The organism is Oceanobacillus sp. M60 (genome assembly GCF_053839645.1).
In genome coordinates this window covers 1-115343 of record NZ_JBSSNH010000002.1, presented here as the reverse complement: position 1 = coordinate 115343, position 115343 = coordinate 1, and the positions used below count along the sequence as shown (strand labels likewise).

Annotated in this window: 119 protein-coding genes, 3 pseudogenes and 1 riboswitch (1 of these 123 running past the window's edge); of the genes and pseudogenes, 40 read left to right on the top strand and 82 right to left on the bottom strand. The window is 38.8% G+C overall.

Features of this window, described 5'->3' with window-relative positions; translation table 11 throughout:
• Positions 1–1110, bottom strand: the 5' portion of a protein-coding gene (locus ACW0TQ_RS04770; protein WP_455725390.1) for a hypothetical protein. The gene continues 231 nt to the left of window position 1, outside the view; only the first 1110 of its 1341 coding nucleotides appear in the window; the start codon lies at positions 1108–1110; its stop codon lies off the left edge, out of view.
• Positions 1111–1269: 159 nt separating this feature from the next.
• Positions 1270–2427, bottom strand: a complete 1158-nt coding sequence (locus ACW0TQ_RS04765) for an MFS transporter (RefSeq protein WP_193062137.1) — start codon at positions 2425–2427, stop codon at positions 1270–1272.
• Between the two features lie 493 nt (positions 2428–2920).
• Here ACW0TQ_RS04765 and ACW0TQ_RS04760 point away from each other — a divergent pair, with 493 nt between their 5' ends.
• On the top strand, positions 2921–3274 hold the full coding sequence (locus ACW0TQ_RS04760; protein ID WP_084612971.1) for a winged helix-turn-helix transcriptional regulator: 354 nt from the start codon (positions 2921–2923) through the stop codon (positions 3272–3274).
• A gap of 285 nt (positions 3275–3559) precedes the next feature.
• Here the strand turns inward: ACW0TQ_RS04760 and ACW0TQ_RS04755 are convergent, their stop codons facing one another.
• Positions 3560–4990, bottom strand: a complete 1431-nt coding sequence (locus ACW0TQ_RS04755) for an MFS transporter (protein ID WP_212928204.1) — start codon at positions 4988–4990, stop codon at positions 3560–3562.
• Positions 4991–5145: 155 nt separating this feature from the next.
• Here ACW0TQ_RS04755 and ACW0TQ_RS04750 point away from each other — a divergent pair, with 155 nt between their 5' ends.
• Both ACW0TQ_RS04750 and ACW0TQ_RS04745 read left to right on the top strand, forming a co-directional pair.
• A complete protein-coding gene (locus ACW0TQ_RS04750) occupies positions 5146–6012 on the top strand; it encodes a LysR family transcriptional regulator (protein ID WP_332093679.1) in 867 nt (288 codons plus the stop codon).
• 201 nt (positions 6013–6213) lie between these two features.
• A complete protein-coding gene (locus ACW0TQ_RS04745) occupies positions 6214–6543 on the top strand; it encodes a PH domain-containing protein (RefSeq protein WP_244882400.1) in 330 nt (109 codons plus the stop codon).
• Positions 6544–6598: 55 nt separating this feature from the next.
• Here the strand turns inward: ACW0TQ_RS04745 and ACW0TQ_RS04740 are convergent, their stop codons facing one another.
• Positions 6599–7783 (bottom strand): MFS transporter, encoded by a 1185-nt coding sequence (locus tag ACW0TQ_RS04740; protein WP_455725389.1) that lies wholly within the window; start codon positions 7781–7783, stop codon positions 6599–6601.
• Positions 7784–7882: 99 nt separating this feature from the next.
• Here ACW0TQ_RS04740 and ACW0TQ_RS04735 point away from each other — a divergent pair, with 99 nt between their 5' ends.
• Complete coding sequence (locus ACW0TQ_RS04735) at positions 7883–8752, top strand: LysR family transcriptional regulator (protein ID WP_042534018.1); 870 nt, start codon at positions 7883–7885, stop codon at positions 8750–8752.
• Positions 8753–8875: 123 nt separating this feature from the next.
• Here the strand turns inward: ACW0TQ_RS04735 and ACW0TQ_RS04730 are convergent, their stop codons facing one another.
• Complete coding sequence (locus ACW0TQ_RS04730) at positions 8876–9292, bottom strand: Lrp/AsnC family transcriptional regulator (protein ID WP_175297061.1); 417 nt, start codon at positions 9290–9292, stop codon at positions 8876–8878.
• Between the two features lie 116 nt (positions 9293–9408).
• On the opposite strand from ACW0TQ_RS04730, the gene ACW0TQ_RS04725 reads away from it, so the two are divergent.
• On the top strand, positions 9409–10461 hold the full coding sequence (locus ACW0TQ_RS04725; RefSeq protein WP_455725388.1) for an oxidoreductase: 1053 nt from the start codon (positions 9409–9411) through the stop codon (positions 10459–10461).
• A 159-nt stretch (positions 10462–10620) separates the two neighbouring features.
• Here ACW0TQ_RS04725 and ACW0TQ_RS04720 read toward each other — a convergent pair whose 3' ends face one another.
• The 5 genes from ACW0TQ_RS04720 to ACW0TQ_RS04700 all read right to left on the bottom strand — a co-directional run bounded on the left by ACW0TQ_RS04720 (position 10621) and on the right by ACW0TQ_RS04700 (position 14516).
• On the bottom strand, positions 10621–11412 hold the full coding sequence (locus ACW0TQ_RS04720) for a uroporphyrinogen-III synthase (protein WP_042534015.1): 792 nt from the start codon (positions 11410–11412) through the stop codon (positions 10621–10623).
• Positions 11413–11513: 101 nt separating this feature from the next.
• Positions 11514–11918: a hypothetical protein gene (locus ACW0TQ_RS04715; RefSeq protein ID WP_042534013.1), complete on the bottom strand. Its 405-nt coding sequence runs from the start codon at positions 11916–11918 to the stop codon at positions 11514–11516.
• 2 nt (positions 11919–11920) lie between these two features.
• Complete coding sequence (locus ACW0TQ_RS04710; protein WP_455725387.1) at positions 11921–13225, bottom strand: Y-family DNA polymerase; 1305 nt, start codon at positions 13223–13225, stop codon at positions 11921–11923.
• Positions 13226–13493: 268 nt separating this feature from the next.
• Entirely contained in the window at positions 13494–13889 is a 396-nt protein-coding gene (locus ACW0TQ_RS04705) for a nucleoside deaminase (protein WP_193062133.1), read from the bottom strand.
• A gap of 36 nt (positions 13890–13925) precedes the next feature.
• Positions 13926–14516, bottom strand: a complete 591-nt coding sequence (locus ACW0TQ_RS04700; RefSeq protein ID WP_256706314.1) for an ankyrin repeat domain-containing protein — start codon at positions 14514–14516, stop codon at positions 13926–13928.
• Between the two features lie 250 nt (positions 14517–14766).
• Between ACW0TQ_RS04700 and ACW0TQ_RS04695 the strand changes: the two genes are divergently transcribed.
• A complete protein-coding gene (locus ACW0TQ_RS04695) occupies positions 14767–15642 on the top strand; it encodes a LysR family transcriptional regulator (RefSeq protein ID WP_193062132.1) in 876 nt (291 codons plus the stop codon).
• Positions 15643–15931: 289 nt separating this feature from the next.
• On the opposite strand, the gene ACW0TQ_RS04690 is transcribed toward ACW0TQ_RS04695, so the two are convergent.
• Positions 15932–17482, bottom strand: coding sequence for a multicopper oxidase family protein (locus ACW0TQ_RS04690; protein WP_455725386.1), 1551 nt, complete (start codon positions 17480–17482; stop codon positions 15932–15934).
• A gap of 469 nt (positions 17483–17951) precedes the next feature.
• Between ACW0TQ_RS04690 and ACW0TQ_RS04685 the strand changes: the two genes are divergently transcribed.
• Together ACW0TQ_RS04685 and ACW0TQ_RS04680 are read left to right on the top strand one after the other, a co-directional pair.
• On the top strand, positions 17952–18728 hold the full coding sequence (locus ACW0TQ_RS04685) for a hypothetical protein (protein ID WP_256706262.1): 777 nt from the start codon (positions 17952–17954) through the stop codon (positions 18726–18728).
• A complete protein-coding gene (locus ACW0TQ_RS04680; protein WP_455725385.1) occupies positions 18725–19597 on the top strand; it encodes a DUF3307 domain-containing protein in 873 nt (290 codons plus the stop codon). Before ACW0TQ_RS04685 ends, ACW0TQ_RS04680 begins: the two co-directional genes overlap by 4 nt.
• A 98-nt stretch (positions 19598–19695) precedes the next feature.
• On the opposite strand, the gene ACW0TQ_RS04675 is transcribed toward ACW0TQ_RS04680, so the two are convergent.
• Positions 19696–20634, bottom strand: a complete 939-nt coding sequence (locus tag ACW0TQ_RS04675) for an NADP-dependent oxidoreductase (RefSeq protein WP_193062129.1) — start codon at positions 20632–20634, stop codon at positions 19696–19698.
• Between the two features lie 270 nt (positions 20635–20904).
• Here ACW0TQ_RS04675 and ACW0TQ_RS04670 point away from each other — a divergent pair, with 270 nt between their 5' ends.
• Positions 20905–21285 (top strand): hypothetical protein, encoded by a 381-nt coding sequence (locus tag ACW0TQ_RS04670; RefSeq protein WP_042534001.1) that lies wholly within the window; start codon positions 20905–20907, stop codon positions 21283–21285.
• A 16-nt stretch (positions 21286–21301) separates the two neighbouring features.
• Positions 21302–21916 (top strand): PadR family transcriptional regulator, encoded by a 615-nt coding sequence (locus ACW0TQ_RS04665; protein ID WP_193062128.1) that lies wholly within the window; start codon positions 21302–21304, stop codon positions 21914–21916.
• 195 nt (positions 21917–22111) lie between these two features.
• Here ACW0TQ_RS04665 and ACW0TQ_RS04660 read toward each other — a convergent pair whose 3' ends face one another.
• From ACW0TQ_RS04660 to ACW0TQ_RS04635, 6 genes are all read right to left on the bottom strand, one after another.
• Entirely contained in the window at positions 22112–24175 is a 2064-nt protein-coding gene (locus ACW0TQ_RS04660; protein ID WP_455725384.1) for a catalase, read from the bottom strand.
• A gap of 136 nt (positions 24176–24311) precedes the next feature.
• Positions 24312–24716, bottom strand: a complete 405-nt coding sequence (locus ACW0TQ_RS04655) for a GNAT family N-acetyltransferase (RefSeq protein WP_042536250.1) — start codon at positions 24714–24716, stop codon at positions 24312–24314.
• Positions 24717–24765: 49 nt separating this feature from the next.
• Positions 24766–25245: a metal-dependent hydrolase gene (locus tag ACW0TQ_RS04650; protein ID WP_042533996.1), complete on the bottom strand. Its 480-nt coding sequence runs from the start codon at positions 25243–25245 to the stop codon at positions 24766–24768.
• Between the two features lie 141 nt (positions 25246–25386).
• Positions 25387–25740 carry an MmcQ/YjbR family DNA-binding protein gene (locus ACW0TQ_RS04645; RefSeq protein ID WP_244882398.1) on the bottom strand — a complete coding sequence of 118 codons (354 nt, stop codon included), beginning with the start codon at positions 25738–25740 and terminating at the stop codon, positions 25387–25389.
• Positions 25741–25866: 126 nt separating this feature from the next.
• A complete protein-coding gene (locus tag ACW0TQ_RS04640) occupies positions 25867–26451 on the bottom strand; it encodes a nitroreductase family protein (protein WP_368900693.1) in 585 nt (194 codons plus the stop codon).
• Positions 26452–26554: 103 nt separating this feature from the next.
• Complete coding sequence (locus ACW0TQ_RS04635) at positions 26555–27880, bottom strand: aminotransferase-like domain-containing protein (RefSeq protein WP_193062126.1); 1326 nt, start codon at positions 27878–27880, stop codon at positions 26555–26557.
• A 150-nt stretch (positions 27881–28030) separates the two neighbouring features.
• On the opposite strand from ACW0TQ_RS04635, the gene ACW0TQ_RS04630 reads away from it, so the two are divergent.
• The 4 genes from ACW0TQ_RS04630 (at position 28031) to ACW0TQ_RS04615 (ending at position 30813) form a co-directional block, all read left to right on the top strand.
• Positions 28031–28936 carry a DMT family transporter gene (locus tag ACW0TQ_RS04630; protein WP_256706256.1) on the top strand — a complete coding sequence of 302 codons (906 nt, stop codon included), beginning with the start codon at positions 28031–28033 and terminating at the stop codon, positions 28934–28936.
• An 18-nt stretch (positions 28937–28954) separates the two neighbouring features.
• Positions 28955–29170 carry a zinc-binding dehydrogenase gene (locus ACW0TQ_RS04625; protein WP_368900694.1) on the top strand — a complete coding sequence of 72 codons (216 nt, stop codon included), beginning with the start codon at positions 28955–28957 and terminating at the stop codon, positions 29168–29170.
• Positions 29171–29192: 22 nt separating this feature from the next.
• On the top strand, positions 29193–29432 hold the full coding sequence (locus ACW0TQ_RS04620; RefSeq protein WP_052485066.1) for an MDR/zinc-dependent alcohol dehydrogenase-like family protein: 240 nt from the start codon (positions 29193–29195) through the stop codon (positions 29430–29432).
• Positions 29433–29574: 142 nt separating this feature from the next.
• Positions 29575–30813, top strand: coding sequence for an aminopeptidase (locus ACW0TQ_RS04615; RefSeq protein WP_368900695.1), 1239 nt, complete (start codon positions 29575–29577; stop codon positions 30811–30813).
• 79 nt (positions 30814–30892) lie between these two features.
• On the opposite strand, the gene ACW0TQ_RS04610 is transcribed toward ACW0TQ_RS04615, so the two are convergent.
• The 10 genes from ACW0TQ_RS04610 to ACW0TQ_RS04565 all read right to left on the bottom strand — a co-directional run bounded on the left by ACW0TQ_RS04610 (position 30893) and on the right by ACW0TQ_RS04565 (position 40686).
• Positions 30893–32014 carry a DUF418 domain-containing protein gene (locus ACW0TQ_RS04610; protein ID WP_368900696.1) on the bottom strand — a complete coding sequence of 374 codons (1122 nt, stop codon included), beginning with the start codon at positions 32012–32014 and terminating at the stop codon, positions 30893–30895.
• A gap of 65 nt (positions 32015–32079) precedes the next feature.
• On the bottom strand, positions 32080–33768 hold the full coding sequence (locus ACW0TQ_RS04605; protein ID WP_368900697.1) for a gamma-glutamyltransferase: 1689 nt from the start codon (positions 33766–33768) through the stop codon (positions 32080–32082).
• 99 nt (positions 33769–33867) lie between these two features.
• Positions 33868–34893 carry a beta propeller repeat protein gene (locus ACW0TQ_RS04600; protein WP_368900698.1) on the bottom strand — a complete coding sequence of 342 codons (1026 nt, stop codon included), beginning with the start codon at positions 34891–34893 and terminating at the stop codon, positions 33868–33870.
• A 633-nt stretch (positions 34894–35526) separates the two neighbouring features.
• The gene (locus ACW0TQ_RS04595; protein ID WP_042533985.1) at positions 35527–35895 is read right to left on the bottom strand and encodes a hypothetical protein; all 369 of its coding nucleotides are present in this window, start codon (positions 35893–35895) and stop codon (positions 35527–35529) included.
• 55 nt (positions 35896–35950) lie between these two features.
• A complete protein-coding gene (locus ACW0TQ_RS04590) occupies positions 35951–36472 on the bottom strand; it encodes a hypothetical protein (RefSeq protein WP_042533983.1) in 522 nt (173 codons plus the stop codon).
• 60 nt (positions 36473–36532) lie between these two features.
• Entirely contained in the window at positions 36533–37192 is a 660-nt protein-coding gene (locus ACW0TQ_RS04585) for an ABC transporter permease (protein ID WP_368900699.1), read from the bottom strand.
• Positions 37193–37288: 96 nt separating this feature from the next.
• A complete protein-coding gene (locus tag ACW0TQ_RS04580) occupies positions 37289–37978 on the bottom strand; it encodes an ABC transporter permease (RefSeq protein WP_042533981.1) in 690 nt (229 codons plus the stop codon).
• Entirely contained in the window at positions 37971–38891 is a 921-nt protein-coding gene (locus ACW0TQ_RS04575) for an ABC transporter ATP-binding protein (RefSeq protein ID WP_455725383.1), read from the bottom strand. The genes ACW0TQ_RS04580 and ACW0TQ_RS04575 overlap by 8 nt, the downstream gene beginning before the upstream one ends.
• A 128-nt stretch (positions 38892–39019) precedes the next feature.
• The gene (locus tag ACW0TQ_RS04570; protein WP_042533977.1) at positions 39020–39961 is read right to left on the bottom strand and encodes a sensor histidine kinase; all 942 of its coding nucleotides are present in this window, start codon (positions 39959–39961) and stop codon (positions 39020–39022) included.
• A gap of 35 nt (positions 39962–39996) precedes the next feature.
• Positions 39997–40686, bottom strand: coding sequence for a response regulator transcription factor (locus ACW0TQ_RS04565; RefSeq protein WP_042533975.1), 690 nt, complete (start codon positions 40684–40686; stop codon positions 39997–39999).
• A gap of 253 nt (positions 40687–40939) precedes the next feature.
• On the opposite strand from ACW0TQ_RS04565, the gene ACW0TQ_RS04560 reads away from it, so the two are divergent.
• Positions 40940–41614: a GNAT family protein gene (locus tag ACW0TQ_RS04560; RefSeq protein ID WP_042533973.1), complete on the top strand. Its 675-nt coding sequence runs from the start codon at positions 40940–40942 to the stop codon at positions 41612–41614.
• A gap of 253 nt (positions 41615–41867) precedes the next feature.
• Here the strand turns inward: ACW0TQ_RS04560 and ACW0TQ_RS04555 are convergent, their stop codons facing one another.
• On the bottom strand, positions 41868–43061 hold the full coding sequence (locus ACW0TQ_RS04555; RefSeq protein WP_455725472.1) for a CynX/NimT family MFS transporter: 1194 nt from the start codon (positions 43059–43061) through the stop codon (positions 41868–41870).
• A gap of 346 nt (positions 43062–43407) precedes the next feature.
• On the opposite strand from ACW0TQ_RS04555, the gene ACW0TQ_RS04550 reads away from it, so the two are divergent.
• Positions 43408–44685, top strand: a complete 1278-nt coding sequence (locus ACW0TQ_RS04550; protein WP_455725382.1) for an N-acetylmuramoyl-L-alanine amidase family protein — start codon at positions 43408–43410, stop codon at positions 44683–44685.
• Between the two features lie 532 nt (positions 44686–45217).
• Here ACW0TQ_RS04550 and ACW0TQ_RS04545 read toward each other — a convergent pair.
• Together ACW0TQ_RS04545 and ACW0TQ_RS04540 are read right to left on the bottom strand one after the other, a co-directional pair.
• Positions 45218–45988, bottom strand: a complete 771-nt coding sequence (locus tag ACW0TQ_RS04545) for a TatD family hydrolase (protein ID WP_042533971.1) — start codon at positions 45986–45988, stop codon at positions 45218–45220.
• A gap of 21 nt (positions 45989–46009) precedes the next feature.
• Entirely contained in the window at positions 46010–46960 is a 951-nt protein-coding gene (locus ACW0TQ_RS04540) for a threo-3-hydroxy-L-aspartate ammonia-lyase (protein WP_193062112.1), read from the bottom strand.
• 316 nt (positions 46961–47276) lie between these two features.
• On the opposite strand from ACW0TQ_RS04540, the gene ACW0TQ_RS04535 reads away from it, so the two are divergent.
• Positions 47277–47744 (top strand): glycine zipper domain-containing protein, encoded by a 468-nt coding sequence (locus tag ACW0TQ_RS04535; protein WP_226894679.1) that lies wholly within the window; start codon positions 47277–47279, stop codon positions 47742–47744.
• A gap of 16 nt (positions 47745–47760) precedes the next feature.
• Here the strand turns inward: ACW0TQ_RS04535 and ACW0TQ_RS04530 are convergent, their stop codons facing one another.
• Complete coding sequence (locus ACW0TQ_RS04530; protein WP_455725381.1) at positions 47761–48678, bottom strand: DNA-3-methyladenine glycosylase family protein; 918 nt, start codon at positions 48676–48678, stop codon at positions 47761–47763.
• Between the two features lie 168 nt (positions 48679–48846).
• Entirely contained in the window at positions 48847–49821 is a 975-nt protein-coding gene (locus tag ACW0TQ_RS04525) for a D-cysteine desulfhydrase family protein (protein ID WP_042533966.1), read from the bottom strand.
• Positions 49822–50066: 245 nt separating this feature from the next.
• On the opposite strand from ACW0TQ_RS04525, the gene ACW0TQ_RS04520 reads away from it, so the two are divergent.
• On the top strand, positions 50067–50312 hold the full coding sequence (locus ACW0TQ_RS04520) for a hypothetical protein (protein ID WP_042533964.1): 246 nt from the start codon (positions 50067–50069) through the stop codon (positions 50310–50312).
• A 475-nt stretch (positions 50313–50787) separates the two neighbouring features.
• Here ACW0TQ_RS04520 and ACW0TQ_RS04515 read toward each other — a convergent pair whose 3' ends face one another.
• The 8 genes and pseudogenes from ACW0TQ_RS04515 to ACW0TQ_RS04480 form a co-directional block, all read right to left on the bottom strand.
• The gene (locus ACW0TQ_RS04515) at positions 50788–51237 is read right to left on the bottom strand and encodes a YfmQ family protein (protein WP_455725380.1); all 450 of its coding nucleotides are present in this window, start codon (positions 51235–51237) and stop codon (positions 50788–50790) included.
• Between the two features lie 177 nt (positions 51238–51414).
• Positions 51415–52854, bottom strand: coding sequence for a MocR-like pyridoxine biosynthesis transcription factor PdxR (gene pdxR / locus ACW0TQ_RS04510; protein ID WP_455725379.1), 1440 nt, complete (start codon positions 52852–52854; stop codon positions 51415–51417).
• A gap of 333 nt (positions 52855–53187) precedes the next feature.
• A pseudogene (locus ACW0TQ_RS04505) lies at positions 53188–53424 on the bottom strand (sigma-70 family RNA polymerase sigma factor); the annotation flags it as partial.
• Between the two features lie 694 nt (positions 53425–54118).
• Entirely contained in the window at positions 54119–55255 is a 1137-nt protein-coding gene (locus ACW0TQ_RS04500) for a tetratricopeptide repeat protein (protein ID WP_455725378.1), read from the bottom strand.
• A gap of 194 nt (positions 55256–55449) precedes the next feature.
• A complete protein-coding gene (locus tag ACW0TQ_RS04495; protein WP_193062108.1) occupies positions 55450–56007 on the bottom strand; it encodes an isochorismatase family protein in 558 nt (185 codons plus the stop codon).
• 218 nt (positions 56008–56225) lie between these two features.
• Positions 56226–56720 carry a GNAT family N-acetyltransferase gene (locus ACW0TQ_RS04490; RefSeq protein ID WP_212928205.1) on the bottom strand — a complete coding sequence of 165 codons (495 nt, stop codon included), beginning with the start codon at positions 56718–56720 and terminating at the stop codon, positions 56226–56228.
• Positions 56721–56737: 17 nt separating this feature from the next.
• Positions 56738–57118, bottom strand: coding sequence for a VOC family protein (locus ACW0TQ_RS04485; protein ID WP_193062106.1), 381 nt, complete (start codon positions 57116–57118; stop codon positions 56738–56740).
• A 17-nt stretch (positions 57119–57135) separates the two neighbouring features.
• A complete protein-coding gene (locus tag ACW0TQ_RS04480) occupies positions 57136–58269 on the bottom strand; it encodes an ArsR/SmtB family transcription factor (RefSeq protein WP_289585256.1) in 1134 nt (377 codons plus the stop codon).
• 263 nt (positions 58270–58532) lie between these two features.
• Between ACW0TQ_RS04480 and ACW0TQ_RS04475 the strand changes: the two genes are divergently transcribed.
• Both ACW0TQ_RS04475 and ACW0TQ_RS04470 read left to right on the top strand, forming a co-directional pair.
• Positions 58533–59987: a DASS family sodium-coupled anion symporter gene (locus tag ACW0TQ_RS04475; protein WP_042533951.1), complete on the top strand. Its 1455-nt coding sequence runs from the start codon at positions 58533–58535 to the stop codon at positions 59985–59987.
• Positions 59988–60705: 718 nt separating this feature from the next.
• Entirely contained in the window at positions 60706–61464 is a 759-nt protein-coding gene (locus ACW0TQ_RS04470) for a sulfite exporter TauE/SafE family protein (RefSeq protein WP_289585257.1), read from the top strand.
• Positions 61465–61575: 111 nt separating this feature from the next.
• On the opposite strand, the gene queE is transcribed toward ACW0TQ_RS04470, so the two are convergent.
• From queE to ACW0TQ_RS04435, 7 genes are all read right to left on the bottom strand, one after another.
• Positions 61576–62304, bottom strand: coding sequence for a 7-carboxy-7-deazaguanine synthase QueE (gene queE / locus ACW0TQ_RS04465; RefSeq protein ID WP_193062104.1), 729 nt, complete (start codon positions 62302–62304; stop codon positions 61576–61578).
• Positions 62297–62764, bottom strand: a complete 468-nt coding sequence (gene queD, locus ACW0TQ_RS04460) for a 6-carboxytetrahydropterin synthase QueD (RefSeq protein WP_289585258.1) — start codon at positions 62762–62764, stop codon at positions 62297–62299. Before queD ends, queE begins: the two co-directional genes overlap by 8 nt.
• Positions 62764–63432 carry a 7-cyano-7-deazaguanine synthase QueC gene (gene queC, locus ACW0TQ_RS04455; protein WP_042533945.1) on the bottom strand — a complete coding sequence of 223 codons (669 nt, stop codon included), beginning with the start codon at positions 63430–63432 and terminating at the stop codon, positions 62764–62766. Before queC ends, queD begins: the two co-directional genes overlap by 1 nt.
• 82 nt (positions 63433–63514) lie before the next feature.
• A riboswitch (PreQ1 riboswitch) is annotated at positions 63515–63560 on the bottom strand.
• A 251-nt stretch (positions 63561–63811) separates the two neighbouring features.
• The gene (locus ACW0TQ_RS04450; protein ID WP_042533943.1) at positions 63812–64285 is read right to left on the bottom strand and encodes a thioesterase family protein; all 474 of its coding nucleotides are present in this window, start codon (positions 64283–64285) and stop codon (positions 63812–63814) included.
• Positions 64272–65240: a 3-hydroxyacyl-CoA dehydrogenase NAD-binding domain-containing protein gene (locus tag ACW0TQ_RS04445; protein WP_042533941.1), complete on the bottom strand. Its 969-nt coding sequence runs from the start codon at positions 65238–65240 to the stop codon at positions 64272–64274. The genes ACW0TQ_RS04450 and ACW0TQ_RS04445 overlap by 14 nt, the downstream gene beginning before the upstream one ends.
• A 10-nt stretch (positions 65241–65250) precedes the next feature.
• On the bottom strand, positions 65251–66135 hold the full coding sequence (locus tag ACW0TQ_RS04440) for a beta-keto acid cleavage family enzyme (RefSeq protein WP_455725377.1): 885 nt from the start codon (positions 66133–66135) through the stop codon (positions 65251–65253).
• Positions 66125–66715 carry a GbsR/MarR family transcriptional regulator gene (locus ACW0TQ_RS04435; protein ID WP_042533936.1) on the bottom strand — a complete coding sequence of 197 codons (591 nt, stop codon included), beginning with the start codon at positions 66713–66715 and terminating at the stop codon, positions 66125–66127. Before ACW0TQ_RS04435 ends, ACW0TQ_RS04440 begins: the two co-directional genes overlap by 11 nt.
• Positions 66716–66973: 258 nt before the next feature.
• On the opposite strand from ACW0TQ_RS04435, the gene ACW0TQ_RS04430 reads away from it, so the two are divergent.
• From ACW0TQ_RS04430 to ACW0TQ_RS04405, 6 genes are all read left to right on the top strand, one after another.
• The gene (locus ACW0TQ_RS04430) at positions 66974–68122 is read left to right on the top strand and encodes a betaine/proline/choline family ABC transporter ATP-binding protein (protein WP_042533934.1); all 1149 of its coding nucleotides are present in this window, start codon (positions 66974–66976) and stop codon (positions 68120–68122) included.
• Positions 68123–68139: 17 nt separating this feature from the next.
• Complete coding sequence (locus tag ACW0TQ_RS04425) at positions 68140–68787, top strand: ABC transporter permease (protein ID WP_042533932.1); 648 nt, start codon at positions 68140–68142, stop codon at positions 68785–68787.
• A gap of 16 nt (positions 68788–68803) precedes the next feature.
• Complete coding sequence (locus tag ACW0TQ_RS04420) at positions 68804–69712, top strand: osmoprotectant ABC transporter substrate-binding protein (protein ID WP_042533930.1); 909 nt, start codon at positions 68804–68806, stop codon at positions 69710–69712.
• Positions 69712–70353 (top strand): ABC transporter permease, encoded by a 642-nt coding sequence (locus tag ACW0TQ_RS04415; protein ID WP_042533929.1) that lies wholly within the window; start codon positions 69712–69714, stop codon positions 70351–70353. Before ACW0TQ_RS04420 ends, ACW0TQ_RS04415 begins: the two co-directional genes overlap by 1 nt.
• Positions 70354–70615: 262 nt before the next feature.
• Positions 70616–72001, top strand: a complete 1386-nt coding sequence (locus tag ACW0TQ_RS04410; protein ID WP_042533927.1) for an FAD-binding oxidoreductase — start codon at positions 70616–70618, stop codon at positions 71999–72001.
• Positions 71998–72957, top strand: coding sequence for a bile acid:sodium symporter family protein (locus ACW0TQ_RS04405; RefSeq protein ID WP_042533925.1), 960 nt, complete (start codon positions 71998–72000; stop codon positions 72955–72957). Before ACW0TQ_RS04410 ends, ACW0TQ_RS04405 begins: the two co-directional genes overlap by 4 nt.
• Before the next feature lie 79 nt (positions 72958–73036).
• Here ACW0TQ_RS04405 and ACW0TQ_RS04400 read toward each other — a convergent pair whose 3' ends face one another.
• The 4 genes from ACW0TQ_RS04400 to ACW0TQ_RS04385 all read right to left on the bottom strand — a co-directional run bounded on the left by ACW0TQ_RS04400 (position 73037) and on the right by ACW0TQ_RS04385 (position 77613).
• Entirely contained in the window at positions 73037–73387 is a 351-nt protein-coding gene (locus tag ACW0TQ_RS04400) for a hypothetical protein (RefSeq protein ID WP_052485059.1), read from the bottom strand.
• Between the two features lie 117 nt (positions 73388–73504).
• Positions 73505–75025, bottom strand: a complete 1521-nt coding sequence (locus ACW0TQ_RS04395; RefSeq protein WP_455725376.1) for a plasmid pRiA4b ORF-3 family protein — start codon at positions 75023–75025, stop codon at positions 73505–73507.
• A gap of 99 nt (positions 75026–75124) precedes the next feature.
• Complete coding sequence (locus ACW0TQ_RS04390; protein ID WP_052485058.1) at positions 75125–76996, bottom strand: serine hydrolase domain-containing protein; 1872 nt, start codon at positions 76994–76996, stop codon at positions 75125–75127.
• Between the two features lie 218 nt (positions 76997–77214).
• Entirely contained in the window at positions 77215–77613 is a 399-nt protein-coding gene (locus tag ACW0TQ_RS04385; protein ID WP_042533922.1) for a c-type cytochrome, read from the bottom strand.
• A gap of 748 nt (positions 77614–78361) precedes the next feature.
• On the opposite strand from ACW0TQ_RS04385, the gene ACW0TQ_RS04380 reads away from it, so the two are divergent.
• Complete coding sequence (locus ACW0TQ_RS04380) at positions 78362–79264, top strand: alpha/beta hydrolase fold domain-containing protein (protein WP_042533920.1); 903 nt, start codon at positions 78362–78364, stop codon at positions 79262–79264.
• A 522-nt stretch (positions 79265–79786) separates the two neighbouring features.
• On the opposite strand, the gene ACW0TQ_RS04375 is transcribed toward ACW0TQ_RS04380, so the two are convergent.
• From ACW0TQ_RS04375 to ACW0TQ_RS04340, 8 genes are all read right to left on the bottom strand, one after another.
• Positions 79787–79999: a hypothetical protein gene (locus ACW0TQ_RS04375; RefSeq protein ID WP_139089130.1), complete on the bottom strand. Its 213-nt coding sequence runs from the start codon at positions 79997–79999 to the stop codon at positions 79787–79789.
• Between the two features lie 8 nt (positions 80000–80007).
• Positions 80008–80190 carry a hypothetical protein gene (locus ACW0TQ_RS04370; RefSeq protein WP_042533918.1) on the bottom strand — a complete coding sequence of 61 codons (183 nt, stop codon included), beginning with the start codon at positions 80188–80190 and terminating at the stop codon, positions 80008–80010.
• Positions 80191–80538: 348 nt separating this feature from the next.
• Positions 80539–80868 carry a PadR family transcriptional regulator gene (locus ACW0TQ_RS04365; RefSeq protein ID WP_042533916.1) on the bottom strand — a complete coding sequence of 110 codons (330 nt, stop codon included), beginning with the start codon at positions 80866–80868 and terminating at the stop codon, positions 80539–80541.
• Positions 80869–81284: 416 nt separating this feature from the next.
• Positions 81285–82040, bottom strand: a complete 756-nt coding sequence (locus tag ACW0TQ_RS04360; protein WP_193062097.1) for an ABC transporter permease family protein — start codon at positions 82038–82040, stop codon at positions 81285–81287.
• The gene (locus ACW0TQ_RS04355) at positions 82037–82273 is read right to left on the bottom strand and encodes a hypothetical protein (RefSeq protein WP_455725375.1); all 237 of its coding nucleotides are present in this window, start codon (positions 82271–82273) and stop codon (positions 82037–82039) included. The genes ACW0TQ_RS04360 and ACW0TQ_RS04355 overlap by 4 nt, the downstream gene beginning before the upstream one ends.
• Positions 82274–82405: 132 nt before the next feature.
• The gene (locus ACW0TQ_RS04350; protein ID WP_455725374.1) at positions 82406–82840 is read right to left on the bottom strand and encodes a hypothetical protein; all 435 of its coding nucleotides are present in this window, start codon (positions 82838–82840) and stop codon (positions 82406–82408) included.
• A gap of 5 nt (positions 82841–82845) precedes the next feature.
• Entirely contained in the window at positions 82846–83628 is a 783-nt protein-coding gene (locus tag ACW0TQ_RS04345) for an ABC transporter ATP-binding protein (RefSeq protein WP_256706239.1), read from the bottom strand.
• Positions 83629–83857: 229 nt separating this feature from the next.
• Entirely contained in the window at positions 83858–84727 is an 870-nt protein-coding gene (locus tag ACW0TQ_RS04340; protein ID WP_193062095.1) for a DMT family transporter, read from the bottom strand.
• 126 nt (positions 84728–84853) lie between these two features.
• Between ACW0TQ_RS04340 and ACW0TQ_RS04335 the strand changes: the two genes are divergently transcribed.
• A complete protein-coding gene (locus ACW0TQ_RS04335; RefSeq protein WP_455725373.1) occupies positions 84854–86224 on the top strand; it encodes an aminotransferase-like domain-containing protein in 1371 nt (456 codons plus the stop codon).
• Between the two features lie 139 nt (positions 86225–86363).
• Here ACW0TQ_RS04335 and ACW0TQ_RS04330 read toward each other — a convergent pair whose 3' ends face one another.
• From ACW0TQ_RS04330 to ACW0TQ_RS04310, 5 genes are read right to left on the bottom strand one after another with little or no spacing between them, the layout of a single operon-like run.
• Positions 86364–87413 (bottom strand): sensor histidine kinase, encoded by a 1050-nt coding sequence (locus ACW0TQ_RS04330; protein ID WP_193062093.1) that lies wholly within the window; start codon positions 87411–87413, stop codon positions 86364–86366.
• Entirely contained in the window at positions 87410–88135 is a 726-nt protein-coding gene (locus ACW0TQ_RS04325) for a response regulator transcription factor (RefSeq protein ID WP_193062092.1), read from the bottom strand. Before ACW0TQ_RS04325 ends, ACW0TQ_RS04330 begins: the two co-directional genes overlap by 4 nt.
• A gap of 38 nt (positions 88136–88173) precedes the next feature.
• Positions 88174–88962: an ABC transporter permease gene (locus ACW0TQ_RS04320; RefSeq protein ID WP_256706238.1), complete on the bottom strand. Its 789-nt coding sequence runs from the start codon at positions 88960–88962 to the stop codon at positions 88174–88176.
• A gap of 31 nt (positions 88963–88993) precedes the next feature.
• On the bottom strand, positions 88994–89767 hold the full coding sequence (locus ACW0TQ_RS04315) for an ABC transporter permease (protein WP_042533902.1): 774 nt from the start codon (positions 89765–89767) through the stop codon (positions 88994–88996).
• On the bottom strand, positions 89767–90501 hold the full coding sequence (locus tag ACW0TQ_RS04310; protein WP_042533900.1) for an ABC transporter ATP-binding protein: 735 nt from the start codon (positions 90499–90501) through the stop codon (positions 89767–89769). The genes ACW0TQ_RS04315 and ACW0TQ_RS04310 overlap by 1 nt, the downstream gene beginning before the upstream one ends.
• Before the next feature lie 418 nt (positions 90502–90919).
• Between ACW0TQ_RS04310 and ACW0TQ_RS04305 the strand changes: the two genes are divergently transcribed.
• Together ACW0TQ_RS04305 and ACW0TQ_RS04300 are read left to right on the top strand one after the other, a co-directional pair.
• Positions 90920–91387 carry a DUF6323 family protein gene (locus ACW0TQ_RS04305; RefSeq protein ID WP_256706236.1) on the top strand — a complete coding sequence of 156 codons (468 nt, stop codon included), beginning with the start codon at positions 90920–90922 and terminating at the stop codon, positions 91385–91387.
• Positions 91388–91390: 3 nt separating this feature from the next.
• Entirely contained in the window at positions 91391–92827 is a 1437-nt protein-coding gene (locus tag ACW0TQ_RS04300) for a DUF6179 domain-containing protein (protein WP_256706235.1), read from the top strand.
• 176 nt (positions 92828–93003) lie between these two features.
• Here ACW0TQ_RS04300 and ACW0TQ_RS04295 read toward each other — a convergent pair whose 3' ends face one another.
• The 6 genes from ACW0TQ_RS04295 to ACW0TQ_RS04270 form a co-directional block, all read right to left on the bottom strand.
• Entirely contained in the window at positions 93004–93645 is a 642-nt protein-coding gene (locus ACW0TQ_RS04295) for a class I SAM-dependent methyltransferase (RefSeq protein WP_455725372.1), read from the bottom strand.
• Positions 93646–93675: 30 nt separating this feature from the next.
• Positions 93676–94437: an ABC transporter ATP-binding protein gene (locus tag ACW0TQ_RS04290; protein WP_193062369.1), complete on the bottom strand. Its 762-nt coding sequence runs from the start codon at positions 94435–94437 to the stop codon at positions 93676–93678.
• 3 nt (positions 94438–94440) lie between these two features.
• Positions 94441–96756: an ABC transporter permease gene (locus tag ACW0TQ_RS04285; protein ID WP_455725371.1), complete on the bottom strand. Its 2316-nt coding sequence runs from the start codon at positions 96754–96756 to the stop codon at positions 94441–94443.
• A 10-nt stretch (positions 96757–96766) separates the two neighbouring features.
• Entirely contained in the window at positions 96767–97399 is a 633-nt protein-coding gene (locus ACW0TQ_RS04280; protein WP_455725370.1) for a TetR/AcrR family transcriptional regulator, read from the bottom strand.
• A 167-nt stretch (positions 97400–97566) separates the two neighbouring features.
• Positions 97567–97788 carry a hypothetical protein gene (locus ACW0TQ_RS04275; protein WP_246528961.1) on the bottom strand — a complete coding sequence of 74 codons (222 nt, stop codon included), beginning with the start codon at positions 97786–97788 and terminating at the stop codon, positions 97567–97569.
• Positions 97785–98042 carry a MerR family transcriptional regulator gene (locus tag ACW0TQ_RS04270; protein WP_226894673.1) on the bottom strand — a complete coding sequence of 86 codons (258 nt, stop codon included), beginning with the start codon at positions 98040–98042 and terminating at the stop codon, positions 97785–97787. The genes ACW0TQ_RS04275 and ACW0TQ_RS04270 overlap by 4 nt, the downstream gene beginning before the upstream one ends.
• Positions 98043–98136: 94 nt before the next feature.
• On the opposite strand from ACW0TQ_RS04270, the gene ACW0TQ_RS04265 reads away from it, so the two are divergent.
• The 3 genes and pseudogenes from ACW0TQ_RS04265 to ACW0TQ_RS04255 all read left to right on the top strand — a co-directional run bounded on the left by ACW0TQ_RS04265 (position 98137) and on the right by ACW0TQ_RS04255 (position 98671).
• A complete protein-coding gene (locus ACW0TQ_RS04265) occupies positions 98137–98469 on the top strand; it encodes an aldo/keto reductase (protein ID WP_455725369.1) in 333 nt (110 codons plus the stop codon).
• Positions 98414–98527 (top strand): annotated as a pseudogene (locus ACW0TQ_RS04260) (aldo/keto reductase); the annotation flags it as partial. The gene ACW0TQ_RS04265 and the pseudogene ACW0TQ_RS04260, both read left to right, overlap by 56 nt.
• Positions 98528–98542: 15 nt before the next feature.
• Entirely contained in the window at positions 98543–98671 is a 129-nt protein-coding gene (locus ACW0TQ_RS04255) for a hypothetical protein (protein ID WP_455725475.1), read from the top strand.
• A gap of 129 nt (positions 98672–98800) precedes the next feature.
• On the opposite strand, the gene ACW0TQ_RS04250 is transcribed toward ACW0TQ_RS04255, so the two are convergent.
• From ACW0TQ_RS04250 to ACW0TQ_RS04240, 3 genes are all read right to left on the bottom strand, one after another.
• Positions 98801–99982 (bottom strand): MFS transporter, encoded by a 1182-nt coding sequence (locus ACW0TQ_RS04250; protein WP_455725368.1) that lies wholly within the window; start codon positions 99980–99982, stop codon positions 98801–98803.
• A 291-nt stretch (positions 99983–100273) separates the two neighbouring features.
• Positions 100274–100816 carry a PadR family transcriptional regulator gene (locus ACW0TQ_RS04245; RefSeq protein ID WP_042533884.1) on the bottom strand — a complete coding sequence of 181 codons (543 nt, stop codon included), beginning with the start codon at positions 100814–100816 and terminating at the stop codon, positions 100274–100276.
• A 278-nt stretch (positions 100817–101094) separates the two neighbouring features.
• On the bottom strand, positions 101095–102177 hold the full coding sequence (locus ACW0TQ_RS04240) for an Rpn family recombination-promoting nuclease/putative transposase (protein ID WP_455725367.1): 1083 nt from the start codon (positions 102175–102177) through the stop codon (positions 101095–101097).
• Positions 102178–102563: 386 nt separating this feature from the next.
• On the opposite strand from ACW0TQ_RS04240, the gene ACW0TQ_RS04235 reads away from it, so the two are divergent.
• Positions 102564–103091, top strand: a complete 528-nt coding sequence (locus tag ACW0TQ_RS04235; protein WP_193062084.1) for a P-loop NTPase family protein — start codon at positions 102564–102566, stop codon at positions 103089–103091.
• A gap of 162 nt (positions 103092–103253) precedes the next feature.
• Here the strand turns inward: ACW0TQ_RS04235 and ACW0TQ_RS04230 are convergent, their stop codons facing one another.
• Positions 103254–103544, bottom strand: coding sequence for a CD3324 family protein (locus ACW0TQ_RS04230; protein ID WP_193062083.1), 291 nt, complete (start codon positions 103542–103544; stop codon positions 103254–103256).
• A 505-nt stretch (positions 103545–104049) separates the two neighbouring features.
• Between ACW0TQ_RS04230 and ACW0TQ_RS04225 the strand changes: the two genes are divergently transcribed.
• Complete coding sequence (locus ACW0TQ_RS04225; protein WP_212929564.1) at positions 104050–105816, top strand: DUF2207 domain-containing protein; 1767 nt, start codon at positions 104050–104052, stop codon at positions 105814–105816.
• A 140-nt stretch (positions 105817–105956) separates the two neighbouring features.
• Here ACW0TQ_RS04225 and ACW0TQ_RS04220 read toward each other — a convergent pair whose 3' ends face one another.
• Positions 105957–106823, bottom strand: coding sequence for an alpha/beta fold hydrolase (locus ACW0TQ_RS04220; protein WP_193062081.1), 867 nt, complete (start codon positions 106821–106823; stop codon positions 105957–105959).
• A 401-nt stretch (positions 106824–107224) separates the two neighbouring features.
• Here ACW0TQ_RS04220 and ACW0TQ_RS04215 point away from each other — a divergent pair, with 401 nt between their 5' ends.
• The 5 genes from ACW0TQ_RS04215 to ACW0TQ_RS04195 are packed head-to-tail and all read left to right on the top strand — an operon-like array spanning position 107225 to position 111196.
• Positions 107225–107974 carry an ABC transporter ATP-binding protein gene (locus ACW0TQ_RS04215; RefSeq protein WP_042533873.1) on the top strand — a complete coding sequence of 250 codons (750 nt, stop codon included), beginning with the start codon at positions 107225–107227 and terminating at the stop codon, positions 107972–107974.
• Positions 107974–108753: a DUF2705 family protein gene (locus ACW0TQ_RS04210; protein ID WP_368900894.1), complete on the top strand. Its 780-nt coding sequence runs from the start codon at positions 107974–107976 to the stop codon at positions 108751–108753. The genes ACW0TQ_RS04215 and ACW0TQ_RS04210 overlap by 1 nt, the downstream gene beginning before the upstream one ends.
• A 14-nt stretch (positions 108754–108767) precedes the next feature.
• On the top strand, positions 108768–109478 hold the full coding sequence (locus ACW0TQ_RS04205) for a hypothetical protein (protein WP_042533870.1): 711 nt from the start codon (positions 108768–108770) through the stop codon (positions 109476–109478).
• A 9-nt stretch (positions 109479–109487) separates the two neighbouring features.
• A complete protein-coding gene (locus tag ACW0TQ_RS04200) occupies positions 109488–110177 on the top strand; it encodes a response regulator transcription factor (RefSeq protein ID WP_042533868.1) in 690 nt (229 codons plus the stop codon).
• Complete coding sequence (locus ACW0TQ_RS04195) at positions 110174–111196, top strand: HAMP domain-containing sensor histidine kinase (RefSeq protein ID WP_193062080.1); 1023 nt, start codon at positions 110174–110176, stop codon at positions 111194–111196. Before ACW0TQ_RS04200 ends, ACW0TQ_RS04195 begins: the two co-directional genes overlap by 4 nt.
• Before the next feature lie 89 nt (positions 111197–111285).
• Here the strand turns inward: ACW0TQ_RS04195 and erm are convergent, their stop codons facing one another.
• The 6 genes and pseudogenes from erm to ACW0TQ_RS04165 all read right to left on the bottom strand — a co-directional run bounded on the left by erm (position 111286) and on the right by ACW0TQ_RS04165 (position 115256).
• The gene (gene erm, locus ACW0TQ_RS04190; protein WP_193062079.1) at positions 111286–112023 is read right to left on the bottom strand and encodes a 23S ribosomal RNA methyltransferase Erm; all 738 of its coding nucleotides are present in this window, start codon (positions 112021–112023) and stop codon (positions 111286–111288) included.
• A 259-nt stretch (positions 112024–112282) separates the two neighbouring features.
• Complete coding sequence (locus ACW0TQ_RS04185) at positions 112283–112576, bottom strand: sensor histidine kinase (protein WP_042533863.1); 294 nt, start codon at positions 112574–112576, stop codon at positions 112283–112285.
• A gap of 20 nt (positions 112577–112596) precedes the next feature.
• Positions 112597–112854, bottom strand: a complete 258-nt coding sequence (locus tag ACW0TQ_RS04180; protein WP_042533861.1) for a serine hydrolase — start codon at positions 112852–112854, stop codon at positions 112597–112599.
• Between the two features lie 73 nt (positions 112855–112927).
• A pseudogene (locus tag ACW0TQ_RS04175) lies at positions 112928–113590 on the bottom strand (DJ-1/PfpI family protein).
• Positions 113591–113808: 218 nt separating this feature from the next.
• Positions 113809–114579, bottom strand: a complete 771-nt coding sequence (locus ACW0TQ_RS04170; protein WP_455725366.1) for an NUDIX domain-containing protein — start codon at positions 114577–114579, stop codon at positions 113809–113811.
• 44 nt (positions 114580–114623) lie between these two features.
• Positions 114624–115256 carry a response regulator transcription factor gene (locus ACW0TQ_RS04165; RefSeq protein ID WP_042533859.1) on the bottom strand — a complete coding sequence of 211 codons (633 nt, stop codon included), beginning with the start codon at positions 115254–115256 and terminating at the stop codon, positions 114624–114626.
• Between the last annotated feature and the right edge of the window lie 87 nt (positions 115257–115343).

Sequence of the window (115343 nt, the reverse complement as noted above, 5' to 3'; positions counted from 1 at the left end):
TCCGGTATTTTCCTCCTGTTCATTTGCGTTTGAAGTATCTTCGGATTGGTTATCATCCTCTTCTGCTGTGCCATTATTGTCACCTGCTTCATTCAATAAAGGGTAGGTGGAAATAACTTGATCCGTTTCATTTACCAGCTGGAGCTCCTCGACCTGAAAATCGAGCGCAGTTAGTTGAAGAACCTGCTCAAAATCTTCACGTTCTTGTTGAGTCGGTTCTGCCTCCTCATTGATATGATATGTCACCATCGCTTGATTCCCATCTACCTCTGCTTCTTCGATTTCCAGACCTTCGTAGATTCCGGAGTGATAAGACCCGTTGTCGTTCGTTGTGGTTGCCATCGCTTCAATTGTCTGGCCGAAATCAAATAGTTCGCCATCCTCCGCAGATATTTCTTCTCCCGCTACAGCCCCGCTGATATACGTGTGCTCCCCTCGCTCTGTTTCTTCTGGAGACATAACATAGTATCCGCGATTCGGCTCTTGTTCGATTTCAACGGGATCCTGCCAATGATTTTCCGCAAAAGTCAGTCCTCTTTTCCCATCCTGATTAAAAAGGTTAAATTCATCCAAACCATACCGAAAGCCAATCTCATTCAGCGCTTCCCAAAACATCGCCGACTCCGTGGATGCCATACTTAAATCATCCTCTTCATTATAGTACAAGTTCACTGCTGTTCCGTCGACCTCAAAATTGGTCGTAGCAGAGAACAGATCACGTTGTGAAGGATCACTTTCCATTAATGATTGATGTATCCGCTCTTCACGTGTCATCTCATCCGCTGTCCGCGTGAAGTAAAGCAATAAATCCGTGCCATCCAGCCACTCGGCGTGAATCAGGTAGTCACCGGAGACTTGTTCTTCTGTATAGTCCTGCTCTTCTGCTTCGTTATCGGAATGGTTGTTTTCCTCCTCGTTTTCCACCGGGTTCTTATCAGATGCAGCATCCTCCTCTGGATTGTTTGAATCTGTCTCATCTCCATCTTCTTCTGAATCTGCCTCATTATTTGACGGTGTTTCCTCTGCAGAATCTGTTTCATTTGTATTATTGCATGCCGCCAATACGAAACTAAATAAAAACAGTCCTAAAACAACGCCTATTTTTTTCAAAATAATCCCTCCAAAATAATGGCTTCGTTAGTTAAAACTATTCCCGGGATTTAAAAAATAAAACGATGTTTGCTTTCTGAGGTTGGATGAGACATATAAATGTAAGCAGAGTTCAACAATTTGTTTTAGAAGAATTTCACAAATGCGTTTAGTTCCTCGCTAAGCATTTACAGTAAATTTATCCCTTCGAATAAACGGAAGCAATGTAGTCAATCCAATAATCCCCAGGATAACGCCAACCCATAAAGGAGAAGTGACTCCAAACCCGGCATCAATCGTTAATCCGCCAACAGATGAACCAATCATGAGTCCAAGATTAATCATAGAGTTATTTACTGTGGCTACCAGCGTTCCTGTATTTGAAACACTTAAAACCCTTTTTGCCATCGCCGGATTTAAAGACACTCCGGTTAAACCGATGATAATAACTGCGGCAACAGCGATGACAGGAATTTCCGCAAAGGATCCAAACAGAATCAGTGCAGCTGTCAGAATAACTAGCCCAACTGTCATGACAGGCATCATATGCAAGTCTGCTAATCTGCCGACAATAATATTACCAATAACCGTTGCTGCACCATAGACTCCTAGAATAAAAGGAACAACACCAGCGCTAAATCCTGTGACTTCAGTCAGGATTGGCGTAAAATAGCTGAATGCTGCAAAAGTAGCGCCGATAATAAATACATTCGTCGTATAGGCAGCCCATAACCGACCGTTTTTAAAGGAACTGATTTCTTTTTTGATACGGATACTTTTCTTTTCCTTTGATTCGAAGGCTGGAATCAGGAACTGTACGAATATGGCTGCGATAAATACTAAGACAACAACCGCCCAGAAGCTGGCACGCCAGCCTAAATACAAATTAAACACCATCGCAAATGGGACTCCGGCAGCAGTTGCAATCATTAATCCGCCTAATACAATGGAAGCCGCCCTCGCTCGTAGCTGATCAGGGACGAGTTGATAGGCAAGCGACATAGCTGTTCCAAACGTTGCGGAAGAAGCTATCCCTTGTACGACACGCGCCGCCATCATCACTTCATAATTGGGAGAAACGGCAGCAATGGTCTGTCCAATCAGAAAGACAAGTGTTAAAGCCATTAATCCTTTTTTTAACGGAACCTTTAGTAAAGCAATGGTTAGAATCGGTCCGCCTGCAATCATCCCTACTGCATACGCTGAAATTAGATAACCGATGGCTGCAATCGATACGTTAAATTCTTCTGATAGAGATGGCATAATTCCAGCCACCATAAATTCTGATGTTGTTTGCGAAAATATAAGAAAACCTAATATAAAAACTGCAAAAGGCAATTGTATCCACTCCAAATTTATATTCTATTTTACGGAACAGTACAGAGTAAGCGTTATATTATGATGTTCCATAAAAATTCATATATATCGTCCAAATCTTGTGTTTAGCTTCTTCCGTATCCTTTGTTCGTCTTCTGCATCAGCATATATAAAGAAAAGCTTTTCCTCTCCCACTTTCCACAAGCAGTAAATGCCATTTAATTCTTTCACGTGCATGTCATGGATTTATCCCCCTTTGGTTACTAGCTATTAACACCTTTTATTATGGTGAGCAAAATATCACTTGAAAAGTAGGCATATTTTTCATACTCAGTATGGTAAAAGGTACAAATAAAGCCCTGTCCGGGTTACAGCTTTATAATTTTTATCCATATCTACAAAGCCAGAATGCTGTAAGGCAAATTGATTACTTTTCTTTATTTTCTCTGGTATGGTTAACATACTTCGTATGAAATAGTGACTGAAAGCTTTTACTATAAGGAGGAAAGTTCTTTTGGACGATTTATCAAAATACGGAATTGTAACTGCGCTTCAAGCAATTGGCGGTAAATGGAAACCGCATATCTTATTCATCCTTTTAGAAAAGGGCACAAAACGCTTCGGAGAATTACGACACCTCATGCCTGAAATAACGCAGGGGGTACTTACACAGCAGCTTCGGGAGTTAGAAAAAGACGGACTGGTTCATCGTGTTGTCTACCAGGAAATTCCGCCAAGAGTAGAATATTCTTTATCAGCACATGGAAAATCATTGGAGCCTATTTTAAGAGAGATGTGTGCGTGGGGTTTTACGCATGAGGAATTTATGGAGAAAAATAAAAATGCTTTAGAGGTCTGCAATAAATAATTGAGATGCTGGTTTGGAGAGTGAATTTTAAAATATAAAAACAGATCACTTGTTATCTTTTAATAAATGATACAAGTGATCTGTTTTTCTTCTTACTCCAGTTTTCAAACGTTAAGCATAAAATATACCATGGTTATCCTTTACTTAAATTAAAACTAAATGTTAATCAAGCAGATAAATGATAGCCGTCAATTCCAAATAGCAATAAAGAAGTACATATTAAAGAATAGTGCTTTTTAACAAAATCCTCCCCATTTATCTGTTTTATAGTATTAAAACAATAAATCAGCTTCCTTCCACCCGCTCTTTTGCCATTTTCCAAAGCAGAATTGCGGAAACTAATGAAGCAATAAGATTATAAAACATCGCATTGACGAAAGCAGAAGCATATAGACCGCTGTTTCCCCCGTCAGCATCAGCAACAACACTCCCAAAAAATATGCTTACTGCTGCCAGGCCGACAGCTGCGCCAACCTGCTGTAAAGTAGAAATAATTCCTGAGGCCATGCCTGCTTTGCTTTCTTCTACAAACCCTAATACCAGGTTTAAGAGCGGTGTCATGACTAATCCTTGGCCAATCCCTACAAAAACAAGTGCTGTAATTAAATGAACAGCTACCAAATCGCCTCCTGCAGTCCATACTTGCCAGATTAATACAGCAAAGGAAAAGGTATAAAAGACAGCGCCCCAAAAGATCGTCATCGTTCCAAAACGCTCTACCAGGCGGGGCGCTGCTATCGAAGCAGCAGTAAATCCGATACTGCAGGGCACAAAAAGAATCCCGGCGGAAAGCGGACTTAATCCCAGCCCTGTTTGTACTAATAACGCATAGCATAAGAAAAACACGGACGAAGTAGAATATATCAGCAAGACGAGACTGCCGCCCATGGCAAACCGGGATTGGCGTAAGAGCATGGTGTCTACCAGCGGCTGCCTTTTAGCAAGGCGCCGTCTTTCCTGATGCCGCCAAAAACCAAATAGTATCCATGCTGCCGCCGCAAGGGATAAGAAACTCCATATCGTCCAGCCATGATTCTGTGATTCAATAAGCGGGACAAGAAATAAAATCAGTCCAAGACTGACAATAACTACTCCGCCCCAATCCAGCAGTGGACGCTCCGGAGCATGCGATTCCGGGATGAATCGTGCCGTTAGAATGGAGAAAATGCCGATGGGAATATTGATTAAGAAGATCATCCGCCAGCCGAGTCCTCCAAAATCGACTTCTACAATAAAACCGCCAAGCACTTGACCCGCAATAGCAGCAAGGCCTAATACCATCCCAAGCAAACTGAAAGCAATTCCTCTTTCTCTGCCTGAAAAATTGACCCGGATGGAAGAGTAGATTTGCGGCTGCATCATCGCGGCGGTCAGGCCTTGAAGTATTCTAGCAATAATCAGCATATCTGGATTAATTGCCAGCCCGCATAATGCAGATGTAATAGTAAAGCCAAACATCCCCACGATAAACAGACGCCTGCGCCCAAAACGGTCCCCGAGCCTGCCTCCAGTAATCAAAAGCACGCCAAAACCAAGTTCATAACCAGCAACGATAAAAGCGATTTGTGAAAAGCTTGCCCCCAGATCTCCTTGTATACTCGGAATTGCCACATTCACTATAAAAAGATCAAGAATGGTCATAAAACCGGCTAACAAAAGAATAAATAACCCTAATAATGTAGCCGGCTGTGATAATGTTGGATATCTTTCTTTCAATCTAAAGCCCTCTCTTTCATTTTTAAGTTTTTCTGCTCTCTCCCTTTCCAACAGAACATGATTTGATTATACTAATACATAAAAGTTTAATAAAACGAATCTTTTTAAATGAATAGTTTAATAATATTAAACTATTCATCAAGGAGGACAAATAGATGGAATTACGTCATTTAATCACGTTTAAAACAATCGTGGAAAAAGGCGGATTTAAACGTGCAGCGGAATATCTGGATTATTCACAGTCATCGGTGACGGTACACGTGAAGGAGCTGGAGAAGGAATTAAAAAAACCTTTATTCGACCGTATTGGCAGAAAAGTATTTCTGACAAACTACGGAACCCAATTTCACCCATATGCTGTTAAAATCGTTGATTTATACAATGAAGCAGCGGAAACCATGAATATGAATGATGCGCCAAAGGGCAGTCTTGTTATCGGAGTTACAGAAATCTTCTCACAATACAGGATTCCGTCCATTCTGATGGAGTACAAAAAAAGATACCCCGATGTGTCGTTATCTTTACGTTCTCTTGAAAATAAGGAGATTTCTGCCGCGCTTAAGAACGGACAAATTGATATGGCCTTTGTTTTGGAAAGAAATGACTGGTTTGATAAAGAGCTGACGATTGAAAAAATAAAGGATGAATCGATTGTTCTGGTACGGCCTGTCTGCCCAGAAGATAGTGAAAATACGATTCTCTCCACCGAAGAAAGCTGCAGTTATAAAAGCATGCTGGAAGCATATATACAGGAAGAACAAATCGAGGCAAAAAATACATTAAACTTTTCCAGTTTGGAAGCAATTAAGCAATGCGTGCTTTCCGGACTCGGTTTTTCCATCCTGCCCTATTTCGCGGTAGAAAAGGAACTTGCTTCCGAACAAATTCTAGGTGAATTTATTTCATTAAACCATACAGGAAATGCGACGTTTATTGTGAACCATAAAAACAAACAGCTCTCCCCTGCTATGCAAGCAATGATTTCATTGATGAAAGAGCAGAGTCTGCATTGGGGTGAATGAAATAAAGAGAAAAACCCCTTATAATGGCTGGATAGAAACAGTAAGAAAATATATTTGGAAAGCAACTGCAAGAAAGGTGAGAACGCGCCATGATTTTCCGTTCAAAAATAGATGTTTTTTTCGTAACGTTTATGTCCATTGTGGTTTTTATTAATAGGTGCCGTAACGCTCTTACCTCCACTCATTGATAAAGAGGCATCCATGGGCATCGTCATAATAATGACTGCTATCTTTATTATTTTAGCAGGAGCCTTGTTATGGATGTCTTTTTCGATCAAGTATATTTTCTATGATAATTATCTGTTAGTGAAAGGCGGACCATTCAAGAGTAAAATTGCTTATCAAAGCATAAGGAAAATTTCGTCGACAAAAGATATCTTTACTGGTTATCGCATTCTATCTGCCAGGAATGGACTTGAATTATTTTACGATTCAGCCATCCTTGGCAGTGTAAAGATTTCACCAAAGAATAGAAGAGAATTTATCACGGAATTAAAAAAACGATCTCCTCATGTAATTATTCAGGAATAAACCTTTATTCAAGGAAAAGAACCCCAACTTGTCAGAGAATGCGGGGTTCTTTTATCTATTCATTCATTTCATAATTACCTTGCCCGTTTTTGTTTAAGTAGAAAGAACACCGGATGAAAATAAACGCGATAATTACAAATAATCCGGCAATCCAGCTTAAATGGACGATATTTATATACTGAATAATAAGACCGCCCAGCGCAGAACCTAACATCATTCCCACATTCATTAATGCAGTATTAAAACTCAGTACGGTTTCAGATGTTTGCGGCTTTAAAGATACTAAATAAAATTGCTTTGCCGGCGTGGTTGTCCATGTTGCTATTCCCCAAACTGCCAACGTGATAAATACGCCTGTCATGGTATATTGTGTCAATGCCAAAACAAATAACGCAATAATGTGGATACATAAGCTAAGCGATATGGTTCGATCAGGCCCCCATTTATCTACCGCGTATCCTCCAAAACGGGAGCCGATAAAAGCAAAAGCTCCTAAAACAAATAAAGCGATACTTGTCATCTCTATGGAAAAGCCAGCTGTATTACTTAACAATGGAGCAATATAGGCAAAGACCATGGTATACCCTAAAATCCAAAAAATGGCCGTCAATAACCCTGTAAGCACCCGTTTATCTTTGATAATCAGCAATTGCTGTTTAAACGGCAGCGGCTGGTTTCCTTCAATAGCCGGCAATAATTTATACAGTCCTGCTAATAACAATACCGTACCAAGTGCAATAATCAGGAAAATATACCGCCAATCTACATATCCTGCTAAAAATGTTCCTAAGGGTACCCCAAGTACTAAGGAGATAGTAAAACCCGTAAGCACTGTTGCCATGGCGCTTCCCTTTTTTTCAGGTGCTGCAATTTGAGCAGCATAATTGGTAGCTACTACAATAAATAATCCTCCGCTCATTGCCTGGATAACTCTGGACAGCATAAGAACGATAAAATGATAGCTGAAAAACGCAACCAGATTTCCTAGAATAACCATAACGATGGCGTATAAAAGGACCTTTTTACGGTCAAATTTGGAGGTTAAGATAACCAATACCAAAGCGCCAACAGCATAAGATAAGGAATAAATCGTAATCAATTGTCCGGCAGTTGAAATAGAAATATCCAAATCAAAAGAAATCAGTTCCAATATTCCTGAAACCACAAACTCCCCTGTTCCTGTTACAAAAGCTCCTAAGGCCAAAAGAATAATTGTAAATTGGTTTATATTGTTTTTCATTTTGTATCCTCTCCTTTATTTAAACATTGAATTTATTGTAAATCCCGTGTTAACATAAGTAAAATTGATATTTTTAATAAGGGAGATGAGTAATTACTCATGAGCATTGTTCGTTTTGAAATTATTGCGACCGTATTTGAATTGGGAAGCTTTACCGCTGCCGCTGAAAAATTAAATATGACACAATCGGCAGTAAGTCATGCAGTTGCCGGTTTGGAATCTGAATGGGATGTTTCTTTATTCATTCGTGACCGCAGAAAAGGAATCACCCTGACGGAAGTAGGACAAAAAGTGCTCCCTCATATCCGGGAAGTATTGAAGAGAATGGAAAGTATTCACCAAGAAATCGCTCTGGCAACTAACTTAGAGACTGGTATCATTCGCATCGGTACATTTGCAAGTGCTTCTTCTTGCTTATTGCCAAAGCTGCTTGCCAAATTCCAGAAAAAACATCCGAAAATAGAATTTAAATTTTACGAAGGCACCTACGAAGAAATTACAGAGTGGTTGAGCTCTGGAGTGATTGATATTGGATTTGTTGTAAAAGGAGAAGCTAATCCAAATTTCGATTTTGTCCCTCTTATCAAAGATGATATGGTGGTTGCCTATCACCCGGCACATCGATTTCAATCCGAGGATACAGTGGATATGGCTGAATTAGCGAAAGAATCTTTTATTATGCCCACAGGGATGTATCAATCCCATGTAGAAGCATTGTTTGAAGAAGCACAAATAAAACCTTCTATTCGTTTTGAAGTGCATGACTGTACAACGATTGCGAATATGGTGCAGGAAGGCCTGGGGGTCACGGTTGGTCCTGAGCTGTTTTTAAAGACGCAGCAAAACATAAAGGTCAGTAATTTAACGATTCGAAACAGCCGTGAAGTAGCACTTGCCTGCCAATCTATTGCGGAAGCCTCACCGGCTGTAAAGGAATTTCTTCATATTGCAAAAGGGGTTTCTTACTGAGCTGAATAAAAACATGAGGGGTGACAAAATTAACCTGTAAATGAGGAAGCAGACATTACTTAAAATATTAAAAACCTGATGATTTTATTTGAAATCGCCAGGTTTTTTGATGCGTTTCTATTTTTAGTCATTACTAACAGGATGATTTCCCAGAACAGATAGTATATTTGAAAAAGCAAAATGTGTGGTATCCTTAGAGATTTGCTCCAGCTCCTCCATTTCTTCACAAACCACTTCTGCCATGTAATTATACTCTCCGCCAATTCTCCATAAATCTATTATATTACTATTCTCCTTACAGTAATTCATTAACTTTTCACAGCTTTTGGTCTTAAATAAAACGAAGCCATGGATTCCTTTATTGAGCTCTTTATTATTTACCTCAACCGTATAACGCTTTATTACATAATCTTCTAACCTTTCTATCCTTGTTTTCACAGCAGGAGATGACATATTTATTTGCTTGCCGATTTCTGTATAGGTAAGTCTGGCATTTCTTTTTAATAAATCTAATATTTGATGATCGATATGATCCAACATCCTTTTCACCAGCTTTCCAATTACTTTAAAATTTAAAGTTTTCCATAGCATATACTTTAATCATTCCATTGTAAACAATTCAGTATCGAATTAAAATTTGATATGAGGTGATAAATATGACGTGTTCTATCTTCTCCAAGTATAAAATCGGGAACTTAACATTAGATAATAGAATTGTAATGGCGCCAATGACAAGAGGATTTGCTGATAACGAAACAGGTGAAGTGAATTACTTGATTGCAGACTACTATGGAAAACGGGCAAGGTACGGGGCAGGATTAATCATTACGGAAGGTGTCGCCATCAACAAACTGGCCAAAGGAACCTATGGGATACCAGGGATATATACGCATCGTCAAATCTTAAGCTGGAAAAAAGTCACGCGGGAAGTTCATCAATATAAAACAAAAATCTTTGCTCAGCTCTGGCATGTTGGCAGAGTAAGTTATCAGGAAATTCTAAAAGGGAATGCTCCTGTTGCGCCCTCTCCTATCGGTGCCAACGGACATGTGCATCGTTTGAGGAAACCTTTCCAAGCTCCCAGAGCTTTAAATAATATGGAAATTTATCAAATAATAGCTGATTACAAGGATGCAGCAAAAAATGCGATGGAAGCCGGATTTGACGGAGTTGAGATACATGCTGCGCATGGTTACCTGATCGATCAATTTATCAATGAGAAAACAAATGACCGTCAGGATGAGTTTGGAGGTTCCTTACAAAATAGACTGCGATTTTTAGATTTAATTATTAAAGAAGTAAAGAAGGTTGTTCCTAAAAATAGAATCAGCATTCGAATTTCTGAAAAAAAAGATGATGATAAGGATTATGTATGGGAGCATCCAGAAGAAATGGTATGCGCTATAACAGGGATTCTTTCCAAGCATCAACTAAAAATTGTCCATCCATCGGCAGAAAACTACGGTGATATGCTTCAACATAATCAAAAATCGCTTCATGAATTATTCAGGCAATACTGGGATAAAACGCTTATTGCTGTTGGAAATATAGCACCTGAAAAAGGGGCGTCCATTATTGGAGGTAATCAGGCAGACTTGGTAGCATTCGGACAATTATTTATAGCTAATCCAGATCTGGTCGTTCGTCTGAAAGCGAATCAGGAGATTTTTCCGTATCAGACAAAAAATCTGCATACATGTTTAATTTAAGCAGTATATCAAGTAGGATAAGCACTCCTTTATCTCGTTTCTAGTTAAAAGGAGTGCTTTAAAATAACAGTACTTAAAGAAGCGCAAAAGCCTGTTTAAAACGAATGGTTTTCGAAATAGAATGCCATCAAAATATTCGAAGCTTTTTCACTATATATTCTATGAGAACTGTTTATTTAGTTCTACAACCATCGCTCCCATTTTAGGTTTCTTCGGCTGAAATACTTTCTCAATGCCATTCTTCTCTAATTCAGCCGCAGTCACCTTTCCTATCGCTGCTGCTAAAATTCCTTGATTAAAGGCTTCCGCCAATTTCTCCTTATCCTCCTTCATAAATAAATTTCGCACCTGTGTTTTACTGGTAAAAACAACAACATCTACATTTTGAGAGGTAATGGTTTCTTTTAGTATCGATAAAATCTGCTGGTCTGGTTCTTTATAAGAATAGGGTTTAGATAAATAAACAGCATACCCAAGCTGTTCCAGACTTCTTTTTAAATACACGTCATCCTCATTATATGTCTGCAAATAAATTTGTTTTTCTTCGCCCTGTTTGACCGGAGGTAAAGATGCAAGCAAATTTTCCATTGTTCCATCTGCAGAAAGAATGGTTGGTATCAGGTGATGCTGTTTCATCCACTTTGTCGTTTTACTGCCGCGAATGGCAAGGGTTGAGCTTTTTAGTTTATCTATGAAGCTGGTATGGATATGGAGTTTCTTTGCGGATTGCTCTAACGTTTCTGCTCCTATCCCAGTAGTTAGTATGACAAAGTCAAATCTGTTTTCTACAAGCTTTTTTACATCCTGCTGACAAATCGAATCATTCAGCTGATACTCTCCTTGAATCGGTAATTGAATTGTGTTTCCGCCATGTTTACTGATTAGTGTATCAATTGCTTTTGCCTGACGAGATGCAGCAACAGCAACTTGTTTCCCTTTAAGTCCGTCCATATATTTCTCCTTTTCCTATAGCTTTAGTATTCATTCTTTTATTTATTATATTACAAATATTCCAGTGGTTCAGCAAATGATTTCAAAAAATAACTTCTTAATCATTTTCTTTTATCATACCAGTCAAGTGTGTTCATAAACTCCACATTTCTTATTTCCTCTATGGAACAATTCGTTCCCCGTCCATCTTTTAAAAATAGATGAATCTGACCTTCTCCATATCCAGATACTTTACATTCCAAGTCTTTATAATAATTCCCGTTTCGCATCACATTCGCTTGAATCAAAACAGGAGAATTCGTTGCAAAAGCTTGGTTCAATACTTTTGCGATGGCTTCCTCAGTCATCTCTTCTTTTGCTTTCACTTCGATTAGCTGATCATTCATTTCTTCTTTTTTGAGCGCTTCTGAATGGTCGCTTAACATCATGCCTAACCATTTCATAATTCCTCTGTCCTTATACCCGAACTGTTCAGGCGTAACTCGTGTAATCGATATTTTTTCCATGTTCACTCTTCCTTTCCAGAACGATGACCGCCTAGCAATTTCGCACGGTATCTCGCCATTCCGTTTTTAAGCAGACTAGAAGCATGCAGCAGGGAAGTATAACCATGTTTTCTTCTTACAAAATCAATCGTCTTATCCAGCTCTTCGTTTTCCATTGTTTCTTCTGCCGATTCAAATAAATTCAGTTGCAATGATTGCTTTATTTGAAGTTTTCCAAAAGTAACATTAATCACTCGTACGGGCATATTGTCTTTATAATGTTTATGAAAGATAAACAGCATGTGCGCTTTTAATTTTCTGGATGAATCCGTTGCTTCAATCTTTATCTGATGGCTAAACCCGCCTAGTACTGTATCTCTCGAATATCCAATGGTCAGCTTGACAACACCTGTCATGAGCCGGTGCTTCCTTAACCTTGCCACATTCTCATCTGTCATTTCCCGAATAACCGTTTCAATATCGTGTTTAACCGAATAATCTCTGTTTAGTATCTGATTTCTGCTGAAGGAGGTACTTTCCGGTGTGTACGTGTCCGATAACACGGTTCGATCTATTCCATGTGCATGAAAATAGAGCTGTTGATCAATCACACCGAACTTTTCTTTTAATTTGCCAATATCATATTGAGCCAAATCATACATATTTCGAATCCCTATCCGATTTAGATTGGCTTCCGTTTTTTGTCCTATCCCCCAAAAATCAATTAAGGCTTCTATCTTCCATAATTTATATGGAACGTCTTCATAACGCCATTCCCCAATAAAGCCTCGTTGTTCGTCATGCTTCGCCTGATGGTCGAGTGCCAATTTTGCTAAAAGCGGATTATCCCCTATTCCCACAGTTAACACTAATCCCAACTCTCTCCATACATCACGTTGGATTTTCCTCGCTATGTCATGCGTACTGCCAAAAAGTTTATGTGATTTCGTTACGTCGAGGAACGATTCGTCAATAGAATAAACAAGTAAATCCTCTTTCGCTACATAACGCTTAAAAATACGTAATATCTCCATATTCTTTTGTAAATACACTGCCATACGAGGCTCCACGATATCTATATTTGCTTTCTGCGGGATTTCATAAATCCTTGTTCCTGTTTTCACGCCATACTCTTTTTTTACTAAAGGAGAAGCGGCTAACACCAAACCGCCTTGATTATCCGGCTTGGATACAACTGCAATCCGGGATTTTAAAGGATGCTGCTTACGTTCGGCAGCTTCTACGCTTGCGAAAAAAGATTTGACATCTATACATATAATGTCCCGCCGAGGCTCCTTCGAATAATCCATCATGATAATGTTTTTCATCATACTCTCTCCTAATACGAATGGGTGTTTGTATACTCATTATACGAACGTATATTCCTATGGTCAACATAAATCCGTTTAAATAGTCGTGTTAATATATGGAAAGCTGAGATGAATAAAAAAACCCTTCGCGAAATGTTATCGCAAAGGGCCTTCCGTAGTGAATTATCCTGTTATTCCATTTCGATTTTGCGGTCATCTTTGTTCCAGTTAAGGCTAATATCATCTTTTTTACACCTGGAGATTCTGCTTCAGCTGAATTATTTAGTCATTCTTTTAAATGAATCATGTGAATATCCCTTTCATCATGTGATAAGGAAAGCTGATTGTATATATAGTCTTGATCAGGGTTGCTGGGGTTAGAAAAATACACGGTATCTACTTGCGTATAATAAATCGTACTTAAACACATTGGACATGGCTCTGTACTGGCGTATATCTCACACCCTTTAAGATTCGTTGTATTTAACGTTTGACAGGCTTCACGAACAGCTTGAATTTCCGCATGCGTAGTCGGATCGTTCGTTGCTGTTACTTCATTCACACCAGACCCAATTACTTTTCCATCTTTGACAACCACTGCTCCAAATGGGGCTCCCTGATGCTTTTGTTCATTTTCATTCGCTAATTTGACTGCTTGTTTCATCCATTCTTTGTTCGACATGTTGGTCCTCTCCTTTATGATGTTTCGTTTTACCAATTATGCTTGAGATTCTTTCAAAATACGTTCAATTTCTTTAAAATCAAGGCGCTCTGCATGTTCTAAAGGAGTAATGCCATCTTTATCACCAATATGGATGTCAGCACCATGGTCTATTAATAGCTTTACTATCTTCTGATGATTTTCCCCGCCGTTTCCTAAAATAATCGCTTCCAATAATGCAGTCCATTGTAAATTGTTTATATGGTTTACGTCTGTGTCAGAGTTCATTAAAAGCTCCTCTACCACATCAACATGCCCGCGCTCTGAAGCGGGAATAAGCGCCGTTCCGCCGAACCGGTTTGTTAATGATGTATCTGCTCCTGCTCCAACAGCAAGCTTCACGATTTCAAGGAATCCTTCAGCTCCAGCATATAGAAGCACATTATCCTGGTTGCTATTGCGGATATTTATATCTGCTCCTTGTTCGATAAGCGCCTTGACAGTATCTGTATGATATTTTTGCGTCGCAGCCATTACTGCGGTTACACCGTGTTCATCTGTTGCATCAATATCTGCTCCAGCTTCTATTAATTTTAAAACCGTTTCTGTATTTCCTTCTTCTGCTGCTGAAATTAACTTTTGTTCCAAATTGGTTTCCTCCTTCTTTTCTTTCTGTGTTGAAAAACCTTCCCCTGTTTTGGCAGCTGCCCTGCGATAAAAATATTTCAGCTTTATCATAACCTTTACCCCTATATAAATATGTTATCATGGAGGTAGCTATATGAAAAATATTAATTTAATTATATTTACTTATTTTTTTAATATATAAAATGAAACTTCATTATAGGTAGAGCTTTGCAGACGGTTCTCTGCGATTAAAGTAGAAAGGATGTTTACGATGGATATTAGGCAGCTGCGCTATTTTATTGCTATTGTAGAAGAAAGGAAAATTTCTGCCGCCGCTAAAAGACTTCATATGTCCCAACCACCCTTAAGTCAACAATTAAAAGCTATGGAAGAAGAACTCGGTGCCACATTAGTCGAAAGAAGCGGTAAATTTTTAGAAATGACAGAAGCAGGGAAAGCTCTGTATACAAATGCGCTGCAAATAACTCAATGGATGGAAGAAACCGAAACAGAGGTAAAAGAGGTTGGCAAAGGGGTAAATGGGAAACTCACTATTGGTGTTAACACATTTTCCGTTAGCGAATTGCCACATATACTTGAACAATTTCAAAAGGAATTCCCAAAAATCACATATAAAATCCAACAAAATGAATCCTCCCATCTTTGCCAATTAGTCAGGGACAGAATTGTGGAACTGGCAATTATCCGAATGCCGTTAGATTTGGACGATTTTTCTGTTCTCCATCTCTATAACGATCCTTTTTATTTCATTACGTCTGAGGAGCAGACATCATTTGATAAAGAAGTATCACTTGCTGAAATCCAGCATTATCCTCTCCTGTTTCCAAGCACAGAGGGATTAGGTGTGCACTATTTGATTTTAGAGGCATTTTCTCGATTTAAACTGCACCCTAATAAGATAGGGGAGTGCTCTGACATTAGCCTTTTAATGGATTTAGTTGCGTCTGGATTCGCCGCATCTATTGTTCCGGAAACTCTGCTGAAACGATATCGCGGGTACCCTGTAGATGCTTATCGGATATCAAGTGCGATGGAGTTAAATGGACCAGTCGGGTTGATATGGCTCAAAGATCATAGCTTGTCTAAATCTGCTCAAAATTTTATAGAGTTGCTCCAAAAAGGATAAGTTCCTCTCTTTCACAGTATTTTATATGGGTTTGGTTCATACTTTTCTGTTTGATTTTGTTTAATTGTCTTTTATCCCCTACGGAATATATCCAAGCTCTATACACAGCTTTATTTTAAATTTTGTATATAGTTCATAAAAACACCTGCTAAAAGCCGTTAATTTTATATACGCTTTTAGCAGGTGTTTTTAGTTTTTATACTGGAGGCTATCTATCTCATTCATGCTTTTTTCTATTTCATGGTCTGCTTCTGCTATCCCTCAACTCAAACCCTTTTCGTCTATATAATTAAAATTTAGTATTATTTTTGTCATCATCTGCCACCATATAAGGCCGCATCATATCATAATCCTCATGCTCTAAAATATGACAGTGCCACACAAACTCTCCGCTATATGGAGCGAATTTAGCGATGACTCTGGTAATGGTTGCAGCAGGAACCTCAATGGTATCTTTCCAGCCGCGGTGATTTGCTGCGGGGGCCTCAGGCGGTCCGGTAAATATGATTTTGCCATCTTGATTATATTGCTCCAGATCGAAAGGCTGATGCTCCAGCACCTGAAATTGGACAAGATGAATGTGAATTGGATGAGAGAAGTTGGTTGTGTTTGTAAAAGCCCAAATCTCTGTTGTCCCTAGCTGCGGATTTTCCGTGATTGGATCATGCCAGTGCTTGTTGTTGAGAAGTAATAAAGGACGATCAAATTCATCAGCAGATCCAACTAATTTTAAATAACGAATACCAGAAATATCATTTTGCTTTAATGAAGGAATAACAGATAAAGTTTGTGGCAAATGGCTTCTATCTTTATTTTTCAATGACTTTGTAACACGGAACTGCATGATATCTCCAGTGTCATCGTTTGGATCAGCGTCTGGTCCTAAGTCATTTTTTAATAGAATGGACTGACCAGCTGCTTTTGAAAAATCAATAATGACATCGATTCGTTCTGCCGGCTGAAAACCGATTTTTTCGATTTCAACGGGATGCCTGATCAGCCCGCCGTCCGAACCGATTTGTTGAAAGTTTATATTAGAATCAAGCTGTAACTGGTAGGACCTTGTATTGGAAGCATTTAAAATCCGGAACCGATATTTTCTTGGTTCCACCTCTAAGAACGGCCATGCCTTTCCATTAACGATTATTGTATCTCCATTGTATGCAGGCAGAATAGACGGATTTGGCAGGTTTTTTGCTGCATCATCAGGCTGTGATGGGTAAAATAAGGAACCATCTGCGTTCAAGCTTCGGTCTGTAATCATAAGCGGAATTTCATAGTCCCCAGCAGGCAGGTTCAATGATTTCTCGTGCTCATCCCGAAGAATATACATCCCTGCCAGCCCTGCATATACATTCAGCCGCGTAATTCCCATAGCGTGATCATGATACCAAAGCAGGCTTCCGCGCTGATGATTCGGATACGTAAATGTTTCTCTTGAAAAAACAGGTCCGGTTTCTTGGAAGTTATTTGTGTACCATGCTTCCGGATGTCCATCGCTGTCAGCTTTTGTTTCGATACCATGTAAATGTACCACCGTGCGTACGATGGGGAGCTGTTCAAGGCCATGAATCGATACATCAACTGGAAGCAGATGCTTATTCGGCAATTGGTTAAGCCATGCCACGTGAACCGGTTCATCCCGATTTGCCTCAATCATCGGGCCGGGGAACTGACCGTTATACCCCCATAAAGTGGTTGCTGGTAAATCACGATGCAGCTTACGCTTGAATTGCTTCATCGTGATTTCATAGTGAACCCCGTCCCCTGTTTTTTTATCAGGCTTTAGAGGCTGTAGATTAGGAAGCGGATCCACAAATTTTTCTAGCTTACGGCGCATTCGTATTCACCCCATTTCTTTATAATGCGTGTTCAAAAAGTACGATAAATAGGACCAAGAAATTCAAGGCGATGAGATTTTTACGAACGGAGCGTATGTTTTGAATACGTGAGTATTGGAAAAATCCTGTCAACGCAGAAATTCGCTGTGGCATTTTTATTGGACTTTTTAAACATCCTTTCGTAATAGTAAATGTGACTAGAAGCAAAAAAGTGCAAAACTGATGTACAGTATACTAAAGTAATTAGGGTGATACAAAATGCGTCATTTATGAAAAAATGACTTGGATAAGCTTTACATGATTTGTTTATTGTTTGGTGTGTCATGGTATGCTTTTTTATATTTCAAATTATATTAGACTAAATCATCTAACTTCCACAAAGTTTGACTATTTCATCTAACTTTTGATATATTCGATGATATAATCAAACTATTCTCTGAGATGAATAAGGAAGGAGCTGTTTTATTCATGTCAACGGAAGTTTCCATCTTCATTATGGATATAAGTAATTCGTCAAAAGAAAATATCGGGAAGGCATTAAGTGATTACCTGGGACAATTAAAAGAAAGTATTTCTCTATGGACCAAAAATACAGCTGGAACACAAATCAGTCACCGCGCCGGAGATGAATTGGTACTTGTGAGCAACGGCTATGCAACAGCATATACTCTTGCTTTTTATATCAGCCGCATCTGGAAATTTACTGATCATCCGCCTTATTTTGGCCTGTCATTCGGAACGATTAAAGAGGATGTAAGGGATATAAATATAGAGACATGGATTCATCCATTGATGAAACAAGCAAGGAACGCTAATAATCATCTGAAAAAACAGCCGGATAGATTGCTGTTTCGTTTTGCGTTGCCTGCTTCATCAAATGAACAAGACTTCACGGTTTTTAGCAAGCAGTTCGAAATCTTGATTAATACGAATTTAATGCTGAAGCAGGGACAAATCAACGAACAAACTGACATACAATCTCTCGTCTGTTCGTTATATCTCATACTCGGTCAACAAAAAAAGGTAAGCGAACACCTTAAAAGAACAACAGCTACCATATCCCACCATATGAAACAGGGCAAAACGCAAATCATCTTGCATGCTTTTGATAATATTGTAAAGGTGCTGGATTCATTAGGTGCACAAGATAACCATCGTCTAACAGATAAGCTGCAAACAAATATTAACCATCATATCATCACACATCTATCTGATTATTTCCCTGAGGAAAGGAGATTATCATGACAATATTATTGCTTGTTCTCGCACATTTGATTGCTGATTTTTGGCTGCAATCTGACCAGATGGTGAAACATAAAATCAAGCATTTAAAAAAACACATCCTTCACCACCTGCTGACAACAAGTATTGTACTTGCGGTAATATGGGGCTATCAATATGAGTTTCAGCATGTCATTTCCTATTTTATTTCACCTTTAGCTTTTATTATAATCACACACCTTTTGATTGATTTATTAAAAATAAAATTTGTAGATTCCCTTCCCAAAAGCCCGACGGATAATATGAAGAAACTCGGATATTTTTTAGCAGATCAGGTCTTACACGTTATGATGATACTCCTGACCTGTTTCCTATTCTTTCATATGACAATTGCAGAGATGACAGCAAGTCTTTTAAACCTGAATGGGTCAAGCAGTTTAACTCTGCTCAACACAGCATTATTTTTTGTCATCATTTATATTTTGGCGACAAGTGTCAGCGGGCATATTGTAAAATTTATCATTGGTTCATTACCATCCGAATTTGCTAATTTTGAAGGTGAACTGACGTTGAAAAACCAAATAGCTGCCGGAAAGGAAAAAATCCAACCGAGCACAGACAATCGTTTTACAGAGGAATATCATTATTTCACTTACTCTACCCCGCTTCGTTCGCGCGGCAAGCTTATCGGCTATCTGGAAAGATTGCTGGTGATACTATTAACAGCAGCAGGCGCATATCAGTCGATTGCATTTATCATTGCCGCCAAGTCGATTGCCCGATTTAAGCAGTTAAACGACCGGAACTGGGCAGAATATTTCTTGTTGGGTACGCTGTCTTCTATTTTTCTAGGGTTGGTGCTTGGACTTGTTGTACAAGGAGTTCTTATGTAAGCGATAAGGACTTTCACTAGATTGCCCCCTTTCCTCCAGCAAAAAAATCAGGCTGCTGAATATTGCTCAGCAGCCTGATTTTTGGTGAATCACCGTACTTACTTAATTTGAATCACAATCTTTCCTTTCGCATGATGGGTTTCGCTCAATCGATGCGCTTCCTTCAATCCGTTCTCGATAAGCGGGAAAGTATGTCCAATATACGGTTTTAATTTCCCATCCTCCATCAGCTTCCCTAATTCAGACAGTTCTCCTCCATCTGGCTCAAGCCATAAGAATCCTGCCTTGACTCCTTTTTGTTTGGCTAACTTTTCATCTGGCTGTCCTGCAATGGAAACGAGCCGTCCGCCTTCCTTTAATACATGGAAGCTTTTATTCAGGATTTCACCGCCCAGCGTATCCACGACAATATCATAATCTTGAAGAACATCTTCAAAGTCTTCCTCTTTATAATTAATGAATTGATCGACACCTAATTCTTTTAAAAACGTCTCATTTTTACCGCTGGCAGTCGAAGCTACATAGGCATCGAAGCTTTTAGCAATCTGAATGGCCATGCTGCCAACACCGCCGGAACCGGCATGAATCAACACTCTATCGCCTTTTTTTATTTCAGAGAAGTTCACAAGACATTGCCAGGCAGTAAGACCTGCAAGCGGAACCGCTGCCGCTTCTTCAAAGCTGATATTTTTTGGTTTCATCGCCAGCAGTTTTTCATCAACCGCTGTATAGGCAGCATACGTGCCATTTGGTGTAAGGGCCGGTCGAGCAAATATCTCGTCACCCACTTGAAAAGAGGTTACATTTTTACCGACTTGTTTGATGACACCTGCCGCGTCCCATCCTAAAATAATTGGAAATTCAAAAGGCACCCCTTCTTGCAGGTAACCTTCACGCAGCTTCCAGTCAATCGGATTAATGGACGTAGCGTGCATTTCTACTAATACCTGGTTATCTTTTATTTCTGGTACGGGAATATCGTCTTTTTCCTTTAGCTGATTTGCATCGCCGTATTGTTCGATAATAATTGCTTTCATAATCAAAACCTCCAGCGCATATTTTTCTGTTGCATTTTTAATAGTATCAAACGAATTTCTTTTTAACAATTAATAGCAATTCACTTGATAATCCCATACTTGAGGAAGATTGGAAATTATTATATTATCTATTCTCTCTTGATTTTTTACTCCAGTTAATTCATTTCATTATTATTTAAAAAATGCTGACAATGGTTATAATTAATGTTACTATTAGTAATATTACTAATAGTAACGTCAGCTTTAAAAGCTGACCAAGGAGGAACTGTGATGCTTTCTTTTTCATTCCTAGGTGCGTTTATTTTTGGGTTCATTGCACTTTTTACGCTGCTGGTAACTTTAGGGTTGCCATTAGGTGAATTTACTTTAGGAGGTAAATTCAGGATCTTACCTATAAAAATGCGAATAATAAGCGGAATCTCGCTGGTCATCCAAATGATTGCAATTATAACGATACTTGACGTTGGCGGGATAATTATAATAGATTTCCCTTTTTCTATCGAAAGAGGATTATGTATTTTCTTTGGATTTTATTTATTATTGAATACAGGGATGAACATCATATCTTCCAGCAAAAAGGAAAAGTATGTTATGACCCCTTTGTCTTTCTTGTCATCTATGTGTTTTTTTATTACAGCATTTTTTAACTAAAGGAGAATGGATTACGATGGATACTATTATTTTAGGCTTTCTGATGATTCGAGGTTCAACGATTTATGAGTTAAGGCAATCTATCAAACAAACCTTATCTAATGTCAGCAGCGACAGCACAGGCAGTATTCAAGCAGGAATCAAAAAATTATTGAAAAAGGAATGGATTACTTTTGAAGAACACATAGAGGGGAGTGTAAACAAAAAAACATATTATATTACAGAAGCTGGAGTAAAACATTTTAGAGAAAATATATCAACACCTATGTTATACAAGGAAAAAAATATGGAATTAAGTAAATTTTTCTTTCAAGGGTTCGCAGATCATTCAGAGCACGAAGCGTTTATCAACAGCTATCTGGAAGAATTAGAAAAAGAATTACATCGCTTGGAAGCTATTAACATAACGATTGATCAGAGAAATAATTTCAGCCGTGACTATATAAATAATTTAAAAGAAGCTGGCGGTGCAACAGAATTTATGACGGAAGAGGGAGTAAAATCAATTGCCTATTTCCAATATGCAACGCTGGATTTAGGTATAGAGAAAATTAAATTTGAAATCGACTGGTTTAGGAATTTCCAATCAAAATTAAAGGCAGAAAGGATGGAGAATGACAAGGGACAATAAAGCGGAACATTATTCCATTGCATGGCGATAATTATTATTCAATAAAAAGCTTCCCTTCCCCGCTTTTCTTAAGAAATGCAGAATAATTTCTTTTCAGAAAGAAACGTTCATAAACCTTACACAGAATGAAATCCCAAATAAAAAAAACATCAAATTACTCACTTTATCGTAATTTGATGTTTTTCTTATTTTACCTTACATATTATAAAGGAAACTCGGACGCTCCCAAAAACGCTGCTTCGCCATCGCATCAATAAACTTCTGTCCGAATTGCGAATCGATATCCATCACGACTCCAGGCTGTCCTTCAATACCCATTTCCTTCAATAAATGAGCACTCTCTTCTCTAGCACCTATCGGCTTGAAATGATTGTACATATTCATAATAAAGGTACGGGCTTGATGATGAAAATAGTCATTGACTCCGGTACCGCCAACAAGATATGCACCCTCATAGCTTAACGGAGATCCTGTCAGAAAGTTTTGGTCTACATCAAACGTCATTCCCTCGCTGCTCTTTACTTCACCGAGCTTATTGCTGACAATAACGGGATGCATCCCGGCCTTCTTCCATTGCTTGAGCAAAGCATCCACTTCCTTACCCGGAAAACCTTCTGCCAGAAAAACAGCTACTTTCAGTGTATTCGCCACAAAATTGGTATTCATTAAGCTTACAGCCGGCGATGATTTCGTAGCAGTTGACTCTTCTACGTCTGGTACAGTAACACCAACATTTGACGCAACAGCCTCTGCAAGCTCTTTGCTGACCCTTGCCAAGCGGTCCACCATCTGCTGACGCACAGGTACATGAAGACATCTTCCCAGCTCAAAGCTATACGCTCCAATAATATGCTCCCGCTCTACAGGTGTCATGCTGTTCCAGAAAATCCTTGCCTGCGTATAGTGATCTTTAAAAGAATCCGCTGTTTTACGCTGCTTCAACCCTTCTACGGTGGAAGGATACGTAACAAAGCCTCCCTTGTCTGGCGGAACTTCTGATGGTGTATTATCCGCTAATATGTTTTTATGATAAGATACTTTTCCTCGGTCAATCACATGACGCGAGTTTCCATCCCGCTGATTGTTAAAAACCGGACAAACCGGCTTGTTGATAGGAAGCTGTTGATAATTTGCGCCTATTCGCACCTGCTGTGTATCTGTATACGAAAATAATCGCCCTTGCAGCAGCGGATCATTGGAGTAATCCATTCCCCGAACAATATTCCCTGGGTGAAACGCACTTTGTTCTGTTTCCGAAAAAGCATTATCGACCGTTTTGTTTAACGTTATTTTTCCTATTTTTTGAAGCGGGACTTCCTCCTCCGGCCAAAACTTTGTCGGGTCTAAAATATCGAAATCAAACATAAACTCCTGATCTTCACTGATAATCTGTACAGCAAGTTCATATTCCGGATAATTGCCCATTTTGATATTTGCCCAAAGGTCTCTTCGATGAAAATCGGCATCCTCGCCAAGTTTTTGTGCTTCGTCCCAAATCAATGGATGAACACCCAGGACAGGCTTGACATGAAATTTGATAAAATGAGCAACTCCCTCTTTGTTTACAAAAAGATACGTATGAACGCCAAAGCCTTCCATGGTACGAAAATTCTTTGGAATAGCCCGGTCAGACATAATCCACATCGCCATATGAGTCGTCTCCGGATTACTTCCCATAAAGTCCCAAAATGTATCGTGTGCCGTCTGCCCTTGAGGATATTCATTATCAGGCTCCGGTTTGACAGAGTGAATCAAATCAGGGAATTTAATCGCATCTTGGATGAAGAAAATGGGGAAATTGATGGCCACAATATCAAAGTTTCCATCATCTGTGTAGAATTTAATAGAAAAACCTCGTACATCGCGAACGGTTTCATTACAGCCCCGTGAACCGATTACTTGTGAAAAACGTACAAATAACGGTGTTTTTTTGGAAGGATCCTGTAAGAAATCTGCCATAGTCACTTCACTCATAGATTGATACAGTTCAAATTCTCCATAAGCACCTGTTCCTCGAGCGTGCACGACCCGTTCCGGTACTCTCTCTCGATCAAAATGCGCTATCTTTTCTCTGGCAAGAAAGTCTTCAATCAGAGTCGGGCCGCGGTCTCCGGCAGTCAGTGAATTTTCATCATCCACGATCTTTTTCCCTTCATTAGAAATCATCTCTTGATTACGGGTATCCCGAATAGATGGTTCTAATTGCTGTTCCTTATGGTAATAGAATTTATTTTTAGCAAAAAAATGAAAAGTATTCATTGAAGGTTTCTTTCTGTGTATGACTGGAACAACTTTAATACACCATGCACCATAATTAGTCGGGAAGACGTCCGAGCTTCCACAATGAAAGAAGCCGTCTGTGCTGCACAGACGGCTTCTTTCATTTATTGGAGGACTACAGAAATTTCTCCATGATAACGTAGGCCTCCCCATTTTTCATAAAACTTCTATCTGTTTCCTGGAGACCAAACTTCCGATAAAAATGGCTCTTATTCTTTCTGGCATTACACCAAATTCTTTTCACATCATGTTTTTTCGCTTCCTCAAATACGGACTCTAACAATCTGCTTCCATACCCTTTTCCCTGTTCTGATATCAGCGTCGCAAATTTTCTAAATTGAGCTTCCTCTTTGTCTATAAACAGCGTAACAATGGAAATCAGTATATTATCTTTAAAAAGTCCCAAATGAATACCCGAAGCATCATCCTTTAACTTTATGTAGTTGAAATCCTCATTCGGCCACATGACTTCATGCCTAAGCTCCCATGCTTGTTCTTTCTGTATTTTTGAAATTTGAATTTCCATGATAACCTCCTTGCCTGCTGTGAAGCTGGTCAAAAACACATGCTTAGAAAAATGCCAGTATACTGTTGGCGTAAAATAGCGTAACTACTGTCAACGCCAGTAAAACAACCCCTTCCGCTTTTCCGCCAGTTGTTGCAGCGAATGGAAAACGAATCGTAATCTTTGCAGGGTACAGCAGCTTGATTCCCTGCTTTGTCGCAGCATCTAGTATAAAATGCGTAACCATACCAGCTAAAATCCCCATGGTGATCGACGGATTACTGATGAACTTAGATAAAATAAACGCCACCAGCGCTAAGAATAATAAACTATGTGTAAAGGTTCGATGACCAAAGAGGGTATTAACTACTTTCGAAACCGCTGGAAACCTCCGTCCGATTTTGCTGCCGCTATGGCAAATATCCGGAAGCAAGCCCCCTGCTGCGCCTGCTGCAATGAACCATTCGGGCTGATATGCATCTGTGATGGCGACGATGGCTGTCGTCGCTGTGATTCCAGCCATAATATGTGTTTTTCCTGTCATGCTCTTTTTTCTCCTTCATTTGTAAATTGCGTTATCTTATCATAACACTATCCTAAGAAAAAGAACATACGTTTCTTTCAATTAATTTCCTTTTATTCAAAAATGCAGCAAACATTATTGTCTGCTGCAGTCATGATTTGTCTACATGGTTAAATGATAACTGGCATCTAAAAGTTCAAATATTTCCTCTTCTGAAATAGAACCGTCCAGCAGAATGCTGATCCAATGTTCTTTGTTCATATGGTAAGCTGGCAGTATTCCATTTTCTTTTCTTAAAATCGATGCCAATTCCGGGTCGCATTTGACATTTAAAACGGCTGCAGTCCCTTCTCCTTCTATATTTAATTTCTCTTTGTTCACATCCATCAGCAACCCAAACCATTTGCTGTTTTCCTTATGCCGAAGCACAGCGTAATTAGAAAATTTAGCCCAAGGATAATCTGGCTCTGTATCGTATTTTCTTTTTGCATAATGTATAACTGCATCTCTGCTCACTAAAATCACCTTCATCTGATAAATTAAACGGGTAAATTGCTTTTCTTCATTTTATCAGCAGATACAGGTTTGTTAAATAGGATGCTGCACACAGAAGCTTAAAAATACCATGATATCCTGCTACCTCTAATATATACGAACAATTTTTCCCAAAGTCAGACGGTGGTGACTATGCCCCTCGTCAGCTCCATATCCTGCTGCAACCACAGAAAGAATATTCCCCTCTATCTCCAATAATGCTTTTACCTTTTCCAGATCAAAACCCAGCATCGGAACGCTGGATATACCGTAAGCGGTGAGCGCTAACAGCAAATACCCAAGCGCAATATACCCTTGCGATTGCAGCACCTCAGGAGCCATATCCAGCGTTTCTAAAAGAGCTTCCTTGTCACTTTTCTTCTTTTCCAAATTCATTTCCGGATGAAGGACATCATCTGCTTTCTCCCGCACATCCATCAGATTACTGTATAGCACGATGACACAGGAGGCAGTATCTAATTGCTTTTGATAAGCGGAATATCGGTAGAGCTTTTGAATCATGGTTTTGTCTTTCACAATAACAAATCGCCAAGGCTGTGCATTGAATCCGCTCGGAGCCAAATGGACATGATCGATAATATTAGCTACCAGATTCGTATCTACCTCCTGCTCTGTAAAGCTTCGGACGCTTTTTCGCTCTTGCATCCATTTTAAAATATATTCTGATTCCATTGAAAATCACTCCTATCTTATTTGTTACGTTTCATTATGATAGAAGTGACCTCCCTTTGTTTAAAAATATGTAAAGCCTGTATCGATACAGACGCCTCTTGCTTTAGAGATATTTGCTGCTTTCTATTGCTTCATGGATTAATTGAACACCTTCATGGATTCTTCCTTCTTGAATACTCGTTGTATTCAACTTTAAGAATTTATGTTTCTGCTTATAATCAGCTATATAATTTGTTTTATAGTCATCGACTAAAACATGACGTTTCGCTAATGCTTCATGAAGTTTCTGTATATTTATCTGTTTTGGCAGCTTGATTACGGTATGCATTTGATGATTGTCATTAAATGCATACCCGGATAAAAAGGTATTTAATGCATGCCGCAGTATCTCTGCTTTCTGCTGATGTTTGGAGACGATTTTGTCTTTATGGTGTGCATATAGACCACTCTCCATAAATGTCTGCATAATAACCTGGCTCAAAGAATTGGTATGGATATCAATAATTTCTTTAAAACTCCGAAAGGGCTCGATTAATTTCTCTGGCACGACAGTAATACCTAACCGCTGCCCTGGAAACATGATTTTAGAAAAACTTTTTAAGTAAATAACACGTTGATCATTATCCATTTCGTAGAGTGTTTTATAACTGTTGTCCCCTTCAAAATCTCCCAGGTAATCATCTTCAATCATATAAAAATCATATTTCTCTGCTAATTCCAACAGCAGCTTTTTTTCCTGTTCATTCATGGTTGTACCAAGCGGATTATGCAGGCGCGGCATTAAATAAACATAGCTTGGACGCTTGATTTTAATCGTTTTCTCTAATTCCTGCAAATCTATTTTATCCAGCCCTCGGCAGCATGTGACATAATCTAACTGAAGGCGTTCTATAAGATTGATGACCTGATGATAGGTGGGCTGTTCAATTAGAATGGATTCCTTTCTAGTCAGCATGATTAAAGCAAGAATATGCAAAGCCTGCTGTGTACCGCTTGTAATCATAATCTGCTCTTTTTTTGTGAATATCTGGTCCTCCATCAACAGCTTCTGAAATAAGGTTTTCAACTCCTCATTGCCGGTCGTTGCACCATACGTAAATAATTCTGTTTTTTCATTTTGGATAGCAGCTTCCAAGCATTGCGAATAGCTGTCCAATGGAAAGTCCGTCCAGGAAGTGGAAGCAGTTGAAAAATCATATACCCCGTTAAAAGCAGCAGCTTTTTCTTTTCTGGAAATAATATAATAACCGACATTAGGCTTGGCATATATTCTATTGTTCTCAACTAGATATTTAAGCGCCTGCGTTACCGTCACTTGACTTACTCCAAAGGCTTCCATTAATTTACGTACCGTCGGCAGTCTATCTATATATATTCCTTCCTCTATACGTTTTAAGATTTTATCAGCTACGAATTGATATTTCTTCATAAGCAGCCCCTTTCCCCTCTACAAACAGATTACCATGAATCTATTTCAATTGTATTTTCCTTTATCTTGTTTGTATCGATACACCTAAAAAAAGAATTGCTTCCGTTTAGACATTCTTTCTATACTCTGGAATAGAAGGAGGAGGAAGTCATGAAAAAAAATAATGCATTACTGGCAGCAGTCACTTTTTCCATTATTATTGGATTGTCCTTTATGTTTGTGAAAATTTCTTTGACGTATGAAGGGCAATTACTTATATTGGCGCAGCGATTTACATTTGCTTTTTTGGGATTGCTTTTATTTCTTGTCATAAAACCAATCCATTTACGGTTGAATCGGAAGGAAATCATGATTGTGATTATTATTTCCTTGTTCTACCCGATTATATTTTTCAGCAGTCAAATACTTGGTCTTGATCAAACAACGGTTACGGAAGCAGGAATCATTCAGGCGATTGCTCCGGCCATAACTGTTCTCTTAGCAAGTGTATTTTTGAAGGAACAGGTCCGAATAGTACAAGGATTAGGAATCGTTTTTAGCATTACCGGAGTCGTTTTCCTGCAGCTGATGAACAGCTCGGGAGGCTATGATTTTCATCTGCTTGGCAACCTGCTGATTATCGTATCTATTCTTGCAACAGCGATTTGGCAGGTAATGTCCAGAAGTGCAACAAAATCTATCGCACCAATTCAAATTACGATATATATCATGTTCATTGGTTTTCTGTTCTTTAATGTCATCTACTTCATAAACGGCGGTTCTGCCGGCGAGTATATCGATTCCCTGACAGAAATTCCATATTTATTATCAATTTTATTTTTGGGTGTCCTGTCTACATTTGGAACGTCTTTATTGTCTATTTATGCTGTGTCCAAATTGCCGGTTATTCAAGTAAGTGTGTTTAATAATGTGGCTACGTTAATTACCATCCTGTCTGGAGTACTGATTTTAAACGAGCCTTTTCATTATTACCATATTATCGGCGCAGCGGTGATTATTTTTGGCGTTATTTTGGTTAATGCAAAAAAGAAATCAAGACATTCTAAGGTAAGTTAATCAATAAAATCAGTTTTTATGAATAAATGCTATTTTTCTTTATATCATCTAGTTTGTATCGGAGCAAAGGTGAGCATCACTTCAAGAGATGAAGAGAAGCTGCGTAAAGCTGGAGATCTCGGAGCGGATTATCTTTTAAAAACAGACAGGGATTGGACAGCTAAAATGAAAGATGAAAAATTCGATATCATATTAGATAGTATTGGGCCGGCACTCTTCCCGAAAATACATTGATGTCTTAAAGCCAGATGGAAATTTGGTTAATTTTGGAGCGAGCTCCGGAGACAGTATTGACCTTTCTTTACCCTCCCTCTTTTACCCGCAATTTAATATCTTAGGAACTTCTATGGAAAGTAAGGAAGAATTCGAACAGTATAACGCATCACAACATAAAACCGGTGCTGATAGCGTTTATCCGCTTATTGAAATCGAACATGCATTGGAGAGAATGAAATCCGGGAATCAATTTGGCAATATAGGCTTGGAAATGGAATAAAAAAGCCGAGTTTTTCATTTTTACGTTATCGTTATGAAGAAAAATCGTTTGAGGTGAATCAATGCCTAGCTCCTCTTTTGTGATTCATAAATGATTGTGCTACGATAAAATCGTATATCAACTTCACAAGGAGGCTCTATGTATGGCTTTGGAAAATTTTGATGAATACCTGCAAAAATATGCTGAATTAATCGTTTCTACCGGTGTCAACGTTCAAGAAGGACATTCTGTCGTTCTAACGATTGATGTTGAACAGGCTCTATTAGCACGTAAAATCACAAAAGCTGCTTATGAAAAAGGCGCAAAACGTGTTATTGTCAAATGGGGAGACGATAAAATCTCAAGACTTGGGTTTGAGCATCAATCAACCGAAACCCTAACAGATATTCCAGATTATCGCATTGAAGAAATGAACTATATTATTGAACAAGGTGCCAGCCGTATCAATGTTGTTTCCAATGATCCGGATGCCTTAAAAGGATTAGATGGTGAAAAAATCGCTGCAACGCAAAAAGCGTCTGGTGAAGCATTTCAGCCATTATCGCAAGCAACACAGTCGAATAAAATCTCATGGGTCGTGGCAGCTGCAGCCGGTCCGGAATGGGCAGCGAAAGTCTTTCCGGATTTAGATTCAGCGGAAGAACAAACGGATGCATTATGGGATGCTATTTTCAAAGCGATTCACTTGTATGATGACGATGCGATCCGCACATGGGAGGATAAAGATAAGACCCTGGAAACGAAAGCGGAATCATTGAATAAGGAACAATTTACAGCATTGCATTACACTGCGCCGGGTACAGATTTAACGGTCGGCCTGCCGAAAAACCACCGCTGGGAAGGTGCTGGAAGCTTTAACTCCCGCGGAGAACGCTTTATAGCCAATATGCCGACAGAAGAAGTATTTACAGCCCCAGATGCCAACCGGGTCGATGGCGTTGTCGTATCAACCAAGCCATTAAGTTATGCCGGTTCTGTCATCGAAGGGATGGAATTTCATTTTGAAAATGGGAAAGTAACCAAAGTGACTGCTGAAAAAGGCGAAGAGGTTATTCAAAAATTAGTCCAGCAAGACGAAGGTGCTTCCCGCTTAGGAGAAGTTGCTTTAGTTCCGGACGCGTCCCCTATTTCTCAATCCGGATTGACTTTTTTCAATACGTTATTTGATGAGAATGCTTCAAATCACTTAGCGCTGGGTTCTGCATACGCGTTCAACTTAGAAGGCGGAACGGAGATGTCAGAAGAAGAATTAAAAGAAGCTGGTCTGAATCGTTCAGCAACACATGTTGACTTCATGATTGGTTCGGATCAAATGGATATTGATGGCATTAAAGAAGACGGCAGCCGTGTTCCGGTCTTCCGAAAAGGTGCTTGGGCTTAATTTGCTCATTAGTAATAGTCAGTAAAAAAATCCAACTAGCTTGCAGTTGGATTTTTTTACATTAGTATATAAAATGTATCTATTCTGCTTTTCTTTTGATAGAAACCATTTTCCCATAAGTCCCTATCCTCCAAAGCCATTCAAACGGTCCATAGGAGAACTCTTTCAACCAGAGATGACTGAAAATCATTTGTGCCGCGAATAAAATGACTCCAACCCCAAGAGCGAACGCATAGCTTGGTTCCTCCCAAATCCCTAAATTGATAAAAACCGTTCGTCCGCTCGATTGAAACAAACTTACAAAAACCAGAGATTGCATGATGTAATTCGTAAACGCCATCTTACCGACCGATGTGAACGGGACAAGAAACTTCGACATGCTCCCCTTGCTAGTTCCTAAAAGGACAATGAATAAAATCATGCCGATTGTCACCAAAAAGGGGTAGAAGCTTTCCAATGGATGTAATGCAATTCTATCATAAAGGCTTGCTTTCCCTGCTAACCCAATCACAAGAAAAAGTACTGACAATAAGCTCATGGTTTTTCTTCGCTTTTCGATTATTGTAAGCAGCCCCTTCCGATACGCATACATACCAAACAGGAAAAAGCTGATGTGTGCGACCATGGAAGAAAATTCAATAATAAGATATTCTGTTCCTGTCGGCGGCTCTTTTGAGTCAGGCAACAGACCTTTCAAACCGGCTTCCAGAGACAAATGATAGGATGAGAAATAACTGATTACATCCGCTCCAATGGTATAGCCGATCCAGAAAAGGAAAGCAGTAATAACCAATCCGGCTGCTGACCAATTCATAAACAGCAGAAGGAAAAATCCCGCCATCCCATACATGAGCAGAATATCTCCCGACCAAATTGCAAAACCGTGCACAGCACCAACGAGGGCAAGCAAAAATAATCGTCTGAATAATACTGGATAAGGGTTGATTTGCTTCGTTTTTAGGCGATTATAAAGTAACATAAGGCTCAGGCCAAACATGAATGCAAACAGCGGCCGGGTACTGTCTGTTAATATAATCTCCTCTAAGCTTCTTAGTACTTCATTAACCGGAGACAAATTTTCCGTATCGACGGAAGACAGCCCCGGGACGTTGGCTAAAAAGATTCCAAGTAAAGCAACGCCCCGCATTTGGTCTAATATAGCAATTCGTTGATGTTGATTTTTTTGCTTCATTGATGTCATAGAATCCTCTTTAACTCCTTACATTAAAATGCCCAAGTACATTTTTTAGAATACTAGATTCTTGCCTAATCCCGTGGTTCTACACGCCAATCAGCCTCTCGCCGGGGATCAGCCGCACCAGAGATGTCATCATTCTCCCGATCGATCATCAAAGCCTGAACAGACCCGAAATACAGCGGAGTCGGAGCTTCACGAATCTCGTTATACCCAATATTAAGCAATCCTTCCCTTACATCTGCTTCCGGAGCGGATTCCATCACAAGCGCATTATCCGTCAGGTGGAAACGATCCGCTTCAACAACAGCTTCCAGGTCCGAGTCTTCTTGAACCCAGTCAGCAATCACCTGCGTAAGCATAATTGGAATACGTTCGCCTCCCGGACTGCCAATCCCTAAAACAGGTCCCTCCTCATCTGCCACAATCATTGGAGAGGACCAGGTAACGGAACGCCGTCCAGGCTCAGGTTCATTTTGCTCCGTTTGACCAATATCAAATCGAGACATTTGATTATTCAAAAAGAAACCTTCTGTGTAGACACCGGAGCCAAAGAAATTGGTCAGTGTATTCGTCATGGAAACAACAGTGCCGTTGTCATCAATCACTGTAATATGTGTCGTATTAGGGTCCGAGTCGTCATAACTCCGCTCTTCGTCCTCAGGAAGCAAGCTGTCACCGGAGATTTCTTCTGCTAAAGCAGCATTCTGTTCACGGTCAACGAAAGAATCAACCGGAACATCCACAAACGAAAGGTCACCGAAATCCGTATAAATAAATGCTTGAGCGATTCGCCACGACATCGCAATGTCATGCACAAATGGCGTGCTATTCCGTTCTTCTTCTAATGTTCCCCGCTCTTCAAGGATTTGCAGCATTTGAATGACGCTGGCACCAGGAAGCGGCGGCGGAGCACCAGTCACCTCGTATCCAGCAAACTCTCCGGTCACGGGGGCATGCCGTCCGACACGAAAGTCAGCAAGTGAGTCTCCGTCCATACCTTGAATCGCTGCTAACGCTTCTCCAGTATCCCCTTCATAAAAGGAAGCTCCTTCACTATCACGGATATCACGCAATGCTTCGGCCAATGCCGGCTGTTCTAAAGTGGCTCCTGCCTCAATCGCTGGCCCATCCGGATAGAAATGCTCCAGCTGCTCAACCGGCAGACGGTCCTGAGCAGATTGAAGCTGCTGTGCTAACGTTGCAGATACCTCCGAACTTTCTGCCAAATCAATCGCCGGGTCAATTACTGTCTCCCAGTCAGCAGTCCCATAGTCATCATGTAATTCCTTTGTCCCGGCTACAAATCCAGGCACACCAATATCTGATGAAGGAACGCCTCCTTCAGGGACAACTTCACGATAATCATATGCCTCAGGGTCTTGACCCTGCTCTTGAACGAGTGTTACTCCGCCGCCGCCAATTCCTGATGCAAAGGGCTCTACAACAGAAATGGCATACGCCGCTGCAACGGCCGCATCCACGGCATTACCTCCATTTTCCAAAACAGTCATTCCAGCTTCTACAGCATCTGGATGCCCTGCGCTGACACCATAAGCCTCTGGCACATCTGTTTCAGGTTCTGGCTCTTCTTCATTTTCTGGCGGAATCAGTCTCTCGCTTTCATCTTCTGATGGATTCGGCTCAGGCTGCTGGTCCGTGTCTTCCTTTGAGACACATCCGCTAAGCAACAGCAATACCGTTGCGGTAAAAGTAAAAATTAAACTGCTCTGGCGCTGGTTACGCCTTTTCACCTGCATGAATGCAACTCCTTCCATGATGTCATTGCGCCTTTTTTGTTAAATATCATTTATCTAACATTCCCGTATTCGTATAAAGACCATGGACACGATGGTCTTTTAATCCTCGGAAACGACCATCGCGAATCCATGAATTCTTTCTCCCGTTAAATCATCCGGCCAATCCAGCGGTGCTTTTTCCCAGCTTTGTCCTGCATCAAAAGAAAGATAGAAGCCGAGATTATTCACAGCGTAAAAAATACCTGACTGGAATGGATGAGAAGTTAACGCAAAAACAGAGGAGCATTCTGCATCCGGCAAGCCTTTGTATACAGGCGACCAAGAACCGCCATCTTCACGCCGTACTAAAATCGTTCTTGCACGGGATGGATCGTATGCTTCATAAGGACTCCTGGACGCAGCAGCCATCATTGTATCTGCATCCCCTGAATCTACGGCAATATCAACCAAATAGTTATAAGGCTCCAAACCCTCATTGAACGTCTGCCAGGTGTTTCCGCTATCAAAGCTTTCAGCATACCCGCCGCCCGCAGCTTCGTATATCCGTCCTGGAGCTTGCGGGTGTGTTGTTAAAGCATGACAATCATGTTGGGAATTCGGTTTTCGATCTTCCCAACTGCCCCCTTTATCTTCACTTTTCATCACGCCGCCAAGTTCAATGCCGACAAATATGCGGTTTTTCTCATGAATATCCGGTTCAATCCAACGTACGTGATGCGTGTACGGCCGAGGCGGGAAACTCCAGGAAGATTTTGAAGGTAAATCCAGTAAAGCCGGGCAATCAACCCAGGTTTCTCCTCCGTCTTCTGAACGAAAAAGCCCGCTCGGTTCGGTGCCTGCCCAAACGACATGACATCCATTTTTAACCTCTGTTGAACTGACCGCAACACTCATCACCCTGTTATGTGATATTCCTGATCCAGCGGGTACCCATGTCTTGCCGCTGTCATTACTTATCCATAACCCTTCGTTAAAGGTCCCTCCATACAGCCGTCCTTTCCGGCTGGGATCTGCAGCAAGGCATATAAATGAAACCGGTGCCGGTCTTTCCTCCATTATCCATTCCTGTGCCTCTTTCTTCATTTCATAAACAGAACGTCCAGCTGAAAAATATAAAACTTCCATGCGGTTCACCACCTTGATTTATTTGAAATCTTTTAAGACAATCCAGATACCTATTTAATAGAAATATTCGGGAAACGATTCAATCTATCGGGTATATTTGTAAAAAAACTCCCTTTTCTACAATAAGAAAAGCTAAGAGGATATCGAGACTTAATAAAAAATCTTTTATAGTTTGCTTTATTCACCATAAATCAAACTTGTAAACGTCCGAACCTGACTTTTTATCACGGAGAAACGCCCGTAAAACTTCCGCCTTCAAATAGAGCGTGGAAAATGAATTTATTTTAGCGGGGGATAACGGCGCTGACTCCCACTGCATAATATTTCGTCTTATGATTCCATTTTTTCAAAGTGAAATACGCTGTGCTGTACAATCGGCATTCACTTGGTTACATATCAACATACTTTTCGAGTCATGCAAGTTATCGCTAGAGTATCATAAGTCATTCTACAGTCAAAAAGATTTTGTTAAAAATTTTTAAACGATCATTTTTTAATAAAAGTAAGATGGGTCTTATCCCATACAGAAAAGGCCTTACCATGGATAAGACCCTTTCCCGAGACAATGTCGTATGTTATTTCTTGAACTGCGGATGCTGGGTTATACAGAAAGTCTCCTACCTCTACGCTAAATCAATATTCTTTAAAAAAGCTTTCTGGCAATGTGCTAAAAATGCTCCAAAGACTGATAACTGCACCGATTAATGACACAATACTGATACCCACAGCCTGGAAGCTGAATACACCGGTCGGTACAAGGATGATAAACCCCAAGAAAAAAATAGATTGATAAATCGCTGAGATAACCCTCCAAAATTTATGGTTGAAAAAAGATAATAACACAGGAGGAATGAACAAAATAATCATTATGATAATACTTGCTTGGATAACTTGCGGATCATTTAACGACAGTGTATTGACATCCCGTTGAAAATAAGCAGTGACAAACAACGTTACGATGGATACAATCAGCATGAAAACTAATAAAACGAATCTTTTCAAACAGCATCCTCCTATTCGGTAAAAAATGTATGAAATTTGAGCCTCCCTCTTCTGGTTAAACTGCGCCTTGTAATTTGCCCTGATAGATAGAAATTAATCCAGGCAGCTGCTGAATATCCTGCGGTGTGATAAGCTCCGGCGGCTTGTCAAAAGAAACCATACCAGCTTCCATCAGCAGATAAGCCACAAATTGCGAGCAGAAGTAAGCATTTGACCGTGGAATGGGCTTATTAAACATGACTCCAAACAGTCCTATTACGTTATAGTGGTAATTGTCTTTTCTTTGCTTAAAAAATGCTAACGTTTCTTGTAATTTCTTGTTTTGTTTTGAACTGATTGCATAAGCATAGATGGAGCAGTCCGCTTTCTGAAACAGTTCCTCTTCTGTATTTTCCTTCACAAATCCTCCCCAAAATGGATTGCGTAAATGCTTCCTGCCAAAGCTGTATATTTCATTTAATTCCAAATCCAAGGCTAACGAAACATGATTGTATTCTGCTTTGGTATACAGACTAATAGCTTTCGTCAATAAAGTACCAGTGTTTGTAAATAACAAATAAATGTAGTCTTGTTTCATCGCTAGTAACTCCTGTATATTTTGATTTTTCGGTCTTTTCAAAATAGAGACCTTATGTCATTAAGATATATCTTTGTGCTCAATGTTTTTTATTGATAAGTAAGAAGCAACGATACCAATAAGACTAAGTGTCACCGGAATACCAATAAAGGATTCTATCGATAAGTCTTCATTACTGACACCAAAGAAAATGGCAATAATAACAGAAGTAATAATGGTCGTCCTAACTGATTTTTTAAGCATTCCAAAGAACAAAGGAACTAAGCTGACACCACTGGCAGAAAGGTCATATAAAATCGTATTTCTAAAATGTTCGATGAGCATGGGAATCGTTATGTCACTGTCAATAAATCCTAAGTTGCTGTTTAACATAGATAAAACAAATGCAGCAAAAATTCTGGACAGAAGCATAGAGAAAAAGGTAAAGCCTATGATAATCAATAGCTTCGAGATAATGATCTTTTTTCTGCTGATTGGGTATGTGAACATCAAGGTAATGGTTTTATCATTGTATTCTTCGATAACTAATTTTGAAATTAACACTCCTGAAAAAACGATGAATACCATTCGTGTTATACTGTCAATCAGAAATAAAAAATCTGTACTGCTGGCAGCAAATTGTTCCCTGTCTATATATAGCATGAAGAATAAAAATCCGGTAACGGCAAAGCATGCCGCTAAGGAGTTATTTATATATCGGCTAAAATTTATTTTTCTCATTTCCAAACTCATTAACTTAAAGATTTTTCTCACCACTCTTCCTATTGACATTGAAAATTACATTGTTGGCAGTAATATTCCGGAATACCCTCATCGCTACGTTACATCCTTGCGCTCCATATTTCTTATCGCTAAATACGAAGCAGCCGCACCAATAATGATAAATACCAATGATCTGACAATGAAGGAACCTATCGAAAGGTCTGATAGATTTTCATTACTTATGCCAAAGAAAATGGCAATAATAATCGATGTGATAATGGTTGTTCTAACAGATTTTTTGAGCATCCCAAAAAATAAAGGAACTAAGCTGATACCGCTGAAAGAAAGGTCATAGATCACGGTGTTTTTAAAATATTCCATTATCAAATGAATCGTTATGCCTCCATCGATAAAATCCAATCGGCTGTTTAACATGTATAAAACTGCTGCTACAAAGATTCTTGATACATGTATAAGGAAAAATGTAGCACAAATGATAATCAATAATTTAGAGATAAAAATCTTTTTTCTGCTGATGGGATACGTAAACATCAAAGAGATGGTTTTATCATTGTATTCTTCAATAAACAGCCTCGAAATTAATATACCTGCAAACACAATAAAAACCATTCTCGTGCTGTCAACAACAAAGAAAAAATCTTCACTGGTGGCACCAATCGTGTTTCTATCCGTATACATTGCAAAGAATAACAATCCGGCAAGAATAAAAATTGCTGCTAAAGCACCAAAGACATACTGTCTGAGATTTATTTTTCTTAATTCTAAACGAATTAATTTAAACATTTTTTCCGCCTCCAATTAAGGACAAGAAATAGTCCTCTAATGAAGCCGACTTCGTATTGATTGATGTAATGGAAACATCCTTTTCCATTAACTTCTTATAGATTTGATTTTGTGATGTCCCTGATTCATATATCCTTATTTTGTTCGTATCAAGTACTTTGAAATTTTTTATATTCAGCTCTGAATCAATAATATATACTGCTTTCCCGGCATCATCGGTTTCTAATTCTATATACTCTGCATTATTTTCTCTAATCGAATCCATGGAAACTTCTTCTACTAGATATCCATTATTCATTACGCCTATTGTGTCAGCAATTTGCTCTATTTCCGCTAAAATATGACTTGAAATCAGAATGGTTATGCCATACTCTTTATTCAGGCTTGCCAGTAAGTCTCTCATCTCAATAATGCCAACTGGATCCAGTCCATTAACCGGCTCATCTAATATCAACAGCTCTGGCTTCGTGATTACCGCTCTGGCAATTCCCAGCCGTTGTTTCATACCTAAAGAGAAATTTTTAACCGGCTTGTTATCGATGTTTTTTAGATTCACAAGATTCAAAGCGGTCTCTATCTCTTTTTTATTGTGATAACCCATGTATTCACAATGCAAATCCAAGTTATCCATTGCAGTTAGCTTCTCATAAAAAATGGGATATTCGATAATTGCACTCATCCTTTTAAATAACTCATAAGAAGTATCCGTCAATGTTTCGTTAAACACTTCAACGGCACCCTGGCTTGGTTTAAACAGATTTAAAATCATTTTCATGACTGTACTTTTACCTGCGCCGTTCGGGCCTAAAAGCCCATAGATTTCTCCCTTCTTGATATTCATATTGACATTGGAAACAACATGACCTCCATGAAAAGATTTTCCTAAATCATGTGTTCTTAAAATGTATTCCATAATAATAAATCCCTCCCTTTCTCTGCAAAATTGCTATATTAATAATCATAAACATTAAAATTATCTTTTTTCTTAACAAAGTCTTACGAATTTCTTAAGTTTGCAAAGAACGGGACGGAAGCGGATTTTTAGTTTTCCTGCGAAGACAGTTTCTTTAATTTCACAGTAAATACTGTTTTATCATAAGCTTTGCTGGATAATGATATCTCACCTTCCAGACTTTCGACTAATCTTTTCGTAATGGTAAGCCCCAGCCCGCTTCCTTGATACAGCTTATTTCGCGAGTCCTCAAGCGTATACAATCTTTCAAATACGCTTTCTTTATTCATTTCATCAATACCTTTCCCCTTGTCCCAAACCTCGATGTAAGCAAATGCGTTATCATGTTTTAAGTTTAACCCCACTACTTGACCATCCTTTCCATACTTGATGGCATTCGATATCAGGTTTCTAAGGATTCTGTCCAGAGCTTCTTCATTTCCAGCTACATAGATATGCTCATCTGGAATGTTAATGGAAACATCTAATCCTTGCTGAGTTAACATTTCATAAAACTCTAAAATGCTCTTTCTGCAAATTTCATTAATATGTATCTTTTCGAGTGTTATCTCCTTATCTCCAGACTCCAGCTTTGCCAAATCAAAAAACGTATTGATCAATGTCAGCAGCTCTGCCGCCTTTTCATGTGCTTTACGAACCTCTTTGCCCGCTTCTTTTTCGATAACTTTATTCGATTGAATGATTTCTAAATATCCAACAATAACAGTCAGCGGTGTTTTTAAATCATGAGAAATATTTGAAATCATTTTCCGAATCGATTCTTCCTTTTTTGTATAATCCGCCAATATTTTCTGATTATGGTTTAAAAGATGATTGATGCTGATCAATAAAGGAATAAGCTCTTTATCATCGGTAAAAACAAGCAGATTCTCACTGGTTTTATCAGCGATAATCTTATCCAATTTTTCATGCATATATTTTATTTGCTTGTCTCTTGCTATCTTTGCTTTATATTGAAAAATGATAATCCCGGTTAAAATCAGGGTAATCCCTATAAAGAAATAAGCCATGCCTTTTCCCCCCTTTTCAAAAGATATTCACACATCTATTCCCCTAGTTTGTAGCCAATTCCCCAAATGGTCATAATATAATGAGGCTCAGCCGGGTTGTCCTCAATCTTTTCTCTTAGTCTTCTAATATGAACATTGATGACATTTTCGTCTCCAAAGTAGTCGTTTCCCCAGACCGTGGTATATATTTGAGCCTTTGTAAAAACATTATTGGGATGCTTGAGAAACAGCTTTAAAATATCGAATTCCTTGGAAGTCAGTTTGATTTCCTTACCATGTTTTTGAACAGAGAAATTATTGATATCAATTGTTAAATCTTTATGGTTTATCACCTGCTCTTCTTTTTTTGTCTCCGAATAACTGGTGGCACGCCGCAATGCCGATTTTACTCTGGCGGAAAGCTCTATCATGGAAAAAGGCTTCGCTATGTAATCATCTGCACCAAGCTCCAGGCCTAGCACCTTTTCCACGTCCGTATCCTTCGCTGATACAATTAGTATCGGCACGGAGCTGTCCCTTCGAATTTGTTTCATTACCTCTATGCCATCTAATTTCGGCATCATAATATCAAGAATGATTAAATCAAATGTATCGTTTTGAAATTTTTGCATTCCTTCTTCGCCTTCCAAAGCAGTAACTACCTTATAGCCTTCTTTTTCTAAATAATTTTGTATCATTTCGCTTACTGAGATATCATCTTCTACGATGAGAATGTTATTGTTCAAGTGAGACAGCCTCCTATGAAATTTTAGTTTAATAGATTTCTATTATCTTTATTGCCGACTATACCCTTTTGCCTGCCTCTTTATATATTACAGAGATTTTTACAGGTATTTCATAAAGTTTAACACATTCCTTTGCACTTTATAGATGTACTTTGCCTAAGGATGCCTTTTATGGTAAAAAGAACATATAATATTCTGTTAAAAAATCATATTGTTAGCTAAGCAAATGGTTAGGAAAGGGAGGAACACTTTATTGGTATCTGATATAGCATTGATGAAACATCATGTAAACGTGTTATTTAAAAAGGATGATAATAATCGAATGACCTTTGTGAATGAGCCGCCAAACGAGGCTGCACCTCGTATTTTCATTGGCGGGACGCAGCTTGGTAATGTAGTAAGATACTCCAATGCCCTTGAGGAGAACGTAATAAAGAAGCTGGAACGAAGCATTCATGCAGATTTTGCTATAGACTTGGCAGAAATAATCACCATTTTAAACACAGACCGGCAAATCAGCAATTTTTGGACTGGACCTGCTTTCGTGTTTCCTGATGTCAGCAGCATAACAACAAAAGCAATACGAATTACCGACTTCAACAAAGACTGCCTGAAGCAAAATTTCCCATATATCTACGAAGTGCTTAAATATAAACAGCCTTGCTTTGCTATTATTGAAGATGAAGCAGCTGTATCCGTTTGCTGCAGCGCGAGACAAACTAATGAAGCGGCTGAAGCAAGCTTAGCTACATTTGAAACGTATCGTGGAAGAGCATACGCGATAGACGCTTCCATTGCTTGGGCAGCTGAAATTCAAAGTCAAGGATTACTTGCATTGTATAGTACCTCCTGGGATAACTTTGCATCCCAATCTGTAGCAAGAAAATTACATTTAATACAATATGGAACGGACATTCATATGAAATAAGACAATATCCCCGAACACAAGTCATTCTTAAATTAATGGACACAATTACTGAAAATCTGATGTATTCTTTTTCATGCTCGAGAAATAAACCGGGATAAAGATTAACGCAAAATCAAAAATAGGCCCCCTTGGACTTGGTCAGTGGATCCTGTAAACACTCTGGAGCTCTCGTTTAACTCTCTACACAACAAAAAATCCTGCTCGTAGCAGGATTTTTATCAAACATTCTTATTAATTATCAAAGGGCAGATCGTTACACAAACTTATTCCTGCCAGCACCTAATCCTGCAACCATCATTAACAAGCAAACAACGATGATAGCAATAATCGGCGCAGACCAGGCCTGCGTAATATCAAATAGAAGCCCGATAAATAACGGTCCAATGGCAGCAAAAATATAACCGACGGATTGCGCCATCCCAGACAGCGCTCCAGCCTGACGTCCATTACGTGCGCGCATGCCAAGCATAGCAAGTGACAGGCTGATGGCCCCTCCAAAAGTAACTCCAATCAGTGTTACCCAGATGAAAATCAGCGGAAGCGGTCCCCCGATTAGCAGTCCGATAAATCCAACTGCTGCACCGCCGCTGATTCCCAGCACGATCCCCTGCTGGTTAGAGAATTTCTCTGCCAGCACCGGTGCCAGAAAAGTAGACGGCAATCCGACAAACTGCACATAAGCTATCAGCCAGCCGGCAGCAGATACGGAAAATCCAAAGCTTTGCATGATTTCTGGCAGCCACGATACCATTACATAAAATATAAAAGATTGCAGACCCATAAATAACGTAACCTGCCAAGCCAATGGGGATTTCCACAGGTTGCTGTCATTAAAAGGCTTATTGCTTAACTCCACTTGTTCTTCTTTAGGCGCAGGGTTCCGGCTGATAACAAAAATCCAAACAATGATTCCGACAAGAGCCAGCACAGCCCACGATAATAAAGCCAATTCCCATCCTAAGCCTGCTCCTTTTGCAAGCGGAACTGAAAGTCCAGAAGCCGTGGCCGCGAATATTGCCATCGATGTGGAATAGACACTCGTCATTTGACCGACTTTATGCGGGAATTTTTCCTTGATGACTGCCGGCAGCAGCACATTCATTACTGCGATGCCAACCCCGATAATAGCTGTTCCGATAAATAATGTCGGTGTATATGGAATGGACCGGGTGCCTATTCCGGCGAACAGCAGGATCAGGCCAAGCAAGACCGCTCCTTCATTCCCCAGCTTCCGGCCAAGCTTTGGCGCAAGCGGCGATACTATGGCAAATGCGATAAGCGGTAAACTGGTAATCGTCCCCGCACTCCAGTTTTCCAGTCCAATCTGATCACGAATGGTCCCTAACAACGGTCCAACGGAAGTAATTGCCGGCCTCAGGTTAAAACCAATCACCATGATAGCAATCAAATATAGCATTCTCTTATTAGAGGATGCTTCCTCAGTCAGACTATTTGTTCTTGCTCTATTTTTCTCCATCTAATACCTTCTTTTCTACTTTCCACCCCCTTTACAGGAAAGGAGGAGGAATAATTTTGCACAATATATATATGTTATGGCAATGTACATCCTATTGTCAAGACACCCATTTTTAATAGACTGCAATCAACGCATCTGCTCTGCGATGCCCCAATGTGTTAACACTGATAAAACGCAGCTTCATCCAGGAAACAGTTTTCATATTAACCTGTACCCGCAAACTTCCAATCTAATAATTTTGAATAAAAGGTATATCTATGAAATTTATTGGAGAGCCTGTCAATATAACAAACTATTAATTGGAGGTATTTCCAATATGAAGTACAACCTAATGATAGGCATTGCTTTTCTTATTTGCCTATTCATTTTTATACCAACAGTACATGCAGATAATGGGACATTGTACAAAGTTGATACGGAAACAACAGAGTTAATGGATGCGCCTGCTCAGGATACAGTCCTTCTAAGTGAATTAAAAAAAGACTATAAGGTTACTATTTTTGAAGAATCCAATGGCTGGGGCAAAACATTTTATAACGGCGAACAAGCTTGGGTCGCGTTACATCACCTATCAGCAGTGGATGAGATACAGACAGAGCCAGAAAACGAACAATCCGATACAGAAGATAATCAAGCTGAAACAGCAGCTGCTGCAGCAGAAACAAATACAGAAACTGCCGAACCAGCAGAAAACGGACAACTGTACCGAATTCAAGCACCAGCAGTAAATGTACGCAATGCGCCTGATAAGAATGCAGCTGTCGTTACGCAGATGAATCATGGTGAGAAGGTTCCTATTTTTGAAGAATTGTACGGCTGGGGCAAAACATATTATCATGATGAAGAAGTATGGATCACTTTATATTTACTTGATAAAGATGACGAATCAAATGGAAATAGTGACACATCAGAAGAAAATGAAAAAACAGAATCATTAGAAACAGTAGAAGAAACCGAAAATGAAGCGTCAGAAGCAACATCTGAGCCAAAAGACGGTGAAAGCGAAAAGGAAAATGGCGAAACAAAAGAAGTTCAAGCGGAACAAAGCACTGAAAATCCGCTTGCCGGCCGTCAATTTGTGATTGATCCAGGTCACGGCGGGAAAGATCCCGGTGCAGTGGGATCCGAAGCACATGAAAAAACATTAGCTTTAACCACAGCAAAAAAATTAGGAGAACAATTACGCCATCAAGGAGCTTCTGTTACGTTTACCAGAGAAGATGATACGTATCTCTCATTGGGAGAACGGGTCAACATAAGTAATTCTGCCAATCCAGATGCATTTATCAGCCTGCATTATAATGCGTCGGAAGACCAGGCTGCGCATGGAGTGGAAACCTTTTACAAGAATGAAAGCGAAAGCCAGATGCTTGCTGAGTATGTACAAACGTCATTGATGAGTCATGTTCATCTCGACAATCGTGGAGCTAAACAAGCAGATTTCCAAGTACTAAGAGAGAATCAGCAAACTGCGATTTTAATTGAGCTTGGTTTTATCAGCAATTCAGAGGAACAGCAGACAATTCAAACGGATAATTATCAAAATCATGCAGCAGAAGGTATTATTGCCGGATTAGAAGACTATTTCAGCTAAAATCAACGGATGAAAAGGTAAAAGTGTATCTAGGTGACACTTTTACCTTCGATTACGTTTTTTGGACTTCCTTTTAAATTACAATCTGTAATGAGCTGCTCAGGGGGAATATTACGAATCTTTCATTTTACGTTTAGAACTTTTTAGTTTTACAATCGCTATCATAATAGCTGCAACCCCGATTAATGGAAGCACAAGGAATAATGGTTCACCCGTACCAGAGTACATAATAGGTCCCCAAATGATAGGCACAATACCGTAAACAATAAGATAAATAATTCCCATTATAAATTCAAATATATGCTTTTTTTAGATATGGTTTTCACCCTTTTAATTTGAATCCAATCAGGAATGCTAACTTATCAAGTCAGGATTTTTTTAGGATGTTATTTTTAATCCCTTATAAAAAAGCATCCTCTTTCACTATCTTATTCCCTTATTTTGAAATTAATTAACGTACTTCCCTTTAGAGTCCGGGCTATCATTCCATTTCTTTTCACAAAACCTGAATGGATATTAATCCCTTTACAGTTTATTTATTAAACCGTTCTAAATGATAAAACTGATACGTATTATTCGTCAGCTGTTGTCGAACTTTATCAAAAGGCAGCTGTTTTACCTCAGCTATTTTCTTTATCACATCGATAATCATATTTGGATGTGTCATCTGATTTTGAAAAAGCTCTTTAAACGGCCATGGCCCATCTGTTTCTGCCATAATAAGTTCTAACGGATATTGTTTGATTAAAGACTGAATCTCCTCTTCATACCAGCAATCAGGCGTGATAGAAATCATATATCGATTATCTATCATACGGTTAATCGTAGCTTTATCCCCTTTAAACCAATGAAAATGGGCTTGTTCCAGTTGATATTTTTCAAGCATATCACAGACAACAGAGGCATCTTCATAAACAGCATGTAATACGATTGGCAGATTATACTTTTTTGCAGCCTGTACAAACCGCTCTAATATGGCATGATAAGGTGCAATATCCAGCGAGTCATCATTACGTTTGGTATAATACGGAAGCCCTACTTCTCCAATAGCCACGATTTTTTCGAATTTTTGTTCAATCTCCTGAAAGATACGATTGATTTCTTGATCAGGCGGCAATGCTTGTTCCGGATGCCAGCCGAAAGCAGGATAAACAAACGGATATTTCTGTGCTAACCACCATACCTTTTGACAGCTCTCAAAATCACTTGAAACGGCTATCATCCCATCTGCTTGAAGCGTTTGAATTAACTGTTCCTGCTCGTCAGGCTGGTACCAATCTAAATGAATATGTGCATCAATCATTATGCAAACTCCCTCATCAAATCAATCTGTTATATCCTTAAACAAATCCCCGGCTTTTCTTACATCCACATTTCCGCCGCTTAATACGACACCTGCTCTTTTGTTTTTAACAGAAAGCTTTTGATATGCTGCTAAAGCGACTGCTCCAGATGGCTCCACAACAAGTTTTAATCGCGTCCATAGGAAGTACATAGCAGCTTTTATCTCTTCTTCAGAAACCGTGATAAAATCATCTACATGCTTTTGAATGAAAGAAAAAGTAATTTTTCCTAACGAAGGTGTATTTAAACCGTCAGCTATCGAGTTTGGAGCTTCAATCGTCTGCAATTCTCCTGCCTTAAATGATTTCGTCGCATCATTGGATACCACAGGCTCCACTCCAATCACCTTGCATTGAGGCGACAGCTGTTTTGCAGCAATGGCACATCCGCTTATCAACCCGCCGCCTCCACAAGGAACGAGCAGATAGTCAAGCTCCCCGACTTCTTCAATCAATTCTTTTGCAACGGTGCCTTGTCCGGCTACAATTGGCTCCGCATTGAAAGGAGGAATTAATGTATAACCAAATTCATCTATTAAATCCTGCGCTTTTTCCTCTCGGGATTCCGTCTTGCGGTTATATCTTATAATCGTTGCACCATAGTCTTTCACAGCTGCTGCTTTGACTTGCGGCGCATCATCCGGCATGACTACTGTCGCAGGGATACCAAGTATTTTGCAGGTTAAAGCCGTAGCCATTGCATGATTTCCGGAAGAATAAGCGATTACTCCTTTATTTTGGGACGCTTCCGGCAGAGAGCTTATCGCATTATAAGCACCCCGAAATTTAAATGCTCCCATCCGCTGGAAATTTTCACACTTGAGAAACATTTGGTTTCCGGTTAATTCATTCAATAATGTTGACGTATGGACTGGGGTTTTATGTGCAATTCCTTCTAGGCGATTTGCTGCTTCTACTATTTTTTCATACATTTTGAATTCCTCCCTCACTTTTATATCAAGACAGGTTGCTATTTTAATAATTTTTAGTAATGCCTATATCCTCCTTTCGACAAATCGGACTAAATTTCCTGCTAAAATCTTTCTCAATTGATATAAAGAACAATCAAGTCACAGTTGTATATTTAAATCGAGTTTTTAAATGATATACTTAACTTTTTATATTAGTCTTCATTTTAAATGAAATTTGCATCGCTTGTGCCATTTGAATATAATTATATAAACTAAGCTTTTTTACATATTGAAAATATCTAATCATTTCTTATCCGGACATACAAGGAGGTCAACCATGATGATAAGTCCCCAAGCTGCTGACAAACTTAACGCCAGTATAGAAGATTTAAAAAATAGTTTAGAAGAAAAAGTTTCCAAAAAGCTTGATTTGGATAACTGTCATCGAATGATTCAAAGATTGGTTGAGCTTTCTTCCAGCTGTGAAGCATGTAACCAATATTTTGTTGATTTAGAAGGTCATATAGCCCAGCTTTTAGACAAGTCAGATCAGCTGACAAAAAATGATTTTAAAAACCATCACCAAATATTAAATAACATCCGTACACACCTCATGAAAAAACACAAACTAGTTGCGAAAGACTATTATCTCAGTATCTATATGTCCTGTGGTCTCAGCTTAGGACTAGTTTTTGGACTCTTATTCGATAGCCTTGCATTAGGTTTGCCAATTGGCTTAGCTGTTGGTGTAGCGATTGGAGCAGGTTTAGACGCAGATGTTAAGAAAAAAGGAAGAACCATCTAGCATTCCAATCAGCCGTTCAATACAGCATTCTCCACAGATAAAACGTAGCATACGCTTCCCAGGTTGACCATGCTGCCGATAATTCTCTAATCTCAGCTTTTGTCGGCTTTCGTTCCATTCCCTTTACAAATTGGATGGCATTGATTAATCCCACATCATCAATAGGAAAAGCGTCCGGATACCGAAGACAGCGCATCAATACGTAATTCGCTGTCCATGGACCAATCCCGCGAATACGGATCAATTCTTTTTCCGCTTGCTTCAAATCATCTACATGTAATAAGTTTTCTTTTGATAAATCTCCATTTGCCATTAACTTTGCTACACCAATAATATATTCCCTTTTCCTTTTTGTCATTTTAATATCAGCCATATCTTCCGCAGTTAATTTAGAGATTTTTTCATACAAAGGGAAAATCCAATAATTTTTTCCATTATAATCCAAATGTTCTCCAAATTTTTCAACAAATTGACGTTTTAATGTGTACGCAAACTTCAGGTTAATCTGCTGGCCTAATATCCCCCAGCATAAGGCCTCAAATAAATCATTTAAACCCATAATCCGAAGTCCGTAAAATCTTTCAATGACTGGTTGCAGTAACAAATCCCGGCGACCCATTTCATAAAAAGGCAGCAGGTCGGTGTCAAAGTCAAACCATTCACAAATATAATTTACGATGGTCTCTTTATCTTCAAATGATTCCGGTTTTGTACCGGCTAAACACTCAACAGCCAGATAGTCACTTCCTGCTTTACTTATCTGTATCAATGTACGCAGATGATTTATTTCAATCACACGGGTAATCGTATTCTCCTCTATTTCATACATGCATTCATTTGGATCCCTCAGGAAATAGTCTACATTCACTTTAAAATTAAACGGCTCCGGTGCTTTTATGAAAATGCAGTTTTTACTTTCTTTCCAGCTTCTCACTTTCTTCGTCCCCCCTATCTTCAAGATCTGTTTTATATTTTGCTTGCGAATTCAGCAACCTACTATGGTTGTACAACAAGCAGCGCTTATGCCAAAAGGCAAAGAGACGCTGTTTTCACACTGACCCTTTGCCTTTTAGTTAATGCTTGCATTATCATTTAACAAAAATTATTCTCCATCATTCTTTCTTAAAATATCCTTCACTCTTTCTCTCATCTCTTTCGTATAGCCTTGCTGTCCGCCGGTATGAATAAAAAGGATATTTTCCTGGTCAACATAGTTTCCGTTTTTAATTTCAGTCACTAACCCTTTAAAAGCCTTCCCTGTATAAACAGGGTCAAGAATCATTCCCTCATTTTTAGCAATATCCAAATAAAATGCCAGTTCTTCATCAGTTGCCTGACCGTAGCCAAGTCCAATATAGTTATCATTAATAGTAATAGAATCAAAATGATGGCTGATGTTTTCCAAATCATTTACTATTTCCATCACATCTTCTTTGAACACTTCTGCTATTTGGTCAACAGAATAGCCAATGATTTTCTTTCTGGTATCTGCCCCCTCATTTGCAAACCATAGCCCTGCATATGTTCCGCCAGAACCAATTGCAAGGTTGATAGAATCAAAATGAACACCCATCTCTACTTCCTGCTTCATGATTTCATTATAACAATTAATATAACCGTAAGACCCGATGGCATTTGAAGCACCTACCGGAATAATCAATACCTTTTTCCCTTGTTCTTCTAACTCCTGCTTCTTCTCCTCCATCGCATCTTCTCGGGATGCATCCGGCGGAATAATATTTACATTCGCTCCAAGCATATCGTCAAGAAACAGGTTTCCTTCATATTCTTTCGCTTCACCTCTAAGCACCAGATGGCATTCTAAATCCATCATGGCACAAATCGCGGCTGTCGCTCTGGCATGGTTTGATTGGCAGGCTCCTGTAGTAATGATTGTGTCATATTTATTATCCAATGCATAGGCAATAAGGTATTCCAGCTTTCTTATTTTGTTTCCCGAGACTTCCACTCCTGTAAAATCATCTCGTTTGATATAAATATTTTTCCCAAGTTCATTACTGAGTTTTTCCAGCTTTTTAATGGGTGTATCCAAATTAGCAATATTTAATTTACGCATAGTCGTTCCTCTCGCTTTCATCCAGTTTATACCTTTATGATAGCGAACAAGAACGAATATAAGCAAATAATAAATGAAAGGAATTTGTTATTTTAGTGTAAAGAATCGATGAAGAGGGTAAATTTTCTATAAGTCTGTACTCTTTTCCTGTCAGCATCAGCGGATAGAGACTGCAATTAGAAGAAAAGTTAAAAACAAGCAATTATACTTATTAAAAAAATAAAGTATGGGAGGTGTCACAACGTTTGAAAAGACCGTTGGGAGTTATAATAATAAGTTATATATTTGCTTTTAGTTCAATGCTTTTATTATTTTCTGCTATTTTTTATGATGCGGATACCGATTCCATGCGCAGTATAGCGGAACGTTTTGCATTACCGAATATACCTGAGCAATTAATGAGAGCAATAGTAGCTTTATTTTCATTAGTAATGGTCTATGGTTATATCCAATTGAAAAATGGGGCTTTTGGACAATGGTGGCTTATTTAGTCTATTTTGGAATGATTAGCTCTCTGCTCGTAAACAATCAAACCCACCTGCTATATATAGTTAATATGCTTCCTTCTCTGGCTATGCTAGCTTATACGATCTATGTAAGGAAAGCATTCTTTAATCCATCGAATTTTCAACATTAGAATAATTGAAAATGCCCTTTAAATAACAATAGAACTTCCTATTTCATAAGAAGTTCTATTGTTACGCCTATTCTATTTGAACCCAATCTTAAATGAAAACCCATATAAGAACAGAAACCAAAATAATCGCGGGCAGTCCAAGAAAATAAATATAAGTAAGACTTGAAAAACTCTTCTTTCGTTCGTAAGTATCGTCCAGCTTTTTTGTGACAAAAAGTGTTCCGATTAATGCAAGAACACATACGATAATCACCAGTATGATAAGGGTATTCAACATCTCCCTTTCCCCACCTTTATAAAATAGTCAACGCAGCCGCATAACAATAACCTCAGGCATTATGCAGCTGATTATTTGTTAAAGCAGCCTGTTGCAGATAATCTGAATCCAGCGTATAGGAAGCGGTCTTTTTCTTCCATTGTTTCACGACATCTACCCGATTTTCATATCCGAAAACATGGAAGGTCATTTCTTTATTTTTCTTTTTAAAATGAATAATATATGGGGGCATCTTTGTTTCAGGATGAAGAAACAAAGCTTCCTTCCCTGGAAAGATATGATTCTTATATAAAAATTGAGCTTCATTAAAAGAATCTATAAATCTCCTTTTTTCATCTTCATCAAGCGGTGCTCCGTCGAAGGTTATCGTACTGTTTCCTGCATCAATTTTAGGATGCAGTTCAAATTTATTTAAAACCCATCCTACCAAAGCGCTTGGCGGGCTGGTTAAAAATTTCAATATAATTCCTGCCAGCGTAATTAATATAAATGTCCATGTCATTTTCGAATTCCATCTCCCTGATAAACTATCACTTTCTAATTTTGATATAAGGTTACACAGCTTGCTGATTTTATCCTAACCTAGTTTTATTGTACTGGATATCCCAAAAATGATACCATCCAATTCGCATAAAAATCCCCCATCCACTTTACGAGCAGACAGATTTTTATCGCTTTTTTATTTTCCGCGCAAATGCTGAAGAGCTTTCGAAAATCTGGATATTCCTTCCCAAATATCTGTGGGCGTACTCCTGCCATACGTAAAACGAACGAATCCTTTGCTCTCACCAAAAATAGAGCCTGGAACAAAAGCAACTCCTCTCTTCAATGATTCATCCAGCAATTGAAATTCATCCACCGGATCTTTCAGCTTGCACCATAAATGAATCCCGCCATCTGGTTCCAGGAATTCTGCCTGATCGCCTAAAAAATGAATCAGTGCTTTGGATAATTGCTTTCTCCGTACTTCCAGCTGCTGCCTGATTTTATGAATATGTTCATCGAATTGCGGAGATCCGATAAACTCATTTGCAACCCATTGCGGAAAAATACTATGTCCAAAATCAATCTGCTGTTTTGCATCAGCTAAGCGTTGAATAACTTTTTTCGGTCCAACAATCCAGCCGATTCGTAATCCAGATGCAACGATTTTGGATAAAGAACTGATATATAATACATTTCCGTTATCGTCCATTCGTTTTAAAGAAGCTGCTACGTTTCCATCAAATGCCGTAATGCTGTACGGATCATCCTCTACAACAGGAATGCCATACTCCGAAGAAATCTCTAATATTCTTTTCCGTCTGCTTAAAGGCATTTGCACTCCGGTCGGATTTTGGAAATCCGGATTGATAAAAACCATTCGAATGCGATGTTTTTTATGCAGTTCGACGATATCATCCGGATTAATCCCATTTTTACTGCTCTTTAAAAGAAAGGGACGTAAACCTGCTGATTTAAATAATGGCAATGAGTAAGCATACGATGGATCTTCTATTGCGACAGCATCACCAGGCTTTAGTAAACATTGCACAATAAGGTGAAGAGCTTGCTGCGCACCAGAGGTAATCAGGATTGATTCTGCATCAATAGAGATTCCCTTATACGCATACAAATGATTAGAAATCGTTTCTCTTAAACGGACATTGCCCTGAGGGTGATCATATCCCAGATGCTCTGTAAAAGGCTTCTCTTTAAAAATGGAATGAAATTGTTCTGCCGGAAATAGATCCGCCGCCAGTTCTCCGCTTGCCATATTAATCATTTCATTATTTTGTGTTTCCGTCCGTATTTTTTGAACTAACGGCAAATTAGGAAGAAATGAGCCATCCTCCACATACCTTCCCCAGTTGGGAATTCTTTTATCGGATATTCCCCAGATATCCGTACTAATATGCGTCCCGCTGCCTTTCCTTCTTTCAACAATTCCAATGGATTGTAATTCATCATAAGCGGCCACTACCGTGCTGCGATTAACTTGCAGCTCTTTTGCCAGATGGCGTTCTGAAGGAAGCGGGATATCCGGAGAAAAATCACCAGTAGAGATTCCGTTTTCGATATATGATGCAATTTGTTTGTATAGTGGTGTTTTCGCTGAACGGTCAAGTTTAAAATTCATGTGAATTCCTCGATTGTGTTGTAGATTTAAACGCGCAGTGAATAATACTGCCCAAAGCTCTTTATTCGTATACTAAAATGAATATATTCTTAATTTTAAACTTTATCTTATGGAATTCTTTCCTAAATAAAATGATACAAAAATAAAACTGCTAAACAAAGATATCTTCTACTATCATAGCGAACAATGACCTAAATAAGCAACTCACAGATGAAATGATCCAGATTTTATTCTTTCCAGCAAAAAAGCCCGAATCACAATGAAGTTACCGGGCTTAAATGCATGGAAATAAATTTTATTAATTATCCGTTAAACATATAACTCCGGCCTACGCTAATCAAGAAAATCTTTTAAACGTTTACTGTGTCTTGGATGCCTTAATTTCCTTAATGCTTTTGTTTCAAGCTGACGGACACGTTCTCTGGTCACTCCAAATACCTTTCCCAATTCTTCCAGTGTTCGTGACTTTCCGTCATCCAATCCAAAACGGAGACGGAGAATACTTTCTTCCCGGAGAGGAAGGGTATCCAATACCTCCTCTAATTCCTTTTTTAACAGTCCATCCGCTGCATATTTGATTGGTATTATCGTGTTGGGCATCGTTGCTTTGTGGGTGGCAACATGGGCATGGAACCAAACTTCCATCCGTCTGACGGTTTCCATGGCAGGGATGATGATTGTTTTTGAGTCTTTATTTGGACTGCTTTATTCTTTTATTTATCAATTGTCATTCCCCTCCGTATGAGAATCGATTAGTATTTTCTTTATTATCGCCGGTGTATCTTTTGGAATTTGGAGAATCAATAGAGAAAAGATTTCGGAACATAGTTTATAAAATGAAAAATAACTTTCAGAGAAATTTTTCAAGGAGAAATACAAGCTGTACTTATGAGAAAGCTGTTTTTTCTCCTTCTGACTCGGCAAGAGAAGCCTTTATTCGCTCATTCACCGTCTTCTCATATCAAAAAATCTTCCTGCTCTTCGCAGTTTCAAGATCCCGTTGAATCTGTAATATCTGACGTTCTATCCACTTAAACTTCTTAAAACTTAACCAATGCAATGTTTTGAATAGGTAAAGATCGAGTGTTGAAATACCAACCTCTCTCTATTTGCAATAATATTCAATATATTATCCTCTCATGATAAAAGGACACCAAGTATATCCTTATTTGACGATGAAGCATCCTGTTCCGCAATGCTTCCAATAAACGAAAAAGCAAAAAATGATTGTTTTACAACTATCAATCATCTTTTGCTTTTTTAACTACAGCTCGTTATAGGAGTCCTCATAGGATTCAGCAAGTTCTATAAATCTTTCATTATCTAAAACATCTTCAAATAAAGGATCTGTCACAGCATAATCAATTAAGCTGGGGTCCTCATCCATTGCCTCTTCCAAATGATCCAAGCCTTCTTCTATCTCCCCGCGCTCAATATCGATAAAAGCCAGGCCGTAATAAGCAATTCCTTTATCTAACGGATGCTCCTCTAGCATTTCTTCGTAGAGTTCTTCTGCTTCATCCAGCTGCCCATTTTTTGTTAAAAGGATGCCTTTATAATCCAGATTATAAATGATATGCATTTCATCATCTACTTCTAATACGGCGTCAGCGTATTCCAACGCTTCTTCATAATCCTCTATAAGTTCATAAGCATATACAAGCATATCCAGTGCATCGACATCTTCCGGATGCTGTTTCAAATATTCTTCTAAATAAACAATACTTTCTTCTGTTTCATCTAAATAGAGCAGGCTGGCTCCCATACCATATAAAGCGAAATCTGCCTTGGGTTCAATTTCTAAAGCTTCTTCAAAATAAGTCAGAGCTTCTTCATCTTCATCAAGAAAAGATAGTGCATTTCCCATAGCAACATATTGTTCCGGTGCATTCGGATTTAAATCAATCGCTTCCTGCGCAGCTTCCATAGCCTCTTCATATTCGCCCAGATCTATTAACGCATATGCAAGATTGCTGTAAGCAGCTTCCATCTTGTCATCCAGTTCAATTGATTTTTCTAACGCTTCTCTTGCTTCTTCCGGTCGTCCAAGTTCAATGAGAATAAAACCCTTATCATTATAAAGGAAAGGCTCTTCAGCGTGATCTTCCAGAGATTCCTCGATTAGCTCTAAAGCTTCTTCATAATCTCCATTCGCGTATAGAGGCTGCAGCTTCATTGATAATGAATATGTACTGGTGCTTGAACCAGAGGATAATTGTTCCGCTTCCTCTTCCTCTGCTCCCGATTCGTTTTCTTCCTCTCCCTCTGCTTGTTCTGAATTCGTGTTTTCCTCGGAAGATTCAGATGAAGAAGTTTCTGATGCAGTGGATTCCTCGGACGTACTGCATCCGGCAATAAATAGTAATAATGACATAAAAATAATAATTCGCTGTTTATTCATTTTATCCTCCTCTATTTGACAAATTATTCTTTAAAATGACATTTTTATTATAGTACAAATGGAACATAAATGGAAGACATATCCAAGACTGTTTTCACAAAAATTTTTGCTAACAGATACTTGTCTCGTGAGCTTCGTGAAATAATTCTCAAAACAGTAAAAGCGGCACAGGTATATGCCGCTTTTCTATCAAATTATCTATATGAATCATGTGCAGGGTGAAATAAATCTTCCTTTGCATTTCTTACTATGGAAAAATGATCCACGTTATAATGTCCATGAAGTGTATCGTTATGGTGTTTTATAATTTGTTCTGGATTCAGCAAGTCGTTCCCCAGGCTGGAGTGGCCGTCTCTAACTAATGTGACATCCAATCCGTTAATGGTTGCTGTTCTGACGGCACTGTCTATGCAATGCTGTGTTTCACAGCCCATAACAACAATATGTTTTACTTGATGTGACTTTAGGTATTCCAACAGACCTGTTCCATAAAAAGCATTGGTAGCAGATTTGTCAAAGATTTTTGATTCTGCAGGCACATAGATGTCTTTGTGAATTTCAAATCCGCTTCCTTTTCCATCACCGACATCTAAATCCCTTACAAATACACTTGGCACCACTGCATTTTCTGCTTTTTCAATTACTAAATTAATATTAGCAATAAGCTGTGATTTTTGAAAAACTGCGTTTCTTTCATGATTGCCTTCGATTAATTCCTGTTGTGCATCAATAACTAATAAGACCTGATTCAATTTAAGTCCCCTTCCAATTTAGGGAAACACGATGTAACGGACTAGTTAAACGCTCTCCCTTTTTTACTTATTACATTCTTTTTATTATTTATCATATGAACGCCTCCTTTAATGAAATTCATTTTAATAACCTTTATAAACCAAGGTAATCTTTATTTTACCATAATAAATAGACGATATTTTCAAAAAAATAAATTTAAGCTAATACTAAGTTAATATTATAAGCTTCGCGAATACCGAAGATTAACAAATGGTTCGCCTGTATCCGTCACGCCGCTTTTCTTTTCCTGCTTCCGAAATCCTCTTGCTTCATAGAAAGGGATTCCTCTTTGATTTCCATCCTGTACAGACACCCATTGCTCTGTTGCTCCTGCTTTCTTATGTTCTTCTGTAAGTATATTTAATAATTGTCTTCCTATTCCTTTGTATCGATATTTTTCCTCTACATATAATACAAAAACTTGGCTGACTCTGCTCTCCGTTATTGCACCGCCAATAACGCCTGCCACCTTTGAATTAACGATAGCAACATGGGTATAAGAGCCTTGTTCTATATCCGCCTTTACTCGTTCGTGGTTATACCATTCCTCTGCATGCTTGTTCCGGTACTTCTCACTTAACTTACCTTCTACAGTTTGTTTCCAGCCAAAGGAGCAAATAGCAGCAATGGATTTGACATGCTCTGTGACTGCTGTCTCAATAGCTATATCCATTTTGATTCCTCCCTTCTTTAACCCCGATATATGGTTTCTACTATCCAAATTCGATATCCATCCGGATCGGCAATAACCGCTTCCTTCACACCCCAGGGACGCTCAATCGGGTCTTGTATAATTTTTACGTTTCGATTTCTTAGAGATGAAACAGCTGAGCTGACATCATTGACCAGAAATTCTATTACCATTCCTTTTTCTACCGGTTCTGGCTCATCAATGATATGCAATAATATAGTTGTATCATGCTCTGAAGTCCCTGCAGAAATGAAGGCCATACTTTGATCAGTAAAACCTTGCTCTAAATGTAATATATCCTTATAAAATGCAATGGATCTGTCTAAATCCTTTACTGGAACAACGATTGTATTTAACTTTTCGATTCGAAAATCTGTCATCTTTATTTTCCTCTTCTTTACATGTTGGAAAATGAATGGAGGCTTTCCGCTACTTTTTTCAGTTCATCTCTGTTTAGTGAAAAATACTTTGTATTTCCTTCCTGATGCACCATAACAAGACCAGATTGCTGCAACTGATTTAAATGACGAGAAACCGTGCTTTGCTTCAGGTTCAGCTGCTGGATAATCTGTTGGGCGAACATCTCTTTATTTTCAGCTAATAAGTCAATGATTTGCAGTCTTGTCCTGTCACCCAATCCTTCAAAAGCAGTATAATAGTCTGCCAGCTTTTCTTTATTTCCTGCCGTTTCTATCTGCGGGTCAAACATCAGGTAAACATGTTTATCAAATTGAATAAAAGAAAGCAGCCTTTCCATATTACAAACAGGAACAAAGGTTATCATTTCTGCTCTGTTAATGTTCTCCAATTCTGCGGTATCTGGATACAAGCCTGTGATTGCAAAAATCGCTTCTCCATTGGTACGATAGGATTTTGACAGTAAAGACTCTTGCTGTCTTACCCATGCTGCTAGCATTTTCTGCTTTTCTTCCCACTGTTTTTTCAAACCGGCAGCCCAAAATGCCCTTATCAATCGGATAATGCTTTCTTTTATATCGGATAAACTATCATAATCCGCTGCATTGTTTTCTACTTTTTCCATCGGAACAGACCAGCTGAGCAGTACTGCTTTCACGGCTTTCTTACGATTATCAGGGTCCTGTAATTGCCTTTCGTCCAGGTAAACTTCCCGCATTGCCTCTTCCACAACCGGTATACGAGGCAGGTATTTATAGTAATAGTCCATTGTTTCTCTAATTCCATAAATAAGAAGCTCCATCATGTCTGACTCCTCTAGCTGCTTCCACCAATCGATAAAAGCATCCCAATCCATGGTTAAATCCGCGGTCTTTTGGATATAGAAATCCCTTAAAATCACTCCATGCGCAAAAACAGTTCTTAATAATTTCAAATCATTGTTAGCGTTATCTGATAAGTTATCCGATAAACTCCTTATCCATCGATTCTGCGCTGAGGAGCTGTTTAAATCGTAATCCGCCAGCTGGATATTCGTAAAAATATAGACTCCTAAGGAACGGACTGCATCCAGCTCTGTTTTCGGTAAAGCTGGTACAAATAAATTTCTCTCCACTTTGTCACCTTCTTCTTTATTCTATATTCGTATATTGAATATATTAATATAATGTATATCCTTCGTCAATCAGCTTTCGATTATATGATTGGATAACAGTTATTTAAAATGCGGCTCTATTAAGCGCCAGTTTATAAAAATGAAATGTATTTTTTGAATGAATTGTGAATAAATACACAAATTCATTTATTTGTAACATGTGAAATCAATCACAAATATAGGGTTTTATATTACAATTAAAGTAACTAAAGGGAGGGGTTTTCATGAAAAAGAAAGATGCTATTGCACTTATTGCAGCTTTTTTAGTTCTTCTTATTATTTTAATTCTGCCTAATCCTGATTCATTGCCTCTAGTTGGACAGCGAGCGCTTGCTGTCTTAGCATTTGCGGTTGTTTTATGGGTTACGGAAGCAGTTTCCTATCCTGTCAGTGCGGTAATGATAGTCAGTCTGCTGGCCGTTCTTATCGGAATCTCCCCTGCTATCGAAGATCCAGGTACGATATATGGAACAAGTCAGGGGTTAAGCATGGCCGTAGAAGGATTCAGTTCTTCCGCTGTGCTGCTTGTTGGAGGAGCGCTTGTTTTGGCTACTGCTATGGAGATTACAGGTCTTCATAAACGCATCGCATTGTATATTATGTCAAAGGTTGGAACAAAGCCTGGAGCACTTGTGATCGGAACCATTATTGTCAGCTTTGTACTGGCGCTGTTTGTACCAAGTGCCACCGCGCGTGCAGGTACGCTTGTCCCTATCCTATTAGGAATTGTAGCTGCATTTGGATTGGCAAAGCAAAGTAAGCTTGCAGCATTATTAATGATTACCGCCGTACAATCTATTTCTATATGGAACGTCGGAATAAAAACAGCGGCCGCACAGAACATGGTTGCTTTAGGATTTATGGAATCTGCTTTTGGTATAGATGTGACATGGGGAGAATGGTTTCTCTACGCTGCTCCTTGGGCATTTATCATGTCTATCGTACTTTATATTGTTATGGTTAAACTAATTAAACCAAATATGTCGGAAATAAAGGAAGGAGTAAGCATAACGAACCAGCTGAAGGAGCTCGGGAAAATCAGTGGAAAAGAATGGCGCTTAATCATTATCGCCGGCTTGTTATTATTATTCTGGTCGACGGAAGGTGTTTTGCATCCCTTAGATTCTACTACAGTTACCATTGTTGCAGTTGCCATCATGCTGACACCTGTTATCGGTATCTTTTCCTGGAAAGAAGTGCAAAGAAAAGTACCTTGGGGCACATTAATTGTATTCGCAACAGGAATTTCATTAGGGATTGTTCTGTTAGCAACAGAGGGAGCAACCTGGCTTTCTTCTAATTCCTTTGAAATACTCGGGGTGTCTTCCCTGCCTCTGGTTGCGATGATTGCCGTACTTGCTTTATTTAATATTTTGATTCACTTGGGCTTTGCAAGTGCCACCAGTCTGGCATCTGCTTTTATTCCAATCGTTATTGCTCTGGTCGGATCAATGGAGCCAGCAGCCTTTAATGGTCCAGGTCTTGTCTTGATTATGCAATTTGTGATCAGTTTTGGCTTCCTATTGCCGGTCAGCGCTCCGCAAAATATGCTCGCTTATGGTACAGGTACATTTACTTTAAAACAATTTATCAAATCCGGTGTGCCGCTTACTGTGATTGGGTATTTGCTTATTATTCTGTTTAGTGCAACCTATTGGCAGTGGGTTGGATTGTTATAACGAGCTGAAAAAACGATATGGAAGCTGAATTATGTATGCTTCCATATCGCTTTTCTTTTTTCAGTAACTCAACTTTCGCACCTAAGAATAAGCAAATATATTTTGCTATTCCAAGATGAACGTGTTCTTCATTATCATACTTGCATTTTGGTTAAATATCCGGCCTTTTTGGAATTGGTGATGGTGCATAGCTCCTGCAACCAACCACTCCGCTTTCCGACGTACAAATGTTTTCGATGGGACGAGTAATCGCAACCCCAGGACGTTGCGGTCCTAGTCTGCCATGGGGGCGGCTTCAGCTAACTTGATAAGAAAACCGCTTTTCAAGTGGATCTTCAGCTCGCCCTGCGATGCACAAATGTTTTTGATGGGGCGAGTAATCGCAGTCCCAGGACGTGCAAGTGCAGGCGTTGTGACAACGCCTGCACTAGTACGTCCTGTACGTCGGAAAGCAAAATGGTCCGCCGCAGCGGTGCTTTACACTTCATCTTTTATTCTTGGTCAAGGGTGTTTCAACCCCTGTTTCTATAGAAATGAAGTTACTTTTTAATGTGCGAAAGTTGAGTCAATAAAATATAATATTGATAATAGTAAAAGCTGTATTCACTATAACTTGAATAGACTGTCAACATATACTTCAAGTGCCTTCATCCCAAAATTTCTCGCCCGCTATGCTATAATGACTTATGTAGTAAAGAAAAAGAAGGGGATTTTTGTTTTGATTGTTTTATGTACGATGTTAGTGATTGGATTGTTGCTTGGTTTTGTCGGGGCTGGCGGTTCCGGATTTATTATTGCTATATTGACGGAAGTTTTTGGTATTCCTATCCACACAGCGCTTGGAACATCTCTGGCTGCAATGGTCTTCACATCCTTATCGGGCACACTCAGTCACCTGCGGGAAAGAAATACCATGGTAAAAATCGGGCTGGCAACTGGGCTATTTGGTGCAGTTGGAGCTTTTTTTGGTTCCAGGCTGGCAAGCTTTATCCCGGAAAGTGAATTGAAATTTTTTACTGCCGGAATGCTCATTGTATCAGCCATATTGCTGTGGATTCGTGTAACAGCAGGATTTGGCAAGTTTGCCACACAAAAATTTGCTGAGAAAAACCGTTCCTCGAAAAGCAGATTTTGGATGACAGCTGCTGGGATCGGCATCATTACCGGCTTACTATCAGGTGCATTCGGGATTGGCTCAACGCCGTTTATCCAAATCGGGTTGCTAGTATTCTTTGGTTTGTCGATTCAGCTATCTGCAGGCACGACGATGCTTGTTATTATACCAATCGCACTGGTAGGCGGTATCGGTTATTATTCTGTCGGTTTTCTCGATTTGAAATTATTTGCAGAAGTAGTTATCGGAACAATTATAGGTTCTTATATCGGCGCGAAATTCACCACTCGTCTGAATCCAATGATATTAAAAATTGCAATGGTTGCTGTGCCGTTAATCGGCGGGATTATTTTATTGATTTAGATTCCTGTCCATTCGGAGAAAAGCCAGAAAGTGAAAGAAAAGATTACCCTATCAAAAAGGCGACAGCTCTTACTGCCTTTTTAATAGGATAATAGCTTTTAATCTCCCTTACTATACGCCCCGCTTATTTCCCCATACTAATGCATGTACCTGCGGAAGAACACGAACACGATTCAGCACTGTGGATGCCACTACCTGATCAATTAACCATTCATATTTATTTAATAAATGCCGGGATAATTGCTGTGGTTCGATTTCCTCTAAATCATCATTTCCAACTTGCAGAAAAAAAGCCAGTTTTGGATAGCGCTGATGCACTTTTTCTGCATAACGAAGGTCCTCTTTATCAAAAATTACTACCTTTAAGCTGGCATGCGCTAATCGATCATTGATTTCCAATTGATGGATGATATCATCTAGCGTCTCCCAGTTTGTTTTCATCTTAGAGCTTGGCGGTTTAGGAGAAATGGTCAGATCATCAATTTTTACAAACCAGTCCTGGTAGCGGCTTCCCTGTGTTTCCAGTGCAACCTCAATAGACTTTTCCTGAAGCAAATCAATCAGATTATCAATAGCAGATAACAAAGCCGGATTCCCTCCTGAAATCGTCACATGATCAAAGCAGCTTCCTCCTACTTCTTGCAGCCGCTGCCAAATGTCTTCACTCGTCATCTGAACAATATCTTCTTTGGCGCTTCCGTCCCATGTAAATGCGGAATCGCACCAGGCACATCGGTAATCGCATCCAGCAGTTCGGACGAACATGGTTTTTCTTCCGACTACCATTCCTTCACCTTGAATTGTAGGGCCGAATATTTCTAAGACCGGTATTTTACGCATGATTCATCCACTCCCGTCTTGCTTCCGCATAGCTTGTCGGTGTTTCAAATAACCGAACAAATTCCACCTGGCATTGGTTAGGGAGTTCCTGAATTGCCGCTTCCATTTGTTCAAAAATCCAGACGACCATATTCTCAGCAGTTGTGTTCATTTTGGGCAATGTTTCATTTAAATAACGGTGATCTAAAAATGTTTCAATCTTGTTCTTCCAAATCTCTTTTATATCACCAAAATCAATTACGAAACCCACCTTATCTACAAAACCGCTGATACCGAATACAACCTGATACGTATGTCCATGCAGATTCTTACACTTCCCCTCATAACAATGAAGATGGTGCGCTGCATCGAAGGAAAACTCTTTACTTACCATCACGCGTTTTTGGTGATAGGCCAATTCTTCTCTATGAATATCTTTATCCAGCTTTTGCAGCTCTTCGACAATACGAAACCCGAACATTACTGATTCATCTCCTGTCTTCTAACTAAGTATTGGTCTAATCCACGCTGGCGTAATTGACATGCAGGACATTCTCCGCATCCTGCTCCTCTAACCCCGTTATAACAGGTCAACGTCCGTTCTCTGACATAATCAAAGGCTTGCAGTTCATCCGCTAATTCCCATGTTTCTGCCTTATCCAGCCACATTAATGGCGTATGAATCACAAAATCTTCATCCATGGATAGATTTAAGGTGACATTTAATGATTTGGTAAAGATATCCCGGCAATCCGGATATCCGCTGAAATCTGTTTCACAAACTCCCGTAATAATATGCTTGGCATCAATTTGCTTGGCTAGAATGGTTGCAAAAGAAAGGAACAGTAAATTTCTTCCCGGAACAAACGTATTCGGTATGCCGCCATCCTCTGCATTCTCTACTTCAATGTCCTCCCTGGTCAGCGCATTGGGCGCTAATTGATTCAGTAAAGACATGTCTAAAATATGATGACTCAATCCCTGATCTCCAGCGATTTCCTTTGCCACCTCAATTTCTAAGCTGTGGCGCTGATTGTAGTTGAAAGTGACTAACTCTACATGCTCAAACTTTTCTAATGCCCAAAATAAACAGGTGGTGCTATCCTGACCACCGCTGAATACAACAACTGCTCGATTATTTTTTTCCATAAAAAAATCCCCTTTCCAATTTGAAAAAGAGAATTCTAAACACCCGAAAAATGCAAAAAACCATACCTAAGGCGCGGTATGGGTATCCTTAGTTTTTTATAGAGGGTGTTAGCTAGAACCTCTTCTACTTTGTATCGTAGATTTTATTCAATTTCTTTTACAATTGGCAGTATAACATATATTTCCTGATGATGTTATCCTGATTTCTTTTTTCAAACATGAAATTACGTTTCATCAACCAGTTTGGCTTTGCAGTGTTTGCTTTTTCTCTCTTTTTAATATTACAAAAGCTCCCTTTATTCGTTTCATTATCCACGATAAAGGGAGCATCATTACAGATTACTGCATGAAATTCTGCTTTCAGCTGCTATTGTATATTTTACTTTTTCTCACGAATCCCCATAAGCGTGTTTGCCCCTGCTGGCCAGTTTTCTTTTGCCAGTCTTGGAAATTGATTAATCCGTACATCAACAGATTCCGGAAACGGCGCAGGGCGTCCAGATGACTGATCTATCCCCATCACCATCTGTTCACTGGTTGCCACAGTATCATTTTCTTTGTTTTTCATTTCAAACCAAAGATGCACACGCTTTGCATCCCGGTTCAACACAGTGACCTTTGTAAGCAGCTCCTCGTTTTCATGCGCCTCTTTTACATATTTAATATGCGCTTCCAGCGTAAAAATGGTATAAGCACTTGCTTTTCGTCCTTCTTCATCCAGACCGATCACATCCATGAAAGCATCGAGGCTATAACTGAAAATCAATGCGTAGTATGCATCGTTCAGATGTCCGTTATAGTCTACCCACGCACGTAACACATTGCCCTTCCATACTTGTTTACTTTCTGTCATAGGAGATCAGCCTTTCTGCCGGCCAGAAGCCTTCTTCCTCTAAAAGCCCCATTAATTTAATCAAGAAACGGTCCCGGCGATGTTCAAGGTCATCGATAGAAATCTCTCCGCTTTGTTCAGCAGTCCCTGAAATCACTTTTTCACTTAATTCTTCCGTCAGTTCAGGTGCCACTAAACGGGTCCAAGGCAGCTTCAATGCAGGGCCGAATTGTTCAAGCATGTGCCGCATCCCGTCCTTACCGCCTGCTAAATGAAGCGTTAGAAATGGTCCCATCAGTGCCCAGCGAAGACCAGGGCCGTAGACAATGGCTTTATCTACCTCTTCCGTTGTCGCTACGCCATCATTGACAATATGAAGCCCTTCACGCCAAATTGCTTCCATAAGCCGGTCGCCAATGTGGCCGTCAATTTCACCTTTCATCACAAGCGGCTTCATATGCATGCTTTCATAAAGCTCCTCTGCCTTTTCCATATAACTGCGCTCTGTCTGCTTTCCTCCTGCGATTTCCACCAATGGAATTAAGTAAACGGGGTTAAATGGATGGGCAACAATGATTCGTTCTGGGTGATGCACACAATCTTCCTGCAGGACAGAAGGCATGTATCCAGAAGTACTTGAAGCGATAATCGCTGTCGGTTTAGCAGCAGCATCCACCTGCGCTAATACCTTTTTCTTCAAGGCTTCCTGCTCTGGAACATTTTCCTGTATCAAATCGGCTTCTTTTACAGCTTCCTCCAGCTCGTTGTAGAAGGTCAGATTCTCCTTTGCAGCTTCGTTGCTTATTCCGTATTCTTCTAATGTTGTCCAAATAGCATCTATCATTTTTTCTGTTTTTTCTTTTGCATCAGGAGCCGGATCAAAAGCATTGACCTTATGACCATTTGCTAAAAAGCGTGCAATCCAGCCATTGCCAATCACGCCGGTTCCTAAAACTGCCATTGTTTTTTGCGCCATATTTCACCTCTTAGGAATTAAATTTTTTAAGATTTAAATGTTCTCTTGCATCTGCAGCCGTCATCGGCTCCAGCTTGACACTATTTAAAATGCTGACAGCTTGATCAACCAGCTGTTCATTTGTACCAAGTACACCTTTTTCTAAATATAAGTTATCTTCTAAACCGACCCGGACATTCCCGCCGAGTAAAGCAGCCTGTGCCACAATCGGCAGCTGCATACGGCCAATACCAAAGGCTGACCAATGCGCGCCATCAACCACTCTTCTTTTCATATATTCGATTGTTTCTGCATCCGCATCAGCGCCCCATGGAATACCAAGACAAAATTGATACATTGGTGTTCCTTCTACTAGTCCTTCAGAAATTAATTGGTTAGCAAGACGGATATGTCCTGTATCAAATACTTCCATTTCGGGTTTTACGCCGCTTTCTTTAATCAGCTTTGCGTGCTCCCGAAGCCAGTCTTCCGGCCCTAAATAAACTTGATTGCCAAAGTTTAAACTGCCGCAATCCAAGGTGGTGAGTTCCGGAAGCAATTCCCCGACCGGTTCATGACGCTCTTTTGGTGTCTGAATATCAGTCCCTTCTCCTCCACAAGTTGGATTTTCTAGATTTGGAACAAAGTCGCCGCCCCCGCCAGCCGTAATATTAATAATCACATCTGTATCGGATTCACGGATTCGTTCCACGGTTTCTCTAAAAAGGGCCACATCGTGACTGAGTTTCCCTGTCTTGGGATCACGAACATGGATATGTGCAATTGCAGCACCTGCTTTTGCTGATTCAATAGCAGATTCCGCAATTTCTTTTGGCGTAATTGGAACATGTCTGCTTTTCTCTGTTGTATCACCTGCACCAGTCAGTGCTGCAGTGATGATTCGTTTATTCTTCATTTTTTGCTTCCTCCTTTTTGGTTGGGGTGACAATAGGAACATGGTTAAAAATCTCGCCACTTTCAAAAAACGCAACAAGATTATTTATCCAATTATAATAGGCATTCCATTCATCCAGCTCCTGCTGTAATCTCTCCATTCGAACTTTTACTTCTTCTGAGGAATCCTCTGTCAAAAAAGTTTCTAAATGACGAATTTGTTCTCTGAGACGGCGTTCTAAACTCGTATTACGTTTTACAACCTCTGACCAGTTACTTGTAAATAAGGATATAAATGTTTGTGCATAATCGCGTTCTACATTGTAATGATCTTTGCGGCTGCCTTTCACGTATTCTTTCTCAGCGATATTAAATGAGATCATCTGTCGCATGACCTGACTCATTCTTGTTTTACTCATTCCAGTTTCTTCAGCCAGTGAATCTAATGTCATTGCCTCGCGATTCATATAGATAATGCCAAGCAGCCGTCCGACTGTCGAGGATACGCCGAACGTTTCCATGTTATCTGCGATTCGATCTGTGAGCAGTTCTTCGCAGGATTTGATTTCTTGAAGCAATTGATTATTTGAAAATGATTCCATCGTCAAGCTCCCCTTTAACTTGTATATGTGTCACTGTAACACGGATTAAATAAAATTGGAAAAATCAAGTTTGATAGTAAATGAGCGTAAAAGTAAGCAATTCTAAGATAAACTGCACTGTATACTTTGTAAAGTTTAAATTGCACAGATTTTACGGTTTAAATCGCTTTTTTCGGATTTTCATTTTTACCTGTCTGTTTATTATACTGAGTAAGTCTAAATTTTAGTTTTACGGAATAAGCAATGGAGGTGCTTGTAGTGCTTGAATTTAAAGAAGTAACTAAAAAATTCGAAGGAAATAATACTCCTTCCGTTCATAAACTGAACCTGAAAGTAGAACGAGGAGAATTTGTTGTTTTTATCGGCCCAAGCGGGTGCGGGAAAACAACTACGATGAAAATGATTAACCGGTTAATTGAACCTTCCGGGGGAGAAATTCTTGTAGACGGCGTGAATGTCCTCAAGCAGGATGCTGTCCAATTACGTCGATCCATTGGATATGTTATTCAGCAAATTGGTCTTATGCCCCATATGACTGTGGGAGAAAACATCTCTCTTGTGGGATCGCTTTTAAAATGGAATAAGGAGAAACAGAAAGAACGGGCAAAAGAACTTATTTCACTGGTTGACCTGCCAGAGGATTATTTAGATCGTTACCCACATGAGTTAAGCGGAGGACAGCAGCAGCGAATCGGGGTACTGAGAGCGTTAGCTACGAATCCCCCATTGATTTTAATGGACGAACCATTTGGGGCGCTTGATCCAATCACTCGTGACAGCTTACAAGAGGAGTTTAAAAAACTTCAAAAGGAAATGGATAAAACGATTGTTTTTGTTACCCATGATATGGATGAAGCGATAAAACTTGCTGATAAAATCGTGATTATGAATCAAGGAGAAATCGTTCAAGTCGGCACACCAGATGATATTCTTCGCCATCCGGCCAATGAGTTTGTAGAAGACTTTATCGGAAAAGACCGGTTATTAGAAAGCCGCCCGGAAGTAACACGCGTTGAACAAATTATGAATCCAAACCCGATTACGATTGAAGAAGAAAGCAGCTTAAAAGAAGCTATTCAAAAAATGCATGCCAATCGTGTCGACTCCTTGTTAGTAGTTGATGGAGCTGGAATTTTAAAAGGATACATTGATATTGAAATGGTCGACTCCAATTATAAAAAGAAAAGCTATGTTCATGAAGCGATGGATACAGCAAAATATGCCGTGGATAAAAACAGCCTGCTCCGGGATACAATGCATCGTATGCTTCGTCGTGGCAGCAGTTACGTACCCGTTGTAACAGATAATAATAAATTAGCAGGAATCGTAACAAGGGCGACCCTTGCCGATATGGTTTTTAACACTATTTGGGGCGATGAAACAGAAGATATTACTGCTATAGAATAAAAAGGAGGCAAAAAATAATGCAAGCTATTAGAGATACACTTGCATCCTATGGATGGGAGCTGCTCGAAAAAACAGGAGAACATATGTACATTTCTATCGCTGCGATTGTTTTAGGTATTCTGGTTGCGGTCCCCTTGGGAATTTTACTCACTCGCATACCGAATAAAACAGCGGATCGGTTTATCTCGTTTGTCGGGATATTACAAACTGTTCCAAGTTTAGCTATTTTAGCTTTTTTGATGCCTTTCTTAGGCGTAGGTGTTGTACCTGCGATTATTGCTTTATTTATTTATTCCGTACTTCCCATACTTAGAAATACGTATACCGGCATCATGGAAGTAAATACAAGTTTAAAAGAAGCGGGTAAAGGCATGGGAATGAACACCTTTGAAGTTATCCGAAAAGTTGAGCTCCCTCTTGCTTTGCCTGTTATTATGTCAGGCATACGGTTCGCAACCGTTTATTTAATCGGCTGGGCAACACTGGCAGCATTTATTGGCGGCGGCGGTTTAGGTGATCTTATTTTCGATGGTCTGAATCTATATCAGCCTGAGCTTATTGTTTTAGGTACTGTGCCGGCAACGATTTTGGCTTTACTTGCCAGCGGATTATTATCGCTTCTTGAAAAAGGATTAACACCTAAAGCCTTAAGGAAAACTGTTTAAAAAGGAAGGATTATAAATGAAGAAATTATTGCTGATTCCCCTTCTTTCGGCGCTGCTCCTTTCAGGATGTGCCCTGCCAGGTCTCAGTGGGCCTTCAGAAAGTACGGTTCGAATTGCAACCTTAGATACGGTAGAATCCGAAATTTGGGGTAATATACTGTCTCAGATGATTGAGCATTATACAGATTTAGATACGGAGTTAGTAACGAATTTAGGATCAACGATGGTCCTTCATCAAGCAATGATGCAGGAGGAAGTAGATATGACTGCTACCAGATATACCGGCACAGATATTGCCGGCGTCTTAAATTACGAAGATATTACTGACCCTGAGGAAGCGATGGAAATCGTACAGCGGGAATTTGATGAAAAATTTGACCAGACATGGGGCGACTCTTACGGTTTCGAAAACAGCTATACGATTTCCATTACACAAGAATTTGCAGATGAAGAAAACATTACACATGTGGATGATCTGGAGCCTTTTGCCGATGACATGAATTTTGGTGTAGATAATGCCTGGGTCAACCGTTCAGGTGACGGGTACGAGGCTTTTACAGAAACACACTTTGCTTTCGGCAATGTCTATCCAATGGCAATAGGCTTAGTATATGAAGCTGCTGCTTCCGGTAATATGGACGCGGTTCTTGGTTATTCTTCAGACGGAAGAATTGCGGCGTATGATTTAAAAGTATTGGATGATGACTTCTTCCCTCCTTACGATGCTTCTCCTGTAGCGAGAAATGAAATCTTGGAGGAAAATCCGGAAATCAAAGAAGTCATGCAAAAGCTTAGCGATACCGTAACAACAGAGGATATGCAGGAAATGAACTATCAAGGTGACGTGGAATTAGTCAGTCCTGCCACCATTGCCCGCGAGTTTCTGGAAGAAAACAACTACTTTAAAGATAAGGAGGGCATGTAATGAGTGTCTGGGAGCAATTGATAACCTATGTATCTCAAAATGGTTCTTATATTTGGACAGAATTTTACCGTCACTTCTTAATGGCCGCTTATGGCGTGTTGTTTGCTTCCATCGTCTCCATCCCTATTGGTGTGCTTATTGCCAGATATGGAAAATTAAGTGGGTGGGTACTCACACTTGGAAGTATTATTCAAACTATTCCTGTATTAGGTTTTATGGCCATCACCATGGTTGCGATGGGATTAGGAACAACAACCGTCGTAACAACTGTGTTTTTCTATTCCCTATTACCAATTATTCAAAATACCTATGTAGGGATAACCGGGGTTGATCAAACGGTGAAGGAAGCTGCCTACGCTTCAGGAATGACACGGTTCCAGCTGCTGATGAAAGTAGAATTACCCCTTGCTATCAGTGTCATGATGGCTGGAATTCGTACAGCACTTGTTGTTGGGATTGGCGTTGTAGCAATTGGAACGTTTGTCGGCGCCGGAGGACTTGGTGCTATTATTGTGCGCGGAACAAACGCTACCGATGGAACAGCGATTATTTTAGCAGGTGCTGTTCCTACAGCCTTGATGGCAATTGCAGCAGATTTAATTATGGGTAAGATTGAAAGAATGCTGAACCCAGTGAAGTAAAATAAATAATAGAAATCATTATACATGTGTGTTCAAACATCCCGGCTTGTTACCAGAATTAACATAAACAAGCCGGGATGTTTACGTTTTATAAATGGCTTTATGCAACTTTTCTGGACTAGTCCCCTATCCAGCAGGATTTCTTTTTTAAATCATTGAATTAATCTGAAAAATCTTTATAATAAGGATAATACATATTATCCTTATAGCAGGATATATTTACAACGGATTTTCCATTTTAACGATTGAAAGGAGTAAAGCTATGAAACAAGTAATACAAGCATTAGGTACAAAATTAGCGCACGATCAAATCTCTGACAATGATACGGTGAGAGAGCTACATAGCAAAGACGAAACCTATCAACAGACAAGTCTTCCGGATATCGTTGTTTTCCCAAAATCAACTGAGGATGTTACGCATATTATGGAGATTGCCCAAGAATACCAAACGCCGGTAACGCCATTTGGAGTTGGGACGAGTTTAGAAGGACATGTCATCCCTTATAAAAATGGTATTACCATAGACTTTTCATTAATGAATCAGATTCTGGAAATAAAAGAAGGTGATTTACTTGTCAGGGTCCAGCCGGGTGTAACAAGAGAGCAGCTGAATAAAGAATTAAAGAAATATGGTCTCTTTTTCACCGTTGACCCTGGCGCAAACGCAACGCTTGGCGGGATGGCAGCAACCAATGCCAGCGGTACCACAACCGTAAAATACGGCGTCATGCGTGATCAGGTTCGAGATATGGAGGTGGTTCTTGCGGATGGGAGTGTAATTCATACAGGGAATTTGGCTGCAAAGTCTGCTTCCGGCTATCATTTGAACGGTCTTTTCATTGGTTCTGAAGGAACACTTGGCTGCTTTACCGAACTAACGCTTCAGGTATATGGCATACCAGAACATATTGTTGCTGCGCGGGCAACGTTTCCGAGTCTGACGAATGCCATCGAAGCGGTAACTTCTATTTTGCACGCGGGCATCCCTATCGCCAGAGTGGAGTTTGTAGATGAAGCCTCAGTGGAACAAATCAATAAATTCAGTGAAACCAATTATCCTGTTAAGCCGACGCTTTTCCTGGAATTTCACGGAAATGAATCTGGTTTACAAGAAGACCTTGCATTTTCTAAGGAAATTATGCAAGATCACGGCTGTGACCATTTTAATTCGGAAACAGACAATGCCGCCCGTAACCGTTTATGGGATGCAAGGCACAATTTGGCATACGCTTATATTCATGATTATGTCGGTAAAAAAATGATGCTGACAGACGTTGCTGTTCCCATTTCAGAATTAGCAAATTCCGTTATCTATGCCGGAGAAGAATTAAAAAAACTAGCTATTCCAGGAGGGATATTAGGGCATGTCGGTGACGGAAACTTCCATTCATTGATTATGATTGATATGGAGAATGAAGAAGAAGTTAAAAAAGCAAAACAATTTAATGAAAAAGTCGTTCAGTATGCGCTGGAGCGAGGCGGAACCTGTACAGGTGAGCATGGTGTCGGCGTTGGAAAGAAACCTTATCAACGCGTGGAGCATGGAGCAGCTCTCGACGTTATGACAAATATTAAAAAAGCGTTAGATCCAAATAATATCTTAAATCCTACTAAAATAGTAGATATCGATAACGAGGATAAGCTATGAAAACATTAGAGAAGATAAGCGCATTAGCCGGTAAATATTTTGCAGTACTTGTCATTATAGCAGCTGTTATTTCGTTTATCTTCCCTTCCGCCTTCCTTGTTTTTGGAAGCTTTATTACACTCTTGCTTGGCGTGGTTATGTTTGGTATGGGGCTGACATTAAAGCCTGTTGATTTCAAATTAATTGTTACAAAACCATTGCCGGTAATTATCGGCATAGCGGCACAATATACAATTATGCCCCTTGTTGCTTTTGGTATCGCTTATTTATTAAGGCTGCCCCCAGAGCTTGCAGCCGGACTTGTTTTATTAGGCTCTGTCCCAGGAGGCACCGCATCCAATGTGATGGTTTATTTAGCAAGAGGGAACGTTGCCCTGTCAGTTGCGATGACTTCCTTTTCAACGATGCTGGCTCCAATTATGACACCATTACTGCTTTATTTATTAGCCGGTCAATGGCTGCCCGTTAATCCGGTAGCCATGTTTTTGTCCATTATCCAAGTTATTATTATCCCTATTATTCTTGGTTTCTTGGTACAGCGTTTCTTCCCTGTTGCCGTTAAAAAAAGTATTGCCGTTGTTCCGTTAATATCCGTTACAGCCATTTTGATTATCGTAACAGCAGTAACAGCTGCCAATGCTGCCAATGTTGCTTCTGCAGGAGCACTTGTATTTGCTGCAGTGTTCTTACACAATAGCTTCGGATTATTTTTAGGTTATTTTACTGCCCGTTTGATAGGACTTAACGAAAATGATCGTAGAGCCATTTCCATCGAAGTGGGCATGCAAAATTCAGGGCTCGGCGTTTCCTTGGCAACAACGCATTTCAGTCCGCTTGCGGCCTTACCAAGTGTCTGGGGTGCGATTTGGCATAATATTTCCGGGCCGATTATCGCAACCATTTGGGCAAATAAATCACCCGATAAAAGAGATGTGAAATTAAAAAAAGCAAATTGAGGTCAATTCTACCATAAAAAAATCCAGGCTGAAATTTCGGCTTGGATTTTTTACGGTGTTACCTGCTATAGATAGACACTTAACCAGTCTTTGTTTGACGTACAACCCCAAATATACCCGCAATCATATAAAAGAAAGCCCCGATAAATACGCCGCCATAGGTGATAAGTAACGTAGCCGCTGCAAAAATAAGCAGTATAATGCCAGCAGCTTTTGATTTCTTATCCCCTTTAAACCATATAATGGCAAGGATGCAAATGATAATTGCTATCCCCATAATGCCGAAACCGATGGTAAATGCTTCTAATAATCCGCCCAAATGATTTGAATCTCCATATGCCTTATCGATGGTTTCCATGTACAATCCGATTGATAATATATAAGATAACCCGCCAAGGAGGCTTAGGCTTATTTCAATGGATCTCTTCATATACCGGTCTCCTGTTCTTTTTTATTTCAATTCAATCAAATGATAGAAAAACATCCTTTCTATGTGTATGTGCATCACAAAGAAAGGATGTTTCTATTATTTATACTCAGAAGCTTCCTAAAAAGGCTTATCCTCTTCCATCATTTGAATAAATTGATTCATCCCATGTAATTCTTCGGTTTTTACTAAAGGAAGAGACAATTTATCAAACAACGGTTCCGCTTGTGTTGCAATGAAATCATCAAACATATGGACCGCTTGCGGCAAGGCTTCTATTTTTTCGAAAAGCTGAAATATTTTTTCTTGGATACCTTCTGAGTAATAAATCGAGTCTACTAAATCATAATGTAATACCGCTCCCGTTTGTCGATCCAGAAGTACAAGGATATATGGAAGAAATGGCCGGGATTCAGGTGTCCTCTGTACCGGCTCTCCTGCTTGGATGAATGCCAGCTCCGCCTCCACGCCATTGATTTTATCTATTTTATTCCTCATCCGTTTCCATTCTATTTCTGACATATCCAATTCTAAATCAGGGTCTTGGACAGCCTTTTCAACCAGATCAAATGTTGACAAAATGATTTGTTCGCCTTCTTTATTTAAAGCGAGTATTTTGCCGCTATCAAAGCTCGGAGTTATTTTAGACAGATTATCCGTACGTGAAAGGAATGATTCCAGTTTAGACATCACTTCTGTGAAAATCAAACTTTCTTCTTGATTAAAACTCCATGGGACGGTATCCGGAATCATGCTGGTAAATGAAGGCCATTGATTTTTCCCGCGATACTTTCTGTTGAGACTTTTAATTAAATCATATTCGTCCTCATTCAATTCCTCTCTGCTATTAAAATTAACTGTAAGAGAATACTGCATGAAAACAACTGCTAAATTATCATCAAATGGATCGTCATCCAGCAGATCCAGATAAGATAATAACCCTCTGCTACCCAGAAAACCGGAAACGCCATAACTTTCTCCTGCATTCCCCATGATGGAACAATAGACATAATCATTTACCCTATCCGACCAGACTGCAATAAATTGATTATCTTGAATTTCAAGCCATGGTTGTTTTTCTTTCACTTGATCAGCTGCATCAAATAATTGATTCCATTCCGATTCATCCGGCTCTATTTCCTCAGCGCCTTCTTCACCAAGAAGCCAGTCTTCGTAAAACACACTTAATTGATGATTGATGTATTCTACAAGTTCCTCATTGTCGGAAAACGTATACGTATTCTCGAAACCTTTTTCCAAAGGCTGGTTCCCTTCTGCCGCAAGACAGAATGGTAATGGCAGATCCATCGGCAGCTCCACTTTTTGTTCCAAAATAATCTCATGCTGCCAATCCAGATTCAAATCATAAATATAGGTCAGCTTATCACCGGGATTTTTCAAGAAATCCGTTAAGATCGCCGTTTTTTCATCAACGGCCCCTGTCTGTTCAAGTAGATCTCCTGCTTGTGGCACAATCGAGGTACCTTTCTGTGAAAAAAAGTGCAAATGTTCGTCAGACCACGCAAATGCAGTCTGCAGGAATAGATGCAATTCTTCAAAAGTACTCTGTTCCGATACGATTAGTGTTCGCTGTTTCGCGGGGTTCACATCTTTTACTTGAATATTTAATTGAAGAACCAAGAAAATACACCCTCTCTCTATTTTCATTTTGTCTGTTCATTTTCTATTATAGCTTTCACATTTAACTTAAGCTTTCATAGTAAAAAAATGCAACTATTTTTATGCGTACATCTGCCAGATAATCAGCCAAATAATAAACAGAATACTGCTGAAACCCGTTAGCAGATAGCCGGTCTTTTGCATTTTGGACAACGGAGCTTTTTTCCTGACCAAAATCATCATTACAACAGCGATAATACTGGTCGCGGTAAAGAGATAATTCCCTATAAAGTGTGGCAGCAGCTCGGAATAGGTGCGCATCGGGTTAGATAGCATACGGATAATCAGAACCGCTATATTCACTGCCAGTAAAGTTCCAGATAGCATTAATAACCAATTCCACTTTGCAATTGGCGCTTTTTTTCGTTTTCGTCTCCTTCGAAAAAATGCCAGCACCATTAACACAAAAGGAGAAATTAAAAAATAAACCATGCACCAAATAAACAGTCCTAAGCTAATGAGCAGAAAAGGAGTATTTTTGTCCATAGGAAGATAATCCGCATAAGCAGTTGAAATCTGTTCGGACATCCCATCATTTACATGAAAGTACATGACATTACTTGGTATAAATACGTCATCTCCGCTTTTTAATTTATAAACATAAGGACTTGTTTGTACATAAGTTGCTTTGAACCCTGCTAAATCCAATTCAATTTCATTGTCATCCATTGGCTTAACATCGAGTGGTGCAAGATATGCGTAAAGATTCATAAAACCATTAAACGTACGGCGTGCCGATAAATAAGATCCTTCTACTTCAGCAGCCGGCGGGAGGTTTTCTCGAACTGTTTGATCCCCTCTGCCCACTAATTCATCTGTCAGACCAAATAAAAGATCGATTTCATCTGCTTGATTAGTTAAGATGACAATCGCAAAATTATCTTCAGGAACAATTTGCATATTACTGGAGTAAGCGACCGTATTACCGGAATGGGTCAATCCTCTGTATTCGCCATCATATTCCCAAAAACCGTGAGCAAGTCCGGGAACTCCTTCTTCTGGAGCATAGCTTGTTGTAAGTAATTTTTGAAGTGTCTGGTCTTCTTGGAATAAAGAAGTCTTTTCTGGTTCAGACGGCATCAAAGCCTGTGCGAACTTTGCTAAATCGGCTGCTGTTCCATTTATTCCCCCGCTGGGATACATAGAAATATAAAAAGACTGTGATTCCATAAAATCACCATTCTCTCCAGGAAAATAACCTATCCCTTTATGACGCGTAATTTCCTGATTATCTTCTACAGGTAAATGCATGGTGGAATGATTCATTTCCAATTCATCAAAAATATGCTCATTCACATAATCATAAAACGGCTGTCCGGTAATCTCTTCAATAATATAAGCTGCTAAAGAAGTTGAGTAATTGGAATAAGCAACAACTTCTCCAGGCTTATAAACCTGTTCCGGCTCTGCTAATTTTAAGGATTCTTCCAAGTCAACCAACTGCTCCGGAGATTCAAACAGCAAATCAAAAATATATTCTTCAAAGCCTGCATTATGATGCATTAAATTCAAGATGGTAATGGGGTCATCGTAATTTAATTTGGTCAAAAATTCCTCCGGCAAATAAGTTCGTATATCCTCCTCTAAATCCAGTTCTCCCTGTTCAGCAAGCTGCATCGCAGAGACCCATACAAATAATTTTGTAATCGATCCCCATTCGAGAACAGTTGTATCCGGATTCATTGGAATTTGATTTTCTACGTCGGCATACCCATATCCTTTAGATAGAACAATTTGATTGTCTTTAATAGCAATGATTGCCGCTCCTGCTACAGTGCTACCTATGTATTCTTCAGCATATTCGTCAACGAACTGCTCCAGTTCTTCTATTGGAATACCAGATGGCGTTGTATTTTCTGCCGCTGAAAAAGTATAGGGAAAACATAAGCTGAAAAAAACTATGTGAAGAAAAATACTGATTCTTTTTATCATCTTGCTACCCTTCTCTCTTTTTGGTTAAATAAGCTTCTAAATAAACTGGCCAATTATTTTGAAATAACGTTCACATTACAAAGCTTCTCCGCCCCAAAATGATTTTTATATATTCATACTTCTTCAGAGAGTCTTTAAATCCCTTTTTATTTACGGATATGGCAAAAGAAAAACAACAGCTGCATGGGAACTGTTGTTTTTCTGATCATTGCACTATATTATTTATGCTCGCTCAGCCATTTCGCAAGTTCATCCAAATCATCATCACCAAGATCCGGAAAGGCCGGCATTCCTCCGTCTGTTCCATTTTCAACGATATCAGCAATTTCATCCTGTGAATAATTGCTGCCAACTTCGGTTAAATTTGGACCGGCTGCTCCTGACAAATCTTGACCATGACAGCTGGCACAATTATTTTGAAAAACTTCTTCTCCAGTTTCAATACTTGCAGATTCTCCATCTTCCGCTTCTCCCCCTGGATCAGATGATTCCGTTTCCTCACTGTTTTCCGTATTATCAGCCCCTTCATCACCGCTGTCACTGCCATTATCACCGTCACAAGCCGCAAGTACAATTGCTAAAGTGAATGCTAAAAACAAAAGATAGAATTTTTTCAACTTACTTCTCCTCCTTTGGATGATTTGAATTATTCACAAAATACGGGTAATGAATAGGCTATCTCGTATCAAATCAACTTCATGATTATCTCGAAGAAGCCAGTAAATGGAGACCCCGAAAATGTGATTGAACCAATAATGTTACATTATATTCTCAATTTTCATTTTACTCCTCTTTTCTTTTTAAAGCTTTATATATGCTTATATAATCCCCCTTAACAAGAAAAACATATATCATTTTTTCTATAACAGCTGGTGCTAATCATCTTACCCAAAAGCTTAAAGAATAAAGAGAATAATGATTAGGTAAAATGACAGGAATATGTTGATGGTTTCAATTCGGTAGGCGAGTTAAATTTTATAAAAACGTTAAATAATGGAGAGCAGCATATACCTATATGGTATGTAGAATTTGCAGTTTATATATTATAATAGAGACAGACATTTTGTATTCATGTAAAAAGTGCATAATCGAGAACGGTAAGATAGAAATTCAAGGATACAGCCATTCCCTTTTGTTTAAAAATGAAGTTATACGGGGATTTATGCTTACAAAGAAAAGTGCTAATGGTTGTACAAAGCTAAACGATTACTGCTAGTATAAAGATAAGAAAAGTCAACAGCAGGTATTCCTGATGGATACATATTTTACAAATTAGGAAATGGATATTATAAGTGAGGCCCCCCCTGCGTATTGTCCGAGGTTTATTAAACGCTGGTGAATAGTGACCTACAGGAGGAAAAGAATATGAGAAGTTTTCAAAGCCGGATTGCGGAACGTATACTTACACGGCTGAGTAATAAAGACAGTTTTACCGATCCTCAATTATTCAAATCGTTTCTAAAAGAAAAACAAAAAGAAAATGAGAAACCATATGACCTGCCAAAATATATCCAGACAAGGTTCAACATTGAAAAAAAGATGTTTGATGGAATGGAATGGTATATCTTTAATCAAGAAGAGAATCACTCAGGAAAATCCATCCTCTATTTGCATGGAGGCGGTTATATCAAGCAGCCCTCGTTATATCACTGGCATTTTCTTGGGAAAGTAGCAAGAGAAACCAAAGCTAACATATATGTTCCTATTTATCCAAAAGCACCCAATCATCATTATAAAGAGTCTTTCGAAAAAGTGCTTCCAATATACAAATGGATGTTAGAAACAACCGATAGCGATAATATTATTTTGATGGGTGACTCTGCTGGCGGAGGATTTGCATTAGCATTAGCACAATTGCTTTTGGAACAGGGGCTACCACAGCCCCGACATATCATATTAATTTCGCCTTGGCTTGATATTACGATGAAAAATCCAGAAGCTCATGAACTCGAACCTAAAGACCCGATGTTAGGTATCTATGGGCTGATTCAAATGGGAAAGGCATATGCAGGAGGTACTGACCGAGATAATTATTTACTAAGTCCGATAAATGGAGAGATACATGGGATAGGAGAAATTACTTTGTTTATTGGGACACATGAAGTTCTTTTACCAGATGCTAAAAAATTTCAAGAGATGGCTGCATCGCAAGACATCCACATTAATTATTTTGAATATCCGGAAATGAACCATATCTTTGTGCTTTACCCCATTCCAGAGGCCAGAGAAGCAACCAAAGAAATAGTAGATATTATAACAAACAGCTGATGTATTCGCTGCCTAACGTATTCAACTTCCTGTTCAGAAACTGTATCAACCTGCGACCTTTTCAGGACAGCTTACAACAAAGCAGCCGCTAAAGCGTTGCTTTTCCCGCTTTTCTTTACATAAAACGAATTAAAAGCAAAAATAAAGTAAAATGACAGGTGCGGAAACAATATTACGTATGTAATTCCTAATTTGGTCCGCAGAGATGCCTCACCATTCCCGTGATAAAGATGCTTCACGCCGGAAAAATTTAAATTGGAGCAAATCGTTAAGGAATAAACAGTTCACGACCAATGCAGAACAGAACAGCGACAAGCAATGTAACTGTCCAAACCGGCAAACGCTCCCCCAAAGTAATTATGTAATAATTCGAATGTAAGATAATCCCGCCTGAATACAGAGACGGTCATTCCAGAAATATAGAGCAGAACTGGAAGTGGCAAACGATCGTACAGAGGGAGCGTCAGAGCAAAAAAACTGGCAGGCTATATATAAATCCATGCTGGGAAACTTGTTAATAACCTATCCTTTATTTACTAAATAAATCAACACTATTAAAGCTCCAAATATAATGGAAAACCTGAGCCGTTTTGGCACGTTTAAAAACCATTTAGATGCCATTTCCTGACCAAATCCTGCTTTTTTATCATTATTCATTTTACCAACCCTATCTGCTGTAAAAAATCGCCCCTTTTCATTACCGTCAATTTGGGAGTAAAGCGTAATTTCATTCACAAGAAAAGCTATTTATCTTTCTCTGACTGTAATTTATCAATTTTTTCTTCTAATTGACTTATTCTTTTATTTCTTTTGATACACATGACGACGAGCGATACGATTCCTATAACGAGCAAAATAACAAGTAACAAAAAGAGTAATTGAATTATTACGTCTCCCATATTTAATCCGCCTACAGATGCTGACAAAACAAAATTCTCCTTCCCTTCACAAATTTTTCTTTAAAAAGATACTTGCACGTTGTTACCTATTCCGAAAATGTGCCCTGATATGGAACAGGTAATAATGCGCTAAAGATGCATAGTAGTTTATAAACTTCCAAAAATATCCCATATCTAAATAATATAACTTAACCCTGTCTTCTTCAACACCTGTTTTTAAAACGGCTTCATTTTTAATTCGCCAAATAAATCATTTACATTATCCATGTCCTCTTTTTCCCCGTAAAAAATCCGTGTTCGTTTAAAGACATCAAATCGTTGCCTTTCAGACTTCTTAATACCAAAAAACAATTTCAAATTAATACTGCGTCTTCTTCAATCTAATCCTTCCATAAACAAATCAATAATTTCTTTTGTTTCCTCCCACTCTCTGGCTGTCTCTTTTAAATATGCTTTCCCCAACATCGTAATTCTATAATATTTTCGCTTTCCGCCATGAGACACTTTACCATAGTAAGATTCGATTAATCCTTTCTTTTCAAGACGCTGAAAAACGGCATATAGTGTCGCTTCTTTAATCTGAAAACGACTTTCAGTCCGTAAGCTGATTTGCTTTGATATTTCATAACCGTACTGATCATTTTCATAAATCAGACGCAGTATAATCGATTCTAAATGTCCTCGTATAATATCACTTCTAATCATAACATATCCTCCTTATCACATAACCATATCTGGTAGAGTAATAAATCAACTGATTACTCTTCCTGTTAAAGTAATTATATATAAAACAGATTTATCATTTCAAATATCTATAAATATTATTATACCAGATATTAATACATTTAAAAAAATATATGAAACTCATAATTATAATATTGTATTTTCATAAAAGAGTAATTAATTAAATAACCACTCTTTTTACATTAGTAATTTAGTATTGACCTTTTTTAGACTTTTAATGAGATTTTATAAATGAGTGAGGAACAATCTTATAATATGAAAATACTATAAGATAAACAATCCGCACCCTGCTTTTTTTAAAACAAGATGCGAATAATAGAGGATCAAGGGAATTATTGCGAAGCTTTTAGCTGCAGCTGCTTCTCTCTTATCGCTGCTTAGCTATCCCTCCGAAGAAAAGACAGCCAATAAGCAATTGCACATATTACCCCCCAAACAAAAAGCGTAAAGAAAGCAATCCACGGTGACAGTTCGGTCACTTCATAAGCAGGCGTTCCGAGTAAGCTCATGCTCGCTTGATCCGGCAGGAATCGCAGTCCTTCTGGCCATTGTAAAATACCAGTCGCAATAAATATAGGAATCATAATCAAAATGGAAAGTGGTACGATGGCGCTGCGCGTTAATCCCGCAATGCTAAAAGCAATGATAGACATTAGCAAGTAGACCGCTGTCCAGCGTGTGAGATCAATCAAAATGCAGCTCATATCTACATCCGAAAAGATATGAATAATTAATCGTGACGGGATGATAGTAACCAATATTCCGCATAACACCGCCAGTCCCACCGCAACTATTTTTCCTTTCATTAATAGCTGACGATTAGGAACAGTAATTAACGTCATACGATTCTGCCCCTCTTGATATTCACTGCTTGCTGCATAAACAGGCAGAATAAGAAACGCGTAAATAGGAGCAAACATAACAAGACCAAAATCTGCCACTGTAGACGGAGGCATATCATTTCCAGGATAAAAAACAAGACCACTTGTGTCCAATATAGCAAGCCCAAGATTCATAATCGTGGTGATAATGATAAATAGTACGATTGTTGGATGTGAGATAATCTTAGTGAATTCAGATCGAACTACATCCGAGAAAGAAATGACAGTTTGCTCAGAAGCAGCTACCTTCATCGGGCGTCCCTCCGCTTCATTAGAATGAGTGAAACAATTAATACGCCAATAAGCCAGAGGGCTAACACCATCCCTCCCATTAGATTACTCGAACTGAATGGCGGTCCTATCACAGGCATAGCTGGTTCTTGTAATAAAAAATTACGAGCTGCGCTAATTGGTGTCCATGCGTCCACGGCTGGCGCAAATGAAGCAATCGCTTGGGACATGGTCACCCCAATAAATCCACCCATGATTAAAATACCCAAAAGGGTTCGCCGGGTAATAAGCGTGATGCCTAAAGATATCAAGGTAATCGCGACAAGGAAAAAGATACCCCCTGAAATCCGGATAAACACTTCAGGTGACGATAAGATATCTAGCTGCTAATCTTTGACCATAAAGTACGCTGTAACCAGCGATATGATGGCATAAACAATTCCAATGCCAAGTGTATAAAGGATTGTCGCAATAACCTTACTGATAATCATTTGCTTTCGGGAAGGCACTGCAAGCAAACTAATTCCTAATTGGCCAGCCTGAAATTCAGCACCCGCAATGACTGCACCAAGTAATGGGAACAGGATTCCAGGATTAAATATTGCTGAACCGATGGTGCTGAAAAAATCTAGTTCTGCTTTGATGGGTCTTCTATACTCCCAGTGCATGCCATTCCCATCTAACGTTTTTAGGTTTCCCAAGAAGCCAGTTCCACTAAAATAATGAAATAAGAGACCGGCACCCAATAAGATAAAGGTGATAATCCAAACGCTTCGCAATGTAATTATTTTTGTGAATTCAGATCGTATTGCTGCTATCATGCTCATCACCAGCTTTCTTCGCTCTTGATACCAGTTAAGGCAAAAAAAGCTTCCTCAAGAGAATCATGATCTGCAACAACCTCTTCCAGCGATCCTGAATCAATAATCTTTCCATTATTGATAATCACAATATCATCCACTATTTTCGACGTTTCGTCCATTAAGTGACTGGAGAGTAACACCGTATTCCCATTTCGTGCATAGTCTTGCAGAAGTCGCCGCACACTCCGGATACCTTCAGGATCTAACCCATTTACAGGCTCATCGAGTATAAGAATTCGGGGCTCTCCAAGTAATGCAGCAGCCAGACCAAGACGCTGTTTCATCCCTAAAGAATACTTTTTCACTCTTGCTTTTGCCGCATTAGAAAGACCCACCATTTCCAGTACTTCAACGATTCTTTCTTTTGGAATACGATTCGATTCAGCTATCCACTTTAGGTGATCAATACCCCGGCGCTCCAGAACAGCCGCAGCACCATCTAGCATCGCACCAACTGTTCGCAATGGCTGACGATGATTAACAAATGGTTTACCTTCAATAAGCGCTGTGCCGCTGGTAGGAAAATCCAAACCGAGTAAAATGCGCAGTGTACTCGATTTCCCTGCTCCGTTAGGCCCTAAAAATCCAGTCACCCGGCCTGGTTGTGCTGTGAACGATACATTTTCAATGGCTGTTTTCTTGCCGTATCGTTTTGTTACATTATTAACTGCAATCGCTTCTGTTCCTGTCCTGCTATTTTTCGCATGCAAATACATCGCTCCCTTTCTTCCAATCGTTTTTTTCATGTACTTCTTTAGTATAGTAGCGAAAAATAAACTGCTGCATTTGACTTTATATACGTCTATTAACAGAAAGATTACAATTCAATAAACAAGGACCAGGTATACAAATACTACTGATTTCAAAAAGTCATTTTTTCACCTTCAAAAAACAGCTGGAAAATATGTTTTTTCCAGCCGCGGATTAATAAAAGTATATTAAACTTTAACGGTACTTTCTTTTACGCCCCCTCATTCATGCTGCGTTTTTACCAATAATCACGCAGCTGACGGTTACAACAGCAATAATTACGGTATACAAATTAAATACTTCATTCAGAAATAAAAAAGAGAATGTAATCATTAAAAAAGGTTGTAAATATTGCAGTTGACTTACTTTGGAAATTCCGCCGACAGACAATCCTTTATACCAAAATACATACGCCAAAAATTGACTGATTACTGCTAAATAAATAAAGCTCACCCAGCCCGTTATAGGCACAGCTAAGATTTCTTCTGCATGAATAGAACGAATAACAGGTATTAAAAATAAGGGAGCTCCAATAATGACGGACCAAGCTATGGTTTGCCAGCTGCCTATTTCTTTAGCTAATTTAGCCCCCATCGCATAACTCAATCCCAATATAATGACAGATATAATCAACGCCATATCCGCCAAATGGATAGTTCCTAATCCTAAAGTAAATGCATATATAATCACAGATAAAGAAGCGATCGAACTAGCTACCCAAAATTTAAAAGCAGGCCTTTCATTCGCTATAATCATCGCAAAAAATGCTGTGGCCAACGGAAGCAATGCTATTTCAACTGCCCCGTGAGATACTGGTAAATCTGCCATTGCATAGGTTGTTAACAGCGGGAAAATTAAAACTGCCCCAAACGCAATAATAAAAAGATCTCTGAATTGTTTTTTGGTCGGTACAGGTTGTTTATTGATTATCAAAAATAAGACAGCCAATAGCGAGGCTGGTATTGTTCTGCCAAGTCCAACAAATGTAGAATTAAAATATTGAACCGCTACATTCGTTGCTGGTAATGTGAGGCTGAAACATAGCACTCCAAGCATCCCCCAAACAAAACCCGATAAATGATTACGCTCTTCCATAAATACTGCTCCTTTTCATTGAATTATTGTACCGGTACATATAACATACTAATATAATAATTTTCATCATAAAAGAAGAGTTATCACGATGTGTACCGGTACAAACCTGAACAGGGAGGTATTTTAATGAATAAATTTGAAAAAGTGGTTCGTTATATTATAAGTTTGATTAAAGAGGAGAAATTAAAACCAAGTGATAAATTGCCCTCGATCAGAGCAATGGCAGAAGAATTTTCCTGCAATAAAAGCACCATTATTAGGGCTTATCAAGAATTGGAGGGTAAACATTATATATACTCCGTCAGCAAAAGCGGATATTATGTAATTGAAAGCATGGAACGTGAGGAAGATAACCTTGAAGTTTTTGATTTTTTATCGGCAAGTCCTGATTTGAATGTCATGCCGTATAAAGATTTTCAACATTGTATTAATCAGGCAATAGATATATATAAAAATGAAATATTCTCCTACTCCCCTTTTGAAGGTATTTATAGTTTAAGGTGCGAAATACAAAAATACCTGCAGGATTTTCAAGTTTTCGCAGATGTGAATAATCTATTTATAACCACCGGAGCGCAACAAGCTATTAATTTAGCTGTAAATATGCCCTTGCCTAATAAAAGAACGAATATTCTCGTGGAACAGCCTACATATTATGGCGCCTTGGAGTCTATCAAAAATACCGATTGCAATATCTATGGGCTGGATGTTTCGAAAAATGGTATTGACTTAGAAAGTCTGGAGCATATCTTAAAAAATCATGATATCAAATTATTTTATGTCATAACCAGATTTCAGAATCCCTCCGGCTTCAGTTATTCGAATGAAGATAAAAAAAGAATCCTCGCTTTAATTCAAAAATACGATGTTTACTTAGTTGAAGATGATTATTTAAGCGAATTAGATTTAGATACGAAAGCCGACCCTTTTTATAGCTTCGATGACACAAATAGGGTTATCTATATCAAAAGCTTTTCAAAAGTTTTTCTGCCAGGGATGAGGATTGCTTCAATTATCGTACCTGACAGGATGAAAAATGAGTTTATTAAGTATAAATTTACATCTGATTTTAATAGTCCGGCCATCTCACAGGGGGCTTTTGAAATATACCTTAAAAGCGGTATGTTTCATACTCACATTGATAAAATAAAAAAGGTATACAAAAACAAGTTAGATATTCTGCTTGAAGCGTGCAAAACATATTTTGATGATTCTATTAAATACAGCAAACCCAATAATGGATTTTTTATTTGTATTTACTTACCTGACAATATCAAGGCGGCATATATAACCAATATACTGAAAGAACAAAGCGTGTACGTTAAAGATTGCTCAGATATGTACCTAGATGATTTTAATAAGGAAAACGCGATAAGAATATGCATTTCAAAAATCGAAGAGAATAAAATAGACAAAGGAATCGAAATTATCTCGAAAGCAATAAAACAGAACCGGAAAAGATTGAACTATATTGCGGATAATATAATGATTCCTTAATCGTTATATTATTTTTGTCAAGAATTGAAAACCCAGCTAAAAAAACAGCTGGGTTTTCAAAGTGCCTGAATGATGTTCAAATATTTATTATAATCATCACCTTTCCGCGCATAGCAATACAGTTCACGTATATATCCATCTAAAACGAAACTGGAATTGTAAAATAAAAGGATGTGCCCTTACCCCATTCACTCTCTGCCCAAATCTCACCGCCATGTTTATCAATTATTTTCTTACAGATAGCTAGCCCGAGTCCCGCCCCGCCAAAATGCCTTGATCGGGATTTTTCTGTACGATAAAACTGTTCAAATACAAACGGCAGATCTTTTTGTGTGATACCTGCTCCATTGTCTGTTACAGATACTTTTAGTTTTTGTTTATCCACATTCACTCTAATCGCAATAACCCCTTCTTCACCAACATATCTTTTCGCATTGCTTACTAAATTATCGAAAACCTGGGCGAGCTCGTTTGCATTAACAAGCAGATTCACCTCCGGAAAAGGCTTTATCACTTCTAATTGCATCGGCGCATCCATAAACTCCAGCTTTATTGGATGGATGATTGTTTCCAGCAGTTCTTGGGAATTCCAAACAGAAAAGCTTTCTTCTGCTGCCTTTATATCTAATTGCGAATATTGAAAAAGTGTTTCAATTAAGTGATCCAGATTTTCCGTTTTATTTTTAATTACCGAAATATAGCGTTGAAATTGGTCCTTGTCATGGATAACTCCATCCTGCAAACCTTCTACATAGCCTTTAATCGATGACATCGGCGTGCGTAAATCATGTGAAATACTGGCAATCAAGTCTTTTCGCGCTGTTTCGTGAGCAGCCTCTTTTTCCCGTAATTCTTTTAACTGGTCTTTCATTTCATCAAAAGCACGAGATAAATCACCTATCTCATCATTTTCCCGATAGGAAACAGCAAAATCAAGATTTCCTTCCCTGATATTTCTTGTTGCCTTTCCTAATTCTCCTAGAGGCTTTAAAACATTCCGGGAAATGACCCAGCCAGTAATCAGGGCCCCGATAATAAATGGGATAAGCAGAGCCAGCAAAACCGGAAGAAGCGTGCTAAAGGAAATACGATTGCTTGAGTTGACTCCAGAAAGCAGCGCAACCACTATCGGCAGCACCAGCATCGATGAAAAGGACAAAATCAGCTTCCCTCTTACACCCAGCCTCATTTTTTATCTCCCACAAATTTATAGCCTACGCCCCAGACAGTCTGGATCCATTTAGGGGTGGCAGTATCCTCTTCTATCTTTTGACGGATTTTTTTAATATGGATGGTTACGGTGTTTAAATCGCCATACTCATTGATTCCCCACACGTGGTCATAAATTTGCTGGCGGGTCAAAACGTGGTTAGCGCTCTTAGCTAAAAAACGCAGCACCTCAAATTCCTTAGTTGTCAGCTCTATTTGTTTTGCATTTATTTTGACTGTATAAGCATTTATATTAATCTCTATATTATCAAAGGTTAAGACTTCTGTTTTATATTCTGTTGATGCGCTTCCCTCTTTTTCTACCGTTGAAAGCTGATCATATCTTCTTAACTGCGCCTTTACACGAGCAACTACTTCTCTTGGGCTGAACGGTTTCACCACATAATCATCCGCCCCTAACCCCAAACCTAAAACTTTATCTATCTCTGATTTTTTTGCACTCAGCATAATGATAGGGACAGCTGATTCCGCCCTTATCGTCCGGCATACTTCCATTCCGTCTAATCCAGGAAGCATAATATCCAGCACAATCAAATGTGGCCGGTATTCCCGAAAGACCGCAAGGCACTCCTCCCCGTCCGTACTAATCTCAACATCATATTGTTCCTCTTCCAAATAATCTTTGATTAATTCCGCAATCTCCAGCTCATCATCAACGACCAGAACCTTTTTATCCCGCATGACGCAGCCCCTCCTAATCCCGTCTTAAATATTAATAATTATAACAATACATCCTTCTTTTTGATAAAAATAAGACTGCCTATGTAAAAAATGACGATATAAACAAAGATGACTCCTGTATCAAAAAGGATTTCCCGGGATGCTTCCTGGTTGATAAATAAAGCAGGAAATGCGTTCATGATATGGACAATGGAATAAGCGGTAATCTCTCCATTTAATAAAGGGGCAAATATAAATAAAGCCAATGCTGTACCGATGGTTATTCCAACATTCAGTGATAATAACGCAATAAACATGAGCAGCATAGCAAAACCAAATACAGGCAGAATATAAGCAAACGCAGCTGTGTAGGTAAGCACGATCCCCTCTCCACCATAGATAGACCCCCCCTTTGAAAAAAGCGGTTCTCCTTGAACCACCAGCTGCTCGCCCCAGCCTAAGAAAAAGAAGCCTGTACCGTAAGCAGTGAGGGTGGTAAAAACAACCATAAAACAGATACAGACCAATACGCCGGCTGACTTTGCTATTAAAAATTGGATACGAGTAACAGGGCGTAATAATACCAGTTTAAAGGTGCCACGCTTATATTCTTCCGCTATCGATTCCGCAATAAAAATAGCCTGGAACATGATGATAAAAAGGGAGGATTCGGCTAGCGCCTCCAGCGGATACGACTGTCCGTTCAATAGATAAGCAGCTTGCTCTCCCCTGTCCGCCTGATACTGTAATATATTTACCAGCTGAACGGTAATCATAACCCCCATAAACAAATAGAGTTTTTTTTGTTTAAAGAATTTGTAGATTTCATTCTTGATTAAACCTGTCATTTAATTCCCTCCACGCTTCCCATTAAATCAATTAATATAAGATTTCTTTCTTTTTAAATAACCAGAAGGATAATCCTGCAAATAAAACTCCGTATATGAGGACAACTCCAATATTTTGCAGTATTCCAGACCAACCCTGTATCTGCATCAACTCTTCAGGAAAATACATTAAATGATGCGCTAAGGAATACGGAGCAATAGCTGAGACACCATTTAAATTTAATCCAACCGTAATCAGGACCAGCGATATAATAATCGCCGTACTCATATTTTTAACTAAAACGGCAATAAAGCCCGCAAATATTCCGTACGCCATCGTCGGCAGCATAAATAAAGCATATACCCCTACGGTTACACCAATTCCTTTCATTGGCGGATAACTGACTCCCAAGTACTCTGTCACCTCTCCCCAGCCGATAAAATAAACCCCTAATGTATAGGATAAAATCAAAAAGAGAACCGTTGAAACAATAATAAATGCAAACAAAGCCATTAGCTTTGCCGATAACAGCTGCCATCGCGCAATCGGGCGCTGCAGGGATAATTTTAATGTTCCATTTCGGTAATCATTACTGATACAATCCGCTATCACGATTGGAATAAAAATAATCATAAATTGAGAGAAAATCTGGATCATCGATAGCGGAACAGATTGACCATAATAAAAATCCCAAACCGTCATTTCCGAACCGCCTGGTTGATAATCATATAAATTCAAAAAGGTGATTCCCAGCATAACTGCTGCAAACACATAGATTTTTTTCATTTTAAAAAGTTTATATAACTCATTTTTTAATAAGCCCATTAATGTTGACCCCCGCTGGTTATGTTAAAGAAGGCTTCTTCCAAGGAATGAGTTTCGCTATCATTAATCAGCTCACTGACATCGCCTTCTGCAAGAAGTTTTCCGTCATTAAGAATCCCAACACGGTTACAAATTTGGCTAACTTCGTGCAGTAAATGGCTCGAAATAAAGAAAGTAATCTCTTTTTTCGAAGAAAGCTGCAGAATCATTTCTTTGATTTCTATCATCCCTTGTGGGTCCAGTCCATTTGTCGGTTCATCGAGAATAATTAATTGCGGATCATTTAAAAGCGCATTGGCAATCCCCAAACGCTGCTTCATCCCTAGTGAATAAGCAGCAACTTTATCCTTTGCTCTCCGTGTCAGCCCGACGAGTTCTAACACTTCATTTATTTTCTCTTTACCAATACCAGGGATTAAATTGACCATCAGTGACAGGTTCTCATACCCGGAAAGATAATCATAAAAGACAGGATTCTCTACAATCGCTCCGATTTGTGAAATTGCCTGTTTAAAATCTCCCCTTAGATTCAAGCCATTAATGACAACCTCTCCCGAATCAGGAAAAATCAAGCCGGTCAACATTCGGATCGTTGTTGTTTTGCCTTGTCCATTTCTGCCCAGAAATCCATATACATCCCCTTTTTTTATATTAAGATTTAAGTTATCAATGATTGTTTTCCCTTGAAATGATTTCGTCAGTTTATGTGTTTCTAATAATGTTTCAGCAGCCATTTTATTATTTCCTTTCTGTTGTTTTATCGTTATATTATCAAGTATAGATGCCAAAAATAAACTGCCGCATTTGAATTAATAAACAAGAGATAACAAATAGATTACATTGTTAAAACTCCAGCAAAAGAAACCTAACTCAGAATGAATACATCTCCTAGGCAGGGAGTGAAATAGAAAATAATAAACCTTTAATTATTTTTTTGCTATCAAGGAGGGTTGCCCAGAAAACAATAACTCAAAAGACTTTCCCCCAAAAACTACACTGCTATCAGGGTTCATTATCCAATCTAAATATTTGACAAAAAATTTTATTTATGCTATAATTTACTTTTATTATCTTTAATTATATAATAGGGTTCCCTTGGCCAGGGGACCCTTTTTTGCGTTCTAAATATCCTTACAGGAAAGGTGATACGTTATGGATTTATCCGATATGTTGAATTCCATCCAATTATCGCAGAATTCTAATGCAGTGATGGAACTTGTTCGTTTAAATGAGAAAACGAAAGAATGGGGCCTGATTCTGACGCCAGACGATGCAAAAACGCTGGTAGTGTCCAGAAATAAAGTGTTGCGGGATCATGCGAGAGTTGAGCTGAGCATCGGCGTGTTAAAAGAGCTAATTGAGGTATTTTCTACTTCTCTTTATATGGATCAAGAACATTATGTTGATACGCTGAACGAACTTCAAGAGATCTTTTATTATCTTAGGAATGAAACCGAAGATAAGTTTAGCGATGCAAAGCTTATTCAACTGATGAATGAGTTTTATAACGGGTCTTGTGCAGGGTCTATCGAATTGTTAAGAAGTAAAATGGAGGAACTTGCAGAGAATTTCAGAAGAAATATAGCACTTCCCAATTCTTTATTCAAAGGGGATGATTAACGCATGGAATCAGATGACAAATCAGCTCGTTTCCGGCATATTTCTAATAGAATAATTGACCGATCGCGGTTAATACGAAATCAATACACCTTGACCCTGCTGCAAGAAGGTCAGCGGTCAGCTATCATCTCCAGTCAAAAAGCTTACCAGATACAAGCAGAGATGATGCAGGTTCTGCAGCAATTGATTCTGCAGCATACTCAAGGCGAAAGTACATCAGTGACAATGGAAACAGCAGAAGGAATCATGACCTCTCTGCTTTATGCTATCGATGCTTACGCCCTTCAATGTAAGCATCCTGAAGAAGCGCTTGCTCATTTAAATATGAAAAACATAAAAGATATACATTCTAAAGGAGTTGAATTACTACGTCACTATTTTGAAGAGACGAAAAAAATATATCAAGAAGTGAAAAAGATAAAATTAGATGTGCCCGTCGATGCTTACAATACGACTATCGATGAATCATTACCTCTATTTTTGCAGCACTATGATATTATTTTTGAAGCTCAAAATACCATGGCGAGCATTGATTATCCTTTAGCCATAGACGATATGCGGCTCCAAGGCGTTTTCTATATAAAGCAGTATGTAGAACGCTTGCGAATGGAGACAGAATTCTGCCATTTTTTTAGTCATCAGGATGTCATGTATATCTTAATAAATTACGGGAAAATAAGTCGATTTCAATATCAAATTGAATTATTCAATATATTTGAGCTAATGATAAACAATGCTGTTTTTTCACTGCTATCTGGGGGAAAGCCTAATAATGTTCGACTTTCGGAAGTTCAATTTGAACAGTTAAATCGAAAATTAATAACCTCCCCTACTGATCAAAGGACGCAGCTGATTCATGAAGCAGTCAATCAATTGCAAAAATCTCTGCAAACGGATCAAGCACTTACAAATTACATCGATTTGTACCGGGATGAATTGATGCAAAGGGTGAATCACGCTGCAAAAATCGGCAGCTTCGAAAAACTTATCATCAGAGAAATAAAAGAAACCGAAAAAACAATGGAATTCAAGTTAAATGAGAATGATCGGATGAGTGATATGGACTTACGCAGCCTGGTAGATCGTATCTTGGAAATTGACAATATTGAAGAAAAAGTACAACTTATCCGGAATAATTTTGTTTCACTGCATGATTATCTGGATCTTCTCCATGCTGAATGTCTGTTTAATGGTGATTATGAAGCGCTTTTTAAAACTTTTGGAGATATCGAGCTAGCTATTTTAGCCAAAATTGTTTTTTATGAGGAGTTTCGGGAAGGTACTCATGAATTCTCCAATATGGTTGCTGACGGCGTTGAAACAGAGAATGAATGGGAAATGTACTATATTGCGTTCTTGCAGCAATTGGATGAAACGCGAATTAGAGTTATTGGAAACCTTATTTATAAAATCGATTATGAGGATATATCATTTGATTAGACAGGAATCATGGAAATGAGCTAGCCTCAGTAATTCACAGGGGCGGCGTCCGTAAATCTCCCTACTATATAAATTTAATTTTAAAACAGAAGATTTACGGACGCTCCTCCTTGAAAAATCATACTTTTGAAAATAGCCATGAAGATTATTTATGTTTTGATAGTCCGTTCTTGTTTCTAACGAGAAACTGGTTTCCTTAATAACAGCGAATACGCCGCCCAATTCCCATTAAAACCCGCTTCATAAAATCCTGCTTTATCGGCAAGCTTTAAAACCTCTTCTCTCCTCTGAAAATGTGGATCAAATATGGTCTCCGCTACCGTCAGGATACCACCTGGATTTAAAATATTAAAAATTTCTTCCAAAGCTGCTTGCCGATCTGGTATTTCCCCTAAGACATTGACAAGCAAGACATGATCACAAGGTGATTGCCGCAGTTGACCCAAACCAATTTTTCCCTGCACCAATTCAATATTCTTTAAATTTCTTCTTTGCACTTTTTTTTCTACCCTTTGTAACATTTCATCCTGAATATCTAACGCAGCTATTTTTCCGTTGGAGCCAACACGTTCTGCTGCTGGAATCGTCACCCTCCCAGGTCCGCACCCTAAATCAATCACATGCATTCCCGGCTGTATGCCAGATTGCTCAATAATTTCATTCGCTTTATTCGGTTTGGTAAAGGGATTATCCAGTTCCACCAGCCAACGCAGCCAGAATGGACAAGGAATTTCACGTTTTCGCGAAGCAAACCTACAGGCATAGAAGATGCTAATGCTCATAGGAACCATTGCGAAAATAATCATTTTAAGAAGCATTTTTGTCCAAAGCCCTCCTCTTGATGTAGGCTACATTTCTATTCGTAACATCTTCCTTGTTACTTTTTCTATCCGGCTATCCATCCCCTGTTGATGCGCTAGTTTCCCTAATCGCAATTCATCAACGATTTGCCCATCTTTCATAAATAAGACCCGTTCACTTTTAGCAGCTACCTTCGCATCATGTGTCACCAGCATAATCGTTGTTCCTTCTTGATTAACCTGAAGGAAGTAGTCCATCATTCCCTCCGCAGTCTTTGAGTTTAAAGCCCCTGTTGGTTCATCTCCAAAAATGATTTTCGGTTCATTGATCAAAGCCCGGCAAATTCCTGCCCTTTGCAGCTGCCCTCCAGAAACCTGGTTCGTCATGCGATATGCCAAATCGCCAATCCCGGTATTTTCTAAAAGCTGCTGTGCTTTCTTCGCCAATTCTTTTGTTTTTCTCTTGCTATCTCGCATAGCTGGAAGTACGATATTATCAATAATTGTTAAATTTTTTAAAAAATTTGGCTGTTGGAAGACAAACCCCATTTGCTGTCGGCGGATATCAGCAAGCTCTAATTCTCCACATGCTGGCAGACGTTGATTATTGAATATTATTTCGCCGCTATCAACAGTGTCCATCCCGCTTAAAGCATAGAGAAGCGTTGATTTTCCCGATCCCGACGGTCCCATAATAGAGATGAATTCGCTTTCGTAAATGGTAATGGATACTCCCTGTAAAACGTTGATTTTTTCTTTCTCTATATCAAAAGATTTATGAATTTGTTGCCCATCCAGTATTTTTCTCATCATTTACTCCTTTATATTTTCTGCAATTGGTATTTTACCAGCTTGATTGGTTCCCAATTTTGTTGCCAATAAAGTAACAATAAGCATAAGGGATGGAAACCCCAAATAGATAAACGGATGACTGATAAAGGCAATCGAATCTACACCAAAGGAAGAAATAGCCATCCCTGCGATTGCTTCCCCAAAGGTATTCGCTAAGATACTGCCTCCTGCTACGCCAATTATCAAAATGAAAATTCCGCGAGCTGCATATTGTTTGGTCAAATCCTGATTCGTAAAACCAATTGCTTTTAACGTGGCAATTGCCGAGCGATCCTTAGTAACCACTAATTTCATAAATAACAAGCTTACTAGACCTGTTATGAACAAAGCCACGATTAAGGCAACATTCGCTGCTGTTTTCATCGAATCCATCGTAGAACCAAATACTTGCTGCTTATGGTGATGCGCATCTGTTACGCTGGCAAATGGCAAAAACTGTGACATTTTTTTAGCAGTAACAGCAGCCTGGTTAGCATGATTAAGCTGGATATAATAGTTTAACCACATCGCTGGAGCGGTTTCATCTGAAAAAGCAGCTTTTGCCGTTTTACCTCCATTTAAAATATTGGAGTATATCCCAGAGACGACAAAGCTTTCCAGACCTTCACCGGTAATGATTTCAATCGTATCACCAGCTTGTTTTCCAAACTCCTCTGCATTCAAAGAGGATAATGCAATTTCATTCGGTGCTTCTGGTGCTTTTCCTGCATTGTATTCGATTGGAAACGCAGCATGATCGCCAAGTTCAACGATTATTTTTTCTTCTGTACCATCCTCTTTTACAGCTCGAAAGGATTTGGAGGTAATCTCAACATACTGGTGAATAGAAGCATCATCATTTAAATAATTTACAATCTGTTGTTTATTCTCCTCCATTTCCTCAGATGGATATATACTAACCATCAGGTCCATTTCTCCAAAGCCAAGATATTTTGTGAAAGATGGTGAAGATACGGTATGGTATGTGTTCCAGGGAACAATTATGATAAAACAAGAAAGCAGTAGAACAATCAGCATTGTTGCATAAAGCTTCTTACGGGATAGTACATCCTTTATCCCTAGAAAAACATTGGTAGACATTAGCTTATTTTGACTGAGTAAGAAGTAATTTTTACGGGCAGTGTTTTCCTCCGGACTGCCCGTACGGATTGCTGATGCAGCAGAGATTTTTCTAAAACGTCTCAACAAGAAATAAATGTAACCAATCACCAGCAGGAAAACAAATATACTTCCAAGTATGGCAAGAAAAATACTCCAGCTATCATATTGGCTTTCCCCCATATACAGCCGGATATTCTCTAATAAAGGGTTACTGAAAATAAAAGATACTAACAGCCCAAGCAAGCTCCCTGCCAAAGCAAGAAATGCATATTTAGCAAGATAGATTTTTTTAATATCAGCCAGCCTCAGACCGATTGCTTTCATCGTACCAATCTCCCGATAATCCTCTTCTATCTGGATTAATAGCGTGAAACGAATACACATAAATGCAATGAGTACGATTAGAAAACTAACCAGCAGGATGATTGCAATCATGATTCCATCAGATAAACCGTTAATTACTTTAAACAAAGTACTGGTCAGTGCCGGGCCATTGGCTTCTAATCCTGCATCGGCATATGCTGTTTCAAATTCATTGGTTTTAGATGTATCATGCAGCTGGAATTCAATTAAATATTCCAGCGTTCCTTTTGATACCAGATCTTGATAATCATTTTCGTGCACTAAAAAACGCTTGGAGGAAGCTAAAGGCGAATTCATTTGCGCATCTCTGAGGAATCCGGCAACTTTAAATGCTTTTCCGGCAATCATTGCTTCATCCCCGATTTGAGCTGTTCCATCTGTCATATAGCCGATGGGAACGTATAGCTCTCCCTCTGCCGGATGGATTGGCCTTCCCTCCAAATCAAGCAGAAAATCAAAGGAAGAACTTTGGGTAGTAAAACCATTGTCCTGAACATTATCAATCAGGTTATTTCCACCTACTTGAATACTAGAATTAGTAATATTTAAAAAATCCAACACCTGATATTTTTTTACATTTTCTTGTTCTTCTGCAAAGTTATTTAAACGCTCCTTATCGATATTCCCATTATGCATTTGCAGGAAGTTTGGCACTTGCGCCTGTTTCGTGAGTGCCTCAATCGAGCCGATAAGGTTCAGGCTTAAAATAGCTGCTAAGCAGACAAGTGCTGTTGCCGCAGAGATAAATAACATCGTCGTGATACTAATCAGCTTGTTTCTAAAAAGATCATTGCGTATAACTCGAAAATACATACCCTCTCCTCTATTCTTTTGCCAAGATTTTCAGCAGCTTCTCACTGATTGCTCCTTGTTTTGTTCCGAGCAGTCTTTCTGCGTTAAAAGCAAAAGCTGTCATTTTTAGCAATTGTGCTTCTTTCGATAATTCAATGGTTCCATCATCAAAAACAGTAGAAGCATAGACAAGCAGCATCTCCACACTTTCATAAGGGTAGTTTGTATGAAACAGATTTTCTTCTAATCCATCTTGAATAATACTTGTAAAAATCGGTGTGACTTCTGTAATCAACACCTTCTGGATTTTCTGATGCATCAGGGCGTTTTGCGGTTTATGAATCTGTGTCATCAATTCTTCAGAGACTGTGCTGCTTACGTTTAAAGAAGTAATCGCCATAAGTAACCGTTCAATAACCGGCACTTCTTTTCTCCCGGCAATGGATTGAGCCGTTTCAATCACTTTTTTGTTATAACGGTCAATTATTCCATCCATAATCGCTTCTTTGCTTTCAAAATGATGATACAGCGTTCCTCTGGCAATCCCGATGCTCTTCAAAATGTCCTTCGTGCTTGTTCTGTCATAGCCCTGCTCATTATACAAAGCTTCAGCCACATCCAAAATTTCATTTTTTCTTTCTTCTGCGTTTTTGGCTCTTTTCATTAATCTCCCTCCTTTCATTTTTAGACCGGCAGTCTGTCGGTAATGTGGTGTAATTAAATTATAAGAAATATACCTCAAATACGCTATTGGTCTCTGGTCTGATTTTTGTATATAGAACGAAATTTATTCAGTAGGAATTTTGTTTCCACTGAATGAACCTAAGAAATTCAGGGAGTTGGCTTACCTGATCTTCCGCTTACATAACCTGCTTTATCTAACACTCTATTTGTTGTTACTCTTCTTCTGACTCGCTCCACTTTTTTTGGATTCGTATCATCAGCTATTTTCTCACTTACGATATCCTCATAATGTTTTACTTTATTTTCAAGAAAGTTTACTCTATCTTTTGCTTCTTCCAGTTGAGAATACGCTATTTCTTTTAAGTTCAAAAATATTGATAACGCTCCTCTATAGTCGAATCTCCTTGAAGACTCAGTGATACATAGCACTTTATTTCTTTAATGGTCATGCCGCATTCCTTTAAGATTTTTATGCCTTTAAGGCAATTCATTGATTCTTGATTAAACAATCTCTGTTTATTTTTATCTCGAGTTAATGATGGAATTAAACCACAATCCGTGTAATAACGAATGGTATGCTCGCTCATTTCCAGAGTCCTGGCAGCTTCTTTTACAGTGTACATTACCATTTCTCCTTTACAAATAAGCATTGACTTCGTGTTACTCTAACCTGATATAGTAATTATACTTTAAATAATAGAGGGAGGAAATATCGATATGAAGACAAGAAAAATTGGAAATCTAGAGGTATCTCCTATTGGTATGGGATGCATGGGTTTTTCCCATGGGTATGGCAGTGTTCCGGATGAGAGCTATGCCATTGAAGCCATTCGGAAAGCTTATGGCTTAGGCTGTACGTTTTTCGACACAGCAGAAGTCTATGGAAAAGAAATGTTTTACCCAGGGCATAATGAACCATTGTTGGGCAAAGCTGTCGAACCTTTTAGAGACAAGGTTATTCTAGCAACAAAATTTCACTTGGGTGCAGAAGAAGCTGAAGGAGCAGCGGATTTGTATAATCCAATTCGCCGTCACCTGGACGCTTCATAAATACCCGAACGTAGTGCCGATTCCAGGATCCAAAAATCAAGATAGAATAATGGAAAACCTTGGAGCGTGGAATGTGCGTTTAACAGAAGAAGAATTTGAATCCATTGAAAATGCTCTTGAAGCGGTTACTATCTATGGACACAGAGGACATGTAGAATCAGAGCAGGCAACTTTCGGAAATAATTGGAAAGATAAAGAATAATATATATACTGTTATGAGGTGATAAACGAACTTCATTCAATAGGAAAAAAGCAAAAATTCCCGTTGAATGAAGTTTCGTTTTTATCAAGTCTTCTAATTTTTTAATGAGAAATTTCTTTAACTTCTCTATTATTTCCTTTTTAACTGTGTCATTATTGCAAAAAACAGCATATACACCAACACCATAACAGCGATTGCAAAATAGCTTAATTGCAATCCGAAAATATCGGAGGCTGCACCACTGCTTATCGGGCCTAGCATCATTCCTACAGAGTAAGCCGTATTGTAAATAGCAAAGGTAACCCCATATGCTTGAGTTTGGCTTTGCTCAGCAATATCAGCAAGTTCAGGAAGCGTCGGCGCAAGAACTGTTCCCATACTGATGCCAATCAACCCTAATGCCGCAACCTGCAGCCACATCGTTGTCGGCATAACAACAAGCGTCAGTGATACTGCAGTAATTGCTAATCCAATCGTAATTGTTTTAGGATGGCCAATCTTTGTTGAAACACTTCCGACAATTGGTGCTGCAAACGCATAAGCGAGGGAGGGAACCCCAAATAATAAACCGATGATTCCTGGAGATGCATCAAAAACATTTTGCAGATGCATTGGAAATGTCGACTCCAGCACGCTTGGAATGGCAGCTCCGATAACAACTGCTCCAACAACCAAAAGCAAGGTTTGGTTTTTCAATAACTGCCATGCTCCTGATGCGTCTTCTTCCTTTCGATGAGGTTCTTCCTTCAATAGAAATATACGCAGCAAACCATCAATAAGGGCAATCCCCGCAGCTGCAAAGAACGGAAGCATATATCCGCCCAGCTGATAGAGCCAGCCTCCGAATGTCGGACCTAGAAGGGTCCCCATTGCTTGACCCGACAGCGCGATTCCCATGACTTTCCCCCGTTCTTTAGATGGGTAGAAATCGGCTAGAAGCGCAAGCCCTGCTGTCCAGGTGGCTGCTGCTGCAATTCCTTGTAAAATGCGGCAAATAAGCAAGAGCCAAAACGTATTTGCAAATGCAAATAACAGGGTTGCAAGCGTAAGCCCTAAAATTCCCCAAAGCATCGGACCACGTCGTCCAACTTTATCGGAGGTTACTCCAAAAACGGGAGTAGCGATTAATAGAGCTGCTGCATAACTGCCGAATAAAATACCGATCGCAGTTTGCGATATGCTTAAAGAATCAGCATAATCTGGCAGTATAGGAACAATCATTCCATACAGCAGCATATCGGTGAATATGGCCAGCGTGACGACAAATAAGGCGCTCTTTTGAGCTTTTTTTAAATTTCGTTTTTGATTCATTTTCTTTCCTACTTTCTGTAGATAGCTTTGTTGTTTTCATCAACTGCATATTCCCTTTTGCAATAGATAAATTTCCTCCCTTCTGCGTTTCATCCTCAAGAGCAAAAAGAAGAATCCGTTTTTACCGCCTCATTAACACTCCGCCTCCACCGATAACTGCAGTAAGACATTGCTGTTGTTATGTTACTGCCGCTACCCATTCTTAAATAATGAATATCGTCTCAATCAACTTTGTATAGTCAACGTTGACTATACAGGTATTTTTTTCTCTCTCCTGTAACAGAGAGAGAATTAGTTATTGCTTTGTTCTAAATAAGCCAATGCTTTCCGTACAAAATCCTGTTGCTGGCTGATAATAGCAAACATATTATCAAAAACCATCTGCACCATGGGAGGAATATTACCGTCCAATGCTGCCTCTTTTTCCTTCCAGCCATCCTGCACACTTTGATATTCTTCCTCCAAAAGAACTTGCTGCTCTTTCAAAGCTTGACGTGCTTCCTCTGCAGGCAGCTTATCAAAAAAAGAAATACCTGCATATAAAGAAGAAGGATATTGAACGGATGAGCTGGTTAACGCCTCACGAATCAAATCTTTAAGGTGTTCTTTTCCTTCTACGGTGATTCGATAGGTAAATTTTTGACGGTGACCAGTTTGTTCCACCTTATCAATCGCAATATACCCATCCTTTTCCAATTTTTTAAGCGCATGATAAATCGAGCCAATTAATACACCGCCCCATCTTTCTGCATCTGTCATCCGCAGTGCCTGTTGAATATCATAGCCGGCCATCGGTTTTGCGTCTAACATGCAGAGCACAAGCAATCTTGTCATTAATGTCACACCCTTTACTTAACGTTGAGTATTATATGATGAATATATTAGAATGTCAAATGCTTACGATACAAATGGATAAAATCGAATCTTTCTCTAGCATGTAAGATTACTCTCTTTTCTGCTTTCTATCCGCCTATTTTAAAGCTGAAAATATCCATCAACACCATTTATACTTAAATGCAACGTCTTCACCAGCTATTTTCACAAAATGAAAAGAACCTATACCTGCTAATGTGAACTAATTAACAGATACAGATTCTTTTTCACATTTGTTTTTATTCATTTTCAAGCGATTCCTGAAGCTTCCTTACTTCTTTAAGTTCCAAACCAGTTAATTCAGATATTTCTTTCTCTGAATAATTCCTATCTAGAAGTTTTTTAACAAACTTTCTTTCCGTATCTTCAATGCCTTTTTCGATGCCTTGTTCAATTCCCTGTTCTATGCCCTGTTCAATTCCTTGCTCTATACCCTGTTCTATACCTTGTTCTATACCTCGTTCCAACCCTTTTCTGGTTGCTTTTTCCTCGATTTCTCTGTACAGTCTTCCAAATGTCGGCGTGTCTCTTAACTTTTCCAAACCCATGATTTTTTTCTCCTCCTTTTCATTTTGTGCAATGGGCAACGTTTCATACAGTTGTTCCTGCAGTTCCGATGGAATCAGCATCATATAATCAATGAAATACAATAATGCGACGAGGTAATTTGTGTGGTGCGAATATTTTTCAAATGCCAGGCTGATAAGCTGTTGCTTGTAGCAAAACCTTTTTTCATGATCTTCAGCTTCTCTTCCTTTGTTATTGCTGATATATATTCCTGCAAGCACGGCTAAAGCAAATGGATTATCCGATTTTTTCAGTTCTTCCGTATCTTTCCCGTGAAATCGGTAGGTGTTATAGACATAGGTTAATTCGGTACCATAAAAAGAGTAATAGAATGTATCTTGATGATCTTTCTGACTGGCATCCGTCAATAGAGCGATGGAATAAATCTGGTGAATTGTTTTCGTTTTGTCGTAAATCCGGTAAAAATATTTAAACATGCGTTCTGCAAATTCTTTTTTCCCGACCGCCTGCACTTCGATATGAATGAAGATATATTTTTCCTCTCCATTTTTCAACTGCACTTTAACAATTTTATCTGAATACTTGGTCCCTTTTTTGGATTTCATCACAAGCTGAAAAAGCTCCAGGTTTTTGAAGTCCACTCCCTGCTCAAAATCAATTTCCGGATACAAATCCGGTGCAAAAAAGGCCATAAATTCTTGAAAAAGTTCTTCAATCAAATTCTTCCAAAGCCCATCATAATCGGGATGATTTACGCGATAACTGTTTGTATTTTCTTTGACTGTGTTTAGCATTATTTTATCACATCTCCAAGTAATAATAAATTTGTTTTCATCATAGCGGTTTTGTATGTGGAAGGCAAAACGGTAAAATAGAATTTCTCCTGCAAAAACTGCCTGCGAAATGGGGATTTGTATGCAATGTTTTTCGTTTTTCAATCATCAAATGACATTCATTTTGGATTTTTAATGTTTTTTTGGACAACTGAAAATGGGGGCTGTCTTTTAGATCAAACGTGCTACGATGGAATAAGCAATGATATATTTTAATAAAGAGAAGGTTGTGCTTACCCCCTTTTCTATTGTAGGCAGCTCAACAGCATCAAATATTAGTATACATTTTTAAACCAGTGATGTTCTTGTGATGATATTGCTTATTGAAAAGACTGGAGGGAAAGAAAATGGAAGAAAATAAGTCCATTGCCAATCGAATCATGGTCATTGGCTGTCCTGGCGCAGGTAAATCGACATTATCCGCTCAAATTGCTCAAATAAGAAATATCCCCTTGGTACATTTAGACAGCATTCAATGGATCGACGATAATACCACCGCCCCTCAAGCAACTTTTGATGCTAAACTAAAAGAAGAAATTCAAAAAAAGGAATGGATTATGGACGGGAATTATGCCAGAACGTTAGCCTTGCGAATGGAATGTGCAGATATGGTTATTTGGTTAGATTTCCCCCGCAGCATCTGTTGCTATCGTATACTCAAGCGCTATGTAAAAAACAAAAGAAAGAAAAATCCGCATGGGAATCCAGATAGGCTGGATTTTTCTTTCCTGCGTTTTGTTTGGAATTATAAGAAAGAAAATGATTCTCAGATAAAGTCATTAAAGATTAAATACCAGGAGCAGCTTCATTTCATTCATATTCATTCTGGGCAAGAGCTCAAAGAATTCATGAAAAAAATTAAAAGCCTTCCTTAGCAGGAATATACGTATCGATATGAATATTTTTGAAACGAATCTTCATTCGGGGGCGGGGATTTTTATACAGTAATAAAGAGTGGCTCACTAAGACGTTAGCGAACGCCACTCTTTTAATTAAAGGGGATTGGTCTCAATCCCTATAGATGTAAACACGCCTGATTATTGTTTTACGTCATTTTGGTGCTCACGTGTTTTATAGATGATTTTACGAATACTATCCATCGACAGATTATAGATTTGCTCCAATTCCTCAAATGAATAGCCTTCTTCATATAATCGGTAAATCTCTTCATTTCTCTCAGCCAGGGCAAGACGTGATCCATTCGCTTCTCCCCATCCCGCCCGCCGGTTGGTTTGCTTTGGAATATAAACAAGCTCTCCTTGAATATATTTCTGAAGCTCCTTCAACAAATGAGGTGGAAGCACCTCTTTTCCATTTTTATATGACAAGCTGGAACATCCTTTCTATCAAGATGTATGGTCCGGACATGCATTAATTTTTTATTCATCATTAAAAACTCCTTTCATTTGATTTTATTTTACGTAAGCCTTTTCACTTTTAGTATACATTAGTTTAGGAAAGAAAAGGAGACCGCAACATAAATGCGGCCCCGTCTTTTATGATTCCGCTATGCGGAAATCACCTCATGTTTTGTGATCAATTTCAATCAGCCTCCTTTCCGATATTCTATCGGTCCGACACCCTTATTAACTCATATATTGCCCCTTCTGAACAAGGGGGAAAACGATTATAATTATTTTTTACCTCTTTCTCCGATTCGTCATTCTCTGATTTAAACACTCCGCCGCCCCACGTATATCCCATTTAAAGTTATTATCTGCTACACTATAAGTAAAGATAAATTTCTGATTAGCAGTGCTTTAAATTGGGTAAACATAATAAAATCATTCACAAAGACTGCATTATAATGAATAGAGGGAGCGATGGACACAAATGAATAAATGGATGAAGATAGTTGCTGCCTTGACGATGGCAACCTCAATGAACATGGTACTTACACTCACAGCATTTGCTGAAAATGAAATGAGCGATTTACATATTGAAGTAGAATTGCAGGAGGATGGTTCAGGCGTTGTGACAGAACATCGTCAAATGAATATGGATGAAGGTACCGAGCTTTTCATCAATATGGTCAACCTTGACGAGTCAGAGATACTGGATTTTTCAGTTGAAGGGTTTACAAAAGAGCCCGATTGGGACTCTGATGATTCACGGGAAGAAAAGGCAGGAAAATATGGAACAGTATCTACAGATGATGGAGTTGAATTAGTTTGGGGAATTGGGGAATACGGAGAAAATACGTATACAGTAACCTATACATTATCTGATCTTGTACGTAATTTAGAGGATGGTCAGGCTATGCTCTGGAACTTCGATACCTTCTCCGATATTCCTGCGCAAAATTTGACAGTTGAAATCTCTGGATTTCAACCATTTACACAGGAGAACGTTAATTTCTGGGGATTTGGTTTTGATGGAGATATACAGCTGGAAGGCGATCGTATTGTATGGGAGTCAAATGGTGAAGCCGATGGAGATGTAATTGTTTTAACACAATTTCCGGCTGATTTCTTCCAAGCTGAACGAACAGTAGACATGACCTTATCTGAGCAGCAAGAAGAAGCAATGGATGGGTCAACTTATAATTCAAGTGACAATTCTACGCTAATTGTTATCATCGTTAGCGCAGCCGTTGGTTTTTCTTTATTAATCGGTATTGGAACCTTCTTCTTTGTCCGTAAAACAAATCAAGTAAAAAAAGAAGCCGGCGCGATGAAGCCTATCCATAAACGGATAGCGGAAAATAAAGGAAAAACGTATGCAGCCGTGCCTTTCGATGGAGAAGACTATGCAGGTTTAAGCGCCCTTTTAACGCAGATGAACCTTGGATATTTTGAAGATATCTTCCAAGCTTATCTGCTGAAATGGTCTGTGAATGAGAACATCTCGATGGAAGCAGAAGAAGAAAGCAAGGTGTTTGGAAAAAAATATCGAACGACCCTTACCATCAACGATATGGAAAATGAACGTAATAAACACCCGTTAACCTTTAGTGAGCTTACGAACCAAATAGAAGATGAATCCTATGAGGGAACGTATGAAATGGCGTTGTGGACCATGCTCTTGGATGCTGCAGACAGGAATGGCGTCGTCACAGATAATGCCATCCAGAAATGGGGTAAAGAGCATGCGAAGGAAGTCAGCACTGTTGCCGATTATCTCAAAGACTATTCCGAAGCCTATCTGGAGCAGCAAGGATTGTTCTCTTTTGAAGAAATAAAGGTGTTTGGATTTTTACAATCTATTACGGTATCAAGTAAAGAGGGAGAACAACTAGCGGATCGTTTAATTCAGTTTGATAATTATTTGAAGGAATCAGATATCAATCAATTTTCAAATGCTTCCAAGCCACTTTCCTTGAAAGATATGATGCTATGGAGTGCTTTACTAGGTAAAAGCGATAAAGTGTCTAAAAAACTAGAGAATTTAGTCCCTGAAGATAGATACGAAGAGGACCAGGTATACCTGCAATTCTGGTATGGAACTTACTACACCCGTGCAAGCTGGACCACCGGGTTAGCCAGCGGCGGATTTCATTCCAGCACTTCAGCTGCTACTGCGGCAGGCGGCAGCGGTGGTGCCACCGGCGTCGGGGGCGGCGCTGGAGCAGGCGGAGGCGGAGGCGGCGGTGCCCGCTAACCACGTTCTCAAGCTCCTTTAAATTTGAAATATAAGTTTCTATCACTATAAGAAAAAAAGCTCAATTTACTGTTTGAGCTTTTCTTCTTATAGCTCCTTCCCTTCTATTTTGCATTTTCTTTATCCTCCTCGTCTGAATTTTATAAAGTGAATTTATTAAGAAATTTCACAAGCCTTTCATTTACTTTATCAGATTCACGTCCAAGCCATATTAAGTGCCCCCACGTATCAAGTATACATAATTCAGAATCTCGTATTTGTTGATCCGCATAATAAGCATGCTCTAATGGAACAGAGCTGTCATATTCACTATGCATGATAAGCGTTGGACAGGAAATAGCCTGCAGGTTTTTAGAGGTAATTTCCTTTGTTTGAGATAAATCTATTAAAAATCCATAGCCCGATCGTTGGCGTTTGCTCATTCTTTGGATTTCATCGATATCTTTGTCCAACACGCTGTTTTTTATTTCTTTATATGAAAGATTACTAAAGGTAGGTATCATCTGCTTAAACATAAATTCCGGAAAAATATTACTCATATTGGAAACCAATTTCCATGTTACTTTTTCCATAGCAGGACGAAATAAAATCTGTGCTGCCTTATATATTTTATCTTCTGGTGTCAGCCATTCTTTAGTAACAGCGCTTTGTAAAGTTAATGTTTTAACTCTCTCAGGATAGCGAGTTGCAAAATAAAGACCGCTCGGACCGCCAGCTGAGATAGCAAGCAGATGTACTTTGTCAATTTTCAAGTAATCTAATAACTTTACATAATAATCACTGGCTTTGGATAAATTTTCTCCAATTTCTTTTGACGTCATTCCATATCCTGCTCTTGATGGTGTAATTAGCATGAACCCGCTCTTAACCAGCGGCTTATACCCAAATTCCTCATAGCAGTTAGAGTGCCCGCCATGCATTACGAGAATCGGTGTACCCTCCTTTCCAGTAATTGAATATTCGATTGTTTGACCATTTACAAAATAAGTACCGAGTACTCTTTCCATTAATCCCGCCACACCCTTTCACGTATTAGATAGACAAATTCATTCTTTACACAAATAAACCGTCCGTTAGATATATTTTAAAGCTGTTTTATTACAACCAATCATAACAGAAACAAATGAAACCAGGCAGAATTCTAATTGTTTTTTAAATAAAAATTCCATTCGAGATGAAAATTATATTTGATACATGTAGATAGCAATAAGACAAACTAGCGACTTTTTTGATGGGACAAGTAATCGCTGTCCCACTCCCAGTCAGTTACACTACGATAAATTACCGCTATCACAAGAACACTCCCCATCCCCCAGTGAAATCATACTTTATCAAAACTTTATGTTAACTATATGCGCAGCTTATTTTGCTTTGCTATTCTTTAAATTACCGAAAAGGAGCTGAGTACATGGTACAAGAAAATAATGAGAAACCTATTTTAGAAATTAAAAATCTAAGCAAAAAAATTAGCGGGCAAACCGTAATCGATCATATTCATTTTTCGATTCAAAAAGGAGATATCTACGGATTTCTCGGGCCAAACGGTGCTGGTAAAACAACAACATTACGAATGATTACCCGTTTGATATTCCCTGATTCTGGCGACATATTTATCGACGGGCATTCCATAAAGAATGATTCTGTTTTAGCCCTTTCCAGAGTAGGAAGTATTATCGAAAACCCTGCTTTTTATCTTCATCTCACTGCTAAACAGAATTTAAACCTGAGTGCTAAATTAGCTGCCGTCAACGTGCCAAAAACAAGAATCAATGAAGTTTTATCCATTGTTGATTTAAAAGAAGCTATGGATAACAAGGTGAAAACATTTTCTTTAGGAATGAAGCAGCGTCTGGGAATTGCTAATGCCTTATTGTGCTATCCCAGCTTAATAATACTGGATGAGCCAACGAATGGCGTTGATCCAATGGGCCTTCGGGAAATGAAAACATTAATTAAGCATTTGGCAGAAAAAGAGAAGATTACATTTCTGATTTCCAGCCATATGCTGCGGGAAATGGAGGATTTATGTCATAAAGCAGCATTTATTCAAGGTGGGAAAATCGTCGAAGAAGGAGATATCTCCGAATTGTCAGGAGTCTATCAGGTCACTAATTTAGAAGATTTATTTTTTGCATGTATAAAGGAGAAGTTAACGTAATGAAGAATATATGGACACTGACCTCATTCGAGTTCAAACGTACGCTGACTTCCAAAATGCTGCTTGTCTATACCCTTATTTTTACGGCAATGTATGTTTTAACAGGCATCCTTTTTCATGTTTATGGTGCGGATTCTACCGTAGTTGCTGGGTATGGCCAATCATTCCCTGTGGAAATGCTTCAATCCAGTTTAACATTTACAGCTGTTTTTATAGCGATTTATGTAGGAGAAGTTCTCATACAGGAACGAAATAAGGGTACCATCAAATTTGTTTTATTACGTTCTGTTTCCAGATTTCAATATTATCTTTCAAGAATTTTATCCATCCTTTTATTTTCGCTTCTTTTAACATCCATCATGCTTTTTATTGGTTATGTGGTTGGTATTTCTTTCTTTGGATGGGGAGATACGTTTGTTTTTTACTCCGTGGTTACAAGCGGATGGCACGGTGTAGGTGTTACGCTTTTAGCCGGATTAGCTTTTGGTTTTGCTTATTTCATTTTTGGATTAATCGCGTTATTGCTTTCACAGTTTATTCAGCGGATTTCTACGTTAGCAATGCTGATGGGAATATCTACACTCGTCGGACAATATATCATTATTTATGATCAAGTAAAACAATATGCGATTTATGAACACTTATTATTTTTCCACATTAATCTATTTGAAAAGTCCTTTTCCTATAGTGTCACTAGCTTTGGTGTACTTATCGCTTATCTATTGGTGATTGGAACAGCTGGATATTATCTATTTAAAAAGCAAGATCTGTATGTATAAGGGGGACGTATAGGATGCAACAATTAAAGCACGATGTATTTTATATCATCTATAATCGGAAATATCGGTTATTGATATTACTTACCATTTTATTGACAGCAGGATTAACTATTTACACTGCTGTTAATGTAAAGATAGAAGAAGATATTTTAATCCATTCATTTGAAAACTTTAGACAATTCTTTTGGTTACTCTGTGCTTATTTGATAGCCGATTTGCTTTCAACAGATTATCATTCGCAAACATTTAAAAATATTATTCCGAAATCATCCAACCGCAGCGATTACTATTTATCAAAAATAATGACTGCAACAATATTAGGCGTATTTATTTTATTGACACATGTTATAACAAGTTGGATAGTAATCGGTTCGGCTGCAGCAGGAATGGAATTAAATTACTTCAACATCTTCTATCTTTTCTTGGGAGCTTTTCTTTCTCTTTTCCTATTTTCAGCTCTATTGTCTTTTGTCATTACCCTTTCTGGAAAAGAAACAGTCACTATTGGCACGGGACTAGGACTTGTACTCCTGCAAATATTAGTAGAAGGTTTTGATCCAGCTATTTCAGCACATTTTCCAACGATGTATGTAGTCAGCTTAGACGATCTTATTTCAGAAAGCTTGTTAACGGCATTCATTTCGATTGGCAGCTATGTCATATTCACCCTTTTATTATTTATTGGTACAATAAAGATATTCCGTAAACAAGACCTTTTCATTTAGGAGGTACCGATGAATCAGAAAAAAATACTTATTGTTGAAGATGATACTGATTTAGCAAAAATGATAGAGAATTATTTATCCCGGGAAAATTATGATGCAGTAATTTGCAGACAAGGGGATAAGGCTCTAAGCACCATAAAACAATATCGACCGGATATGATTCTATTAGATTTAATGCTGCCTGAAATGGATGGACTGGAAATATTAAAGCAGATAAGAGCCTTCTCTGTATTACCAGTTATTATTATCAGTGCAAAGGAAGCAGAGGTAGACCGGGTGCTTGGTTTAAAAATCGGGGCAGATGATTACATTACGAAACCATTTTCGATTAAAGAACTTGTTGCACGGGTAGAGGCATTATTCAGGCGCTATGATTATACTGCATCCTCCCCTGTTTCAAGTAACATCATCGCATTTGATGATGTCATGATTGACCGGTCTTCGAGAAATGTAACAAAGGATGGAGCGATTGTTAATCTGACCATGAAAGAATTTGATTTGCTGGTATTCTTAGCACAGTCTCCCAATCAGGCTTTCCGTAAAGAACAGCTCTATGACAATGTTTGGGGAATACATGAATATGGAGATATCAACACCGTTACCATTCATGTACAAAAAATCAGAGAAAAGCTGGGGAACAGCAGATACATCACTACTTTACGCGGAATAGGCTACCGTTTCGACGGTGAAATACAATGAAGCAGCGTATTGTAAAAGAACTTATTTGGATGTGTATCGTTACAGCCTGTTTTCCGCTGCTGATTGCTTTTATGATGGTGCAGTCAAATATTATTTTCATTATTATCCTGATAACGACCCTGCCCTTTTTTCTATTCTCTGTTTGGATGATTGCCTATGTGAGAAAACGAATGATCGCTCCTCTCTCCATTTTGGCTGCGGAAGCTCAAAAAATATCTCAAGGGAATTTATCACATCGAATCTCCTACAAAAAAGACGATGAATTTGGACGCTTTATCACTGCTTTTGATCAGATGAGAAACACATTACATCTGCAAGAGCAGCAGCAGCAAACCTTCGAAAAGGAGCGTAAACATTTTATAGACAGTATTTCCCATGATTTAAAAACACCAATCGCTTCGATTTCTGCTTATATTGAAGCATTACAGGATAATATTGCGGAGAGCCCGGAGGAAGAACAGCGATATTTACAGGTCATTCAAAAAAAGATACATGTATTAAGTGACCTTTCCAATCAATTAAACTTAAGCTATGAAACGCCCGAAACGGTTCATTTGGAAACACAACCGATTAACTGCTATGAATGGGCCGTGGACTGGCTGGATAATATTCTTGTAGAATGCCAGACAATGGATAGACATGCCCAATTAGAAAATCATATTGACAGTAAGGATGATTCCAGTATCAGTATCGATGTTTATCAATTGGACCGGGCGCTGCAAAATATTCTAAATAATGCCTATCGACATATGAGAGATTTTCTATTGATTAAAATTAGTGTTGACGCTGCCTATTTTAAAATACACATAGTAAATGATGGAGCCCGTCTAAATAAAACGGATATCGATCGCATTTTTGAACGGTTTTATACGGAAGAAGGGCACAATGCTGAGGGGCATCTTGGGTTAGGTCTTTATATAACAGATACGCTGATTCAAGCAATGGATGGGGGGATAACGGCAGCGTTAAAAGGAGATCAAATCCATTTTGACATAGCATTTCCGATTGGAAGGGTTTAATTTGATTAATAATTATTCCTTTTGTGATATAGAGAAAAGCATTCAAAAGATTTTCTTCTGAATGCTTTCCCTTCTTTATTCCTTTTTATTTAATTCAAGAATAATTTATAACTATAAAACATGGATAACACCTGCTCGCCTGTTAAACAATCTAAATTTGTTATTTGAGCATGCTTCAAGGCCTTGTTAAACTGATTTTTTGTAAATAGCTTTTGATATTCTTTATTTACCCATTTATATACAAAATGTTGATACAAATCTTTGTCCCTGGATTGAATTTCAGATTCTTTTCTTGTAAGTTGAATAAAAACAGAATCAACTTTGGGTTTGGGATGAAAATAATCTCTAGGAATTCTTCTTAAAACCTTTATATCAACCTCAGGAAATATGAATAATCCTAAAGCCCTTCGATAATCTGTCAGCCGCTTCGCAAACCCTTCTTCCACAATCAGAAAGCAGAACTCGGCAGCACTTTCAAATACAATCTTTTTTATTATTTTTGTACTTATATTGTAAGGAATATTTCCGTAAATTTTATACGGCTGATTTCCTTTTGGAAACCTATAATTTAATATATTTGCATGGACAACCTGGACATTTTCAGAACGATTGATAGACTTTTGCGTCATAGATACAAATTTAGGATCTATTTCAACAGCAGTAATAAAATCACATATCTTCACAAGCTCTCTTGTGAAATGACCTCTCCCTGAACCAATTTCAATAACGGTATCCTGTTTATTAATATTTGTTCGAGATAATATCTCATGAATATGCTTTTTCGACGTAATAAAATTTTGACTGTCTTTTGGATTTATTCTGTTCATTATAACCCTCTATCCCATTGGTTATAACAAACTTTATTTACTGTTCATTATAACCATTTTGTATTTTTCTTGGTTTATAATGAACGTTTTTAACAACAGCAATGCTGCAAATCCCCATGCCTGCCCTCCTCTATCAATTTTTTAGAAGAACAGACGCTTATCTACAACTGCAATAGATGTAATTCCCATGGCAATTACCTCCAAATATAATTTTACAGATTGATTATAACAAAAGCTGGCAACGAAAAATAGTCTATCTCTAACATTCAGCTGTCGGCAATATTATCCGTACCTCCAAACCGCCATACCTGCTCTGTTTAATCACTGTCTCTCCCCCATGGGAAGAAATAATCTGTTTCACAATCAAGAGCCCTAACCCATGCCTAAGCTCACCAGAACGATTGCTCTCAAGCATATAGTGCGGTGTATTGTTTAAATGTTGAATTTGTTCCTCTGTTGTACCCTTACCATTATCCTCAACCGAAATAATACATTTACTTTCTCTTATAGCAATAGACAGATAAATGGTACAGCCATCCTCATTATGGTTCATACTGTTTTGAATCAGATTGCTTATCGCTCATTTACATCCTCATCCAAATGAAGCATTCCTTCCTCTGCCAGTTTTACAGCAAGGAATCCTGTTAAGAACTTGCTGATAGAACAAGCATTAAATACCGAATCATCATTCACTTTTCTGTTTCCTCCACCTTCCAGCTGGCCTTTATTTTCCGTTCTGTTGATTTGACCGTTTTCAAGCACTGTTATATTCAAGCTAGGAACATGATAAAATTTCATCCGTTCTTCCAGGTCCATGTTTTTCAGCTCCAAATTATCTCCTCCTAACCTAGTAATTTTAATACCTTTATACTAGAGTTTACATTACATGAGTTGTATTTCGCATTTATTTCATCATTTTAAGGATACTTTTGGAATGTTTTGTCATGCCTAGTAATCCAATCCCTTTTTTTGCGTCTTTCGTTAATTTCGCCCCAGCTATGTTTTTAATCTTTTCTTCCGCATTAGAATAATTACCAGCATTAAATATCGGTTGCGGATCATATTCAATTGCTAATTGAATCGCTTTGGTTTCCTCTTCTCCAGCTATTTTCTCCGATAAATACAAAGTCATATCTATCCCTGCCGACACACCCGCAGCAGTAATATATTTTTCTTGCTCCACGATTCGTTCTCTAACAGGAACAGCTCCATACTCACTTAGTAGATTGATTGGCTTCCAACGAGAGGTTACTTTTAACCCAGCGAGCAACCCAGCTGCAGCCAACAGCATGGATCCTGTACAAACAGACGTCGTCCAGCTTGTGGTTTTGTCTACTTCCTTTATCTATTTCAACACTCGATTATTTTTCATCTCTTTCATAAATCCAATTGTTGAACCTGGTATTACTAAAATATCCGCACTTTTCATTTCGCCGATACTATATTTCACATTAATATCAACAAAACCTGAATCTGCTTTTATTTCTCCCCTTTTTTCCGCAACAAAATATACTTCTGTATCGTCCATATTCCTTAAAACCTCATAAGGACCTATGGCATCAAGCATGGTTATGCCATCTTACACGTAAATGATTACTTTCATATTTCCCTCCATTTTTATTAAGACTCTATTCTGAAACATAATTCTTTAGGTTTCTGATTAATACATCAGCTATACATCTAATATTCAGACAGCAAATCTATATCGCAGCTAAAAAAGGATATACTTTTATAAAAAGCATATATCCTTTCATTTATGGTTAAATAACTATTAAAAAAGCAGATCTAATTGCAAATAATAAGATTGGAAACAACTATTTTTGACCATGACTCCAGCGTATCTAAATGTTGTTTCAGTTCGGTTTTTGTCATCCATAGCCCTGTAAGCTCCTCTTCCTCTGACTGAATATCTTTATGATTTAACACGATTTCATAAACAATCCCCAGATGGTCACTATCCACACCATCATTCGATTTGATAATACCTTTCATTTCCAGCTTTTTAACCATTTCTGCTTTTATTCCCGCTTCTTCTTCCAATTCGCGCCAAAGCCCATTCTCAATAGAAAGCTGAATATTTCCAGGCACTGCATCTTTTTCTCCAACGTGCCCTCCTAATAGCCCTTTTCTTCCAGCTAATCTGCTTTCTCCGACATTTGCTCCCCGCAAAATAAAGAAATATTCCCCGTTATACCGGACAATAACATAGGGAATTGGATGGCGTTGACTTGGATGGTACTCTAGTAAACTGCGTTCTGCAATTCTATAATCCATGAGAGGCAAATGCTTTGCTTTGCTGAATCCTAATGGAATTCTTTCTAAATCCGTTTCTTTGAAATATAAAATTTTTTCTTTTGTACTCGGTTTATTCTTTTGTAAAACGTCTGATTTTATCTTATTTAAACGTTCCCATTCCTTCGATTCAACAGGATATTGCGATCGTGCAATTAATATTTCTTCCATACTTTTTTCTCTTAGAGAACTTTCATCACTATCTTGAAATAAAGCATCCTCATTCTCTTTTATAAAAGCGTCCGTTGTTTCTTGTTTTATCATAATATCCCCTTTACCTTCATTACGCCCTACTCTCAGTACGCAAATTATTCCACCAGCTTATTCTGAAATGCATAAATCACAGCCTGAGTCCGATCTTGCACCTCTAACTTTCCTAAGATATTGCTGACATGAACCTTTACCGTTTTTAAAGCAATAAATAATTCATCGGCAATTTCCTGGTTTGCTTTTCCTTTTGTCATTAGCAATAGAATTTCCTTTTCCCGCTCTGTTAATTGCTCATGTAAAACTGTCTCCTGCTTTGTGCGCATACGGTTCATAATTTTCCCGGTGACTTCCGGCTCCAGAATAGACTGCCCTTCGTAGGTGGCACGAATCGCTTTGGCAATTTCACTGGCTTTCGATGTTTTCAACATATAGCTTGTAGCTCCCGCTTCCAATGCAGGATACACTTTCTCGTCATCTAAAAAGCTGGTAACGATTATAATCTTCGCCTCAGGCCAGGATTCAATTATTTTCTTCGTTGCTTCGATTCCGTCCATTTCCTTCATCACAAGGTCCATTAAGATAATATCCGGGCGGAGCTCTAATGCCAGTTCAATTGCGCGGGAGCCGTCATCTGCTTCTGCAACTACCTCAATATCCGGCTGTGAAGAAAGATATGCAGATACGCCGATTCGTACCATTTCATGATCATCGACAAATAAAACGTTAATCATTCGTTGTATCCTCCTTGTATATTATATTTAAGGTTTTAGTCTTCCGACTGTAAAAGGAAAACCTTATGAACCTATGTCATTTCTTAT

What these genes read in the sequence shown, in the direction of transcription:
- ACW0TQ_RS04535 (WP_226894679.1), top strand. Translation starts at nt 47,277, where the DNA reads ATGATGATAAGTCCCCAAGCTGCTGACAAACTTAACGCCAGTATAGAA.
- ACW0TQ_RS04485 (WP_193062106.1), bottom strand. Translation starts at nt 57,118, where the DNA reads ATGACAGATTTTCGAATCGAAAAGTTAAATACAATCGTTGTTCCAGTA.
- ACW0TQ_RS04750 (WP_332093679.1), top strand. Translation starts at nt 5,146, where the DNA reads ATGGAATTACGTCATTTAATCACGTTTAAAACAATCGTGGAAAAAGGC.
- ACW0TQ_RS04310 (WP_042533900.1), bottom strand. Translation starts at nt 90,501, where the DNA reads ATGGCTGCTGAAACATTATTAGAAACACATAAACTGACGAAATCATTT.
- ACW0TQ_RS04490 (WP_212928205.1), bottom strand. Translation starts at nt 56,720, where the DNA reads ATGGATATAGCTATTGAGACAGCAGTCACAGAGCATGTCAAATCCATT.
- ACW0TQ_RS04320 (WP_256706238.1), bottom strand. Translation starts at nt 88,962, where the DNA reads ATGACAGGTTTAATCAAGAATGAAATCTACAAATTCTTTAAACAAAAA.
- ACW0TQ_RS04400 (WP_052485059.1), bottom strand. Translation starts at nt 73,387, where the DNA reads ATGAAGAGATCCATTGAAATAAGCCTAAGCCTCCTTGGCGGGTTATCT.
- ACW0TQ_RS04475 (WP_042533951.1), top strand. Translation starts at nt 58,533, where the DNA reads ATGAAAAAGAAAGATGCTATTGCACTTATTGCAGCTTTTTTAGTTCTT.
- ACW0TQ_RS04250 (WP_455725368.1), bottom strand. Translation starts at nt 99,982, where the DNA reads ATGAATCAAAAACGAAATTTAAAAAAAGCTCAAAAGAGCGCCTTATTT.
- ACW0TQ_RS04690 (WP_455725386.1), bottom strand. Translation starts at nt 17,482, where the DNA reads ATGCGCCGTAAGCTAGAAAAATTTGTGGATCCGCTTCCTAATCTACAG.
- ACW0TQ_RS04340 (WP_193062095.1), bottom strand. Translation starts at nt 84,727, where the DNA reads ATGGAAGAGCGTAATCATTTATCGGGTTTTGTTTGGGGGATGCTTGGA.
- ACW0TQ_RS04710 (WP_455725387.1), bottom strand. Translation starts at nt 13,225, where the DNA reads ATGAAAAACATTATCATGATGGATTATTCGAAGGAGCCTCGGCGGGAC.
- ACW0TQ_RS04540 (WP_193062112.1), bottom strand. Translation starts at nt 46,960, where the DNA reads ATGTATGAAAAAATAGTAGAAGCAGCAAATCGCCTAGAAGGAATTGCA.
- ACW0TQ_RS04525 (WP_042533966.1), bottom strand. Translation starts at nt 49,821, where the DNA reads ATGCGTAAATTAAATATTGCTAATTTGGATACACCCATTAAAAAGCTG.
- queD (WP_289585258.1), bottom strand. Translation starts at nt 62,764, where the DNA reads ATGTTCGGGTTTCGTATTGTCGAAGAGCTGCAAAAGCTGGATAAAGAT.
- ACW0TQ_RS04220 (WP_193062081.1), bottom strand. Translation starts at nt 106,823, where the DNA reads ATGGAAAGAGTACTCGGTACTTATTTTGTAAATGGTCAAACAATCGAA.
- ACW0TQ_RS04650 (WP_042533996.1), bottom strand. Translation starts at nt 25,245, where the DNA reads ATGACAGGAAAAACACATATTATGGCTGGAATCACAGCGACGACAGCC.
- ACW0TQ_RS04605 (WP_368900697.1), bottom strand. Translation starts at nt 33,768, where the DNA reads ATGCAGGTGAAAAGGCGTAACCAGCGCCAGAGCAGTTTAATTTTTACT.
- ACW0TQ_RS04205 (WP_042533870.1), top strand. Translation starts at nt 108,768, where the DNA reads ATGCAACAATTAAAGCACGATGTATTTTATATCATCTATAATCGGAAA.
- ACW0TQ_RS04240 (WP_455725367.1), bottom strand. Translation starts at nt 102,177, where the DNA reads ATGCTAAACACAGTCAAAGAAAATACAAACAGTTATCGCGTAAATCAT.
- ACW0TQ_RS04685 (WP_256706262.1), top strand. Translation starts at nt 17,952, where the DNA reads ATGTCAACGGAAGTTTCCATCTTCATTATGGATATAAGTAATTCGTCA.
- ACW0TQ_RS04680 (WP_455725385.1), top strand. Translation starts at nt 18,725, where the DNA reads ATGACAATATTATTGCTTGTTCTCGCACATTTGATTGCTGATTTTTGG.
- ACW0TQ_RS04170 (WP_455725366.1), bottom strand. Translation starts at nt 114,579, where the DNA reads ATGATAAAACAAGAAACAACGGACGCTTTTATAAAAGAGAATGAGGAT.
- ACW0TQ_RS04295 (WP_455725372.1), bottom strand. Translation starts at nt 93,645, where the DNA reads ATGCTTCTTAAAATGATTATTTTCGCAATGGTTCCTATGAGCATTAGC.
- ACW0TQ_RS04720 (WP_042534015.1), bottom strand. Translation starts at nt 11,412, where the DNA reads ATGGACGGACTTAAAGGGAAACAAGTTGCTGTTGCTGCATCTCGTCAG.
- erm (WP_193062079.1), bottom strand. Translation starts at nt 112,023, where the DNA reads ATGAACAGAATAAATCCAAAAGACAGTCAAAATTTTATTACGTCGAAA.
- ACW0TQ_RS04610 (WP_368900696.1), bottom strand. Translation starts at nt 32,014, where the DNA reads ATGACATCAATGAAGCAAAAAAATCAACATCAACGAATTGCTATATTA.
- ACW0TQ_RS04550 (WP_455725382.1), top strand. Translation starts at nt 43,408, where the DNA reads ATGAAGTACAACCTAATGATAGGCATTGCTTTTCTTATTTGCCTATTC.
- ACW0TQ_RS04735 (WP_042534018.1), top strand. Translation starts at nt 7,883, where the DNA reads ATGAGCATTGTTCGTTTTGAAATTATTGCGACCGTATTTGAATTGGGA.
- ACW0TQ_RS04200 (WP_042533868.1), top strand. Translation starts at nt 109,488, where the DNA reads ATGAATCAGAAAAAAATACTTATTGTTGAAGATGATACTGATTTAGCA.
- ACW0TQ_RS04380 (WP_042533920.1), top strand. Translation starts at nt 78,362, where the DNA reads ATGAGAAGTTTTCAAAGCCGGATTGCGGAACGTATACTTACACGGCTG.
- ACW0TQ_RS04640 (WP_368900693.1), bottom strand. Translation starts at nt 26,451, where the DNA reads ATGGAATCAGAATATATTTTAAAATGGATGCAAGAGCGAAAAAGCGTC.
- ACW0TQ_RS04315 (WP_042533902.1), bottom strand. Translation starts at nt 89,767, where the DNA reads ATGGGCTTATTAAAAAATGAGTTATATAAACTTTTTAAAATGAAAAAA.
- ACW0TQ_RS04585 (WP_368900699.1), bottom strand. Translation starts at nt 37,192, where the DNA reads ATGAGAAAAATAAATTTTAGCCGATATATAAATAACTCCTTAGCGGCA.
- ACW0TQ_RS04345 (WP_256706239.1), bottom strand. Translation starts at nt 83,628, where the DNA reads ATGAAAAAAACGATTGGAAGAAAGGGAGCGATGTATTTGCATGCGAAA.
- ACW0TQ_RS04590 (WP_042533983.1), bottom strand. Translation starts at nt 36,472, where the DNA reads ATGAAACAAGACTACATTTATTTGTTATTTACAAACACTGGTACTTTA.
- ACW0TQ_RS04670 (WP_042534001.1), top strand. Translation starts at nt 20,905, where the DNA reads ATGCTTTCTTTTTCATTCCTAGGTGCGTTTATTTTTGGGTTCATTGCA.
- ACW0TQ_RS04715 (WP_042534013.1), bottom strand. Translation starts at nt 11,918, where the DNA reads ATGGAAAAAATATCGATTACACGAGTTACGCCTGAACAGTTCGGGTAT.
- ACW0TQ_RS04570 (WP_042533977.1), bottom strand. Translation starts at nt 39,961, where the DNA reads ATGGCTTATTTCTTTATAGGGATTACCCTGATTTTAACCGGGATTATC.
- ACW0TQ_RS04575 (WP_455725383.1), bottom strand. Translation starts at nt 38,891, where the DNA reads ATGGAATACATTTTAAGAACACATGATTTAGGAAAATCTTTTCATGGA.
- ACW0TQ_RS04580 (WP_042533981.1), bottom strand. Translation starts at nt 37,978, where the DNA reads ATGTTTAAATTAATTCGTTTAGAATTAAGAAAAATAAATCTCAGACAG.
- ACW0TQ_RS04730 (WP_175297061.1), bottom strand. Translation starts at nt 9,292, where the DNA reads ATGTTGGATCATATCGATCATCAAATATTAGATTTATTAAAAAGAAAT.
- ACW0TQ_RS04280 (WP_455725370.1), bottom strand. Translation starts at nt 97,399, where the DNA reads ATGAAAAGAGCCAAAAACGCAGAAGAAAGAAAAAATGAAATTTTGGAT.
- ACW0TQ_RS04360 (WP_193062097.1), bottom strand. Translation starts at nt 82,040, where the DNA reads ATGAAGGTAGCTGCTTCTGAGCAAACTGTCATTTCTTTCTCGGATGTA.
- ACW0TQ_RS04165 (WP_042533859.1), bottom strand. Translation starts at nt 115,256, where the DNA reads ATGATTAACGTTTTATTTGTCGATGATCATGAAATGGTACGAATCGGC.
- ACW0TQ_RS04745 (WP_244882400.1), top strand. Translation starts at nt 6,214, where the DNA reads ATGGGCATCGTCATAATAATGACTGCTATCTTTATTATTTTAGCAGGA.
- ACW0TQ_RS04675 (WP_193062129.1), bottom strand. Translation starts at nt 20,634, where the DNA reads ATGAAAGCAATTATTATCGAACAATACGGCGATGCAAATCAGCTAAAG.
- queE (WP_193062104.1), bottom strand. Translation starts at nt 62,304, where the DNA reads ATGCGTAAAATACCGGTCTTAGAAATATTCGGCCCTACAATTCAAGGT.
- ACW0TQ_RS04265 (WP_455725369.1), top strand. Translation starts at nt 98,137, where the DNA reads ATGAAGACAAGAAAAATTGGAAATCTAGAGGTATCTCCTATTGGTATG.
- ACW0TQ_RS04285 (WP_455725371.1), bottom strand. Translation starts at nt 96,756, where the DNA reads ATGTATTTTCGAGTTATACGCAATGATCTTTTTAGAAACAAGCTGATT.
- ACW0TQ_RS04435 (WP_042533936.1), bottom strand. Translation starts at nt 66,715, where the DNA reads ATGGAATCATTTTCAAATAATCAATTGCTTCAAGAAATCAAATCCTGC.
- ACW0TQ_RS04300 (WP_256706235.1), top strand. Translation starts at nt 91,391, where the DNA reads ATGGAATCAGATGACAAATCAGCTCGTTTCCGGCATATTTCTAATAGA.
- ACW0TQ_RS04500 (WP_455725378.1), bottom strand. Translation starts at nt 55,255, where the DNA reads ATGAATAAACAGCGAATTATTATTTTTATGTCATTATTACTATTTATT.
- ACW0TQ_RS04410 (WP_042533927.1), top strand. Translation starts at nt 70,616, where the DNA reads ATGAAACAAGTAATACAAGCATTAGGTACAAAATTAGCGCACGATCAA.
- ACW0TQ_RS04210 (WP_368900894.1), top strand. Translation starts at nt 107,974, where the DNA reads ATGAAGAATATATGGACACTGACCTCATTCGAGTTCAAACGTACGCTG.
- ACW0TQ_RS04615 (WP_368900695.1), top strand. Translation starts at nt 29,575, where the DNA reads ATGGCTTTGGAAAATTTTGATGAATACCTGCAAAAATATGCTGAATTA.
- ACW0TQ_RS04195 (WP_193062080.1), top strand. Translation starts at nt 110,174, where the DNA reads ATGAAGCAGCGTATTGTAAAAGAACTTATTTGGATGTGTATCGTTACA.
- ACW0TQ_RS04185 (WP_042533863.1), bottom strand. Translation starts at nt 112,576, where the DNA reads ATGAACCATAATGAGGATGGCTGTACCATTTATCTGTCTATTGCTATA.
- ACW0TQ_RS04330 (WP_193062093.1), bottom strand. Translation starts at nt 87,413, where the DNA reads ATGAGGCTGGGTGTAAGAGGGAAGCTGATTTTGTCCTTTTCATCGATG.
- ACW0TQ_RS04515 (WP_455725380.1), bottom strand. Translation starts at nt 51,237, where the DNA reads ATGACATGGACATTTATATTAATTACGCTGGCAGGAATTATATTGAAA.
- ACW0TQ_RS04290 (WP_193062369.1), bottom strand. Translation starts at nt 94,437, where the DNA reads ATGAGAAAAATACTGGATGGGCAACAAATTCATAAATCTTTTGATATA.
- ACW0TQ_RS04740 (WP_455725389.1), bottom strand. Translation starts at nt 7,783, where the DNA reads ATGAAAAACAATATAAACCAATTTACAATTATTCTTTTGGCCTTAGGA.
- ACW0TQ_RS04660 (WP_455725384.1), bottom strand. Translation starts at nt 24,175, where the DNA reads ATGAATACTTTTCATTTTTTTGCTAAAAATAAATTCTATTACCATAAG.
- queC (WP_042533945.1), bottom strand. Translation starts at nt 63,432, where the DNA reads ATGGAAAAAAATAATCGAGCAGTTGTTGTATTCAGCGGTGGTCAGGAT.
- ACW0TQ_RS04355 (WP_455725375.1), bottom strand. Translation starts at nt 82,273, where the DNA reads ATGGGTGGATTTATTGGGGTGACCATGTCCCAAGCGATTGCTTCATTT.
- ACW0TQ_RS04420 (WP_042533930.1), top strand. Translation starts at nt 68,804, where the DNA reads ATGAAGAAATTATTGCTGATTCCCCTTCTTTCGGCGCTGCTCCTTTCA.
- ACW0TQ_RS04350 (WP_455725374.1), bottom strand. Translation starts at nt 82,840, where the DNA reads ATGATAGCAGCAATACGATCTGAATTCACAAAAATAATTACATTGCGA.
- ACW0TQ_RS04545 (WP_042533971.1), bottom strand. Translation starts at nt 45,988, where the DNA reads ATGATTGATGCACATATTCATTTAGATTGGTACCAGCCTGACGAGCAG.
- ACW0TQ_RS04440 (WP_455725377.1), bottom strand. Translation starts at nt 66,135, where the DNA reads ATGAAGAATAAACGAATCATCACTGCAGCACTGACTGGTGCAGGTGAT.
- ACW0TQ_RS04245 (WP_042533884.1), bottom strand. Translation starts at nt 100,816, where the DNA reads ATGACAAGATTGCTTGTGCTCTGCATGTTAGACGCAAAACCGATGGCC.
- ACW0TQ_RS04445 (WP_042533941.1), bottom strand. Translation starts at nt 65,240, where the DNA reads ATGGCGCAAAAAACAATGGCAGTTTTAGGAACCGGCGTGATTGGCAAT.
- ACW0TQ_RS04305 (WP_256706236.1), top strand. Translation starts at nt 90,920, where the DNA reads ATGGATTTATCCGATATGTTGAATTCCATCCAATTATCGCAGAATTCT.
- ACW0TQ_RS04390 (WP_052485058.1), bottom strand. Translation starts at nt 76,996, where the DNA reads ATGATAAAAAGAATCAGTATTTTTCTTCACATAGTTTTTTTCAGCTTA.
- ACW0TQ_RS04405 (WP_042533925.1), top strand. Translation starts at nt 71,998, where the DNA reads ATGAAAACATTAGAGAAGATAAGCGCATTAGCCGGTAAATATTTTGCA.
- ACW0TQ_RS04630 (WP_256706256.1), top strand. Translation starts at nt 28,031, where the DNA reads ATGAAAAAAAATAATGCATTACTGGCAGCAGTCACTTTTTCCATTATT.
- ACW0TQ_RS04695 (WP_193062132.1), top strand. Translation starts at nt 14,767, where the DNA reads ATGGATATTAGGCAGCTGCGCTATTTTATTGCTATTGTAGAAGAAAGG.
- ACW0TQ_RS04450 (WP_042533943.1), bottom strand. Translation starts at nt 64,285, where the DNA reads ATGACAGAAAGTAAACAAGTATGGAAGGGCAATGTGTTACGTGCGTGG.
- ACW0TQ_RS04600 (WP_368900698.1), bottom strand. Translation starts at nt 34,893, where the DNA reads ATGGAAGTTTTATATTTTTCAGCTGGACGTTCTGTTTATGAAATGAAG.
- ACW0TQ_RS04415 (WP_042533929.1), top strand. Translation starts at nt 69,712, where the DNA reads ATGAGTGTCTGGGAGCAATTGATAACCTATGTATCTCAAAATGGTTCT.
- ACW0TQ_RS04635 (WP_193062126.1), bottom strand. Translation starts at nt 27,880, where the DNA reads ATGAAGAAATATCAATTCGTAGCTGATAAAATCTTAAAACGTATAGAG.
- ACW0TQ_RS04425 (WP_042533932.1), top strand. Translation starts at nt 68,140, where the DNA reads ATGCAAGCTATTAGAGATACACTTGCATCCTATGGATGGGAGCTGCTC.
- ACW0TQ_RS04665 (WP_193062128.1), top strand. Translation starts at nt 21,302, where the DNA reads ATGGATACTATTATTTTAGGCTTTCTGATGATTCGAGGTTCAACGATT.
- ACW0TQ_RS04705 (WP_193062133.1), bottom strand. Translation starts at nt 13,889, where the DNA reads ATGTCGAACAAAGAATGGATGAAACAAGCAGTCAAATTAGCGAATGAA.
- ACW0TQ_RS04225 (WP_212929564.1), top strand. Translation starts at nt 104,050, where the DNA reads ATGAATAAATGGATGAAGATAGTTGCTGCCTTGACGATGGCAACCTCA.
- ACW0TQ_RS04365 (WP_042533916.1), bottom strand. Translation starts at nt 80,868, where the DNA reads ATGATTAGAAGTGATATTATACGAGGACATTTAGAATCGATTATACTG.
- ACW0TQ_RS04215 (WP_042533873.1), top strand. Translation starts at nt 107,225, where the DNA reads ATGGTACAAGAAAATAATGAGAAACCTATTTTAGAAATTAAAAATCTA.
- ACW0TQ_RS04270 (WP_226894673.1), bottom strand. Translation starts at nt 98,042, where the DNA reads ATGTACACTGTAAAAGAAGCTGCCAGGACTCTGGAAATGAGCGAGCAT.
- ACW0TQ_RS04625 (WP_368900694.1), top strand. Translation starts at nt 28,955, where the DNA reads ATGAATAAATGCTATTTTTCTTTATATCATCTAGTTTGTATCGGAGCA.
- ACW0TQ_RS04725 (WP_455725388.1), top strand. Translation starts at nt 9,409, where the DNA reads ATGACGTGTTCTATCTTCTCCAAGTATAAAATCGGGAACTTAACATTA.
- pdxR (WP_455725379.1), bottom strand. Translation starts at nt 52,854, where the DNA reads ATGAATTTTAAACTTGACCGTTCAGCGAAAACACCACTATACAAACAA.
- ACW0TQ_RS04335 (WP_455725373.1), top strand. Translation starts at nt 84,854, where the DNA reads ATGAATAAATTTGAAAAAGTGGTTCGTTATATTATAAGTTTGATTAAA.
- ACW0TQ_RS04235 (WP_193062084.1), top strand. Translation starts at nt 102,564, where the DNA reads ATGGAAGAAAATAAGTCCATTGCCAATCGAATCATGGTCATTGGCTGT.
- ACW0TQ_RS04325 (WP_193062092.1), bottom strand. Translation starts at nt 88,135, where the DNA reads ATGCGGGATAAAAAGGTTCTGGTCGTTGATGATGAGCTGGAGATTGCG.